This is a genomic window from Bifidobacterium sp. LH_424 (genome assembly GCF_056356895.1).
Genome location: NZ_JBKEVC010000001.1, coordinates 574,675 through 685,674, shown reverse-complemented (window position 1 = coordinate 685,674; position 111,000 = coordinate 574,675). Strand labels below are relative to the sequence as shown.

The following is a 111,000-nucleotide window of genomic DNA, read 5'->3' as shown; positions in this document are numbered from 1 at the left end:
GGGTGACGGCGAGGACGAGTCCTTGGCGGCTGATCGACAGGACGAACGCTCCCAACGCCTTGCCGGTCGACTGGAACGTGCAGGTGGTGACCATGACGATCGCCACGCATACGAGGCTCAGCAGCTGGATGCGCAGCATGCCCGCGCCGAGCGTGACGATCCGTTCGTCGGCGATGAAGAAGCGCATGAGCTGCCGGTCGAAGACGCTCAGCACGACGGTCATGACGAGGGCGAACAAGCAGAGGAACAGGTAGGCGAACCGCATGATGCCGTGCAGGCGGCGCATGTTGCGCGCCCCGTAGTTGTATCCGATGAGCGGCTGCGCGCCGAACGCGAATCCGACGAACACGAGCACGGCGATCATGACGACATTCAGGGCGATGCCCATGGCGGCGACCGTATCGGTGCCGTAGGGGAGGAGGAATAGGTTGACCATGACCAGTCCGACGCTCTGCGTGAGGTTCATGATGGCGGAGGGGATGCCGATGACGAGGATGTTGCGGATCTCGAGCGCGGTGATGTCGAGGCGGCGTTTCGCCGTGGCGGCGGCCGCGGTCGCGGTGCCGAACATGAGCCGCGGGTCGATGGACAGGTTGCGGCTGCGTTTGAGCAGGAACCAGACGAAGTACGCGTCGGTGCAGATGTTCGCGATGACGGTCGCGCCGGCGGAGCCCGCCGCTCCCCAGCCGAGCCCCTGGATGAACAGGGGGTTGAGGATCATGTTGATGACGGTGCCGACGACCGAGCCGATCATGGAGGGGACGGCGTGGCCTTCGGTGCGCAGCAGGTTCGTGGGCGTCATCGAGACGATGATGAACGGCGAGCCGATGATGATGAGCGTGTAGAACGCGGAGGCGTGCGTCCACGTGTCGTCGGTCGCGCCGAGCAGGGTGAGCATCTGCGTGCGGAAGACGAGTCCCAGCACGACGATGACCAGTCCGGTGACGATCGCGCCGTAGAAGCAGAACACGCTCAGACGGCGTCCGTCGTCATACCGTTTCCTGCCGAACAGGCGGGAGACGACGGAGGCGCCGCCGAGGCCGAAGATGTCGCCGAGCGCGATCATCACGGTGAACATGGGCGCGGTCAGGGAGACGCCGGCCACCATGCTCGTGTCTCCGGTGTGCGCCACGAAGTACGTGTCCATCATTTGATAGACGAGCGTGACGAGCATGCTCAGCACGACGGGCATCGTCAACGCGAAATACGCCTTCGGGATCGGCGCCTTCTCGAACAGTTCGCTATCCACGGATTCCTGCCTTCTCCTCTTTCCCTCGTTTTATGCCATTGCGCCCCGCGTTGTCGGGTCGGCGCGTCACCGGGAGTCTCGCAGGGTGATCCCCGCGGCGGCCATCTCCTTGCGCGCTGCGGCTCCCAGCTCCTCGCTGACCGGCACGGTCAGATCCTCGAACACGGTGACCGGGTAGCCGAGTCCCGCCGCGTCGAGCGCCGTCTCCTTGACGCAATGCGATTCGGCGATGCCGACCACGTCCACCGCTTCGACGCCGGCCGCTTTGAGCGCGTTGGCGAGCGTCAGCCCCTGCTTCTGTGCTGTCTGGACCTCGTCGCGCGACTGGATGCGATCCGTATCGTCCTCGATGCCCTCGAAACCCGAGTAGGCGGCAGCGTACTGGCCCTTCTTGAAATGATGCGCGATGCCGAGTGCGGCGATCGCCGGATGCAGGTCGGCGTTCGGCGTGCCCGCCTTGCCGTGCACCGGCCACGTGTCCACGAAATCCGGATGCTCCGACCAATGATCGCTCGGTTCGATATGCCAGTCCTGCGTGGTCGCGATATACGCGTAGTCGCCGCGATGCGCCTCCACATACGCGGCGATGCGCTTCGCGACCGCGTCGCCTCCCTCGACGCCGAGCTCGCCGCCCTCGCAGAACGTCGGCTGCACATCCACCACAATCAACGCCCTATCCGCCATGATTGACTCCTTCACTGTCGGTCTCCCCGCCTTGGACGGTGGAGCTGTCCGCATCCACTCTAATGGGCGAACCGGCCACACAGGCGCGCAGTCCATGCATGTGTCCGATTCCGGCGGATGCCGGACGTGTACGAGCATGCCCATAGGATGGTGGCCCATGTGCGAACCCGCGTGTGAGAGGACGGATGAGAGGACGCGCTGCCGCGCCGTCCTCGGCCTGCCGCTGCTGTTCTGGGGCCTGTGGCTGGCCCTGCTGATCCTATGGATGGGCAGGTTCGTCATCTCGTTCATGTCCATGTACCTCGTCAAGGACCTGCACATGGACGCGGGACTCGCCGGCACCATCGTCTCCATGTACGGGTTCGGCGGAATCTTCGGCTGCCTGTTCGGCGGCTCCCTGTCCGACCGGTTCGGCCGCCCGGCCATGATCATCTCCGGAGAGCTCGGCTCGGCGGCGATGCTCGTGCTCCTCTCGTTCATCGACGATCCGACGCTTATGGGCGCGATGCTGCTCGTCTACGGTGCGATCTCCTCCATCCCCACGCCGGCCATCGCCGCGTACATCGCCGACGTGGTGCCGATGCGCGACCAGAAACGCGCATACACGCTGCAGACGTGGGCGGTGAACTTCGGCTTCGCCACAGGACCGATCATCGCGAACCAGCTCGTCAAGATCTCGTACACGCTCATGTTCTACGCGGAGGCCGTCATCCTCGTGGTCGCCACCGGCCTGCTCGCGTTCTTCTTCCACGAGGCGCGCGTGCACACGTCGAAAACCCCGGAAGCCGGCACCGCCGGGAGCCGCCCCACAGCCGCCGACGGGAAGCGCGGCACGAACGTCTCGATGCTCGGCAACTACCGTCGCGCGCTCGCCGACTGGCCGTTCATGTCGATGGTCGTGCTCATGTTCGCCTACACGATCGCGTACTTCCAGATGACCAGCGGCCTGCCGATCGCGATGACCGGCCTCGGCATGGGCACGGACCAGTACTCCGTGCTGCTGACCATCAACGGCGCCATGCTGTGCCTGCTGCAGATTCCCGCCATCGCCGTGTTCAACCGGATGAGCAACACGCGCGTCCTCGTGCTCGGCATGCTGATGACGGCGGTCGGATACATGTTCCAGATCGGCGCGACCACATGGCACGCCTTCGCGCTCGCCACCGTCCTGTGGACGTTCGGCGAACTGGGCACGTTCCCGATCGCCGCGACCACCGTCGCGAACCTCGCGCCGGCCGAGGCGCGCGGCACCTACCAGGGTCTGTACAACCTGGTCTGGGCGTTGTCGAACGGGGCGGCGCCGCTGGTCGGCGGATGGGTCATCAGCGGGTTCGGAAGCCGTGTGCTCTGGATCTGCTGCACGGTGATGTTCCTGCTCGTCGCCGCCGGACTCCACGCCACGAAGGGCGCCCGTGAACGCGCCATCACCCGCAACCTGCGCGCCGCCGACCTCGGACGGTGAGCATCAGGCGCCGCGTTCCGAATCCTTCTGCGTCTGCGTCGCCACAATCCGGTCCGTGGCGGCCAGCCGGTCGCGAATCTCGGCGAGCAGCGCGACGGCGCGCTCCTCGGGGGAGACCTCGGGCTCCTTCGCCTTCTCGTCCTCCTCCTGCTTGAGCTTCGCCTTGACGAGCATCGCGTCGGTCATGTCACGGAACTTGTTGATCGGCACGAGGATGAAGAAGTACACGGCCACGGCGATGACGAGGAAGTTAAGCAGCGCGCCCAGGATCGCGCCGAGTGAGACGGTCGCTCCGTTGAACGTGAATGCGAGCAGGCCGCTCATGTCCGGTTTGCCGAACACCATCGCGATGAGCGGATTGATGAGACTGTCCACGATCGCGTTCACCACGGAGGTGACCGCGCTGCCCATGACCACGCCCACCGCCATGTCGATCATGTTGCCGCGTGAGATGAACTTCTTGAACCCGTCGATCATGTCCTTCTCCTTCGTGTCGTTCATAGGATCATCCACGCGATTATCCCGATTTCGGCGGACTTCGGGCAATCGTCCCCGACAATGCTCAACATGGTGATCATCGCAAACGACAGAACAATATCAACAACGTGTTGATTAGTGAAATGTCCGGATCGACGCTCCCCACGCACGTATAGTGGACGATGAAACGAACACGATGACGGGGCATCCGCCGAGGGAAGGAAGACATCATGGCTGATACGGCTGACGACAAGCAAGGCGGCGACGCGACGAATCAGCAGGCACCGGCGGCGACGCAGGCGAGATTGCCGGAACCATATGAGAAGACCACACGCCACGTCATCGACATCGACGGACGCACGCTCCATTACGCGGCGACCGTCGGCACGCTGCACATCGACACGCCCAAGGTGAAGCCGGCGGCAAGCGTCTTCTTCACCGCGTTCGCACTGCTCGGCGACGACGGGGAACCCGACGCCACCCGTCCGGTCACCTACATCTTCAACGGCGGCCCCGGATCTTCCACCACGTTCCTGCTCATGGGGTCGATCGCGCCGAAACGCATCGACGTGCCGGATGCGGCACCGGTACCCGCCGCGCCGTACCGTCTCGAAGACAACCCGTACACGCTGCTGCCGGCCTCCGACCTGGTGTTCATCGACGCTCCCGGCGCCGGATTCTCCGAAATCATCGACAAGGCGAAGCCGGAACTGTGGTCGGTGGACGGCGACGTCGCCGGGTTCAGCGCGTTCATCCGCGCCTATTCGAGCAAATGCCATCGTTGGAACTCGCCGAAGTACGTGCTCGGCGAATCGTACGGCACCACGCGCGGCGCGGCCCTCGCATACCGGCTCCAGCAGGACGGGGTCGCGTTGAACGGGATCACGCTGATCTCCAACATCCTCGACTACGCGTACACACTCGACACGTCCGACCAGTTCTACATCGGCTATTTCCCGACCTACGCATCCGTCGCCGAATATCATGGCCGCGCCGCGACGGAGACGGAATCCGCCGATCATCTGCAGGAGTCGCGCGCGTTCGCGAACGGCCCGTTGCGCCTCGCCCTCGCCGCCGGATCCTCGCTGGACGACTCGGTCAAACGCCGCGTCGCCGAGCGGTACGCCGAACTGACCGGTCTGGACGCGAAATACGTCTACGATTCCGACCTGCGCGTCGTGGACATGCGGTTCCGCAAAGAGCTGCTGCGCAACGAGGGGAAAATCGTCGGCCGTTACGACGGACGCGTGGCCGGCTACGACCTCGATCGAATGAACGACGAGGAGACGTTCGTCGTGGACGACGCGTTCCTCGACCCCGCGTATTCGAGCCTCGCCAACGCGTACCTGCGCGACGAACTCGGCTGGGACCGCACACCCGAACGCGTCGGATTCGCCGACTTCGACTGGAACGCCACCGAACCGGGCAAGGGCTGGACCTGGTGGCACAGGCAGCCGGACATGACCAAATCCTCATGGGGGCAGAACATCCCGTTCCCGAACGTCGTACCCGACCTGGCCGCCGCGATCGCCCACCAGCCCACGCTGAAGGTACTCATCGGCAACGGCGTCTACGACCTGTGCACGCCGTTCGGCCAGACCGAATACGACATCGACCATCTCGGCCTGCCGAAACCGCTGCGCGGCAACGTCGCGTTCACGTACTATCCGGCCGGTCACATGCTGTACTCGTCCAAGCCGAGCCTCGCGAAGTTCGCCGACGATCTGAAACGCTTCTACGCGACCGATGTCGCCGGACTGCAGGCCATCGACGAACGTCCCGCCTTGCCCGCGCCGGACATCCGACTGTAGGGGGCACGGCGTTCATCACCATCGGCGTCGGACCAGCGTCAGCAGACCTTCCACATCCAGTTATGTGAGACATAGGGAAGAGGGAGATGGCACCGTAATCACGGTTCCATCTCCTTTACTTATTCTTTCAGCTGGTGAGGCCTTGTGCGGGTTGTATTCGGATGGCGTTGCGCGCGGGGATGGCCGCGGCGAGGAACGCCGCGATGAGAATGACAGGGAGGAGCACGCCGATCTGCGTCCACGGCAGTCGTGTGGTGAATTGGCCGGTCATGCCGCCGATCTGTGCTTTGACACCGGCGATGCCGAGCGGCAGTCCGACGAGCAGTCCGACAATGGTGCCGATGATGGTCAGGGTCAGCGCTTCGATGGCGATTTCCGTGCGGATGACGCCGCGTCTGGTGCCGAGCGCGCGCAGCATGCTGATCTCGTTGGTTCGTTCGATGACGGACAGCGCGAGCTGGTTGGCGAGCCCGGTCAGGCTGATGATGACGGTGATGGCGAGCATCGCGTAGGAGAGCATGAGCAGCATGTTGAGCACGTTGAGGATGTCGTTGCTTTCGGCGATGCCGCCGCCGACCGTGGCGTTCGGATCGGCCACGGCCAGCCGGTTGACCTGGCCGGCGAGCTTGGCGCGGTCGATGCCGGGTCTGGCTTTGAACCAGATCATGCTTGTCTTCAATGCCGGTTCGATGGTGGCGGCGTGCGGCAGTGCGGCGAGTTGGCCGTCGGTGATGATGATCGCGAGTCTCGGCGATTCGGTGAGCTGCGAGGCGTGTGCCCTGACCGTGACGGGAACACCGGCGACGGTGAGCGTGAGTGTGTCTCCCTCCTTGATGCCGATGGTGCTCATGTAGCGCGGGTGGACGAGCGCGACCGGCACGCCGTTCTCCTCTCTGGCGCGCCACTGGTCGTCCTTGGTGAAGACTGCGGCGGCCTTGTCGGGGATGACGTCGAGTACTTGGGGTGTGGTCTTCGCTCCGTCCGGCGTGTGGTCGATGGCGATGGTGCGTATCGGGTAGGAGCCTCGCGCGTCGGTGATTTCATTGGCATGCTGCAGGACCTTGTCGAAGAGCGCATTGCCGTCCGGCGTGTAGAGGGCGGCGCTGACCGGGTAGCGGTGGTCAAGGTCGGCGTTGATGGTGGCGGTTCCGGTGGCCGCGGCCGAGGAGAGCGCGGCGATTAGGCTGATGCCGAACGCGACCGCGGTGACGGTGCCGCCCGCGCGTCGCGCGTTCGCCGTCAGACTCGATGCGGCCAGTCTGCCCGCCAATCCGCAGACGGATAAGACCGCACCGATGACGGGCATGAGCATCGCGACGAGTCCGGGCAGGGCAAGCACGAGACCGAGCGCCAAAGCAAGACCACCGGCCAACGCGATGGGCATGTGGAACCCGGCCGCACCGACCCATAGCAGCGCGACGCCGGCGATCGCGCACACTGCACCGAACACGATGCACGGAACACTGCCGTTATACGTCTTGCCATCCGCCGTCACATCGTCGTTGCCGTCTCCGGACTGCGCGGCTCCGTCCAATGCCTGGATGGGTGGGATGCGCGTGGCGTGGCGTACGGTCGTCCACGCGGTCAATACCGTGGCCAGAATGGTCAGCAGTAGCGTTCCCGCCAGCAGGAGCGGGTTGGCGGCGAACCCGCCGAACGCCTGACCCATCACCGTCATGGCCGCGTAACCGCCGCCCACGCCGATCAGGGCGCCGATGAACGTGCCGGCTATGGCGGTGATCAGCGCTTCGGACAATACCAGCGACCGGATGTTCGCGCGTCTGGCTCCGATCAGACGCAGCATGGCGATGTCCCGCGTGCGTTGCGCAATCAACGTCCGGTAGGTGCTGGAAATCACCATCATCGCGGCACACAGGGCGATGACGGCGAACACCGCCATAATCACGGTCAATTGCGTGCTGCCGCCGGCCATCATCGCCGACGCCTGACGGATCATCTCCACGCCCGTGACCGCCGTGACACCATCCACCTTGGCCGCCGTCGCAAGACGTTGGGTGACCGAATCGATGTCGGAGGGGTCGTTGAGCTTGACGAACAGCTCACCCGGCGTCATGTCACCGAAGTACGACGGATCGGCGTAGATCGCGTAGTCGGTGCCGGTCATCGGCTTGAACCGCACATCATTGATGCCGCTGACCGTCACCGCATGCTTCGTGCCGTCGGACGATTTCAACGTGACCGTGCCGCCGACCCGCACACCGAGCTTGTCGGCCGTATCCTGCGAGACGACGATCTGGTCGGCGGACCGCGGCCAGTCGCCGGACTCCAGTCCAAACCAGCGCAGGGACGGGTCGCGGGAGACGGAATACACGTTCGCCGTGCCACGCGCATCCGCGCCGTACGCGGTGACCGTGGCCGCATAATACGGGGCCGTCGCCTTCACCTTGCCGTTGACACGCGCCTCGGCAAGCACGTCCTCGGCCCACGAGGTCTTCAATGATTTCACTTCGGCGTCGCCGGGATCGATGATGACGTCCACGGGCTTCAACGGCGCTGCCGTGACCGTGGCCATGCTTGCGGTGGACGTGCCCTGGAACACGACCGTGCCCGCCAGCATCCCCGCCGACAACGCCACCGCCAACAGGACGGCGAGCAGCCGGGACGGGGAATGCCTGATTTGTGCCCACACCACCCGGATCATCGCGCACCGTCCTTTCGGGGGACGACATCCGACCACCCTCCGTCGCCTGTGGCGACACCTCCCGCCGGCGGGAGGAAAGAACCAGCGTCCTGTTCGAGCACGCGCACCACGTCGGCGGCCGTCGGATGTGCGATGTCCGCCGCGATTAGTCCGTCACGTACCACGAGCGCCCGGTCGGCGTAGGCGGCGGCGTTCGGATCATGTGTGACCATCACGATCGTCTGCCCGCGCCGCGACGCCATATCCCGCAAAATCACCAGCAACTGGCGCGACGACTTCACATCCAGAGCGCCGGTCGGCTCGTCCGCGAACACCACCGCGGGATTCCCGGCCAGCGCGCGGGCGACCGCCACGCGCTGCCGTTGCCCGCCGCTCATCTCCTGAGGCTTGTGATCAAGCCGATTCTCGATGCCCAGCTCGCGCGCGATCCCGCGTATGGCCTGACGGTCGGGCTGTCTGCCGCGCAGCGTGAACGGCAGCTCGATGTTCTGCTCCGCCGTCAGATACGGCAGCAGGTTGAAATCCTGGAAGATGAACCCGATCCGGTCGCGCCGCAGATCGGACAACGCGTCATCCGACAACGTCGAAATATCCACGCCATCGACAATCACCCGCCCCGAAGTCGGCGTATCCAAACCCGCCAGCAGATGCAATAACGTGGTCTTGCCCGACCCCGACGGGCCCACGATCGCCGTGAACCTGCCCTTCTCGAACCGGGCCGTGATGTCCGCCACCGCGACCGTCTCGGCCACGCCGGAACCGTACGTCTTGCGCACGTCAATCGCCTCGACCGCCGCCGGATGCACGGTCATGCCGCCGTCTGTTCCTGCTATGCCTGTCATGCCAGCTCCTTCCTATGTTCCACGGATGATTCGATCGCCGATGCGCCGAACCTTCCGCTCACACAACCAACTTATGGGGATGGAATCGTGCGGGGTATCATCCGGAAGAACCAATCCGCATCCGACCGGTATCGAAGTATGAATGGACCGGTACCTAGGTATGAGTTCTCTGGAACGAGGAGAGTGGGAATCATCATTGCGAATCATGTCATCGGCCAACTGATACGGGTAACGTCGTTGGTATGAAGGTTCGTGCAGAGGATACGGTCGCCTTGTTCGGCGTGCTGTTGTGCATGCTGTTCGGTGCGGCGGGCATGGGCGATTGGGCATGGGCGAGCGTGGCCGTCGCCTCCATCGTGTTCGTGCGACGGCGGTTCACCGTATTCGCCGTATCGGCGACCGTCGTCCCCGCCGCATATACGACCATCTACGGCTCGTTCACGTTGATCGGCCAGCTCATGGCGGTGGTATCCGTGTTTCTGTGCGGGACAGGTCGGGTGAGGCGTTGCCGGCTGGTCGGCTTGACGTCGTGTCTGTTGCCCGTCGTCGCGCTCGGCCTGCATCTGGCGATCGTTCGTTCCTCGGATTGGACGATGCCCGTGGCAGGACTATTCGCGGGCAGTCTGATGCTGTCCGCATGGCAGGCGGGCCGGCTCAACCGTGCCAAGGATATGCGGCTTGAGGCGGAGAAAGAACGCCGGATCATGGCCGAACGCGACAGCGACATGCGTGCGCGGCTGGCCGTATTGGAGGAACGCATGCGCATCAGCCACGAGATGCACGACATCCTCGCCCACACGCTCACCGGCATCACCGTCCAAGCCGAAAGCGGCAGAACAACCACCGCCGATTCCGCAGCGCGCACAGTGTTCGCGGACATCTCCCAAGCCTCGCGCGAAGCCGTCGCCGATTTGCGGGCCCTACTATCCGACATTACGAGAGAAGACCGTTTGCCGGAACCCACGCTCGACCAGTTCGACGCTCTCATCGCCGGATATCGGAAGCAAGGACTGATCATTGACCTGCATCAGGAGGGCGTGAAGACGTCGTGTCTGCCGACGGGACTGTCCCACGCCGTATACCGTGTGGCCGAGGAATGTCTGACCAACGCGCTGCGCTACGCACAACCTCGCTGCGTCGATCTGTCCCTGACCATCACCGGCGATGCGATTCGACTGCACTGCGAAAACCCGTATGCGTCTCTTTCTTGCGCATCGACGTCACCGAATACCACCAAATGGCGACGGCGCGGACACGGTCTTGACGGCATCCGGTGGAGGTGCGAGCAATATGACGGTCACGCCAGCATCAGCATGACGGGTGGGCTCTGTTCAATCGATGCTGTCTGGCCGCTGTCCCATCAGAGAGAACCGGTGGCGGCGGCATTGAACGAGACGGGCGACGGACACCGTCAAGAAGGACGGCGGCAATGACGGAAAACGCACACCGGATGCAGCCCATTCGCGTGATGCTGGTCGACAACCAGTCGCTGATACTCAGCGGGTTCACGCGCATCATCGACGCACAGCCCGACATGACCGTCATCGCCACGGCCGCGGACGGCGAAACCGCGATACGCACGGCCCGCCAATCCAAACCGGACGTGATCCTCATGGACGTGCGCATGCCCGGACTTGACGGCATCCAAGCTGCACGCATCATCATTCACGATCTGCCGGAAACGCGCGTCATCGGCCTGACTTCATACGACACCGACGCCTACGCCATCGGCATGCTCGATGCCGGAGCCAGCGGATTCCTCCTCAAAAACAGCAGTTCGGAACAGTTCATAGACGCCATACGTGCCGCCGCCTCGGGCAACACCGTCATGGACACCGCCACCATGAACCGTCTCAGCCAACGGCTCGCCACCGGTTCCGTCCAGACGCAGTCGGCGATGACGACATTCGCAGACAACGGTGAGACGCCAGTCGGAAGGAACGACGACGATCTTCCCGATTTCACCAGCCGGGAACATGACATCCTCGCCCGCATCGTCCAAGGCGACTCCAACGAGCAGATCGCCGCGAGCCTGGGCATCAGCGTATCCACCGTCAAAACCCACATCGGCAGCATCCTCAGGAAAACCGGCCAAACCAACCGCGTCCGCCTCATCGTCTGGGCTGCGCGGCACCTTCGTGGAATGTGAAAAAAGAGAACCCCCAGTGCATCACGGCTGAGTCGAAGACCGTCCGGAGAGGCCCATTGGGGGAATTCGTGATGCATGATAGTAAGCCATAGTCCGATAGTCAATGCGGCGGAGGTTCAGGGTTGGGTTCGCTTGTTCACTGTATTGGTTGCTTTTTCTCTGCTCTTCCTCGTACTGATAGTGGAATCTCATCGTTGTTTTCGCATGTCGACTGCGGTGTCTGATATGTCCGATATTGCCGAAATGTCTGATCTGGAGTAGGCTGAGTGTAAGGCTTCAGGAAAGGACTCGCCATGACCACATTCGAGGCAATCCCCATTTCCCAGATCGGCAAAGGATCCGCATACATCACTACGGGCGACGGCAAGGCATACCCGTTGGATGCGGAGGAGCTGCGTCGCGCGTTCGCGGCCATCGTGCACGGCGATTCTGCCGAGATGATCACCACCGGTGAGGCCGCTCAGATTCTCGGCGTATCGGCGAAGACCGTCGCTCGCATACTTGACGCTGGAGAGATTCCGTTCGTGCGCTACGGCGCGAAAGGCAACCGTATGGTTTCCCGAGCGCAGGTCGTCGCCTACCACGACAAGTCGGGATCCCACGGCCATGAGGCATTGGAGACCATGCGCGAGGCCGCTAGCCAAGGTGGATTGGACGACATCGACTACTCGGCCTATCTGGCTCGTTACAGCTGAAACGAGAGGGATTTGAGTTGGTGGTCGCTTTTCTCGATGCGAACATCTTCCCGCACACCTGGCTGACGGATGTGCTGCTCACGTTTGCCGACCATCACTTGTTCGACCCCGAATACTCCGACGACGTGCTTGAAGAAGCCCGCCGGGCGTTCGTCGACGACCTCGGCAAAGATTCTGCTTGGGTCGACCGCTATCTGTCCGCCATCCGCAATGTCAAGCCGTATTATCTTGTCTCTCCCATTCCGGAACTGACCGGTGAGGTCGTGTTGCCGGACGCTGATGATCGGCATGTGGCGGCCGCCGCCTATAACGGCGATGCGGACGTGATTGTCACCTTCAATCTGAAGGACTTCCCCGCGAACCAACTCGCCAAGATCGGATTATCCGCCCGCCACCCCGACGAGTTTCTGATCGGCGTCGCCGAGGCGTATCCCGAACGCGCGGTCAAGGCCATGACCGAACTGGTCGCATCGAAAAAGCATCCGCCGCGCACCATGCAGGAAGAACTGGAACGGCTCGAACATTCCGGCATGCCGGGATTCGCCCGTATCATGCGCAGGTTGATGAGTGGGCAACCCGCTTAATTCAGGATTCGACTTCTATGTCACATGCCAACGCTTCGTTCCGCCATGAATGGGATTGTATTGTTGTGCATCTACCGTGTTGTCCGTGGACTTGAAGACAAATCCGATGAACAGTGTTTCGACCAAGACTTTCCATGCTCTCTGGCTCGATGCGCTCGTGACGGGCGTTATGCTGTTGTGTGATTTGCCGTTCGTGTTGCCGTGGTTTTCTTTTGGTGTTCCGTTGAAGGGTGTTGTCGGGTTGGTGTGCGCGGTTGGGATGTGCGCACCGTGGTTGGCGAGACGGCGTTTCCCGCTGGGGTCGTTTTTGGTCTCGTTGGGATTCGCTATCGTTCAAGTGCTGTTTGTTTCGCTTCCGGTTCCCGGTTCGGATGTGCCCTTCAATATGTTCGATGGTGTGGTGACGCCGTTGCCGTCATCGGTGATGGTGGTGTTCGGCGTGTATAACGTGGCGAGTCGTAGTCGCTGGCTGCAGGCGTTGATCGCCGCGTTGCTGGCGCTTGGCTTCGTGGGGGTCGTGGCGGCGTGGCAGGTGCGTGCCGGCTGGGTGTCACGCGATGCGGTGATGCTGGCGGTGATCCTGGTCGGCTGGGTGTGGGGTTGGGGTCTGCTGGTCGGTTCCTTGCGCGAACGCAATCGGCGGTTGGAACGTGAGCGGGATATGCGTGTGCGGCTGGCTGTCGTCGGAGAGCGTACGCGCATTGCACGTGAGATTCATGATGCGGTCTCGCATTCGTTGGTGTCGATGACGGTGATGGCGGAAGCCGCAGGTTGTCTGGTCGATTCGGACCCTGCGAAGGCCGGGAAGGTGATGAGCATGGTGAGCGGTACGGGGCGGGCGGCCACGGCCGACATTCGCCGGGTGCTGACCGTGCTGCGCGACGACGATACGAGTGCCGACGATTCGACTCAGCCGAGTCTTGTGAATCTGGATGCTCTCGTCGCCCGGACCCGCGCGGGTGGCGTCGATGTGGAATTGACGGTGCGCGGCGAACGTCGCACTCTGCCTACCGGATTGGATGCCGCGGCGTATCGCATCGTGCAGGAGTCGTTGACGAACGCGGTCAAGCATGGCGGCCCGTCGTTGACCCGCATCGAGGTGACGTCGGATTACGGCGGGGATGCCCTGACCATCCATGTGGATGACGACGGCGCCGGGCCGAAGTCGCATCATGACGGCGGTTTCACCGATGGCGGTCGAGGTCTGATCGGCATGCGGGAACGGGTTGATGCCTATGACGGCACGCTGCGGTTCGGACCGGGCCCTCGGGGCGGGTTCGAGGTGGTCGCCGTGCTGCCGTTCGACGATGCGCATGACGGGGAGATGAAGTGATGGCGATTCGCGTATTGATTGTTGATGACCAGCCGATGTTCCGCATGGGATTGCAGCTGCTGTTGGAGACCGTCGATGGCATTGACGTGGCCGGTGAGTCCGAGGACGGCGGTGCGGCGTTGGCGTTTCTGGGATCCATGCCGGTGGATGTGGTGTTGATGGACGTGCGCATGCCCGTGATGGACGGTGTGGAGGCGACCCGGCGAATCCGCGCGGAATTCAAGGACGACGCGCCTCGTGTGCTGATGCTGACCACGTTCGCGTTGGACGAGTATGTGATCGACGCGCTGGAGGCCGGGGCATCGGGATTCCTGCTCAAGGACGCACCATTGGACGAGCTCGTCTCGGCGATACGGCACGTCGAGGCCGGTGACGCGGTCGTTCCCCACGCATGACCGCGCGTCTGCTGGGGCATTTCCTTTCGAACGGGAGCACGAAGGACAATGCCGGCAACAGGGACGTCACGGGTGCGGTGGCGGCGTTCGACCTGACCGACCGGGAGGCGGAGGTGTTTCGTCTGATCGGCTTGGGATTGTCGAACGGGCAGATCGCCGACCGTCTGCGTATCGCCGAGAACACGGTGCGCGTGCATGTGCGGCATGTGCTGGACAAGACCGGCTCATGCAACCGTGTCCAGGCCGCGGTGTTGGCCTACCGCATCGGCCTTGTCTCCGCCGACGACCGGTGATGGCGACTCGACTAGTCCGAAACGACTAGCGGCACCGGACGCGAATAGTCCATCCGGCCAATGGCGGGGGCGGCGGATCCCGGGAATCATGGATGCCATGAGCAACCAACGACAATCCCGGCAAGGGTATCCATCCGACGCGATGGTGTCCACCCATCATCTGACGAAGCGCTACGGCGATCGCACGGTCGTCGACGATCTGAACCTGCTCGTGCCGCGCGGCAGTGTGTACGGGTTCCTCGGCCCGAACGGTTCGGGCAAATCCACCACGATGAAGATGCTCCTGTCCTTGGTCCAACCCACCGGAGGCGACATCATCATCGACAGGCGGCCCATGAACCGCAGGACCCGGGGCGAGCAGTTGACGCATATCGGCTCGCTGATTGAATCGCCTCCCGGATACGGGCACCTGACCGGCGAGGAGAACATGCGCATCGTCCAACGCCTGCTCTCGCTGAGCGACCGTCAGATCGACGCGGCCGTGCACGCGGTGCGCATGGAAAGCCAGATGGACAAGCTCGTACGCAACTACTCGCTGGGCATGAAGCAACGCCTCGGCATCGCCATGGCACTCGCACGCTCGCCGCAACTGCTGATACTGGACGAGCCGACCAACGGGCTGGATCCGGCAGGCATCGAGGAGATCCGTGAACTGCTCGCCCGCCTGCGCGATCAGGGCGTCACGGTGATCGTATCAAGCCACCTGCTCGGCGAGATCGACAGGACCTGCGACACACTCGGCATCCTGTCACGAGGGCGTCTCCTGTTCCAAGGCACGCGCTCCCAACTGTTCTCCAAGGCCACACCCGACCTGCTCGTCGAAACCGACGACCCGGCGAAGGCGAAGGCCCTGCTGGAATCACGCGGCTACACCGGACTCGCCCTCGAAGACCGGGCACTGGCCGTACCGGGCGTCGGCTCTCACGACACGACTGCCGATATCATCGCATGGTTCGTGAGCCAGGGCCTACGCATCTTCATGGTGCGCCGCCGCGAACAAAGCCTGGAGGACATCTTCATGCGTTTGACGGGAGCGGGAAGCCTATGAGACACGCAACCCCGGGTGCGGCCACGCCCGATGCCGACACCGCGGCCCCGCAGTCCAGGAACGAAGGCATGCTGCGCCGGGCCATCATGATGGGCTCCGCCGCCAGCCGCATCGGCACCTCGTTCCCGGTCGATCCCGTCACGCCCGCCACCATGTGCATCAGCATCGGCACATCCATCGGCCTGACCCTCATCATCATCGCCATCGCCTCCCTCATACTGGAGAAACGAGACATCTATGTCTAACGGCATGGGCCTTCGCCTTTACCTCAGGATTTACGGTGACGAAAAAACTACAACCCTCCGGCCTTGTACCAGCTGACGGCAATCTGAGTGCGATCCCTGAGCCCGAGGGTCGTAAGGATGCGGCTGACTGCGCGTTTGACCGAATTGGATTCGATGACGAGTCTTCCGGCGATCTCCTCATTGCTGAGTCCTTCGGCAATGAGTGAGCAAATCTCACGTTGACGCGGGGTGAGCATGTCGAATGACGCGCGCAATTCCTGTTGCCGTCGGTCTCCCGTGGGATGGGGGAGGCCTCGTTCCAGCACCTGTCTGGTGATACGTGGGGTGAGGATCGCATCGCCGCTGGCGATGGAGCGAATCGCTTCCACCAGTGCGCGTTTGGTGACGTCCTTCAGTAGGAATCCGCTGGCTCCTGCGTCGAGTCCGCCGAAAGCATAGTCGTCTTCGTCGTAGGTGGTGAGGATGAGGATTCTGATGGTGGGCCAGTGCTTGGTGATGTGTCGGGTTGCTTCGATGCCGTCCATGCCGGGCATGCGCACGTCCATGAGAATCACGTCGGGCAATGGCCGGTGATCGGCATCCAACTGGTTGAGCGTGTCGATGGCGGCTTGCCCGTTCTCCGCCGACTTGATGACGGTGATGCCGGTCACGTCGTCGAGCATGAGCTGGAAGCCGAGTCGTGCCAGTCTCTGGTCGTCCACGAGCATCACACGGATCATGGTCAGATCTGCCTTTCAGTCTGCCGTTCCCCGGTCGGGGGAATGACCGCTTTGACCTGCCAGTCGGTGCCATCTATTGGCCCATAGGCGAATACACCGCCGGTGTCTTGCACACGCCGTGACAGTCTGGCCAGTCCGGTGCCGTTATCGGACGTGGCGGTTGGCGTCGCGCCGTCGGCTCCGTCGTTGCTGACGGTGACGGTGACCCCATTCCGAGGCTGGTGGTTCCATGAGACGTTGAGATGCGTGACGTGCCTGCCATGTCGGATGGCGTTGGTGATGGCCTCTCGGGTCACGTCGAAACAGAGATTCGCCTGCGATCCGTCGTCGGCGCGGATGCCGGTTTCGGTGAATACGGTAATGATGCCGAGCGTGCGGGCGTGTGCGAGGATCGGGCGGATGTCGTCCCACGAACGCATGCTCCGGGAGCCCGGTTCGGAGGAATCCTCGTTTTCGGCGGTCGTGTCGGTTTCGGTCAGTGCGCGCACGGCCTTGCGTGTGTCCTCCAGGCTTTCCCGTGCGATCTCGTTGATGCCTTTCAGAGCCTCCTCCACGCGCGGGTCGCCGGTCTTGCCGGTCAATCCTTCGGATAAAGCGATGATCGCGGTCAACCCGTGCCCCACGCTGTCGTGCAGCTGGCCGGCGATGCGCGAACGATGCACCGCGGCGTCACGCTGCTTGATGGCGGTCTGCGCGCGCCGATGTTCCAAGCCGGCGGCGGCCGTGGCGTTCCTGGCTTGGGCCATGCCGCGGCGCGCCAGGGCGATCGCGCCGGCGAGGGCGAGCAGGAGGATGCGGCCGGGCCATTCGCCGAGGAACCGGCTGGCGGGCCATGACATGAACGTCGCCAAGGTCACGGCCAACGTCGTCGCGAGGGACCCGATGTACATGCGGCGTTCCCCGGCCGTGCGCATGAACGCGTAGAATGCCACGACCAGCTGGACCAGCAGGATCGAGTCCGCATGCCAGAAGGACAGCGTCAAGGTCAGGATGAGCTGCGACGCCAACGTGGCGGACGGGGCACGGTAGCGGAACACCAATGTCAGACATGACAGGCACAGGGCTAGCAACAGCATCACGAATCCGCCGGTCTGCTTGGCGAGCGTGTACATCGGGTCCAACGGGGCGCCGATCATGCGCTCCCACGTGAGCATCGCGCCCTCGACCGCGAGCACACATAATGGCATGGCTATGGCAGTGACCCTGCCGACATTCACCGTTTGCCGTTCCATATGATCCACTGTGCCACCTCGTCGGGTCATCGGCATGTTCACTGGGCGAGACAGTCCGCGCCGGGCATCAGGCAGCCGAGCATCGTGACCGAACCGGTGAACAACACAGTGAATACGATGATGATGGCCAGCCATACGAACGGCGAGAACAGCGCCCCGATCCATGCGACGACACGGCCGCCATGCTCCCATCCGTGCCCGTCGCGGCCGATGATCCACGCAATCAGCACGCCGGGCAGAGACAGGAACAGGCCGAGCAGCAGGAAGCCGATAACCGAATCGTTGTGTTGGTGTGATTGCATGTCAACGGCTCCTGATCGCGTCTGCCACGCTACGACGCAGCGCGGGGCGAATCTGCATGTACTGGATGAGGAACAACGCCAGCCAGCAGGCCGCTCCCGCGCCGATCACACCGACCCACGGGATCTCGGCCACCGGAACGCCGACGAGCGTGATGGAGCGTGTGGCGAGCACGAGCGAGCTGACGACCACCGGGATGAGCGCGAGGACGACCGCGCCGGCGGCCAGTTGCAGGCTCTGCCACAGGATCATGCGCGTCACCCGGCGCGGCGACATGCCGATGCTGCGCAGCAGCGCCTGGTCGGCAACCATGCCACGGTTCGACAACGTGATGACGGCCAGGCTCGTGGTCAGGGACACGATGCACAGCATCGCGATCATCAGCAGCGAGTCCGTGTAGTTCAGGCTCGTCGGATGGCCGCCCAGGGCCAGTATCCGCCCGTAGGACCGCGCGCAGGTCAGCAGGGTCGCGGACAATCCCAGGGCCAGTGCGAGCGGGGCGATGGTGTTCATGCTGGACACGGTCTTCGCCTTGGCGGCGCGGGCCGCGAGCACGCCGGTCGCCGACCCGCACAGGCGGCATATGACGCGTCCCGCGTCCAGCAGGATCGGGACCAGCACGCCGGCGAGGACGTACATGCCGAACGACGCGATGATCCCGGCCCATAATGCGCCGTTGAACGTCTGGCCGGCCTCCTGGCCGAACGCTTGGGCGCGCGGCATGCCCATGCCGGAGAACGCCAATACCAATGCCACCGCCATGACGGTCAATCCGAGCGCCCAACGCGCCCAATACCGCCATCCACGCCGCCCGACCGGTACGTCCTTGCCGCGGATCGCCTCGATGGGACGGACCTTCGCCGCGCGTATCGAGGGCACGAACGCGCCCAGCATGCACGTGGCCACGCCCAACAGCAGCGAGCCGAGCCATGCCGTCGCGGACGGTGTGAACGCGGGAGGGACGAACGAGCCGAGCCCGCCGGCGAAGCTCTCTGCGGCCATCGCGTCGAACTCGGGGACCGCGAGCAGGCTGGCCGGCATCGCGATCAGCGAGCCGATCAGCGAGCCAGTGAGGCTCGCCACGCCCACGAGCATCCACATGCCCGCGCGCACCTGGCTCGGGCTGGCGCCCATGAGACGCCATTGCGCGAACGTGCCGCGGATGCGGTCAACCGTGGCCGAACCGACCACCGTCAGCGAGAAGAACGCAAGCAACGCCACCACGACATAGATCGTGACCGACACCATGGTGAACTCGGCCGGATCCAAACCCGCCAGCCGGGCGGCCGACGCGAATGACGGCGACGAGGTCCACACGAACTGGTTCATGCACACGCCCACCAGCGTGGTCACCACCGCGACCACCATGATCGTGGGCACCCAACCCGCGAGATTGTCACGGAACACGCGAAGCACATACCTATCCACGGCGAGCCTCCTGACCGTGCTGCGGCATGGCAGGCTCGAACGTGCGGCGCATGCCCTCGACGATCTGCCCGGCGGTCAGCCTGCCTGCCACGTGGGTGATCCCGCCGTCGCGCAGGAAGACCACGCGATCGGCTAGGGCGGCGGCGTCCGTGTCATGTGTGACCATGACCACGCTGGAACCCGAACCCGCCAGCTCGCGCAGCACCTGCAGCACGAGCCCGCTGTTCGCGGTGTCGAGCGCGCCGGTGGGCTCGTCGGCGAACACCACCGACGGACGCAAGAGCAGGGCCCGGCACAGGGCCACGCGCTGCTGCTCTCCACCGGACAGGGCGCTCACCACGGTCCTCGCCCTCCGGCGCAGGCCGAACCGGGACAGCAGCTGCGTGACATGCACGTAGTCGGCCTTGCGATGGGCGAGCGAGAGCGGCAGCATCACGTTCTCCTCGACCGTCAGATACGGCACGAGGTTGTACTGCTGGAACACGAAACCGATATGCCCGCGGATGAACCGCGAACGACGTTCCTCGTCCAACGCGTAGATGTCGGTGCCGCCGATGACGACCCGGCCCGAGTCGGGCCTGTCCAAACCTGACAACACGTACAACAGAGAGGTCTTGCCCGCTCCCGAAGGCCCGACGATCGCCGTCAACCCGGCACCGGGAATATCCAACGAGACATCGTTGAGAATCACACTCGGACTGGAACCATCAGCGGAAACCACACGCTTGACCAGCCCACGCGCCTGAACCGGCATCGACTTGACCGGTCGAAGACCGTCATCTCGTTGCCAATGGCTTGTTGCAATGGGAGTATTCGGATTTTGGATTGCCACGACAGCCTCTTTCCATAAAGGTTGATCACGTCGTTTCCGACGTATGACTCATACCTTCATGGAAAAGAACACGGAAGTCGAGAGACAAACAAAATCTGTCATCTTAGGGTGACAAACCCCACCGATGACACTCCCGAAAAAAGAGAACCCCCAGTGCATCACGGCTCAGTCGAAGACCGTCCGGAGAGGCCCTTTGGGGGATTTCATGGAATATGATAATGATTCAGGGTTAAGTAAAGAAACGTGGGTCTTAAATCCGGGGTGAGGCTTACTGTGGGTTCGCGTGTCGTGGTGCGATTAACGGTTCGGGTGTTGATCCGGCCGGGTGCTTGACTTTTCGGGTTGACTTGTTCCATCTGCAGAGACGAATCGGCGAGAGCGAGGAAGTGCCCGGTGTGCGGCGGACCGATGGGCAGAAGGTACTCACGAAGGCCGGGCACGTCGATGGAGGTACGACGCGTGTCGGCTGAGCTTTGCTATGAATCGGGAGGATGCGCTCGTCTGGAGGAGTCTCGCTCGTTCATCGCGTGAGTCACGGGCGAGGAATCCATGGACGAGACGGTTTCGACGTCAGGAGGGGTTTGGGTACCATTCTCAGGGACCCCGGCCAAACCAACCGTGTACGCCTCATCGTCTGGGCCGCACGGCATTTTCGGGGAGTGTGAGTCTTCCCTTATGGGCATACGTAAAATGCTTATTCAAGCCAAAGTCTTTCGATAGGCATGCAATGCGTCAATGACTGGCGGAAAATCAAACATGACCGTGTCATACAACACATCCCAGTCAACTTCGCCGTATTCATGAACGATGACATTGCGTAGACCGCGTAGCTCTTTCCATGGAACGTTCTTTACCGCATCAAGCACGGACTCCGAAAGCCGGGCGGCGCATTCCTGCGCCTGTTCGATTTCCTTTGCCGCCGAATTGCGGTCTCTACGGCTCAAGGCTAATTCTTCGGCCTGATTGAATCGGGACACATCCTCATGCGCATATTCAAGATGCTCGATCAATTCGTCCGGCAGGAGCGCATCACGTTCTCGATTATGCTCACATGATCCTTGTCAAATCGTTTTTGATGGCGTCATAGAATCGTTTCCCCGACGCAGTGTGCTGCGCGTTGAACAGTAATGTGCGCATGGACAGCAGTGATACCGGAGCGCCGAGAGCGGATTCCAAATCATCCTTGAGCGACAGAATCGTTCCCGCCGTGGCCCGTTGCCCTTCGTTCAGCCGATAGACGAGATCGACATCGGAAAGAGCGCTGTTGTCCCCGCGAGCAACGGAACCATAGACATACATCTCTCCCACCCCATGGTTCGGGGCGGTTTTCCGTGCGGCGTCTCGCACTTGGCCCAGGGAAAGAACACTCATATCCCTTATGATACATAGTTCCTAATCGTATTGGGAGCCTCGCGTATCACCGCCTTGAGCAGCAGCCATGCGCTTATCGCGGCGACGGTGACGCCGACCGGAATCACATAACCGGCGAATCTCGCCCCCTGCAGTGCCCATGTGGTCGGTATGACGGCGTACAGCATCGGCGCGTCCTCGAATATGCCGGAGCTCACCGTAAGCCCGGCGACGATGAAGAAGGCGACGACGTTCCAGGCGACGAGGGGACTGGCCCAGAGTCGCAGGGCGAAGCATGCAAGGGAAAGAACGACGGCGGCGAACGCAAGCATCACAACGGTATGCGGTGAGAGAGGCCGCTCATTGACGGCAAATCCGATGGCGAATCCATACAGCAAAGTCAGGCAGACGTTGACCACGACGCCGAGCGACAGCGACTCCAAGGTAAAGCGAAGCAGAAGCCGATCGTGGATGCTGAAGGAACGATACGAAGAGGGCACCCTCGCATGGGAGAAGACGAGACCGGCCGTGGCTATGGGAAGCGCCATCACCATCGCCGACTGCACCACCGCGCCCGTGTTCCCGTAACGGAAGAAAAGCAGCGGGAGAAAAAGCACGGCCATGAAGGCGAGCGTCGACCAGCGAATCAGCGACACGCGCTCGATACGGATCAGGGATTTCATTTCTTATCCGCTCCTTTGCAACGGAACCAGCTCAACAGGACATAGGCGACCATGAGCGCCACAATCGGGACGACGACCATCACGGGGCCGATAGGCGATCGGCTCGCCGTTTCCGCCGGCGACATCACGGTGCCGTTCAGGTTCAACCCGACGGTTCGCAGGGCGTTCGCGACGTAGGGCGTCGCATAATCGGGAAGGTCTCCCGGCAGAAGAACCCAGACATAGCAAAGGACGCCCGAGACGATTCCGGCGATTTTGGGATCGGTGATGATCTCGATGATCGAGTAGATCAGGGAAGTCGCAAGGCTCTGCAGCACGACGAAGCACAGGACGGTGGCCAGATGCGGGTGCATTCCGGTACCCGTCAGGATCATGATGGCGTCGAAGCACAAGACGCTCAGCAGGTTCACGGCGGTCAGGATCAGAGCCCGGAACATGGCCCTGAGCGAGCACGGCGTCCACGCGCAATACACGTGGCGGGGCAGGCCCCCATGGTGCGCTTTCGCGACCCTGTCATCGCATGCGAAGAGCAACGTGAGACAAATCAGCGGCTGGGTGCCGGTGAAATAGATGCAATATCCTCCGGTTATCGGGGTTCCGTTCGCCGCGCCTGAGATCCACGCGCCCAGCAGAAGGGACGCTACCACACCGAACGCCGCGGCGAGGAAATACCATGCATTCCAGTAATAGGCGACCAACGCGCGAATGGGAGAAATGGCGCTCACGACTCATGCCTCCCGTAATACAGATTCGCGAGGTTCACCCCGGTCAGATTCGCGACCTGCACGGCCCGGCCATGTCGGATCATGATGCATTCGTCCGGGACTCCCTGGATCTCATGGAGCAGATGCGTTGAGATGACGACGCAGTTCCCCTTATCCCGATAGGCGCGAAGCGTTTCGGACAAGGAGGCGATGCCATCGGGGTCCAAGCCGTTCTGCGGCTCGTCAAGGAACAGGAATCTCGGATGCGGTACGAGGGAGAGGCACAGCTCCAGACGCTCCTTCATGCCCGTCGAATAGTCTTTCGCCTTCCGCCCATGCGCCGCGCGGTCGATGCCGACAGCGTCCAACGCCGTCTCCGGATTCACGTCCAGACCCCAGAACGCGGAGGCCACCTCGACGTTTCGTCTGCCGCTCAGATAGGGGAAGAAACTGGGGTGGTCTATCGCCGCGGACATCTCGTTGATATTCGTCCCAGTGTACGTGACGTTCCCGCTCACGGGCTTGATTCGTCCGAGCAGCGTCTTCATCAGCGTGGTCTTGCCCGCGCCGTTCGCCCCGAGCAGGCAGATGATCCTGCCCGTACGTAATTGCAGGTTGATGTCGCTGACGATCGGGGAGTTCCTGTATCCGATTGAGAGATTCGTCGCCGATATAGCTGGCATGATCCACCTTCCATGAGAAGCGTCCCCGGAGGTCAAGGCCAAGGCTGTCTTGTCTCCACGGGCCGCGCGTCACACGACGCTGCCGACTGTTTGCATCCATGGTCTTCCCGGCCACGCGGGATTTCCATCGGTCACAAGGATGAATACGCATCTCATCCTTGAGGATGAGGTTCCGTGTCCGTTGGAGATAGGCGGGAACGCGATGCGGTTCGGTGAGGTGGGAGACACATGGATTGACGATTCGGCGAGGCGCGTCAATCCGCGGTAGGCTGGAAATCATCCGCTCGGCATCCAAGGAAGGAGCGCAATGATCGAGATACAGGGGCTCACCAAATCATTCGGAGGGGCACGCGGCGGAGGGGCTCGCGGTATGCAGGCAGGGCGCGGCGGAACGGTACCCGGCTCGGCTGCCCGGCGTGGTGCGGCAGGCGGCGCGCGCAAAGCCATCGACCACGTCACCTTCACCGCCGAAGACGGCAAAGTCACCGGATTCCTTGGGCCGAATGGAGCCGGAAAATCCACCACAATGCGCGCCGCTCTCGGCCTGATTCGCCCCGACGAAGGCAGTGCGCTCATCGACGGACGGCCCATCGAACGCATCGAGGCGCCGATGAGAGTCGTCGGAGCCGTACTCGACGCCAAATCGGCCCATCCCGGACGATCCGCCTACGCGCACCTGCGTGCGCTCGCTCTCACCAACGGCATCGGTCGCAAACGCGTCGATGAGATCATCGACATGACTGGACTCGCCGCGGTGAGGCAACGTCCCGCCGGGCAGTTCTCGCTTGGCATGAGTCAGCGTCTGTCCATCGCGGCGGCGCTCCTCGGCGACCCTCACAATCTCGTCCTCGATGAACCCGTCAACGGTCTCGATCCCGAAGGCGTCAAATGGGTGCGCGAACTGTGCCGGTACTACGCTTCACAGGGGCGGGCCGTGCTGCTCAGCTCCCATCTCATGAGCGAAGTGGCCCTCACGGCCGACGATCTCGTCATCATCGGACAGGGGCGCATCCTCGAAACCACCACCGTGAACGCGTTCGTCGCCGAACATTCGCGGCATTCGATTCGCGTCGTCACCCCGGATCCGGCCAAGCTGTACGCCATCTTCGCGCATGCGGCCGGTGTGAGCGTGATGCCTGCGGCGCGTGCCGCAGGCGACCCGGAGGAAGGGCAGGCGTTCCGCATCGTCGGCGCCGACCTCAAAGCCACGGCCGACGTGTTCGCACGCGCCGGACTCGTCATCTACCAGTTCCTCGAGGAGCGCGCCTCGCTCGAGGAGGCGTACATGGCGTTGACGCATACCGCGGTCGAATACGCGTCGACGGTACCGGACGGGAGAAACGTCGCCATAGAGAATCGTCCGCAAGGGAATATGCCGAACCGTCCGCAGGAGGTGACGCGATGAGCAGGGGAGCGCACGCGTCGAAAGGACGCGGACGGCCGGGGACACGGTCGGACAGGCGAACCGTCGGACAGGCGGGACGGGACGGTGCGCGCCTCGCTCGCGCATCCACGCGGACCGGCGGCGTGCGAGTCGGTGGTGCACGCCTCAACGCATGGGGCGTGTTCCGCAGCGAAATCGTCAAAGCGTTGAGCATTCGGTCCACCATCGTGCTGCTCGTCCTCAACCTCGTGCTGCTGCCGGCCGGCGCCGCGCTGTCCGCATGGTCGATGACGCTCATCGCCGGCATGGATCCCGGCACCGGCAAGGCGCTCGCGCATCCGGTGGAATTGCCCGCGAGCCTCATGTGGTCGTCGGTGGGCGGCTTCACCGTCACCTGCATGATCGTCACCGGCATCCTCGGCGTCATGACCGTCACCAGCGAGTACACGACCCGCACCGTGCAGATGTCGTTCGTCGCCGATCCGCATCGTGTGCTGTTCATGAACGCGAAGGCCGCCGTGACCGCGGCGTTGTCGTTCCTGTCCGCGCTGGCGGGGTTGCTGCTGTCGTGGGGTGTCGCGTACGCACTGTTCGCCACATCGGCCGGTGGCGTGGGAACGTTGGATGATTCCGAGCGTCTGCTGCCGTGGGTCACCGTGCTTGGCGGCGCGTGCGTGCTGGCGGTCACGGCCGTCATGGCGTTGGGCTTGGGCGGGTTGTGCCGTTCCACGGTGGGTGGCGTGTTCGCGCTCATCGGCATCGTCATGATCGCGCCTTCGGTATTGTCTCTGGTTTCGCTCGCCGGCGACCGGTTCGCGTGGATCAAGTCCGTCGCGGCGTGCCTGCCCAGTCAGGCGGCGACGACGTTCCTGACCGGTGGCGTCGATGTTACGGGCGCGACGGTCGCGCTGATGGGTGCCACTGGTGGTGGGGCCGTGGGCGCCGGCTCGGGTTCTGGCGGTTCATCCGCGGCTGACACGGTTGCCTCGGTCGCGACCTCGGGCGGCTTCGACCCGACCTGGTGGCAGTCCGGTCTGATGCTGCTCGCCTGGGCGGTGGTCCTCTATGCGATCGGTGTCCTTGTGGTGCGTCGCGCCGATGTGAAATAGGGGTGCGAATCGCGATTCGCGGCCGTCTCGTCCTGTGGATGCATTCGGCCGTGCGCGGGCGCAAGATCGATGCGATCCGCGCCGCCGGCAACCGTCTGCCGGTCGCATTCTCCATGCGCACGGACTGCGGGATCGTCGCGGGACGCATGGCGTGCGGCTGGGGTGAATCGTTCAAATCGATCGTGGGCGAAGGCGTCGCCTCCATCGTCGACGATCTCGACTCGCGCCGACACGGGCTGCGGTCGCTGATGGCGCATCAGGCGCACATGCCGCATGTGGAGTTCACCGACGCGCAGGTGAGAAGCGTCACGGTATGGAGAATCGAATCGGAGCATTTCACCGCCAAAGTGAGATCCAAACCCGTCGCGGCGCAGAGCGGACACGGTAGGCATGGCGTTGTCGCTCCCGACTACGCCGCGGGTGACAACGCCATCGGTGATGCTACGGTCTGAACCATGCCGATGATCGAACACAGTGATGCCGAATCCATCGCGTGGCTGCCGGAGGCGGAATTCGGCTTTCCCGGCCCGGAGCGCGACCGTCTCGTCGCGCTCATTCTCTCCGGGGCGAAGACCGCCACGGCCGCGCTGCTGATGGACTATGCGGAGGACGACGAACCGTTGCCGCACGTTGGCGACCGTTCCGCGCTGGTGGATTCCGCCGATCGTCCCGTGGCCGTATTGGAGACCACGGAGGTCGAGACCGTCCCGCTGGGAAGCGTCACCGACCGGCAGGCCATCGACGAAGGCGAGGGCGACGTCACCGTCGCGCAATGGCGTCGCACGCACGAATCCTTCTGGAATTCGGAGGAATACCGCGGCTGGTTCGCCGACCCGGATTTCGTCGTGGACGACGGCACCATGGTCGTGCTGGAGCATTTCACGGTGACGGAGCGACTGCGGTGATCGTCGCCGATTCATGCGCGATGCGGCGTGCATATGCCGGCGTGACTCGCGCGTGTGCGGTAGGGTGAACGCGTCCGACGGACCCGTATCGGATTCATGCCGGACGCATACATATGATGGGTGATGAGAGGTGCATCATGGACAGAATCGAGACCGAACGGCTGACGCTGCGACCGTGGAGGGTCGACGACGCGGCCGAGGCCGCCTCGCTGTTCCGGTACGCCTCGGACCCGGAGGTCGGGCTGCGTTGCGGATGGCCGCCGCACACCAGCGTCGAAGACAGCATGAACGACATCAGGAATATCCTCGCCGTCGAGAACAACTGGGCCATCACCATCAAGGACGACAGCGAAGCCGCGGACAACGAAACCGAAGCCGATGCGCCGGTGGGCAGCATCGTGCTCAAACCTGTCAGCCACTACACCGCCGACGTCGTCACAGGCAATCCGGAACTCGAAGCCCGCTATGGCCGGTACCTGGGCGATGAGGCGCTGGAGCTCGGCTACTGGATCGGACGCCCGTTCTGGGGCAGGGGATACATGCCCGAGGCGTTGCGCGCGGTGCTCGAATACGCGTTCGGCACGTTGCGCGTGGACGCCGTATGGGGAGGCCATTACACGCAGAACCCGCAGTCCGGCCGCGTGATGTCCAAGTGCGGACTGCACGTCGTCGGCGAATCGAAGCAGGACTACTATCCGCTCATCGACCGCCGGTACGACGGCGTCTACCGCATCATCACTGCCGACGAATGGAAAAGTGTGCGAAATAGCGCGCGAAATGCTCGATGAGCAGACGAAACCGATGCAATGTCTGTCACATCCGTATGACATTCGAATGTGTTACAATGTTAGTACATTGGCACGTTGTGATTGGGGGTGTGTGATGACGGATACCGCGACGATCAGTTTCAGAACCGATCCGCAGGTCAAGCGGCAGGCGAAGGCCCTTTATGAATCGATGGGGTTGGATCTGTCCACTGCATTGAACATGTTCCTTCGGCAATCCATCACCGATAACGGAATGCCATTCCGCGCGACAAGGGAGAATCCGGTCAACGCTGAGGCTCGTCGTCAAGCCGATGCGCGTGAAGGGGCGGCGTTCGACTCCGTGGATGCGTTGATGAAGGATCTGATGGATGCTTAGAACTGTTTTCCGCACCACGCAGTTCAAGAAGGATTTCAAGGCGGTCATCAAGAAGCACTACGACGTTGATAAGATGCGCGCCGCCGTCAAGGTTCTGATGGTAGAGGATCGCGATTTGCTCGCGACCAAGTACCGTGATCATGCGCTGGTGAACAATTGGAAAGGCTACCGGGAGATTCATATCGAAGGCGACTGGCTCCTCATCTACCGTATCGACCGTGATGAACTCCAACTGGTGCTTACCCGCACCGGCTCGCATGACCAGCTGTACTAGTGGGAATCTGCCGCGCGCCGTTTCGGCGTGACGGAACGGCACGCGGACGTTGTAGTGTGGTGGACCATGTACGACGGGAAACGGTTCGATCTGGCGATGGTGGACAATGATCCGCTGACGCTCGGGATGATGACGCTGCTGATCCGACGTGATCTTCCCGAAGCCAAGGTGATCTGGACGTGCCGTCGCGGCCGGGATGCCGTCGCCCGTTGCCTGTCCGCCGGTTCCCGGCCGGACGTGCTGCTGGTGGACATGTCGTTGGAGGGGATGGACGGTGTCGAGGTATGCCGGCGAATCCGTGAGAAGACGATCGACGTCGCGCTGATCGGCATCACGTCGTTCTCGCTGGAGCATTACGCCGCCGACGCGTTGGCCGCGGGCGCGCAATGCGTGATGGACAAGGCGCGGGTGAAGGAGATCTGCGATGCGGCGGTCGCGTTGGCCAACGGCCGTATGCCGCAGACCCGGTACGTGTCTGATCAGGCGGCCGCCCGGTCTCATGCGCCGCTCGTCGCGCGCGATGGGACCGTCGTCGATGGCGGTTCCGTCGTGGGTTCGGGTGCGGCCGTGTCCGTTGCCGTGGCGTCGTTGACGGAGCGTGAACGTGAGGTCATGCGTTTGTGCGCACAGGGCAAGAGTTCACGCGAGATCGGCGAGCTGCTGCATGTGGGGGAGTCGTCGGTGAAGACGTATGTGATGCGTGCGGCGAGGAAGCTGGGTGCGAGGAATCGGACGCAGGCGGTGGCCGAATGGCTGATGCTGCAGAATTAGTCCGCCGCGCGGGTGAGCGTGTCCGCGCCGCCGGCGTGGGGCCGGTCATGTGGTGCGTCGTGCTGTTGTCCGCCGGCTTGACGGTGTTGGAGATGGTCGAGTATCCCGCGCAGCTCGTGGCCACCACGGTGCTGACGGTCGTACACATCCTGTGCCTGCTGGTGCTGCCGTTGTATCCGTTGCCGATGAGCGTGGCGGTCGCCGTCACGTATGTGACGTGCGCCCTCCTGCCGGATACGGGCGGGGCGAGCCTGTTCTATGGCATGTGGGTCGCGTTGGCGGCGGTCGGCCGGTACGGCAAGTCACGATGGTGGTGGCTGATGCCGCCGTTGATCGCCGCGGCGCGTTGGATGGTCGCGGCACGTGCTGGAATCCCGTTCGGCGATTACGTGATATTGCTGGTGTCGTTCTTCGTCGTGTACGCGTTCGGCTGTGCGATGTCGTGGAGAGCCGTAGCCGTGCAGGCGGAACGGGACCGGTTGCGCTACGAGCGGGAGCGTGACCGTCTGGAGGCCATGCGACGCGACGCGCGGGCGGCGAGTCGGATCCACGACGCGGTGACGAACGATCTCGCGTACATGGCCATGCGATTGGACTACGAACGGTCACGTGCGACGGACGACGAGCATGCCGAGCTGTTCGACGAGCTGTACCGGCATACGATCGGCACGCTCGGCGAGGTGCGCACGGTCATCGACATGCTCGACGGGGATGACGGCGACGGGACCGGCGTCGGAGACGATGATGGTCGCGCCGGACAGTGCAACGACAGTGATGGTGCGGCGGTCACGTTCCCCGCACGTGTCCGCGACGTGCTGGACCGGAACGACCGGCTTCTGGCGCGACTCGGCTTCACCGGCGATTCGACGATGATCGACGACCTGCCGGAAGGCGAGCCGACGGATGCTGGAGGCGCCGCCCACGAGCGGGAGGTCGCTCTCATCGGTCTGCTGCGCGAGTCGTACACCAACATCGCCGTGCACGGCGACCCAGCCGGCGCATATCGGGTGGTCGTCCGCCGCAATGACGACGGTCTGTCCGCCGATCAGGTCAACGACATCGCCAGGCATCCGCCGCTGCCGGACAAGCCGCGCTCAGGAAAAGGACTGGCCCTGCATCGCGCGCGGTTCAATGCTCTCGGAGGTTCGATCGTCACTTCGGCCGAAGACGGCACGTGGATCCTGCACGCCGTCCTGCCGTCATGTCGTCCATAGTCGACGCGGCACATCTTCCGTGTCTTCGTCGGCCGTATCATGGCAACGCGTTGGGTGATAAGGATATCGGCATGATTCGCCGTGCTCCGACGGCTGATTGTGGCCGGCGTGGCGGGATGCCTGTCTTCGGGGGAGTCGAGAGTGGGGAAACGTCGGATATCGCGTTCTGAACGCGGTCGTGTGATGGCCGCGGCGGGCATGGTGATGATCGGTTCGTTGGGCATCCAGACGTCATCATCGCTGTCGGCCTCGTTGTTCGATGCCCTCGGGCCGATTCCGGTCAGTTCGATGCGCATGCTCGTCGCCGCGCTCGCCATGCTCGCGCTCATCCGGCCGAAGCTGGCCGGCCGGTCGAAAGGCGAATGGCTGGGCATCGCGGCCTACGGACTCGCGATGGCGGCGATGAACATCTGCCTGTACTCGGCCATCGACCGCATCCCGATGGGTGTGGCCGTCACCTTGGAATTCCTCGGCCCCTGCGTGGTCTCCCTCGCCGGCTCCCATCATTGGCGCGAAGGCCTGTGCGCGGTGGTTGCGCTGGTGGGCGTGGGCTTGATCTCGTTCACACCGGGCGGCTACTTCAACCCTTCCGGCTACCTGTTCGCATTGGGGTCGGCCGTCTGCTTCGGCCTATATACGCTGTTCGCCGACAAGGTCGGCAAGACGGGCACCGGATTGGACGGGCTCGCCCTGTCGGTCACGGTCGCCGCGCTCGCCACCCTGCCGATATCCGTCAGCCACGCCACGCATGCGACGCCCTCCCAATGGGGCGTCATCGTCGCGTCGGCAGTGCTGGGCGTGGCGATCCCCTACACGATGGACACGCTGTCCGGGCGCATCACATCGGCGCGCGTGGTCGGCACCTTGTTCTCCATCGACCCGGCCATGAGCGTCGTCATCGCCGCGCTGATCCTACGCCAGACCATCACGCCCACGGCCACGCTCGGCGTCATCGTCGTCTCCCTCGCCGGAGCCCTGCTCGTATGGGCGTCCGGCGGTTCAACGGAATAATGATCATCGCGCCGGTGACGTGAGTGCGGCAGAGCGTGTCACTCTCGAACAAGCGTAGGAAAGGATTGGGAACATGCTTCTGGGATTGATTGTTATTTTCCTGTTGACGGCCCGGTGGTGCTTCTCCGCGTACCGGTCCGCGAAAGACGGCCGATTGGAGCGGAACTATCAGGTCGGCATCAAGACCCGCTGGACGATCGCCTCGGATGAGACATGGGAATACGTGCACCGCAAGTACGCGTTCGTGTTCTTCGGCAGTGGCGTTCTGGTCGCTCTGATGCCGGTAGATGTGATGGTCGGCATGATTGCGACCCGAGACATCAATAACATGGACATGATTTGGTGGTGGGTACTCCTCGCCCTTGCCGTCATGCTCATCGCATGGCTCGTCATATGCGGAGTCATCGCGAATCTCGATGCCAAAAACCATTACCTGGATGGTGTATCGGCATCAGGGAAGGACCATGAGCGTTGACTTATGCACGAAGGCCGCGCTTCGGTGGTGCCATTCAAAATCGTGTTCAATAACGATGGCAGGCCTGTGCGGCGGTCGGCGAGCCATGAGCCGCCTGCCGTATCGCTTCGGCGATGTCGGCCTTAAGACGTTCCTTGGCGAGCAAACCTTGCGCACCGGCCTCGATCGCCTCGGCCCGGTAGGCGTCCACCGAATACGAGGTGACGCAGATGACGCCCACCTCGCCGGTCCGGCGCCGGATACGCCGGCACACGTCCGCGCCGGTGACGCCGCCCAACGCCATATCCAGCACAAGCACATCCGGTCTGGTACGTGTGTTGTGACAGTGCTCGATTGCCACGGCGGGCGACCCGGTGGCCCACATGATGCGGAAATCCCTTGACATGGCCGAGATCATCGCGCACATCGCGTCCAATGCGAACGGATCGTTGTCCAATACGCCGATGCGAATCGCGCCCGTCGCGCCTGTCGTACCCGGCTCGTTCCCAAGTCCCATGACGTCCACTGTACCGCCGCCAGCCTGTGGTCTTCCGTTGCGAAACGGCGGCATCGATGATGTCATGCGGTCGCTTGACGTGACGTTGCGGAGCCGATGCACAGTGGTGTGTAATGGTGATGACTGGATCACTATGGACAACGGCTCGAAGAAGAGAGGCGATCGCCATGAAGAAGCCCACAGATAACAGGTCAGCGCGGGGACGCAATGCCGGACGGCTGGTCGTCGTACTGCTGTTCGCATCCATAGCGCTGCAGGCTCTCGCATTCGCGGTATCGGAAGATGTCTTCCGCATACTCTGCCGGGCCGTCGGGGTGTCGCTGTTGGTCATAGCTCTATATCTGGCCGTGAAGAACGCCGGGATACCGGGGAGAGCGACCATGAACCGGCAAGCGAGCCCGGACGGAATGCAACCGATGACTGGGGACTCCGCGAAATCCTCAACCAATCTGTTCGCGGACTGGCTACGAGGATGGGGGCCCATCTTCCTCGGAGTGGGCGTAGGCGCATTTCTGGGTGTTGTCGCGTATGTTCAAAACTGGATCGGCCAGTGACCCTGAATGGTTTTCGACGGCTTCCCGAATCGGCGTAATCAGGAGGAAAGCTCTCGTCATTCGGTGGTGATGTGTGCGATGACTGCTGATGACGTCTGACCGGCATCGTGCGTTCCAGCGATGTGTGTACTTCTTGACTATTCCCTACTCATACACACGTGGAGGGAATGACCTTTGACTCCGGTATCACGGTGAAGTCAACCATAGTCGACATGTCATGCAATCGCTTGACGCGTTGTTGTGCGGCCACAGCAGGAGCCCTTTGATGGAGACATATTCCGAGAGATGGAGTGCTGCGAGTCGTGAAAGGACGTCATGATTGAGATTCACGGTCTGTCGAAAAGCTACGGAAGCAAACATGTATTGGACGATGTGTCGTTCCGAACCGAGCAAGGCAAGGTCACGGCGTTGATCGGGCCGAACGGCGCCGGCAAATCGACCCTGCTGCACATCCTGCTTGGATTGGAACCGGCCAGTAACGGCACGGCCACGTTCGACGGCAGACGGTACCACGAACTTGGCCCCAATCCGCTCACTGTCGTCGGCTCGTTCATCGACGGATTGGCACCGTATCCGTCGCGTACGGGTCTCAATCATCTGCGCTGGATCGCACTGGCCGCCGACATCCCGTTCTTCCGTTGCGATGAATGCCTGCGTCTTGTGGGCCTATATGAGGCGCGCAACCGCACGTATAAGACCTACTCGCTCGGCATGAAGCAACGGTTGGGCATCGCAACCGCGATACTGGCCGATGCCCCGTATCTCATTCTGGACGAGCCGTTGAACGGGCTCGACCCGGAAGGCATCAAATGGGTGCGTGACTTCATCAAGGACTATGTATCGGATCACAGGACCGTCCTGGTCTCCAGCCATTACATGGCCGAACTGGAACTGGTGGCTGACCACGTCGTGGGACTGTCGAGCGGGAGGAAAGTGCTTGACGATGGCATCGATACGCTCCTCGATGGTTACGGCAGTCTGGAGCAGGCGTACTTCAGTGTGGTGAAGGAGTGAGCAGGATGGGAACGAATGTTTCACCCCGGTATGTGTCCTGCTCGCTGGTGCGCTACTGCGCGAGCCGGCAGTTCTATTGGTCGGTGTTCGCCGTACTGGCGCTCACCGCGTTGTTCGCGGTACTGGGCGTGCAGACGATCTCCTCGACGGTGTCCATCGCTGCGGACGGCGCCATACGCTCGACGGATTCCCTGGATTCGAATCCGATGCATATCGTATCCGACGCCGTGCTTGCCTCGCCCTACCAGACCTCGATCATTCTCATTCCGATCATCGTGGCGTTGAACGTCGCGGCAGGATTCCGCTCGGGCGACGAACGGCAACTGCGACTGCTGGTCAACCGGCCTTGGTCGTTCGCAATCGGAGACGTACTCGCGACCGTGATCTACTGCGCTGGCGTCTCACTGCTGTCATCCGCACTGAACGTGGTGATACTTGTCGCGACGTTGCATCCCGCCCTGCGGCCCATGTTCCTCACCAAGACCGTGATCACGACACCGTTGCGTGTCACGGTGTTCGCCGTGGTCATGGGTCTGGTCGGCTACATCGCGGCCGTAGCCACGAAACGTGACGTGCCGGCATTGGTCGTGATCTTCCTGTTGCTCATGGTCTCGCTGTCCGGCGTACTGAAGGTGATTCATGCGGACGTGCTGCTGCCGATGATCGGCGGCAAAAGCTTCGCGTTCGGGAGAGTCGCCGATGCCGGGGACATCTCCGTGGCGGCGTCCGCGATTGTCATGGGATGCTGGCTTGTTGCGATGTTGTGCATCGCGGCAATCGCGCGCATCCGACTTCTATGCGAATCGAAGGCATAAGGGATGTTTCGTATGATCACAGCCCTGCTGTACAAGGATGCGACCGCACGCATCCTACAGGTAGCGTGCGTGTTAGCCGTATGCTGGGTGGTTCTCGTGTACACGGTCGCGGCACTGCCGATCAGTTTGGATACCTCCGGGGCCAACCCATTGGACGCCGCGAGCAGTGTGGTGCTCGCCTCGCAGGCGACGGTGATTGTCGCCGCGGTACTGGCGAATATCGAGCTCGGTTCGGAAGAATCCACGATGGCGGCGATAATCGTCGGCTCCCGGTATCGGATGGCGGTCGCCCTCGTGTCGTCAAAAACCATCATCCTCCTCGCCGCCACCCTGCTGTTGACCTTGGTGGACGCCGTCAGTGATGCACGTGTCTACGGAAGCGGCGGCGGCATCAATCTCGTCTTTCGATACACGGCGTTGGCGGCGATGAACGGACTCGCTGTGTTATCACTGACCTTGACCGCCGGAAATGTGTTGCTCGGATTAGCCGTTTATTCCCTGACACCGATACTGCTCAAACCATTCATCATCTCCGCTGCTCCTATGACACAGGATCTTTTCTACTCGACTACAATCCGCTTGATGTCGGATGGGAATGTCCAGTTGACGTCAGCTGTACCGGTACTGCTCGGTTGGCTGCTTGCTTTTCTTGGCATGGAATATGCGGCTTTGGTGTGGAGATGCGTGAGCCGCATTGACCAGGCATAACGGCTTCCAAACGTGTACAACGAGGAAGCGAGTGAGCCTTCATGGTGTTCTGACATCATGGCGTCAACCATGGTCGACGGCCGTCATGCGATTGCTTGACACGATGTCGTGCCAGTGGGAGAGTGGAAGCGATAATCGGACAGGACATCGGATTCGTTGCACTCTCGATCGCAGAAGATGGGGGTGGACGGTCCAGAAACTCCGGATACGAGGTGACGCAATGGGATCGGTATTCACCATCATCGACATGCTGCCCGCATATGGGTTGTTGTGCTATCTGCTGGTCGCTATATGCATCGTCATCGCGTTCCGGGCCATGATCAGGATAGAGGGCGAGCGTCGTCGATTGCGCGTGGCGGTGGTCGCAATGCTCGCTGGTTCGGCGTTCGTCGCGCTGCTCGCCTATGCGACGTATGCCATCGCGGCGCCGTACGCGCAGCCTGACATGGTCGACTTCTACCGCACCTACCAGCCCGTCGTCCCGCTCTTCCTTACCGGACTGTTCTGCGTGCAGACCGTGTCCGGCGTCGCCGCGGCGACCGGCTGGCGACGTGGACGGTGAGACCGGCGGCGTTCCTGATACCGGTCTCATATCGAATGATCCCATGCGATTCTCCGATGGGCGAACCGCATCCACGGCGGTAGACTCTATGCAGTCGGCATTGTGGCATCAGCAAAGGGGGAGCTCGATATGTCTTTGACCACCGCACAGCGTGAGGCGACCATCCGCGAATTCCGCGAGAACATGAATCTGCTCGGCTTGACCGTCGACGAGATCGGCGTCGACTTCGGGGTCGGCGGCCAGACCATCCGACGCATCATCGACCTCGAGTCAGGTGTGCTGGAATACCCGTGGATCGTACGCCGCTACCTGCTTGACAAGGCCGAGGCCGCCGGCATCCGCCCGGTGCCGTTCACCGCGCTGCGCGGCGACCCGCACGACTACTGGTTCCTCGACGACCGGATCATCGACGCGAACCGGCTCGACTGACACGAACAAACCGACGAGACGAGGAAACCGATGACGATCCGCATAGCGCCGATCGAACCGCGATGGTTCGAGGAGAAGGCGCAGGTGCAGTCCCGCACATGGCGGGAACTCAACCAAGGGCATATCCCGCAGGACATCGTGGACGCCATCACCCCGCAGTTCGCGCTGAAACTCACCCAAGCCCACGCCGAGGACCCCGGACAGGCCACGCTGGTGGCGCTCGCGGACGATCATGTGATCGGGTTCGCGGAACTGCTGCGCACGCCCCGGCCTCCGATCGACCGTCCGGACGCGGCGGAACTGGCTTCGCTGTACGTGCTGGAGTGCTGGCATCGACATGGTGTCGGACGCATGCTGGTCGAAGCCGGCAAACGGGCCGTCGGCAACGACCGTCTCGCGCTATGGGTGTTCAGATTCAACGACAATGCGCGCGGCTTCTACCGGCACATCGGTTTCCACGAGACCGGGCTGACCCAGACCGAGGATCTGGGCCCCGAACTCGAGATGGCCAACTACCGGTAGAAGCGGTGGATTCTCCGGCTACAACCCGACCTGCTCCCATTGCGGGGGCAACGGGATGCGCCGCGTCGGAGTGAGGCAGGCGAGCAGCAGTCCGGCGGCGGCGCACAGGACGACGAGCAGCATGACTGCGCGGAACCCGAATCCCGGCGTCTGCAGCAGCCATCCGACCAACGCGGGCGCCAACGCGCCCGGCACTCCGACTGTCGTCTCGAACACGGTGGACACTCTGCCCTGCATGTCATCCGGCGTGCGCCCGAAGATGAAGCCGAGCTCGCCCGCGTTCAACGCCGGGAACAGCACCGACGCCATGGCCATGCACGTGACGGCCGCCGCATACGAGTCGGTGAATACGAGCGGCAGCATCGCGGCGGTGAACACGGCGAACGTGAGGATGATGAGCCGGCCGGTCGGCACATGCTCGACCAGCCATCCGGCGGCGAGCGATCCGATCAGCGCGGCGACGCCGGTGGCGGTGCCGACGAGCCCGATGAGCGCCGCGTCCGTGCCGCGTTCCGCCAGCATGATCTGCACGCCGATGATGCTTCCGTAGCAGGCGACGTTCATGACCGCGCCCTGCGCGATCGCCGCGAGCACGGTCCTGCGGGTCAGTGTCCACCGCCATCCTTCGACGAACTGGGAGAGGAACGACGGCTCGCCGACGTCCGGAGAGGAAGGGGCGTCGGCCCTGTCGGTTCCGTCGCCGCTTCGTTCCGGCAACGCCAGCGAGGCGAACACGGAGGCCAGGTACAGCAGTGCGGAGGCAAGGAACGGCATCCATCCGGCGATTCGATACAGGAGCCCGCCGATCGCGCCTCCGGACAGTTCGACGCATGACTCGCGCGCCTCGCGGATGGCCTGCGCCTTCGCGAACCGGTCCATCGGCACCAGGGATTTGAGCATCGCGTCGTTCGACGGTCCGAGCAGTCCGTTCACCACCGCGAACAGGACGACCGCCACGGCGAACGTCGTCGCGCGCATAGTCCCGGTGGCGAGCATGACCGTCACCGCGGCGGACAGGGCGGTGCCGGTCAGGCCGAGCATGATCATCAGCCGTCGCCGGTCGTGACGGTCGGCGAGCGCCCCGCCGACGGACATGAGCGTCAGCCCGATCGCCGATTCGATGGTGACGAGCAGGCCGGCGACGAACGGCGAGCCGGACAGGGCGAGTCCGAGCAAGGGTATGACGAACGTGCGCAGGCTGACGGCGACCACGTCGGCGGTGTCGGCGGCGAACCAGCGGCGGTATGCGGGGAGCCGCCAGAGCGGGCGGGTGCGTTGCGACGGTCCGTTCGCGGGAGCGGTCGCGGTGGTCGTGATGGTCGCGCTGGGAGGGAGATCGGGGGATTGCGTGTGGATCGGGTTCGGGTGGTCGTCGGCGTTCATGATGGGTCTCGTTTCATGATGCGCCATGACCGGCGCGCGGGCCTTCACCCGTCACCGTCGACGATCGTCCCTCGGCATCCGCTTGCGGTGGAGAATCATGCCGGTCGACGATCGACGGACTGCGTGGGGGGATGCTGCGCACCGTTCATGGACGGCGTTCGGAAAGTTCGCATAAAGGCGCGTCACGGCCGTATGGTCGCCGGCCGTGACACCATGATGTGGAAGGCAGGTGGGGGCCCGGCTCTCAGCTGTATGCGAAGGATTCCAGAACGACGTACATGCGAGGCTCCTTTGGCTCGACTAATGTTCCGATTTTCCATCCATGATAGTCGACGGACGTGCCGCGCCCCGCCGAGGCGGGGCGGACGGATGGGTTACAGGTCCTGGATCTGCGCGCCGAACGGCCAGAGGGCGAGCTTGGCCATCTTGAACGATTGGATGCCGAACGGGATGCCGATGATGGTCACGCAGTTGGCGAGTCCGGCGACGACGTAGCCGATCGCCATCCAGAGTCCGGCGAGCACTACCCAGATGATGTTCGCGAGCGTGGAGCCGAATCCGCCGCCGTAGCGCACGGTCTTGCCGAACGGGGTGAGCGTGAGCCCGGCCATCTTGAACGCCTGGAGCCCCAGCGGGATGCCGACGATCGTGATGCACAACGCCAGACCGATCACCGCCCATCCGAACGCGATGGCGAGCCCGCCGAGCACCAGCCACAGGATATTGCCGATCAGCCTCATGTTCTCTTCACTCCTTCACGTATGGATTCCATGTGCCGCAATCATCCCATTGTCCCATCGCGCGGCGGCGCCTGCCATCGGGGGATTCCCTGATTCCTCCCTGAATGGCCTTCCGTCCGGCGCTCAGAACAGCCGGATCGGTTCGACGTGTTCGACCGGCGTGATGAGACGCCGGCCGTCGCCATCCACCGGCAACGGAGCGACCTCATGGAACCGCAGCCGGCGCGACAGCTCCGTGCCACGCTCCCGCAACGTGCCGGTCAGACGCGCGCCGTCGATCGTGCGGTCCAGCCATGCCGCGGTCATGTCGTCCGGCACGAGCAGCGGCATACGGTCGTGCACGCTCGCCGGTCCGTCCACGGCCGGGCAGGTGACGATCGTGGCGGTCAGCCGCCATGGCGAGGCGTCGGAGGCGCGCCACCACGAGTACAGTCCGGCCATCGCCAACGGCTCGTCGCCGTCCGCATGGAAGTAGAACGGGCGTTTGCCCTTCCACTCGTAGTAGCCGCTCGCGGGGATGACGCAGCGCATGGAACGCGTCGATTCGGCGAACGTGGGTTTGGCGTGGATGGATTCGACGCGCGCGTTGTATGTGGGGTAGGGGAGCGTTTTGCTCCGGCTCCACCGGGGTACGAGCGTCCAGTACGCGCCGGTCAGGTGCCGGCGTGCGTCGCGTCCCTGCGCGACGACGCCGATAGTCCGTGTGGGCGCGATGTTGTACGAGGGTCGCGGCAGCCGGTCGCGTCTGATGCCGTCCTCCCCGACGTCGAGCCACCGGGCGACCGCGTCCCAATCCAGGTCAAGCGCGAACCTTCTGCACATGCGGTTCAGTCTACGCGCGTCCGTCCGCTCGCGGGTACCATGGTGATGTCCGATGGGAGATGCGTGGGACGCGAGGAGGAAGCCATGTCCGTTGACGCGAGGAAGAACGACGGCACGATGCCGCGTCGGGAGTCCGCTGTCGCATCGTCGGACGCGCCCACCCTGTTCGACGTGGAGGACGAGAAGGATCGGACGAGCCGTCGCGGCGTCTCGGTGAAGGCGACCGTGGCACGCGCCCGCTGGCAGCGGCGCAAGAAGATCGCCACGCGCGCGACGATCCGCGAGACCGCGTTGCGCCTGTTCGACGAGTACGGCTACGACAAGGTCACCACGCAGCGCATCGCCGACGAGGCGGGCATGTCCGCGATCACCCTGTTCCGGTATTTCCCGTCCAAGGAGGATCTCGTCCTGGGGTTCCCGACGGATGGCGAGATGTTCGCCGACCTGCGTCGGGAGCTCAAGGAGCGGAAGGGCGGCTCCCCGATCGGGTTCGTCCGGCGTATGGTACCGCAGGTGCTCGGCGGACTCGAACCTTCACAGTTGGAGGAACTGGCGCGCCGGCTTCGCATCGTGCGTTCCGACGAGGGACTGCGCGTCGCGTTGTACGCGCGCATACCGCAGTGGGCGGACGCCGTCGCGGCGGTATGGGGAAGCGACGACGCCGCTGCCGACGGCGGTGCGCGCGTCGGTTTCCCCGTGCGCCTGTCCGTCTCCCTCATCATCGACTGCATCATCGAATCCCTGCTGGAATGGTCGCGGCGATGCGACGATGGCACCGGCGACGCGGATGTCGTCGACGTGCTCGTCGACGTCGTCTCCGAGGCGATGGAGACACTGTCGCACTGACCCGCCTTCGCGGTTCGCTGCCATTCGGACCGAATGGCTGTCGGCAAGCGCGCGTTTCCGTGCCGAATATTCAAATGATAGTGACTACATTATGAATTAAAACGGCGGAATACAGCCGTTTTTCCGGCTAGTTCGAAGTGTTTGCCGAAGACTGTTTTCTTTCATATGAAAGACGCATACATATGGAAGAAAACAGCCTTGCCATTCATAAGAAATAAGCTTTCATATGAATACTCGGAGTGGGGAAGATCCATGCCGACTCAAACGCATGGACGTTCGGTAGGACGCTTCGTTGCGTCCCACCGATGTGCCGGCCCCGCTTCTTCGATGCCCGGAATGAGAAAGGCGGGTCGTCTTCCGGCCGCATTCGTCATGCGATGTTCGGAAGGCGACCCGCCTTAGCGGTGCCTAGTAGTCATCTAGTCGTCCCGCCTCATCGTGAGGTCGGGATCTTGGCGACGTCACTTCGTGAACGGCTCGGACGCCTTGTCGAGCGCGGCGATCTCATCGGCCGCAAGGTCGAGGTCCACGGAGGCGAGGAGCGCGGGCAGCTGTTCGGGCGTGCGCGCCGAGGCGATCGGACCGGCGACCTGCGGACGGTGGCGCAGCCAGGCGAGCGCGACCGTGGCGATCGCCACGCCGTGCGCCTTGGCGACCTCGTCCAACGCGTCGACCAGCGCGAAGCCGTCGGCGGTGAGATAGTCGGCGACCATGCCTTGGCGTGCCTTGCCCTCCGCGTCGGCGGCGGAACGGTACTTGCCGGTGAGGAATCCGGCGGCCAGCGACAAGTATGGGAACACGGCGAGGTTCTCTTGTGCGGCGAGGGGCGCGAGCGTGCGCTCGTAGCCGCCGCGGGTGACGAGGTTGTAGTGCGGTTCCAATGCGACCGGCAGCGCGTAGCCGTGTTCGCGGGCGATGCGGAACCACTCCTCGATACGGTCCGCCGTGTAGTTGGACAGGCCGATCGCGCGGATCTTGCCCGCCTTGACGAGCTCGTCGAACGCGGCCGCCGTCTCCTCGAGCGGCGTCGCCTTGTCGTCGAAGTGCGCATAGTACAGGTCGATCGCGTCGACGCCGAGACGCAGCAGCGACTCGTCGGCCGCGGCGACCACGTTGTCGTGCGAGAGGCCCTTGTACTGCGGGTGCTCGCTCACCTTCGTGGCGACGACCACCTTGTCGCGGTTGCCGCGCACGGCGAGCCAACGGCCGAGGATGATCTCGGATTCGCCGCCCGCATTGCCCGGCGCCCACGCCGAATACACGTCGGCCGTGTCGATGAAGTCGCCTCCGGCCTCCACGTATTCGTCGAGCACCCTGCGGCTGGTCGCCTCGTCGCTCGTCCAGCCGAACGTGTTGCCGCCCAGCACGAGCGGAAACACCTCCAGGTCGCTGTTCCCCACTTTCACACGTTTGTCCGTCATGGCCCAGACCATCCTTTTTCGTGTCGTCGCCGCGGTCCCTTCGCCGCCGGCGTTCCCCATCATTATGCAGCCGGCATGACGTGGCCATGCGGCGGACGCTATAGACATAATCCATGGCCGGTTGCCCGTTCCCGGCACATGCCGTCAGATGAGGATGCCGTCGCAGTGGTCGATCTCATGCTGGATGATCTCGGCGGTGAATCCGTCGAACGTCGCGGCCGCCTCCCGCCAGCGCCGCGTCCGATACGTGACGGTGATGCGCTCGTAGCGGACCGTCGGCCTCACGCCCTTCAGGGACTGGCACCCCTCCTCGGTCTCGTATCGGCCGGACTTCTCGACGATGACCGGGTTGAGCATCGTCATGTTCCGGCCGGTCGTCTCGTCATGGAACACGATGATCCGCTTGGCGACGCCGATCATGTTCGCGGCCATGCCGACGCACGAGTCCGCGTGCGCGGCCAACGTGTCCATGAGGTCGGCCGCCACCGGCAGGTCGTTCTCCTTCGCCTCGTCGGACGGTTGCCGCAGGAACGCCTCGGAGGTCATGATCGCCCGTTCCATGATGTTTCCCTTCTTCTCGCCCGTGGTGAACGCTCCGATTGTATCGGCTTCCCGGGTACATGCCGCGTTGCGCGGCGGGAAGCGGGACGGCGTGACCGCGGCTATCATGTTCGGATAGCCCCGATGTCGTCCCGGAGATTCGAAAGGCGGGTCCCGCATGCCGGTTTCCTATGAGGAAGCGTTGTTCCACTCGTATTTCGCGTGGCTGCTGCCCGACGAGACGATCGTCCAGGGGGATACGGAGCAGTTGGACGGCCAGGAGCTCGACATGTACTTCCCCGACCGGAAGGCCGCGTTCGAAATCGGCTCCTGGGGCCTGCACAGCAGGACGCAGGACAAGGACACGCGCAAACGCCGCAAGGCGAAACGACGCGACATCCGACTGGTCACCCTGTTCACCGACCGCGACCGCGCCACCATGCCCAAAGCCGACGGTGAGCCGCTCATGGTCGCGCCCTGCCCGAACAGTCCCAGCATCATCTGGGCCGCGACCTCGATCCGATGGACGAGCGGCCGCAAGGGACGCATCACCCGCACCCGGTTCCTCCAGATCGCCGAACCGGTGTGCGAGGCGCTCGACTTCACCTACAAGCCGATTCCCGAAGACCAATGGCCCACGATGCGCGACGAGGCGGCCTGCGCCTGCGAGACGCTGAAACTCAAATCCGCCGCGGACGGCAAACCCGCCCCCGGCAAGCGGAACGCGAACCCGGCCGCCGAGCCGGCTACGGCCGCATCGTCGCAGGAGCTCGCCACGGCGGACGGGACCGTCAAGGAACTCCGCGCGCAGCCGGCCGCCGACCTGCCGACGATCGGACGGGTCTGCGAATCCCTGCACCGCGACTGGGTGCTCGTCTTCGCCACCATCGCCGGACTGCCCGACGAGGCGAGAACCGACTACGCGCGTCGGCTCGTCACCGACGTGTTCCCCACGGCGATCGGATACGCGAAATGGCCGCAACCCGTGCAAAGCCGGTTCCAGGCGCTCGGCCAGCGCGCACTGGACGCCATCGCCACGCAGCCGGGCGACACCGACGCGGAACGCACGCTCGCCGTCGTCGGCGCCCTCCAACAGGCGTACCGCCAATGCCGGGAGCACGCGAGGACCGCGTCCCTTGCGATGGGCTCCGCGGCCGCCGCGTACCGGCTCGGCTGAACCGGGGGTGGGCGGCGCATGCCATGCCGTCCGCGCCGTGATTCCCGCGCTACAGTGGAGACATGCTCGACCATCTGACGCTCAAGGTACGCGACATCGACCGCAGCATCGCCTTCTACACGCAGGCGCTCGCCCCGCTCGGCTACATCGTCAAAGCCCACCACGAACCCACGCTCGGATTCGGCGTCGACGACGGCACCCCGCATTCCGACTTCTACCTGTCGCCCGCCGACGAACCGGACACGGCGCGGCAGCCGTGCCCGGTCACCCACATCGCGTTCCTCGCCCCCGACAAGGCCGCCGTGTGCGCGTTCCACGCGCGGGCGCTCGCCGCCGGAGGCCGCGACAACGGCGCCCCCGGCCCGCGCCCCTACCATCCCGGATACTATTCCGCGTTCGTCCTCGACCCGGACGGCAACAACATCGAAGCCGTCACCGACTGGTCCGGCTGGTACAGCGAAGATCGATGACACCCGGGGACAAGCGGGACGAAACCCGCCCGACAGCAAGACGGCCACACGCAACACCACACGAAAGGCGACATCATGACGGGACTGCTCATCGGATCGCACCTGTCCACCGCGGGCGGATGGGACAAGCTCATCGAACGCTCACACGCGGAACATGGCACCACGTTCGCGTTCTTCCCACGCTCCCCATACGGCAGACGGTCGAAAGCCCTCGAGCCGGACAAGGCCGCCGCGTTCGGCGCGCGACTGGCCGCGGAACACTACGGGCCGCTCGTCGTCCACGCGCCCTACGTGTACAACCTCGCCGGCAAGGATCCGGCCAAACGGGCGTTCGCCATCGACGCGCTCGCCGAGGACATGCGCCTGCTCGCACCCATCCACGAAGCAGGCCAGGAGACCTACCTCAACATCCACCCCGGCTCCCACGTGGGACAGGGCGCGGAAACCGGATGCCGGCTGATCGCCGAAGCCCTGAACCGCGTACGCGAACAGGCGGACGGCACGGGCATCACGATCCTGTTGGAGACCATGGCCGGCAAAGGCACCGAATGCGGGCGCAGCTTCGAGGAACTCGCCTCCATCATCGACCGGCTCGACGACCCCACGCGCATAGGCGTCACATTCGACACCTGCCACGTGTTCGACGCCGGCTACGACCTCGTCGACGACTACGACGGCGTAATCCGCCGACTGGACGACGTCATCGGCCTCGACAAGGTCAAAGCCATCCACGCGAACGACTCCATATACGGCCTCGCCTCCCGCAAGGACCGGCACGCCAACATCGGCGACGGCAAGCTCGGCCTGCCGTTCTTCACGCGTCTCGTCAACGACCCGCGCATGAACACGCTGCCGATGATCCTCGAAACCAAGGAGAACACACCCGACACGCACCGCGAGGAGATCGCCCTGCTGCGCGGACTGCGGGAGAACTGACCGGCGGGGGAGCGGCGGCCGACGGCACGGCGCGACAACAGCGACGCACGCCGCCGGCCGGCCACGATATCATTCGACCGCCGCCACATCCCGCAGACCGTCGGTGAACTCCCGGGCCCAACGCTCCGCCTCGCCAAGCTCGCGGAACGAACGATGATGCACCATCGCCCCGCCCACGATCAACGCGCCCGGCGTGGTCTCCCTACGCGACGGAAGCATGCCCTCCGGCACCGTGACGGCCACATCATAATCAAGATGCGGCGTCAGCCGGGTGATCCGGACGCGCACGCCCTCCGGAACATCCGTCGCACGCGAATCATGATCGAACGTCGAATCGACAGCGATGAATCTCATATGAACACTCTCCTGGACAAACAAACAGTCGCCGGAACCCCCAGCAGACGGAACAATGACGGCGACAACCAATGCTTCGAACGGCTTCCATAGCCGTGGGAACTACTATCCAACACCCGAATGCTACACGCAAGCCCCACACGAAGTCAACCGGCGGCCATGCCACCCCGTCCACCCCGTCCGGCATGGCGGGACAATGGAACCATGAACACAACCACCACACGCACCGCACTCATCATCACATCCAACCCCGAACACCACAGCCTCACCAACGCCGCCGGCAAAGCCTTCGCCGAAGGATTCCGCGCACACGGCGGCGAAACCCACACCATCGACCTGTACGACACCGGATTCAACCCCGTCTACACCAGCGCCGACCGCGCCCACCACCTCGGCAAAGCCGACACGCCCAAAGACGTCGCAGCCATCCAGACCAGTCTCGCCCAAGCCGACGTGATCGCACTCGTCTTCCCCATCTACTGGTACACCATGCCCGCCATGGTCAAAGGCCTCTTCGACCGCGTCATCTGCCGCGGATTCGCCTACAACGCCGACGGCACGCCCGGCGCGCTCGCCGGCAAGACCGTGCGCGTCATCATGCTCACCGGCGGCCCGGAATCCTGGTACGAGTCCGACGGAATCGGCGAGGCGTTGGACAACCAGATCCGCCGCCAGACGTTCATGAAGTACTGCGGCGTGAAGGACGTCGAGATCGTCTACGTCGACAACCTCTCGATGGGCGACGACGACCCCGCCAAGCGCGAAGCCGCGGCCAAGCAACTCGACGGGATCAGGGAGCTCGGCGCCTCGCTCGCCTGAGACGCTTCCGTCGGGTATGAGCGGCGTCCCGGCATCTACGCCGATGGAGGGGAGACGCCGGGACAGCCTATGCCACGGGGATTCCGTCGATTCCGGCGAGGAAACGGTCGGCTCCCTCCCGTTCCTCCCTCCACAGGCGCAGCGTCACGCCCATCGCCTCGCATGCGGCGTCGGCGATGGACAGGCCGAGTCCCACGCCGGAGACGGCGCTGATGCGGGAGTTCACGCCGCGATGGAACGGCTGGACGAGTTCGGTCAGATCGTCGGACAGTCGCTCCCCGGTGGTGTTGCCGATCGTCAGGAGGAGCCGGTCCCCCTCGCGGTCGAGCGTCACGTCGATCGAGCCTTCGGAGTCCGTGTTGTGCATGACGGCGTTGCGGATGAGATTGTCGACGGCGAGCCGCATCAGCGTCGGGTTCGTCTTCGCCGTGATGCCGTCATGCCCGTCCATGTCGATAGTGACGGCGATGCCGCGTGCGGCGATCTCCGCGTCCATGTCCGCCAGGGCGTCCCTCACGCAGGCGGCGACGTCCGTCGACCCGTCCGCGGCGCTGCCGGCATCCGCGGCGCCGTTGCCTTCGAGCTTGCCGTATGCGCCGCTTTGGATGCGTGAGAGCGTCAGCAGCGCGTCGACCAGTTCGGCGCCGCGCCGGTTGGCGGCGAGCGCACGGCGTACGGAAGGTTCCACGTCGGCGGGGAAACGCCCTTGCGCGAGGGGCGCGTCGAGGTTCGTCTCGACGGCGGCGATGGGCGTGCGCAGCTCGTGCGACGCGTTCGACACGAACCGGCGTTCCGCTTCGGAGGCGGCCTGGATGCGGTCGAGCATCCCGTTGATGGAATCGCCGAGCCGGGCGACCTCGTCGTCGCGTGCGCTCCGTTTCGCCGCATCCCCGCGTCCCACGTCGATGCGCGTGCCGAGGTCGGAGGGGTCGAGCGCGGCGGTCTGGTCGCTGATGGATTGCAGACGTTTCGCCATGCGCGAGGTGACGATCCAGATGACGAGGATGCTGATTGCGCCGAATGCGACGAAGATGATGGCGGCGCTGATGCGCAGCCCGTTGGCGATGGTGTTCTGGTTCCATACGGAGACGCCGTAGGGCGTGCGGATGGTGAACGACCCGTCGCCACCCCAGTCGACGCGGTACGGTTCGCCGTTGATCCGTCCGCTGGCGCTTCCCTCGCCCTTCCCGTCGCTCGAGGAGCCGAGGAAGTCGGGGACGTTCCCGCCCGCGGAACGGTGCGATCGGCTCCATGCGTCGGGATCGGGGTCCGTGGACCAGCCTTGGGCCGACAGATAGTCGTCGTTGTCCGACGACGATCCGTTCGAGCCGTCCCCATTCCCGTTCCGGCCGTTTTCATAGGTGATGGTCATCGCGTAGGAGAACATGCCGTTGACGACGAACATCTGTACGATGGTGGCCGATCCGAGGGCGATGAGGAACACGAGGCCGATGGCGAGCGTGAGCTTCGCACGGAACGTCCTGGGACGGATACGGTCGAGCACCCCTCTGAAGCATGTGGCGACGCGACGCCGGACGCCGGGTCTTCCGCCGGAGCCGGCGACGGGGGTCGTCCTATCGGTTTCGTCGGTCATGCGAGCCGGTATCCTTCGCCGCGGGTGGAGACGATCAGGTCACGGCCGCCGAGTTTGCGCCGCAGCGAGTATACGGTGGTCTTGACCGCGTCGGAGGGTTCTCCCGTGCCGTCGCCGTCCCAGACGTTCCGGTAGAGTTCGTCCACGCCCACGTAGCCGCCGTCGGCGCGCATGAGCTCCAGGAGCACGCCGTACTCCTTGGGCGTGAGCCTGACGAGCGTGCGCCCGTGGTCGCGGAACACGAGCCGTCGCGTCGAATCAAGGGTCAGATCGCCGCGCGTCAGGACCGCCTGTACGGCGAGCCCTTTGCCGGTCCGACGCTGCAGGGCGCGGATGCGGGCGAGCAGCTCCGGGTAGGCGAACGGTTTGGTCAGATAGTCGTCGGCCCCCAAATCGAGCCCGCTGACCCGATCGCCGATCTCGGCGGCGGCCGTGAGCATGATCACGGCGACGGGGATGCGGTTCGCGGCGATCGTCGTCATGACCGCGTCGCCGGACAGGACCGGCAGATCCCGGTCAAGCAGCACGATGCCGACATCCGTATCGGCGAGCGCCGACAGCGCCTCCACTCCGGTCGAAGCCACATCGGTCGCATACCCTTCGTATCTCAGCGCATCATCCAACGCGGCCGCCAGCTCACGGTCGTCCTCGACGATCAGTATCCGCATCCCCGTCTCCTTCCCGTCCCAGGACGGACGTCGTACCCGTCATTATCCTCCCCGAACCAAGGTAAGACGAAAGTGAGAGCGCCGACCACCCGGACGTCACCGCGGACGGTGTTCGATGGATGGTGAAGGAGGGCCGCATCATGATACGCATAACCGCAGCTTCCACCGGCAAGCCGGGAACGGCCGTACGGCTCGCCGCGGTCATGGCGGCGACGCTGATGACGCTGCCGCTCATGTCCTGCACGGCACCATACGCGCATCCCACCACGGACGACGCCGACACGACGGATGTTTCGGCGCAAGCCGGCTCCGACGATACGACCGACACGTATCCGATCCCCACCATCACGCGCCGGTTCGTCGCATGCCTCGTCTCGAAAGGATTCGACGCGCGCGTCGTGGGGGAGCACAACGACCAGGTCGCCCTGCTGGAGATCGACGCGGCCGGCAACCCCAAACAGCCCAAGCTCATCGACGACGGTGACGGCGTCGTCACACGGGATTGGACCACCGATCCGAACCTGTACCCGAACATCACGTCGACAGGCACCATCAGCAACACCGTCACCGGCGACGATTTCCCATACATCATCGCCGACGGCGCCGCCGACCTGGCCGGCTCACCGTACGCGTCCAGACAGGGTGACTACGCGGCGTGCGAACACGCCAACCCCGACTTCACCCAAGGCGTGGCCTCCACAGGCATCGACGACTCCCACGCCAGCAGGAAGGACAAGGACGCGGCACTCGCATTCGCCCGGAAAGCCCGGGCCAAAGGCTTCACCTGGGTCGCCGACCCGACCGGCGACGAACCCCTGCGCATCATCATCCCCGACACCGTGCCCGAAACCGACGTGCGCCGCTTCTTCAAGGAATGCCCCGCCGACGGAGCACCCGTCATCTTCAGCTGGACCGGCGACTACCCATACGACACCAATGCGGTCCAACAAGGACGATGACCCCGTCCGGTCCGCCGGAACCATCAAACCCGACGGGACGATGAACACGGTAATCCGAAAGTGAGCCGACTCCACACGGACACTCCACGCGTCGCACGCTTGGATGGAGACACGGCAACCACACAGGGGAATGGGACACGCCATCCCCAAGATGACCAAGGAGGACGCCATGACCAGCATCCAACCAATCCTCGCAGCCAGCCGACACATCTTCGCACTGACCGCGGCAGCCGGATTCTGCCTCGCCGCGCTCGCCGGCTGCGCCACACCATCTGCCGCCGGCACGAATGGCGACGACGCGGATTCGGCCGGCACAACCGCACTCGAAACCGATGCCACCGCCAAACGATTCGTCGCCTGCCTCACCGGCAAAGGCTTCGACGCCCAAGTCGCCGTCGGCCCCGTCACCCCCGGCGCCGACGGCAAGGCCAAACGCCCCACCACCAAAAACATGGCCGAACTGCGCATGATCGACCAATCCGGCAACCCCATCCAAGCCAACGCCGACGGCACCAACGTCGACACCAACGACACAAGCCAGCAGCTCTACACCAACGCCATGTACACCAGTCTCGAAGACAACGCCGTCTGGGTGGCGTTCAAGGACTCCACCGCGCTCGCCGGCACACCATACGAGCCGAAACGCTCCGACTACTCCGACTGCGAGAAAAATAACCCCGATTTCAGCCAACCCGCGCAGGACCTCGCCACACCCCAGACCATCTCCGAAGACGACAAACGCGCCGCACTTCACTACGCCCGAAAAGCCCGGGCCAAAGGCTTCACCTGGGTCGCCGACCCGACCGGCGACGAACCCACCACGATTCTCATCCCCAAAACCGTCGGAGAGAACGAACTCAGACGCTTTCTCAAGGAATGCCCCGTAGGCGACGCCCACATCGCCTACGGCTTCGACGGCACACCCGAGGAATTCGGCTACGACTACACGAAGACGATGAGCGAAATCGACGGCTCCGCAACCTCATCCGTCACGGCTCAATAGACGTACAAACCCCGACCCCGGCCGAAAGAACCGGGAACACCCAACGAAAGAGGCCCGACATGACACGAACCGCAACGAGGAGGACCAGAAGGATCCGCCGCGCCATCACGGGCATCGCGGCGCTCGCCGTCGCCGTGGGGCTGGTCGTGGCGTGCGTGGTGGTCAAACCGTGGACGTTCGTCGGGCATACGACCGGCATCGGACGCGCGGCGTCGGCCGCGAAGGTCGATGTGACCACGCTGCGCACCCAGCCGGTCGTCAAGGGCGTCCTCGACGCCGAGACCCGACTGGGAGGGACCCTGCAGTACGACGCGTCATCCGACTTCCAGCCGGCCACCGGCGTCATCACCCGACTGCCCATGCCCGGCGCCGAAATCGCCACCGGGCAGCAGGTGTACGAGATGAACGGCACACCCGTGCCGCTCTTCCACGGCGAGCGGCCCTTCTGGCGTACGCTCCAGGTGGATGCGCCGGACGGCCCGGACGTGACCCAGCTCGAACAGAACCTCGCGGAACTCGGATTCTTCGCCGGAACCATCGACGGGCATTTCGACTGGCTGACCCGTGAGGCGGTCCGCCAATGGCAGCGTTCGCTCGGCCTGGCCGGCGACGCCGCCAACGGCGTGTTCGAGCCGTCCTCCGTGGTGCTGGCGCCATCGGCGCCGATCCGCGTCAAGACCGTGACCGCGAGACTCGGGGACAGGGACGCCAGCCCCGGCAGCTACACGGGTACGGCCTTGCACGTGGAGGCCACGCTGACCTCCACGCAGGCCGCCACCTTCAAGGCCGGCGACAAGGTGCAGGTCATCATGCCGGACAACACGACCATCGACACCACGCTTACGGCGGTCGACCAGGGCGGCCAGTCCACGGGCAAGGACGGGCAGGTCACCCCGCCCTCCGCGCGCGTCGACTTCCCCGACCAGACCCAGGTGGCGCGCTTCGGCACGACATCGGTGCAACTCGTCATCCCGAATACGGCGGATTCCGATCAGGCGGGCTCCGGCGAATCGCTGATCGTGCCGGTGACCGCGATCATCGCGTCCGCGGGCAACACGTACGCGGTCGAAGTGGTGCGCGGAGACACGGTCACACGCGTCCCCGTCGAAATCGGGCTGGTCGCGAACGCGCGGGTCCAGCTGACGAAGGCCGACGGGCTCGAAGCCGGCGACAAGGTGGTGGTGTCATGACGGGCAGCGGAATGGTACGGCCATCGACCATGCCGGCGCCGCTCCTCACCTTGGAGCGGGCGACGAAAAGCCATCCCGGACGGGACGGCGAACCATTGGAGATCCTGCACGAGACATCCCTCTCCATCGGCCGCGGGGAGCGCATCGCGATCGTGGGACCGTCCGGTTCGGGCAAATCGACGCTCCTGTCGCTGCTCGGCACGCTCGACATGCCCACCAGCGGCACGTTGCGCTACGACGGCGACGATGTGGCCGCGATGGGGGAACGGAGACGCAGCATGCTGCGGGCCGCGCGAATCGGCTTCGTATTCCAACAGTTCCACCTCATCCCGACGGTCTCCGCGCTGGAGAACGTGACGACGGGACTCCAATACACATCCACGCCCCGCGCAACGCGTAAGGCACTCGCGATCGAGGCCCTGGAACGCGTCGGACTGAAGGAACGCCTCCACCATCGCCCATCACAGCTCTCCGGCGGCGAACAGCAGCGCGTGGCCATCGCCCGCGCCCTCGCCAAACGGCCGGACATCATCTTCGCCGATGAACCCACCGGCGCACTCGACACCGCCACAGGACACGCGGTCATCGACCTGCTGCTCGAAGCGGCGGACGACGGGGCGAGCCTCGTGGTCGTCACGCACGATCCCGACATCGCGGCCCGTTTCCCGCGCCGCCTCCACATCCAGGACGGCAACGTGCGGGACGACACCCTGCGAGACGCCGCCGCGACGGAACCGATGGAAGGGGAACGACCATGAACGACGACACACAACCGACGCGGCCGATCGGCACGCGCATCATGGACCTCCTGCACACGGCATGGATCGGCGCGACCGGACGGACGTCACGTACGACGCTCGCCTCACTGGGCATCGCGCTCGGCGTCGCCGCATACGTGGCGCTGTCCGGCATCGCCGCATCGAACCAGGCGGCGCTGCTCGCACGACTCGACGCGCTCGGGGCGAACCTGCAGGTGGTCACGCCGGGACAGGACGCCGCACGACAGCCGATCCCATTGCCTCAGTACGCGCCGAAGACCATCGCCCGCCAACCACAGGTCGAACGGGTCGGCGTCTTCGACACCCCACCGGAGAACACGCGGATCTTCAAGAACGAATTCGTCCCCAAATCCAACGGCAACGCGCTGGCGTTGTCCGTCATGAGACCAGGCGCGCTCGACGCCCTCGGCGCCTCCCTCGCACAAGGCCACGGCATCGACGCGGACAACGTGAACCTGCCCGTCACGATCCTCGGCTCCGAAGCCGCCTACCGCCTCGGCGTGACCACGACCGGAGACCGCATCCTCATCGACGACGCATGGTACGGCGTCATCGGCATCCTCGACCCGATGCCGCAAGCGCAACACTTCGACTCATCCGTGATCATCGGATCGAAATACGCGAAAACCCACTACCCGGACCAAACGCAAACCATCGGCCGAATCAGCGCCATCTACGTACGCACGAAACCCGGCGACGCGGAGACGCTGCGCCGCATGATCGCCCACGCGGCGAACTTCACCGGAACTGGGGTAACCGTCAACGCGGCCGCCGACCTATCCGAAGCCCGCAACGCCACCGACGACTCACTGACCGCACTGGGACTCATGATCGGCGCGATCGCACTCGCCATGGGAGGCATGAGCATCGCCAACATGATGATCGTCACCGTGATGGAACGCCGCGGCGAAATCGGACTGCGCCGCGCACTCGGCGCGACCCCCGGCGCCATCCGCATGCAATTCCTCGCCGAAGCGGCACTGCTCTCCACACTCGGCGGATTCGCCGGCGTCCTGCTCGGCGCAGGAACGGCGATAGGCGTCGCACTATCCACACGACAACCAATCGCACTGGACTGGACATCCCTGCCGACGGCATGGTGCGCCGCCATCCTCGTCGGCGCGCTCGCCGGCATCCATCCGGCCTCCCGCGCGGCGCGTTTCACCCCTACGGCGGCGTTGCGCGGCGACTGACGGCGACGGCATCACGGAGCCGCGGCGGCGCGGCGGTACGCCGGTGCGGGGGAGCCGGAATGCGTCCCCCATGCCCGGAATGTAGGACGCGCACGTCGGTTGCGGACATGGTTGGCCTATGGTGGCGCATGGTCAGACTTCAGACATTCAAGGGAGGACCATGTCGGTACTGGACGAATTGGTGGCGGGCGCGCTGGAGGACCAGCAGGCCCGTGAGCGCACCGTGTCGTTGGAGGACGTGAGGAAGGCCGCGCTGGCGGCCCCGGCCCCGATCGACGCGAAACGATGGCTCAAGCGCGCCGACGGCATCCCCGTGATCGCCGAGATTAAGCGCGCCTCCCCGTCCAAGGGCCACCTGAGCGACATCCCCGACCCGGCCGCGCTGGCACGCGAATACGAGCGGGGCGGCGCGAGCGCCATCTCCGTGCTCACCGAGGGCCGTCGCTTCCTCGGATCCCTCGACGATCTCGACAAGGTGCGCGCCGCCGTGCACATCCCGGTGCTGCGCAAGGACTTCATCGTCACCGACTACCAGATCCTCGAGGCGCGCGCGCACGGCGCCGACCTGGTGCTGCTCATCGTCGCCGCGTTGGACGACGCGAAGCTGAGGCACCTGCTCGACCTGGCGCACGAGCTGGGCATGACCGTGCTCGTCGAGACGCACACGCGCGAGGAGATCGAGCGCGCCATCGCCGCCGGCGCGAAGGTCATCGGCATCAACGCGCGCAACCTGAAGAACCTCAGGGTCGACGTCAACAAGTACGCCGAACTGGCCGACGACCTGCCCCACGACGTGATCCGAGTCGCCGAATCCGGCGTGTTCGGCGCGGTCGAGGTCGAGGACTATGGCCGGGCCGGCGCCGACGCGGTGCTGGTCGGCGAGGGCGTCGCCACGGCGGACGACCATGAACTTGCGGTTGAACGACTAGTGAAGGCAGGAGCAAGAGTGAAAGCATCAGAAACCACCCCGTTGAGCGAACACCACGGCCCGTACTGGGGCCAGTTCGGCGGCCGATACGTGCCCGAGGCGCTCATCACCGCGCTCGACGAGCTGGAGCGCGTCTACGACGAGGCCAAGAAGGACCCCGAATTCCACAAGGAGTTCATGACGCTGCAGCAGCGCTATGTGGGCCGTCCCTCGCCGCTGACCGAAGCGCCGCGCTTCGCGGAGCTCATCCGCGAGAAGACCGGACTCGACGCCCGCGTCTTCCTCAAGCGCGAGGACCTCAACCACACCGGCGCGCACAAGATCAACAACGCGCTCGGCCAGGCGCTGCTCGTCAAGCGCATGGGCAAGACCCGCGTGATCGCGGAGACCGGCGCCGGCCAGCACGGCGTCGCCACCGCCACCGTGTGCGCGATGCTCGGTCTCAAGTGCCGCATCTACATGGGTCAGATCGACGCCCGCCGCCAGGCCCTCAACGTGGCGCGCATGCGCATGCTCGGCGCCGAGGTCGTCGAGGTCACGCTCGGCGACAAGATCCTCAAGGACGCCATCAACGAGGCGTTGCGCGACTGGGTCACCAACGTCAAGGACACGCACTACCTGCTCGGCACGGTCGCGGGCCCGCATCCGTTCCCCGAGATGGTGCGCGACTTCCAGAAGATCATCGGCGAGGAGGCCAAGCAGCAGCTCAAGGACTGGTACGGCATCGACCATCCGGACGCGGTGTGCGCGTGCGTGGGTGGCGGCTCCAATGCCATCGGCGTGATGAACGCGTTCCTCGACGACGAACGCGTCAACCTGTACGGCTACGAGGCCGGCGGCAACGGCCCCGAATCCGGCAGGCACGCCATCCGCTTCGCCCCTGGCACCGGCCAGCTCGGCATGTTCCAGGGTGCCAAGAGCTACCTGCTGGAGACCGACGAGGGCCAGACGCTCGACACGTACTCCATCTCCGCCGGCCTCGACTATGCGTCCGTCGGCCCCGAGCACGCATGGCTCAAGGACATCGGCCGCGTCAACTACTCGTGGGCCACCGACGAGGAGGCGATGAACGCGTTCCGCGACCTGAGCCAGACCGAAGGCATCATTCCCGCCATCGAAAGCTCGCACGCGGTCGCCGGCTCCTTCAAGGCCGCCGCCGACCTCAAGGCGAAGGGCTACGACAAGGCCGTGATGATCATCAACATCTCCGGCCGAGGCGACAAGGACATGGCCACCGCCGGCAAGTGGTTCGGCTACCTGACCGACGACCAGGCCGCCGCGCTCGAAGTGACCGGCGCGCACGGGAACACGGTCGCCTGAACGGCGACGGATGCACAGCATCAGGAGGAGATTTTCGATATGACAAACGCAGCAACCACGCCCTCCGGCCAGCCGCTGGGCATCAGCCACCGGCCCAGCCCCACCGAGGCCATGTTCGCGAAGTTCAAGGCCGAGGACAAGCCGGCCTTCATCGGCTACCTGCCGTACGGCTTCCCGGACCCCGAGGTCTCGCTCGACGCCTTCCGCACGATGGTCGAGCACGGCGTCGACGCGGTCGAGATCGGCCTGCCGTACTCCGACCCGGTCATGGACGGCCCGGTCATCCAGGCCGCGTCCTCCATCGCCCTGAACAACGGCGAGACCATCCGACGCGTCTTCGAGGCCGTGGAGACCGTGGCCAACGCCGGCGGCGTGCCGCTCATCATGAGCTACTGGAACCTCATCTACCACTACGGCATCGAGAAGTTCGCCCGCGACTTCGAGAACGCGGGCGGCGCCGGCCTCATCACCCCGGACCTCATCCCGGACGAGGCGGGGGAGTGGATTGAGGCGTCCGACCGTCACGGGCTCGACCGTATCTTCCTCGTGTCGCCCGACTCCGCCGACGAGCGTCTCGAAGTCGTCGCGAGGAACGCGCGTGGCTTCGTCTACGCGGCCGCCCGCATGGGCGTCACCGGCGAACGCGCGAGCATCGACGCGTCCCCCGAGACGCTCGTCGCGCGCACCCGCAAGGCGGGCGCGAAGAACGTGTGCGTCGGCATCGGCGTGTCCACCGCCGAACAGGGCGCGAAGGTCGGCTCCTACGCGGACGGCGTGATCGTCGGCTCGGCACTTGTGCACACGCTGCTCGCCGACGACAACCGTTCGCCGCGCGACACCGCCGAAGGCCTGAAGCTGCTCGCCGCTAAGAGCGAGGAGCTCGCCGCGGGCATCCACGGGGCGCGCGCCTGACGTCCGCCGTTCCGCACGGGCGCGTCGGATCCACGGCGCGCCCGTCGTAGGATGAGAGCGATGAAACCCATGAATCTCGCATACATTCCCTCACCGACGTTCTCGAAGTTCCAGATCGGACCGGTGACCATCCGCATGTACGCGGTATGCATCCTCATCGGCGTGTGCTTCGCCGTGTGGATCCTCACCCGCCGTTGGAAGCGCGTGGGCGGCACCTTCGACCAAGTGCTCGACACCACGCTCGTCGCCGTGCCCTCGGGGCTCGTCGGCGCGCGCCTGTACCACTGCATCACCACGCCGTCCGCGTACTTCCCGCCCACCGGCAGCCTCGTCAATATCCTCAAGGTGTGGGAGGGCGGCATGGCCATCTTCGGCGGCATCGGCGTGGGCGCGCTGGCCGCGTTCCTCTGGTGCCGCCACAAGCGCTACCCGTTCGCCCTGCTCGCCGACTGCCTCGCCCCGGGACTCCTCGTGGCGCAGGCCATCGGACGCCTCGGCAACTGGTTCAACCAGGAGCTGTTCGGCTGGCCCACCACCCTGCCGTGGGGACTGAAGCTCAACGATTCGGCGGACGCGATCGGCAGCACCGAAGTGTGCTACCAGGGGACCGCATGCCCTTCCGGCACGCTGTTCCACCCCACGTTCCTGTACGAGATGATCTGGAACCTCATCGGGGCCGCGCTCATCGTATGGATCGGACGCAGGTTCGCCGACCGGCTCAAGGCCGGCCAGCAGTTTGCCATGTACATGATCTGGTACGGCCTCGGCCGCACATGGATCGAGAACGTGCGCATCAACTACTCCACCGTGATCCTGGGCCTCAGGACCAACGTGTGGACCGCCATCCTCGTCTTCCTCGCCGGATGCGTCCTGTTCGCCGCGCTGCACCGCGTCGGACGGGAGACGTCGACGCTCGCCGCCCGTCTCACCGCGGTCACCGCGGACGAGCTCGAACGGCAGCGCCAGGCCGAGGAGCGTTCCGAAGACGAACACGCGAGGAACGACGACTGAACATCCGCCCCGTCCGGCGGCGCAACGCTCCCGGACGCCGGCCATAGTCCCATTTGATGGATAAGGTATGGAACCATGAAGAAGATTGAAATCGCCCCCAGCATCCTGTCCGCCGACTTCTGCAACCTTGAGCGCGACCTCAAGGCGATCGCCAACGCGGACCTCGTCCACGTCGATGTGATGGACCATCACTTCGTCCCGAACCTGACGCTCGGAGAGCCGATCGTCAAGCGCATCTGCGAGGTCACCGACCTGCCGGTCGACGTGCACCTCATGATCGAGGACCCGGACCGCTGGGCCCCCGAATACGCGCGTCTCGGCGCCTCCTCCGTGTCCTTCCACATGGGCGCCACCCACGCCCCGGTCCGTCTCGCCCGCCAGCTGCGCGACATGGGCTGCAAGGCCTGCTTCGCCGTGCGCCCCGCCGAGCCGGTCGAGCCGATCTTCGACATCCTCGACGAGTTCGACATGATCCTCATCATGACCGTCGAGCCCGGCTTCGGCGGCCAGAAGTTCCTCGACAACCAGATGGCCAAGGTCCGTCGCCTGCGTGACGAGATCACCCGCCGCGGCCTCGACACCAAGATCCAGGTGGACGGCGGCGTCAGCCCGAAGACCGCGCACATCGTGGCCGAGGCCGGAGCCGACGTGCTCGTGGCCGGCTCCGCCGTGTACGGCGCCGACGACCGCGCGGCCGCCATCGACTCCATCCGCGAGAAGGCCGCCGCCGCGTACCGCGACTGAGCGTCGACACGCACGGTTTCCCCGCGGGATTCCATATTCCGAAACCAAGAAGAAAGCATCACAGACACATGAAGACGTTCGAATCGCTGTTCGCCGAACTGAGCGAGAAGGCCAAGACCCGTCCGGAAGGCTCCCTGACCGTCGATGAGCTCGACAAGGGCACCCACTTCATCGGCAAGAAGATCGTCGAGGAGGCCTCCGAGACCTGGATCGCCGCCGAATACGAGGGCGCGGACCGCACCGCCGAGGAGATGAGCCAGCTGCTTTATCACGTGCAGGTCATGATGATTAAGCACGGTCTGAGCCTCGAGGACGTCTACAAGCACCTGTGACTGTTTCCGCGGCGCGGGCGATATAGCCCGCGCCGCATCCATGACTAAGGGGAAAACCATGCTGAGAATCGCCGTGCCCAACAAGGGCATGCTGTCCGAACCCGCCTGGAACATGCTGGCGGAGGCGGGCTACCGTCTGCGCACCAACTCGCGTCAGCTTGTCGTCGAGGATCCGGACAACGACATCGAACTGTTCTACCTGCGCCCGCTTGACATCGCCGTGTACGTGGGCCGCGGCACCATCGACTGCGGCATCACCGGCCAGGACCTGCTCAAGAACTCCGGCACCGCCGCGCTCGAGCACATGCCGCTCGGCTTCGGAGCCTCCACGTTCCGCTTCGCCGCGCCGAACGGATCCTCCTTCTCCAAGCTGGAGGACATCGACGGCAAGCGCGTCGCCACCTCCTTCGACAAGCTCGTGCACGACTACCTCGTCGACCACGGCATCAACGCGGAGACCATCCATCTGGACGGCGCCGTCGAATCGTCCGTGCAGCTGGGCGTCGCCGACCTCATCGCCGACGTCGTGTCCACCGGCACCACGCTGAGGAACGCCGGCCTGCGCATCTTCGCCGACCCGATCATGCACTCCGAGGCGTGCCTCATCCGCTCGCCGCGACTGGACGAGAAGGACGAGCGCCTGACCATCCTGAGCCGTCGTCTCGAAGGCGTGATCACCGCGCAGCGCTACGTGCTCATGGACTACGACATCCCCGTGTCCAAGGTCGCCGCCGCCATCGACGTGACCCCCGGCTTCGAAAGCCCCACCATCTCGCCACTGCACGATAAGCAGTGGAACGCGGTGCGCGTCATGGTGCCCAAGGCGAAGGTCAACCAGCTCATGGACAAGCTGTACGACGTGGGCGCGCGCGGCATCATCGTGACCGCGCTGACCGCGTCGCGCATCTGACCCACGCGGGCGACGACGCCATAATCCCCATACGACCAGAGGCAAACGAAACACCGACAGCATGACCGAACGCAACACCAAGTCGACCTACAGCCCGGAACCGCGCGACATCTATCTCACGATTCCGAACCTGCTCAGCCTGTTCAGGATCATCTCGATTCCGTTCATCGCATGGCTGATGTCGAACCACGAAATGGTGAACGCCCTGATCGTGCTGGCGGTCTCCTCACTCTCCGACGGATTGGACGGCATCCTCGCCCGCAGACTCAATCAGGTGAGCAAGATCGGCCAGATTCTCGACCCTCTGGCCGACCGCTTGCTCATTCTCTGCTCGATCATCGCGCTCGGCGTCGCCGGCATCATCCCATGGTGGATGCTCATCGTCATCGGCATACGCGATTTGTTCATGGCCATCCAGGTGCTGTGGCTCGCGCAATACGGCTATGGCCCGCTGCCCGTGCACTTCGTTGGCAAGACCGGCACCGCATTGCTCATGATGGCGATTGTCTCGCTCACCATCGCCGACCTCGGCACCGGGTCGCTGTTCCGTCTGCTGCATCTGGCGGCGCTGGCCACCGGCATCTGGGGCGTCGCCATGTACTGGCTCGCCGGGTACATCTACTTCCGCCAGGGAGTCACCGTGCTGCGCCAGGAGCTGCCGCAACGGCATGAGCAGCGAGAGCGCGAACGGCGTGAGAAGGCCCGCGCATGAGCGTGGACGAGCCGGTGCCGGCATCATATCCAGCGGGGAGAGGAACGGACGGAGCGCCGACAAGGCGTCGTCGTTCGGCGTTCTCCCACGCGTACGGGGGACTCCTATCCCATCATGCCGCCCAGGCAACGGCTCCGCTGAGCGAGCGGGAACGCCGCCGACGCATCCGCCAGGACGATTCGTTGAGACTCATCGACGATCTGACCAACCGTCCGCTCGACCCGATCTATCTCGATTCGAACCTCGCCACCCACCGCGAATCGCCGATGATGATGTGGGTGACGCGCGTGGTCTGCTTCATCGTCTGCATCGGCGTCGGATTCCTCGGCAGCCTGTTCGTGCAGCAGCTCCATTCCGATCCGCGCAAGGCGGTGAGGGCGTCGCTCGCCGCCGAACTCGAATCCTCGCAGAAGAACGTCGGCAAGCTCACCGGCGAGGTGAACACGCTGCGCGGCCAGATCGAACGGCAATCGAAACGTCTCGACGTCGCCGGCTCCACGCAGACCGTGCTGGACGACGAGATGGCCAGCGGCCAGGTGAGGGTGACCGGCGAGGGCGTCACGCTCACTGTATCCAACCCGATCGCCGCCTCCAATGGCTCTACGAACGGCGCCACGCCGCGTGAATCCTCCGGCGGTCATCTGCGCGTCGTCACCGACGCCGACCTGCAGCAGCTCGTCTCCCTGCTCTGGCAGTCCGGTGCCGAGGCGATCGCGGTGAACGGGCATCGGCTCGGCATCCAGACCTCGATCCGCACCGCCGGCGGCACGATCCTCATCGGATTGGACGCGGTCGACAGCCCGTACCGCATCGAGGCCATCGGGGACAGGACCGCGCTGTCCCAGGTCGCCGATCCCGACAGGCTTGGGACCCTGTATGACGCCTACAAGGACGCCGGCATCACCCTGCAGATGAAACAGTCGAAGTCGATTACACTGGAAGCGGCCGTAGTCGGAGACATCAGCTACGCGAGGAAGGCGAAGTAATGGCAGCAGTGCTCGGACTGATCATCGGCGTGGTGATCGGCGTGTTCGTCCAACCGGACATTCCCGTATGGATACAGCCGTATCTGCCGATCATGGTGGTGGCGGCGCTCGACGCGCTGCTCGGCGCCGCGCGCGCCTATTTCGAGCGCCGCTTCTCCGATCGCGTGTTCATCATTTCGTTCTTCGCGAACGTCATCACCGCCACGCTGCTCGTCCTGCTCGGCAACCAGCTCGGCGTCGGCTCGCAGCTGCAGACCGCCGTCATCGTCGTGCTCGGCATCCGCATCTTCTCCAACGTGTCCGCCATCCGACGGTTCATTTTCCGAGGCTGACATGGCGAGACGAAGCAGGAAACCCGCACGGAACGGCGGGAACATCATCGGCGAGATGAAGGCGCGCGACGCCGCCGAGAAACGCAACGATTCGTTGGAGACCGGATCGTTCCCCCAGGTCGGCAAACGTCGGGACGGCAAACGTGAGCTCGGCGGGGCCGGACTGAAGACTAAGCTCGCCTCGACGCTGCTCGTCGTGCTCATGTGCGCCCTCCTCGGCTTCGGCTACATGACGCAAATCAACAACACGCAGTCCACCTACGAGACGATGAGCGAGGACGAGCTCGTACGCCTCATCAACGAGACCAGCACGCAGGCCACGAACCTCGAACAGCGCAAGAACGAACTCACCAGCCAGCTCACCAGCCTCAAGGCCGCCGCCGACCAACGCGACCAGGCCGAGAAGATCGCCAAGCAGAACGAAGAGACCAGCGGCATCATCTCCGGTAGGCTGCCCGCGCAGGGGCAGGGCGTGATCATCCGCATCACCAAGGGCACGAAGCAGAGCATCGACGCGGCCACGCTGTTCACCCTCATCGAGGAGCTGCGCAACGCCGGCGCCGAAGTCATCTCCATCGGAGACGTGCGCGTCGTCACCTCCACCTCGATCGTCAAAGGCGACGACGGCAAGCTGCAGTGCGACGGCGTCACGCTCGACACGCCGTATGTGGTGCGTGCCATCGGCAATCCGGGGGACCTGCAGAACGCGGTGAACATCGCGGGCGGCATCGGCTCCAGACTCAAGGTCATGTACGGTTCACGCGTCACCGTCGAACAATCCGACGACGTCGTCATCAACGCCGTGCGCGGCGAAAAGCAATATAAGTACGCAAGGACGGTAGAATAGGAAACCATGACAGAACCAATTCCCAGCGCAGGCGAGACGACCATCATCGGTCTGCCCGCAATCACCATTCCCGTAACCGCGACCGGCGACCGTCCGCTCACCACGGAGGATCTCGACACCATCGCCCGACTGTCGGAGGGCACGGCGCTGCTGATCTCCACGCGAGGCGCGGTGTCCGGCTCCCGTTACCTGCTCGATGAGGACGAGGTGACGGTGGGGCGCGACCCGCGTGCCGACATCCTGCTCGACGACTCCACGGTCTCGCGTTCACACGCCGTGTTCCGTCGCACCGGGGGAGTGTTCACCGTCGTGGACGCCGGTTCCCTGAACGGCACGTACGTGAACCGCCAGCGTGTCGACCAGGCCACGTTGAAGAACGGCGACGAGATTATGATCGGCAAGTTCCGTCTCGTCTTCTTCACGAAGTCGGCCGTCATCTCCTGACGATGGTCCACAGGGCGTAGCCGGGCACGGAAACAAGCGAGGGGAGTGACGATGGACGAGGATGATCGTCGGCTTCATCTGCACGTGCGACTCGAGGATCGTACCGATCTCAATGAGGACGCCGTGCAGGGGGAACTGTTCGCCACTCCCGACGACGAGGACATCATGCGCGGCTACCGTGGCTCCATCGCATCCAAGATCGCCGGCATCACCTACCGTCAGCTCGATTATTGGGCGCGCAAGCAGATTCTGGAACCGTCGATTACGCCATCGCACGGTTCTGGATCACGCCGTCTCTACTCGTTCAAGGACGTCGTCATCCTCGCCGTGTCCAAGCGTCTGCTCGACGCCGGCGTGAACCTGCAGAACGTGACCACGGCGATCAGCTTCCTCACGCAGCGTTCCGTCGGCCAGCTCGAGCACATCACCATCATGTGCGACGGTCAGCACGTGCACGAATGCACCACCAGCGAGCAGATGCTCGACCTGCTGCAAAGCGGCAAGGCGGTGTTCGCGGTATCGGTCGGATCGCTGTGGCACCAGATCAGAGTGGCGTTGGAAGGGGAGGACTACGTCGATCTGACGAAATCCCCGGCGAAACGCTCCACCGGCCGGCCCATCGACGATCTGACCGCCGCTCGCATGCGCAGGAAGCTTCAGGAGCGACGGCTCCAGCGAGAGCAGGAATCCGCGCGACGCTGAAGCCGTCGTATACGTAGTGGAGAATCAATCTGGCATGACTACGTTATGTCAGATTCGTTGTATTTCGGAGCCTATACCCGGTATTACGTTTCAAGGGGGCCTCATGGTGGACATCCTTCCAGCGGCGCTGTGGTGCGTCGATGTGGTGCTTTCGTTCAACATCATCGTGATTTGTCTGCGTCGCGGCGGGCTGCTGCAACGGTATGCGGGCGGCGTGGACCGTGTGAGTTGGCCGGTGACGATTGCGCACGTGGCATCGGCGCTGTTGGGGTTGACGCCGTATCTGGCGTTCACCTGGTTCGCTGATGGCGGGTTCGATCCGGACGTGCGTGATTTCTACGTCAAGTACGGTTGGCCGTCCGCAGCCGTGGTGATTCTGCTGATTCTCGTGCAGCTCGTATGCCTGTACCTGCAGGCGAGACGCGCGATGATGAGCGAGATGGATGCGCGGCTGCACCGCGCGAAGCGGAAGTGATCGGGGAGCGTCCGACGGGGGCGACAATTGGGGATTGCGGCATGAATGTCGGATGATGAGGCATGCCGGGTTACACGCGTACATTGTTAATCTGACATAACGTACATTATCGGATAATTGAGAATAGATATATTGCGGTGCCTTCGCAGGCACACGCCCGCCCGTATATACCCACGGATACGCCACGCATGCCGCCTGTCGCACCCGTGGTCCCCGTTTCGCCTTTGTCGTTTCCCTATTCGTATCGTACCGATTGTGATTTACGGCGCTATATGAAACGACGCGCGTGAATATTCAGTCGACTGTATATTCGGTTGAATATTCACGCGCGCCGTCCAAATAATGAACTTACTTCGCGAAGTACTCGTTCACTGCGTCTCGCAATTCGGACACGTGGTCGATGATGCGGTAGCATCCATGTTCGGCCAGCTCGCCGGGTTCGGCGTAGCCCCAGCCGCAGCCCAGGCAATCGAGCCCGCACGCCTTGGCGCCGTCCGCATCGGTCCAACGATCGCCGACCATCAGCGCACGGTCGCCCGCGGCGGCATCGAAACCGATGTTCTCGAAGCAGTACCGGATGACCTGGTCCTTGTTGATGCGCGAGCTGTCCTTGCTGGCGCCGTAGATGCCGGACACCAGCGGCGTGACGCCGAAGCGTTCGCAGATCGGCTTGGCCTGGTACTCGGGCTTGCAGGTGGCGACAGCGAGATAGTACCCGTCCTCGTCGCGCAGCTTGATGAGCTGCTCGGCGATGCCGTCGAACAGCTTGTTGACGTAGCATCCGGAGACTTTCTCCCCCGGGTTGTTCGAATCGTCGAACACCTGCTTGTTGCCGTAGTAGTCGCGGTAGGTCTCCACGGCGAAGTCGAGCCTGTCGTCGGGCACGTGGTTGAGCGTGAGCGACGTGCTGATGGCCGGACCGACGAAGCGATGCAGCGTCTCGTCGTCGGGCACCGCCATGCCCAGCGCCTTGAACGTCTCCGTGACGGCGGCGAGGATGCCGGGTGCGGAATCGGTAAGCGTGCCGTCCAGATCGAGCAGGACCACGTTCTTCGGATGTTCGGCCATTGGTGTCACTCCCCTTGTTGCTGTATCGGGTTTCTACGCATTATGCCCGGTCGAGTTGACCGGGCATGAAGTTCAGGTGTCGTTCACCTGCATCACTCGTAGTCGGGAATCCAACCTTCGCGATGCATCTTGAGACGCTTTTCCAGAAGCTCCTTGAGCTCCTCCTCGCTGCGGCGTTCGAGCAACATGTCCCAGTGGGTGCGGGTGGGCTTGGCGATTTCGTTGGCGGAGGCGTCCTCGCCTTCACGGTGGGCGGTGGAACCGCAGCGGCACTCCCACTCGTCGGGAATCTCCGCGCCTTCCGCGAACGGCAGGATCGTGCGATGCCCGTTCGGGCAGACGTAGGCGACTTCCTCACGTGCGGCGAAATCGACGTTGCTGTCGGATTCCAGCGATTTCGCACCGATGCTCATACCACGCAGACTGCGTTCGGCCATAGTACGGGTTCCTCCTTGTTTTTCGACATATCCACATTACGCAACAGTTCGGACGTGGCGGTTATTCCATGCCCATCGCGACACCGCGTACATCGCGGGCCGGGCGCATGGCACCGGTCGTACCCGTCAGTCGACGCCCGAGTACGCGACGACGCCGCGGTTGACCATATCCGCCGCGAGACGCGCCCGATGCGCGAGATCGGCGTGCCCCGTACCGATGTACGGTTCGGCGGACGCGATCTGGTGCAGGATGTCCACCAGACGTTTCGCGTTGCGCACGAAATCGCCGCCGGTGAGTTCGGTGCCGTGCAGCACGTCGGCGAGGTCACGGCCGTCCGCCCACTCATACATGACGTCCAGGATTCCGGCGTCGACATCGGGCAGCGGGTCAAGTCCATGATCCTCGCACGACATGTCGATCTGGTCGCGCAACGCCTTGAGCTCGCCCGCCGCGACGGCGATCGGACCATGGATGGAACCGGGATAGTACCGTGGTTCTCCCCCGCCGCCGCGTCTGGCCTCGTAGACCAGCGAGGAGAGGACCGCGGCGAGTCCCGCGGGTGGCAGCAGGTCCAGCGCGCCGGTGAGGATCGCCTGGGCGAGCACCACGTCGAGTTCGCTGTACAGGTGACGCAGCAGCTGGCCGCTTTCGGTAAGTCTCAAATCGCGACCATGCGTCGAACCGGCATCGACCTCCTCGAGATAGCCGAGCCCGGTGAGGATGTCGCAGATGCGGTCGAACTGGCGTGCGACCGAACCGGTGCGTGAGTCGTACCGTTCCCTGACGCGTTTCAGCTCGCGCATCTCGCGCATCCAACGATGCCCCCATTTGAGATGCTGCTGCAGATCGGGGCACTCCCGGCACGGGTGATGCTGATCGGCCCTGCGCAGTTCGCCGATGCGGCGGTCGAGATCACGGAACGCCTCGGACCGCTCCTCATCGGAGCGGAACACGGTCCGCTTCAGCCGGTTGCGTTCGGTCTTCTCCAAATCGCTCAGTCGCATGCGCAGATCCATGAATCCGCGGAAGTCCCCATGGTCGCAGGCGAACGCCTTCTCATACCCTTCGATGGCGTGTTCGAGCGTGTCCATCTGCGATTCCAGCTGCCACGCGGAGGCGTTCGCCTCCCACTGCGCGAACGAATGGTCAAGCGTCACGCGCGAGGTCTCGTAGTCGCTGGAGTTCAGAAGATTCACCGCCATGTTGAACGTGGCCTTGAAGCTGGAGTGCAGCGGATAGACGCGCTTGCTGGACAGCGCGGCCGCCGTGGCCGGCACGAACCCGTGATGGTCGACGACGATGGCATGGCCGATGGTGTCGATGCCGCGTCGTCCCGCACGGCCGGTCAACTGGGTGAACTCCCCCGGCGTCAGCGCGACGTGGCCGGTGCCGTTGAACTTCTCCAGCTTCTCCACGACGACGCAGCGGGCCGGCATGTTGATGCCCAGAGCCAGCGTCTCCGTGGCGAACACCATCTTGACGAGCCCCTCCTCGAAGAGCCGTTCGACGATTTGGCGGAACAGGGCGATCATGCCCGCATGATGCGAGGCGAAGCCCTCTTCGAGCGCGAACCGGAACCGGGAGAAGCCCAGCGCCTTGAGATCGGCCTGGGAGAGCTGCCCCTCCACCATTTCGTCCACGATGTGGCGGATGCGGTGCATTTCCTCTTCGGTGGTGAGCTCCAGACCGGCGTTGATGCACTGTTCGACCGCCTGATCGCAGCCGTTGCGGGAGAAGATGAAGTAGATGCCCGGCAGCATGTCGAGATAGTTGAGCTCGTCCACGACCGCCCAACGTCGCGGCACGTGGCGTTCCGGCTTGCGCGCGGGCGCGCCGTTCCGGCCGCGTCCACCGCGTGGATCCCCCCGGCGACCGTGCCTGCGCGGGCGTTCCTCGCCTTGGAGTCGCGCCGCGATGCGGTCGAACTGGTCGAGTCTGTTGGCGAGTTCCGGGTTGAGTTTGGGGGTCTGGTCGCCGTCGCCTCCGCGACGGTACAGGTCGATGATCTCGGGTTCGGTGCGGTCGTCCTTCTGCACGATCACATGCTGTTCCAGCGGCACGGGCCTTTTCTCGGATACGACGAGTTCGGTCTCGCCACGCACCGAGGAGATCCACTGGCTGAAATCCTCCACGTTGGACACCGTCGCGGACAACGCCACGATGCGTACCCGCTCCGGCAGATGGATGATGACCTCCTCCCACACGGGACCGCGGAACCGGTCGGCGAGGTAATGGACCTCGTCGAGGATGACGTAGCGGAGCGCGTCGAGCGTCGTCGAATGCTCGTACAGCATATTGCGCAGGACCTCGGTGGTCATCACCACGATGTCCGCCTCCGAGTTGATGGAGGTGTCGCCGGTGAGCAGGCCGACGCGATCCGCGCCGTAGACGTCGACGAGGTCATGGTATTTCTGGTTGCTCAGCGCCTTGATCGGCGTGGTGTAGAACGCCTTGACGTTATGCTCCTGAGCGAGGAAGACGGCGAAGTCCGCGACGACGGTCTTGCCGGCTCCGGTGGGTGCGGCCACGAGCACGTTGCGGCCGGCTTCGAGGGCTTCGTTCGCCTGCTTCTGGAAATCGTCCAGTTCGAACGGCAACGTGCCGGCGAACCGTGCGGCGATCCCCGCCTGCCGCTGTTGCCGCTTACGGAACGCCGCGTATCGGGCGGCGGGCGATGATGCCCGTCCGGCGTCGTCGTTGCGGCTGACGTGGTTCGTATGGTGCTTCGAGGCCATGATCGTGTCTACAGAGCGTCCTTCCATCGCTTCCATGCCTGCACATGACGGTCACGCGTCGCCTGACGGCGCGCGATGACTTCGGCGTGGGCGTTCTCATACCGTTCGGCCGCGACCTGCAACGGCTGGGTGAAGATGGGCTTATCGTCTTCGGAGGAGATTTCGGCCGGCTCTCCCATGGTGGCCAGCCGATCAGTCACCTGCTCCCCCGTGCGCGAGATGGTACGCAGGGCGGCCATGCCATGACGGAATGCATAGACGCCGCCGATGACGATCATCGCGAGCATGAACAACACCAGCAACAGCCAAACCCACCAAGGCATGGTGACTCCTTCCTCCGTCGCGCCGTCATAGCGGCATAGCGTCCGCTTCAGACCGTGTCGCCGTCATGCGTGACGACGCTCAGCTCCCTTTGCGCACGCGCGATGATCATCGAGCGAAGCGTCTCCGGGGCCACGGCCACGATATGGCGTGCATGCGCGATGCAGAACGCCACGAACCATGAATCCGAGGATACGATGAGGTCGACCTTCTCGCCGTCGCCGTAGGGCTCCACGGTGGCGCCGGGAAGGTTCTGCACGAATCCGGAGTCCTTGGCATCGGTGATGAACGTGGCGGCGGTGCCGTTGTCGAAACTCCACTTGCGAAGCTCGCTCAACGGCATCTCCGGAATGTCGAGCGCCGTGGTCGGTTCGACCAGCTTGGCCTGTTCGATGCGGGCGATGCGCAGCACCTGCCATGTGCGGGGCTTCCCGTTCGCCCTGTTGACGGCCGGGTTCCTGAGCACCAGGTTGAGCTTGTCCTCCGGGGCAGCCTTGGACACGTCCGTCCAGACGGCCACGTAGTACACGCCTTCATCCACGTAGATCTTGACCGGTGCGACCAACCGGCGGCGCGTGTTGCCGGCGCCGTCCGTGTAGGTCATGTCCAGCAGCGAGTTCGCGTTGATGGCGCGCTTGACGGTGCCGAAGTTATGGGGTTCGAGCTCGTATCCGGTCAGGCTCAGCCATGGCGTCTGCCCCGGCTTGACGTGCTGATGCAGACGATGGTAGAGGTTCTCGGCCTGGGCGCGCTGCTCGTCCGGGAGCAGCGGCGAATGCGCGAGATAGCTGACCGATGCGGTCAGCATGCTCAGATACTGCGGCGAAATGCCCGCAAGACGTTCCAGACCAAGCGAGTTCGTGGCGGAGACGATGCCTTCGGCGTCCAGCAGGGACCAATCGATGTCGAAGAACTGGCTGCCCGCCATTTCGCCGTCGTCGGAGACCGTGGTGAGCGTGTTGATATCCTTGTGGATCACGTTCACGGACTTCTTGAGCTCCTCGGGCGTCTTCGCCTTGCCGATGAACCGGATGGCCAGCTCCTCGAGCGAGAACTCCTCGCCGAGATGGGCGGAGAGGAACAGCATGAGCCTCAGACGGCGGTCCACCTCGCTGCCGGTCTGGAACGAGGCCTTCTTGCCGTGGGACTTGCCGCTCTCCTTCTCATCGGGATCGGCCGCGTCCGAACCTTCCCGGGATTCTGCCGCGATGGAGCCGTCGCGCATCACATCCTCGACGGAACGCATGTCCTCCGCGGCCTTGAGACGGCGGTGGAACGCGTCCGCGGCCTCCTGCGGGCTCACGATGGAGGCTCCCGGATGCTCCAGCACATACATCGCCAAATCATCGGAATCGGTGTACGCGACGTTGATGTGCTCGCCGTCCACGTCGATGGTGGCGGCGAAGCGACGGGAGTCGATGACCTTCACCAGCGCGTCCGGGATGGTCTGCGTGCCGAGGCCCGGGGCGATCGAATCGAGTCCGAGGCCGGGAATCGGGGTCTGCGGCACGCGTGGAGCCGTGCGCGAGGCGTGGGCGTTGCCGGACTGCTGCTCGTGGTCGCTCGACATGGACATGGAGCGGGCGAGATAGTTGGCCGCCGCGAGCACCGACATGTCCTCCGGCTCGAACCTCAGACGAATCCGAGGTTCGTCGCCGAGCTGGAGACGATACGAGGCGAAGTCCTGCCCCTCCGATTTGGAGGAGTATTCGGGCTGACGGGACTCGATGGCGATGCCCATGGCGGCCAGCTTCGCACGGTCGCGTTGGAACTGCTTCGCGAATGCCGCCTTCGCCGCCTGATCGGCCAACTCGCCGTACGAGTCGGCATACGCCTTCACGCGCTGTGCGATCTGACGTGAGGTGAGCCATTGCGGGAACGCGGATGACAACACGGCCAACACATCAAGCTCATGCTTGCCCCACTTGTCGGAAAAACGCCGCCTCCCGGTGCTACCCTCTGCCATTAGTCCTCACGTATCGTTAAGGTTAAATCTCAACTGCGCCTCGTGAGCGCAACCTCCATCTATATTACGGTGTTTTTTCCGGAGTCGTCGGCTTTTCGCCAAAATTGGCTCCGTTTTTTGTGTTTTTAGATCCAGTCGTCGGGTTCGATGCCCTGCGGACCCACGTATTCGCCGTTCGGTACGTAGCGGGCTTCGCCCTTGTCCTCGAGCTTCGCGTCGGCGAACATGATGATGTCCCTGCCGAACGTCCAGTCGCCCTCGATGGTCACCGAATTGGCGGCGGCGAGGGACGGCACGTTGTACGGGAAGCGCTCGTCGAAGTCGTGGATGTTCTTGTAGTAGCGCGGGTCGAGCGTGACGTTCGGGAAGATGTAGTTGCCGTCTTCCATCTCATACGTATCCGTCAGGTGGAATCGGTCGGATCGCATGATGAACAGGTCGTCGGTGGTCTTGACCGGCAGGAAGCGCATGCGGTCGACCTGCACGCAGATGGCGCCGTCGAACAGGCCGATGGCGGCACCCATGGCGGTCTCCAGCTGCAGGACGGGCGTCGTCGACGAATCCGTCGGGTCGACGGTCTTGTGGTTGAGGATCACCGGAAGCGGCAGTACGCCGTCATGCTCGGCCAGCATCGCCTTCAGCGCGCTGACGCGCACCCAGATCGAATTGGTGTTGAAGTACGGGTGCTTGTCGATGTTCTGTGCGTCCTTCTTGTCCTCGGGGCGCACCTGGCTCATCTCGCGCAGCATGAGACGGCCGGTCTTGCGGTCGCGGACGATGTGGCCGCCCTTGCGGTCGGCCTCGGTGCGGCGGGCCACCTCGACCATGAACGGCGCGCCCGAATCCTCGAAGTACTGCGCCAGCGTGCGGGACGGGCGGGCGCCGAGATTGTCGGAGTTCGAGATGAACAGGTATTCGAAGCCGTGCTCCTCCAGCTTGTCGAGCAGGCCGGACTCCCAGATGGTGGAGTACAGGTCGCCGTGTCCCGGCGGGCACCATTCGAGGTCGGGGTTCTGCGGGAACGAGACCGGCTCGCCGGTGGCCAGGTCGATCTTCGGCTCCACATGCTGCACGATCTCCATCGGGATGTCCTCCTGATGGAACTTGCGGTTGTGGTGCAGCACCTTCATCGTGTCCGCCGAAGTGCGGAAGGAGTTCATCAGGGTGAGCGGCAGCTCGACGTCCAGACGGTTGCGTGCGGTGAGCACCTGACCGAGGATGATGTCGATGAAGCGCATCTGCTTGGCCTTGTGGCGGCGCACGGGCAGCAGCGACTTCGCGCAGTCGAGGCCCATCGACGTGCCGAGGCCGCCGTTGAGCTTGAGGAACGCGGTCTTGGCGAAGGCCCCGACGGCCTTGTCGTGATCGATCGTGTCGTAGATGTCGTGGAAGCTCGGGACGCCGGTGAGAGGCTCGACGTCGGACTCCTGGATCCAGGTGGCTCCCTCGTCGTTGCGCCACACATCGTACAGATGCCTGAACTGGCTGATGGCCATTTCGCTCATGCCGTGATCGCGCATCTTCGCGGCGGACTTATCGAAAACGTCTGACAACTATCTCTCCTTTACGACTATTCGATAGACGACCAGTGTACCGGATATTGGAAGAACGCCATCGTCATGCCGGAAAACATGGCGTGTAGAAATGGTGAACGATAGGATGAAATCGGCGGAAACAAGCGCTTTCACACGCCGCTTCCGCCTGATGCTCGCGAATCACGCCCTCGGGACGACGTCATATCGCCGCGGCGGCGAGGACCCCGGCGGCGGAGCTCGCCGACAGTCCCACGACGATGATCACGATGATGAAGATGATGTACAGGACGATGAGCGCGGCCGACAGGATGACCGACACGAGCGCGCCCTTGCCCGCTTTCGCCGCGTCCAACGGGCGCGTGTCCTTCCAGACCAGCCAAAGGATGAGACCGGCGACGGGGACGAAGAATCCCAGGACCGCCCATCCGAACGAACCGCTGTCCGCGGGGTCCGTGTAGACGGGCCGCGGGTAGCCGTAGGGTGCCCCATACGGCGGCGCAGGCTGCTGGGCGTACGGGTACGCCATCTGCGGCTGGGGTTGTTGTGCCGCATATCCGTATCCGGGTTGCCCGGATACGGGTTGCTGAGGGTGCTCCCCCATCGTCGTGTAGGATTGCCATTCGGCGTCGGGAGGGACGTACGACTGTTGCGTGTACGCGTCGTATGCGCTCCGTTCCACGGCGGAGGACTCGGACTGCGGAATCTCTGTTTCAGGCTGCTGCGCCTGAGGTGCTGTCTGGTTCGGCTCTGACATGACAGACTCCCTTCGTTTGTCCAAGGATATTCCCTGTACTGGGGATGATGCAAGCGCTCGAAGATGATGGCGGCGTGATGCGGGACGACACGCCAGCGATATGAGGCGTGTCGGGGTGGGCGCTCCCATTGCGTTCCAAGAGAGAGAATGGATGGCATGTCATGGAATGCAAAAAGTCCGGAACCGCTGAGATTCCGGACCATCTGGTCGGACCAGCGGGATTTGAACCCGCGACCCCTTGACCCCCAGTCAAGTGCGCTACCAAACTGCGCTATGGTCCGATGTCGCATTTGCAACAGTCGAATAATTTACCAGATGGTTCTGGAAACGCAAATCGGCGTGTCTTATTCGTGCCGAACCAACCGGAACAGTCGGATTCGTCAGAACAGGATGGCAGCACCCATAAGCAGTAAAGCGATCGCGGGGAATGCGAATTGCTTGATCGCAGCACCTCGCTTGTCAGGACTGCCGATGGACAATACCAGAGCTGCGAGGACCATGGACGAGGTCCCGGCGGTTATCAGAGTCACTCCTGCGATGTGGTATCCGGACAGCGACAATGCCGATCCCACTATGGCCATGATGCCGAGGAACAGATTGTAGAAGCCCTGATTGTACGCCATCTCCTTCGTGGCCTCGGCCTCTTGGGTGGATCGAATGGAGAAAATCTCCATCGTCCTCGGTTTCGTCCAACGGAACGATTCCAGAATGAAGATGACGACATGGAGCAATCCTGCAAGAATCGCGAAGATGCAGGCGGCGACGAGCATGCGCGGGGTCCTTTCGATGTAACGGCGAATGAGCGGAGTGGCCCTGAATCGCCGCTGAAGGAGGCACATTCAGGGTCCGGAACACACTTTACCGTCGCAATGCCCCCGCATGGGGCTCAGTGAAGCCGTAGCCGCACGAGCAGACAGACGCTTTGCTGCTTATGCGGTATTCACGAAACGATGGGGCATCAACAGGCGGGGCGTTGGGAGGAGTTGGATACACCCCCAACACATCAGGAATTCAATGGAAAGTCGCGAGAGACACCCTTCGGTACGCTACGGTGCTTGTTGACAGCCCGTACGTAGACGCGTTCTCTGCTATTGACGGCATATGCCGCGTCTTGCCAGCTAGCTTGCTGGCAAGACGCGGCCCGCATGCAATCCATGGAGTATGGGGGTAGACGAGTCGTTACCGGTGTCTAAAGGGCGAAATTCCGTACGAGTTCAGGAACTGTTAGCTGGTGCATTGTTCATGCAACGAGATGGGGATGGCAGGAGCATCGAATGGCAAAGCAAGCCGAAGAAGAGGCTTCTGCTGTTTTCGTGGGTTAGGTTCTTGGTTGTGGTAGTCGTATGTTGAGTCCGCCGCATCGGAGCATGATCAGGGCGATGAGGTTGGTGACGTGGTGGAAGCCGTAGCCATGCGGATGGCGACCTTGATCCTGTTGCTGAACGCCTCGAGCCTGGCGCTGGAATAGCCCAGCCGGATGGTTCTGAGGATGTCGGACCGGTGTCGCCGGATCTTCCTGGAGAGTTCGACGATTTCGGGAATACGGCTGTAGGACGCCCAGAACACCCAGTGGTTCAGCTTCTCCCGGGCCTGTCCGATCGGGTGTCCGAGCAGGGTCCTCAGCAGTTCCTTGAGCTGCCAGGCGCGGTAGAGCTGGCCTTTCGGGTCCGTGTTCCCGATGCCGTCGAGCGTCTCGTTCTGTTTGCCGGTCAGGCCGTCGAGGTTCTTCAGGACCGCGTATTTGACGCCGCGCATGCGTCTGGCCGCCTCCTCGTCGCCGTTGCGCCTCGCATGGTTCCACAAGCGTTTGCGGCCCCTATCGAGCGCGCCGGTCATCCAGCCGACGATGTGGAATCCGTCGAGCACGCGCTCCGCCTGCGGACATCACTCGTCGACGAATGAGTCGATCCAGCGGGTGCCGTCCCCGGTGACGACCCGGATGGAGGCGCGCTGTTCGGGTGTGAGTGCCCTGAAGAACCGGCCGAACACGTCCTTGCCGTACCCGTCGTGCGCCCAGATGACGCGGTGGCGTTCGTGGTCGACGACGGTGATGTACGTGTGGCCTTTGCAGTAGCTGGTCTCGTCCACGCCGATCGCGCGCAGGCCGTCGAACGGGCACGGCATCGACGTCCTCAACCGCTCGGCGACCCTGCGGGCGATGTTGCCCGCGGTTTTCCACGCCACGTGCAGGAAACCGCTGACCGTCTTCTGGTTGGCGGCGCTCATCAGCCACGCGCACTCCGACTCGAAATCGCGCGTGAACCGGCTGCCGGGCTCCGCCCATGGTACTTGGGCGACCACGATCCCGCATTCCGGGCAGTCCACGCGGAGCATGTCGGCGACCAGCTCCACCTGCCAGCAGCCGAAATCCTGATGACGCCAACGGCGGGCACCGCCGCCCCGGTCATAACCGCAGCGGCGTTTGCCGCAGCGAGAGCATCGGAGCATGCCCTCATGCGGGCGCACATGGACCTCGAGCACGGGCTCGGGGCGCATGGGGCGAGTCGACAATCCGCGCGTCCTCGACGACCGTGTTTTTGACGTTCAGTAGTCGGGTGAATAAGCTCTTGTCTAGGCGTTTTCCGTGGTTCATTTCTTTGGTCGGGAGCAGAATGCGCGGGAACGCCCCTCACACTTACACACTCAACGGCTCAACGACGAACCACTACCCACAAAAACAGCAATAGCGCCCCAAATTACCATTGAGATGCTTCAATGGCGCTCATATTGAGTATTCTAGAGTATTTTGCCTTGATGATATTTTCGCAGGCTTCTTTAAGCTCTTGATGTAAAGCCTGTGTGGATAAAATATTTGATACTGCTTTTTTCATATCAAAAAGAACAGGCCATGCATTTTCTTCATCTTTGACAGAATGGTCCGCCATATTATAAATAGATCCGTAAGTATATTTGATTAAATCCTTGAAAAATCTTTCTGCTGCATTATTGCTATCTCTCTCCTTAAAGGAGCCGACGTCACAGTCAATATAACTGCATAATGTATTGAAACAAAAACTAATTTCTTTTTCTCTGTAACTAAGTTCTTTTTCACTGTCGCTGTTTATTTCTATTTGAAACCTCCCAAAATCGGTATACATCTCAATCAGTAAATATAGTACACCAAATACATTCGATGGAGTATATGAATTCTTTTCCTCATCTACATTGGAAATCTGTGCAACAAAATCTTGCCTCAAATCATCATTGAGAAACATTACATCCATGAACTTGAAGAAAGAATAATTTTCATTCCATGATCGAATCATTAAGCCATCTCCAGAAAAGAAGGAGTTGGCGATAAAAGACCAGACAGAGGGGGAAACGGGATCGGTCTGAGAGTTTGGTCCTTGATAGTTCTTAATATCTCTTAGCGTCCGTTTGCGAAGCGTTCGACCAAGTGACGGGCACAATGACCATGCGACCGTCCGGGCCCAGACATGCTGGATAACCAACAATCCATCTGGCTCGTCTATTCTTGTATCGACGGTTACACTGTCCAGATTATCATCTTGCAGCGCAGATATCGCATCTTCAATATATATGGAATTTGTCTTATTTAAAACATTGACAAGGAATATAGGTAAACTTCCATGCATCCAGTAATCTTTGTGTTTGCCTACAGGAATATCTTGAGGCTTATCTCTTTCCGAAGATGACTTAAGTTGGAATCCGGCCAAAAGGCTTGTGGCTACAGGAGTATATCTAGTGCTTGTGGGAGTGAGTTCTGATGGCGGCAATGATGCTATGCCAATCACATCGACGCCATTGTCGTTTTCCAGTGGCCAATCAAATGGTGTAAAATTATGCCCCAGTAGGTATCTCTTAAAGAGAAGAACCCCTTGTTGTTCGGATATTATGTTACGTCTTGCTGAATTATATTGAATTGACATATTACTCCTTTTTTTAATTACACCATGGTAGTGTTTCATATTTATTTCGTTGCTGCTGCGTATGTTGAAACGTCCTGAATAGGCCAACTAGCTGCTGCGCGTGAACATCAACGGCGCGGCATTGTCCTGCACGCTCGCGAACGAGCTTCGCAAGCTGCGCGTGTCCAACACCGGCGGGCGTCTCTTCCCGGAGATCCCGCTGAGCTTCAACGGCTCTTCACATTTTGGTATATAGGAGTGGGTTTGTCGGGCTTGTCCGAATCCGGGCTTCTCTTTCCCGCTTGGCAGGGGTACATCCTCACCGCTCCGGACATCCACCTGCGTTACGAGGGGTACTTGATTAAGGCTTATCCGAGGAGCAGGCGCCGCAACGGCCGTAATGTACCTCGATGCAGCACCCCTAGGCACCCCTCATACGCCAGTTGCCTCCGGAGAACGACGGGAAGGTACCCCTGCCAAACGAGAATTCGACGGAATGACGACCGGTCACTCCCGACTTGCCGCTGCCCACTCCGGATTGGCGGGCACGCTGGACGGCATCCGCGCGTGCACGAGCACCACCGTGGAAGGCCAGTACGTGAACGCGAACGATTCTAACCGGCCTTACACGGCATGATGTGGAACACCGTGTTTCGCTTCCCGCGATTTTGCGGGCGGGGCTCTCGACGGTTGCTAAATCATCATCAGCGATGACAAAGCATACCCGTACCACGTGGTTGACCATCCAGTTCCACCGACGGCGGCACGGAGTTGACTGCATGGGACATGAGCGTCGAAGCTACATATACAGAAGACTGATGGAAAGGCTCCCTGCGCTCCAGAGCCAATAACGGGTTCGAGAGGTAAGGAAGCCTTGCTCATCCAATATACTGAAAAGCTAAACTATGCCGAAGGGCAAAGTCAGGTTCCATAGCTCCGGCGCGCTGGATGTACTTAACAGTGTGGGCGTGCACAATGACATTGAACGGTGCGCCGAAACCGTGCCGAAACAGCCCACCCTAGAACCGCTGGGCCACGTGCGCGATCAGCGGCAGCATCGCGACAGCCAGAACGAGCGTCATCGCCAGGACCATTCCCGCCGGATAGACGCTGTACGCCCAGCCGTACACGATCTGTCCGAGGGGTTGCGCGCACATGCTCGCGGAGAGCGCAAGCGACATCACCTTGCCGGTCATGTCCTCGGGGCAGTCCATCTGGATCGCCGGCACGGCGATGAGGTTCGCGAGGGTGATGGCGACCATGGTTCCGCAGGTGCTCGCCGTGAGTACCGCGAGGCGCACTCCCCCGCCTGCGGGAAGCGTCATGACGAGCGTCTGGGGCAGGATGGTGAGCGAGAACGCGGCGATTGACATCGGGAATCGCCGCATGGAAAGCGACTTCGCAATCCTCCCGCCGACGAGCGCGCCAAGCAGACCGGATGCGCCCACGAGACCGTATGCAAGACCATACGCCGTGGAGCCGAAGCCCAGCACGGTCCGCACCATGTAGGGGAAGCCGACCTCCGCATAGCCCGTCACCAGGAAGTTGAGCGCTGCGCAGATCAGCACCAGGTGCAGCACATGAGGGCGTTCGCGGGTGAGGAAACGTCCGGCCGCGCGCAGATCGTCCAAAGCCGAGGCGCGCCCACCGTCCGCGCGTGCGGGGGCACCGAGCCGGATGAAGCACTCCACGACGGCGGCCGTGCCGAACCCCGCGATCGTGATGCCCATCATGGGCATCACGCCCACCGCCGTGTAGAGCACGCCGCCAAGTACGGCCGGCACGAGCGTGCTCGTCTGGTTCACCACGTTCACCACGGCCATCGCGCGCCGCATCACGTCCTCGCCATGGGAGCGGAACATCTGCGGCAGCGCCGCCTGCACCGTAGGCGTCTCCATGGCATCGAGCACGGCGAGCACCACCTGCATCACGGCGATTGCCCCCAGATTGAATCCGATGACCGAAAAGACCGCCGCGCAGGCAATCACCGTCACGGCGGAGAGCGCGTCAAGCATCACCATGACGGTCCGGCGGTTCGTGCGGTCCGCCACCACGCCACCAAGGGGCGAGAGCAGGATCGTGGGCAGGATGCTCGCGGTGAGGATGGAGGCGAACGCCGCCGCCGAGCCGGTCTCGTCAAGCACCCACATGGACATGGCGAACCGCAGCATGAGGTTGGCGAAGAGCGATATGCCGAGGCCTGCGACGAGCAGGGTGAAGTCACGTACACGAAGGGGGGCCGCGGCCTGGCCTCTTTGCGTCCGAATCGGATATTTGGATGTGTTCGTCATCGTGGATTCCTTTCCTGTGGATTAGTCACGGTATCTATTCAAACCGACCGTCGGTCTGTTATGGTGACGACAATGCACCCAAGACAAAGGGCGCGGGAACGTTACGCCATCTGGGACACCGGGATGCGCGGGATGACGCCCCCGGATGCGCCGCCTATGCGGCCGCCGCCTCCCCTTCCGGCATCAGCGCCGTGAGACCCTTGACCGCCCGCGGGATAAGCGTCTCGTCGAACACCGGCACGCCGATGGCGTCGAGCATCGTGGCGAGGCAGCGTATGCGGCGTTCCATGTCGGCACGATCAGCGGGATAGAAGCAGGGCATGAGCCAGTAGTTGCCGAGGAGTGAGAGCAGCTGCGCCGCCTCCTCGGGATACGTCGTGGGAATGGAGCCGTCCTGTACGCCCATATCGATGAGCGTGCGGAAGGACTCCGGCAATCCCGTCGACCAGAAGCGCATGTTCGCCGTGAAGAACGCGGGGTCCTTGAGCAGCGCCAATTGGGAGCGGACAAGGTCCAGATGGTCGGGGGCGTCCACGGCGGAAACGATGAGCGTACGCAGCTTCTCAAGCGCGCTCATGTCCTTGCGGTTGATGAGTTCGTCAAGGAGGCGTGCGGTGGCGGCCCACTCGTCGGCGTTCAACTGGTCGAGAATCGCCTCCTTCGATTTGAAATGATGGTAGAGGCCGCCCTTGGAGAGGTCGCCCAGATCGTTCAGGATGTCCTGGATGGACGTCTTCTCATAGCCCTTTTCGGCGAAGAGCCTACGGGCGGAATCAAGGATCCGCCGTTCGGTCTCCTCGGGATGTGCATTGCGTGCCATGTGGTCCTCCTTCCGTTCGCTGTCTCCGACAGTATACAGACCGTCGGTCGGTCTGTCAAACTGATTCAAAGCGCCGCCGGGCGATATGATCGAATGTCATATGATTCGGTAGTGAAGTCCAACCACAACCGGTAACCAAGGAAGGACGGACCATGGCATCACTCAGCGGCAGTCGCATACTCATCATCGGCGGGACGTCGGGATTCGGTCTGGGAATCGCACGACGGGTCCTTGGCGAGGGTGCACAGGTCACGGTGATCGGCCGGTCACCCGAACACGTTGCGACCGCGGGGAGGGAACTCAGCCCGTTGGGAACGGTCGATGCGATCACATTGGACGCTACGGATGAACGACGGCTTGACGAGTTCGTCAAGCCGAACGCGCCGTTCAACCATGCGGTGTCGATGATGGGCGGCGCGATGGGAGGTGGATTCCTTGACAACACCGTGGACGACGTACGTGCCGCGGTGGACGGCAAGTATCTCGTCGCGCTGCGGATTGCACGGATTCTGCTGCCGAAGATCACGGACGGCGGATCGCTGACGTTGACCGCAGGCTCCGGCGGACGGCCGTACAACGCGTCAGGCGCCGTGCTCGGCAATCTGGCGGTGGAAACGTTGGTGCAGGGCCTGGCTGTGGAATCCGCGCCGCGTGTGCGCGTGAACGCGGTGGCGCCATGGTGGACTCCGACGGGTTTGTGGCGCGAGACGCCGCCTGATCGGCTGCAGGCGCAGGCGGAGCAGATGGCGGCGTCCAATCCGCTCAAACGTCTGGGAACAATCGATGAAGTGGCGGATGCCTATGTGTTCCTGATGCGCAACGGTTTCATGAACGCGGAAACCATCCACGTCGACGGCGGCGTCAGCGCCTTGTGACGCGACGTCCGGAGACGCTTCCTCACCAATCCGGGTTCACGATCTGCATGGCGACGCCGTCGTCCATGACGCGGAAACCGTGCCTCTCGTAGAACGACGCGTTCCTGCTCTCCTCGGGCATGACCTCGATGTAGAAGTAGTCGCGGTACTTGTCTTTGAGCATCTCGATCATATGGCCTGCGATGCCGTTGCCCTGATACTCCGGGTCGACCAGCACGTAGTGCACGTAGGCGAGCATCGATCCGTCGTCCAATGCGCGCACGAGTCCTACCAGCCTGTCGCCGTCCCATGCGGTGATGACCGTGGACGAACCCATCAGCACCTTGTACAGACGTTCCGGGTAGTCGGCGGACACCCACCCGACCGAGCGGAACAGACGACGCGCCTGCTCCTGGGTGAACGTCCTCTCTTCGGTGAACGTGATGGCCATGGCGTTCCTCCTTATCGACTTATCACCATGCGCCGGCATCGCCGGCCGGCGTGGAACCGCGGATATGCCGACACATGGTAGCCGTTCCGTTGCAAACTAGTTTGTTCTGGTTTGCAGGACGGTCTTGCGACCGTCCGCTCCAAGTCTCACGCGGCTTTCGCCGCAGCTTGGTTCGTACTTCACCGGGTCCTGCGTTGCGCGACGCGATGCGTCGTTCCGTCTTCCGGTCCCTCCATGCGCGTTTAGGGTCTCCGGGGCACTCCCGGCGACCTGGATGTTGATGGCCGCGTTCAGATCGCGGTCGATGGTCAGTCCGCAGGCGTGGCAGCAGTAGGTACGCTCGTTGAGGGAGAATTTGGTTTTCACGCTCCCGCAGTTCGAGCAGAGTTTCGAGCTTGGATACCAGCGGTCGATGACATGCAGCCCCGCACTCGTGCGGACGGTCTTGTATTCCAATTGACGACGCAGTTCAGCGAACGAGGCGTCCTCGACGGCCTTGGCGAGCCGATGGTTTCTGACCATGCCCGCCACGTTCAGATCCTCGATGCAGATGTCCGAGTACGTGGACGCGAGCATCGTGGTGAGCTTGTGCAGCAGGTCACGTCGTTGATTGGCGACGCGGGCATGCAGACGGGCGACGCGCTCTCGCGCCTTGCGATGACGGTTCGATCCGCGGGTTTTGCGGCTCAGCGCCTTCTGCGCACGCTTCAGCCGATATTCGTTGGTTCCGAGCGTATGCGGATTAGGGATGACCGTGCCGTCCGAGAGTGTCGTCAGAGTCTTGACGCCCAGATCGATGCCGACCGCCTCGCCTTTTGGCGGCTGGATGGGTCTCACGTCCGGCCGTTCCACGGTCAGGGACGCGTACCAGCGGCCCGCGCGACGGGAGACTGTCATGCGCAGCACCTTCGCGTCCCCGACACGTTCCGCGATGTTCTCCATGCAATGGACACGCCCGATGCGCGGCAGTCTCAACGCATGTCGGTCGTCGTCAATGAGGCCGAACGAGCCGGTCGTATACGCGAACCGCGGCGTCGCCTTGTCCTTGGCCTTGAACTTGGGGAATCCGACCTTGCGGCCCTTGCGTTGTCCTTTGCGGCTTTTCGACCAATTCGACAACGCGTCCGACAATGCTTCGAGACCGCTGTTGTACGCCTCCTTGCTGTTCTCACGCCACCACGGCACGCCGTTCCCATCCACGGCCAGCGTACCCTTGTTCGCATTCCACCAGCGGCGCAGCGCATACAGGGACCATTCGGGTTTTCCCTTGGCTTCAATGGCCTCCTTGACGTGCGCCAGCCCAGCATTGAACGCGAACCGGGCCGCGCCCGCATGGGACAGCAGCAACCGTTTCTGGGATGGCGTCGGATCCAACGCCACTTTGACCGCCTCAAGCATTCTCCGCCGCCTCCAATGCGGCCTTCGCCTTGCTGCGGGCGGCCCGGCGATCGTACAGGCGCGCGCAGAACGAGGTCAGCACCTCGGTCATGTCACGTACGAGGTCGTCGTCCAGTTCCGAATCGTCCACGACGACGAGTCGACGGCCCGACGCCTTCAACGCGGACTCCACGAGTCCCGCGTTCATGCGGGCCAGCCGGTCGCGATGCTCCACGACGATGACGCCTACTGACGGGGCGGCGAGAATCCGGTTGAGCTTGCGACGCCTGTCGTTCATGCCGGAACCCACCTCGGAGACCAATTCGGGATTCTCGCATCCCATATTCAAGGCGAACGCTTTCAGCCGATCCGCCTGACGCCGCAGATCCGCCTTCTGGTCGGCGGAGGATACGCGCGCGTAGCACACGGTGCGTGAACCCACGACGGTAGCGGCCGGAGTCTCGTATTTCGGGTCGTGGATGAGAATCACACCCGTCTTCGTACGCTCGAACGGCACGGGCATCCTGCCGGTGCGGCACCACAGCCACACCGTCTGCTCGTTCACCCCCTCACGGGCCGCCCATTCTCTGACGCGCATAAATCAATTATGCCATACCAAAACAAACAAAACAAGAGGAAACAAGCAGCAGATTACAACCCCGACGGCCGCCTGGCGGCTGTCTCAGAAATCAGGGACGCACGTATTCACTGGCCACCATGCAGACGGTGTCGTCGGTCAGTACGCCGTCGACCGCCCGCCGGTCGAACAGTCCATCCACCCATGTCCGGTACTCCTCGTACCCCGCTTCGTCCGGCAGCGGGCTGTGCGAGTGCGAGTCCATGTAGGCACGCCATGCGTCACGCGTGTAGCGGATCGGATTGGGGAACGAACGGACTTCGGGATTGTGGAAGAACATGGCCGTCGTGTCCTCGAAATGCCGGATGCTGCCCGTGATGACGTCACCGTGCCCGTCACGCCGGTCCGGTCGCATCGCCGAGTCAAACGACGTGACGTTGTACAGCGAAACCAGTAGGTATCGTCCGTCGCGTGCGATGCGATGGCATTCCGCGGCGAAGGCGTCCGGATCGAACCAGTGGAGCGCCTGTGCGACGGTAATCACATCCACGCTGTGCGGCGACAGTCCGGTGTGGTCGGCGGTGCCGGCGGTCACCGTCACGTCGGCGAGTCCGTGCGTGCGGTCGATGAGTTCGGCACGCATGTCGGCATCCGGTTCGACGGCGTATACGGGCATTCCCAGCTCCGTCAGCGCGACCGTGAGCTTGCCTGTGCCGGCGCCGATGTCCGCGATGACGTGAGCGCCACGGTTATCGGGGCTATCGGTGCCGTCGGCCGACGTCGTGGATTCCCGTCGGATCAGTCCGCCGATATGCCGGATGGCCGTTTCGGGATAGCCGGGTCTCCCCGCCGCATACGCCTGTGCCTTGCCATGAAATCTTGTCTTCCCCATGCCGCATAGCATAGGCGTCCGGACGCACGTCATCGGTGGAAGGGACGGATACCGAAATCGCCGTTTCCGGTGATGACGCATAGCCATCACCGGAAACGGCGATCATCGGGTCGATGCGAATCGTAATCCGCCTACTTGCGCTTCTTCTTCTCGCGGATGTTCACCGAGATCTGGATCGGCGAACCCTCGAAGCCGAACTCCTCGCGCAGCGAACGCTCGATGTAGCGACGGTAGCCATGCTCGAGGAAGCCGGTCGCGAAGATCACGAAACGCGGCGGACGCGTCGAAGCCTGCGTAGCGAACAGGATGCGCGGCTGCTTGCCGCCACGCAGCGGATGCGGGTGGGCAGACTGCAGCTGGCCGAGGAACGCGTTGAGCTTGCCGGTCGGCACGCGCTTGTCCCACGATTCCAGCGCCTCGCGCATCGCCTTGGCGAGACGGTTCGTGTGCCAGCCGGTCTTCGCCGACAGGTTCACGCGCTGCGCCCAGGTGACGCGGTCGAACTCGGTGACCCACAGGCGTTCGAGACGCTGCTTGTCGAACTCGTCCATCGCATCCCACTTGTTGAACACGAGCACGATGGCGCGGCCCGCGTCCACGGCGGAGCTCATAACCTTGAGGTCCTGGTCGGAGATCGGCACGGACGCGTCGAACAGCACGAGCGCCAGCTCGGAGCGTTCGATCGCCGCCTGCGTACGCAGCGACGAATAGTATTCCGCGCCCTTGAGCTTGTGCTGACGACGCTTGATGCCGGCCGTGTCGATGAACAACCAGTCCTCGCCGTCGATGTCGATGACCTCGTCGACCGGGTCGCGCGTGGTGCCGGCCAGATCGTTGACGACCGTGCGCTCCTCGCGGGCCAGTTGGTTGAGCAGTGACGACTTGCCCACGTTCGGACGCCCCACGAGCGCCACGCGGCGAAGGCCGGACGGCGTGAGATAGCCGGACGTCTTCTCCGCCTTGCGCAGCGAGTCGAGCGCCGCGTCGAGCAGGTCGCCCACTCCCCTGCCGTGCATCGCGGAGATCGCATACGGCTCGCCGAGTCCTAGCTTCCAGAATTCGGCGGCGAGATACTCGCTTTCACGATCGTCGACCTTGTTCACGGCGAGTGTGACCGGCTTGCCGGAGGCGCGCAGCATCTTCACGATGCGCTCGTCCGTGTCGGTCATGCCGACCTGGCCGTCGACGACGAGCACGACCGCATCGGCGAGGTTCACGGCGACCTCGGCCTGCGAGGCGATGGCGGAGTCGATGCCCTCGACGTCCACCTCCCAGCCGCCCGTGTCGACGAGCTTGAAATCGGTGCCGGACCATTCCGCGTCATAGCTCACGCGGTCGCGCGTCACGCCGGGAGTGTCCTCCACGACGGCGACGCGACGGCCGAGGATGCGGTTGACGAGCGACGACTTGCCCACGTTCGGACGCCCCACGACGGCCAGCACGCCCACCTGCTTCGGACCGGGCTTCCCGGACGTCTCGCCGGCGCCGCGGCCCTCGATCAGCGCCTCGTCGCCCTCGTCCAGCTCGTAGCCTTCGAGGTTCGCGGCGTAGCGCGCGTACTCCTGCTCCTCGATGGCCTCGTCGACGAGCCCGATCAGCGTGTCGAGCGTGTGCGCGAAATCCATGTCGGAATTGTCGACGGTGACGACGCCGTCCGCGGCGGTCGTGAAGTTCGTGACACGCGAGTCCATGCGGTCGCGCGCGGCCACGTCCTCCGCACCCACGCCGCCGGCCGCCTGGCCGGTGCGGCGCGCCTGGCGCACCTCCTCGCGGGCGGTGAGCAGCACGCGCACCTCCGCGTCCGGGGCGACCACGGTCGTGATGTCGCGGCCCTCCGCGACGATGCCGAGCCCGCCGGAGAACGACTCCTTGTCCGCCTCGCGCGCGATGTACGCGCGCTGGGCGGCGATGAGCACGTTGCGCACCGGGATGATGTTCGACACCTTGGACACGTGCGTGGAGACCTCGGAGGAGCGGATCGCCTCGGAGATGTCCTCACCGTCGGCGGTCACGGCCGGCGCGTCCGGATCGACGGAGATGTCGAAATGATCGCCGGTGAAGAACTCGCCCACCGCCTCGGTGACGACGCGCTCATCGACCTGTTCCGCGTCGAGGTCGATGCCCTGCTTGAGGCACCACCACGCGCAGGCGCGGTACATGGCGCCCGTGTCGAGGTAGGCGAAACCGTAGTACTTGGCCAGCGCCTTCGACGTCGACGACTTGCCGACGCCGGCGGGCCCGTCGATGGCGACGCGAATCACAGGCCCACCGCCTTCGACAGGGAACGGACCTCGGTCTGGCTGAGCACGCGGTAGGAACCGGACTTGAGCTCGCCCAGCTTGATCGGGCCGATCTGCGTGCGCACGAGACGCTTGACCGGGAAGCCGATCGAACCGAAGATGCGTCGCACGATGCGGTTCTTGCCGGAGTGCAGCACGACCTTGACGATTGTGGCGTCGCGCTTCTGGTCGATGATCGCGCAGTGGTCGAGCTTGATCCAGCCGTCGTCCAGCTGTACGCCGGTCTTGACGAGACGGCGGCACACGGTGCCGGACAGCTTGCCCTCGACCGTGGCGATGTAGGTCTTCTCGACCTCGTACTTGGGGTGCATGACGTGCTGGCTCAGCTCGCCGTCGTTCGTCATGAGGATGAGACCCTCGGAATCGTAGTCGAGACGTCCCATGTGGAAGATGCGTTCGTACTTGTCGCCGACGATGTCGGCCAGCGTGTAGCGGCCCTTCGGATCGTCCATGGCGGAGAGCACGCGGCGCGGCTTGTTGAGCGCGAGCGTGACGTGGTTCGGGTTGATGCGCACGCGCGATCCGTCGACGCGGACCTGCTGGCGCGACATGTCGACGCGGGTGCCGAGCTCGGTGACGAGTTCGCCGTCCACTTCGACGCGTCCTTCGGTGATCATTTCCTCGCACTTGCGGCGGGAACCGAATCCGGCCTGGGCGAGGATCTTCTGCAGTCGGATTCCTTCGTTGTTGCTTTCGTGCGCTTTCATGGCGCGGGAATATGCGTTTGGCATCGTTCTCCCAACGTGGCCTAGGGGTATTTCCAACCTGAATATGATACCGTACCCCCCGGATACGGCCCGATGTGCTACTGCTAGACTGTCAGTGCTCCGACGGGCCGCGCCCCCGGAACAACTCCGAACAAGAATCGAAGGAAACACACATGACATCTGAAGAGAACATCACGAAGGAACAGCCGTGGCCGCTTCGCGTGGGGGCCGAGCTGGTCGGCACCTTCATGATCTGCTTCGCCATCTACGTGTTCAGCACGTTCGGCTCCATCGTCTTCCAGCTGAACCTCGCCTACATCGCGCTCGGCACGGGTCTTGTCTACGCGGCCGCCGTGCTCGCGCTCGGCGGAGTCTCCGGCGGCCAGTTCAATCCGGCGGTGACGGTCGCGGCCATGGTCACCGGCCGCACGAAGCTCGTGGACGGCATCCTTTACATCGTCTTCCAGGTGATCGGCGCCACGCTCGCGGGCATGCTCGTCAAGTTCCTGCTGCCCACCTCCGAGAACGTCACGCTGGCCCAGTGGCTGACCACCAGCGTCAACGGCTTCGACAAGGGTTCCGTCGCCTACAGCACGCTCACCCAGTATGGTCTCAACTTCTCCATCACCCAGGCGATCGCCGTCGAGCTCGTCGCCGGCCTGCTCATCGTGGGCGCCGCCATGGCGACCTACGGCACGAAGCGCTACGCGCTGGCCACCGGCGTGTCCTACGCGGTGGGCGCCGCCGTCGCCTTCCCGGTCACCGGCGCCGCGCTGAACCCGGCGCGCGCCACCGGCATCGCGCTGTTCGCCCAGAACCAGAAGCTTCAGGTCGAGCCGCTTAGCCAGCTGTGGGTGTTCTGGATCTGCCCGGTGCTTGCCGCTGCGCTCGTCGCGCTCGTGATGGTGCTCCAGCAGATGATCGTCGCCCCGAAGGCGAAGGGCGACGACCCCGCCCAGCTCACCGAATACAACGAGGCCGCCGACTCCGCGCAGGAAGCGCAGGAGACGACGGCCGATGAGGACGGCGAGGCGGACGACGCCGCGGCGTCACAGGGTGATGCCGTACACGCTGAAGTAGGTGGCGAGCAGTCCGACGCCAAGGCAGATGCCGATGAAGGAGTCGAACGCGACTGACCGCACCTTCCAAGGGCTTCGTTCGCGCATGATGAGACGGATGAGCCCGGTCACGATGGCCGTCACGGAGATCAACACCGTGGCGGCCATCGTGTATCCGAGGACCGCGAGCACGCCGGAAGCGATTACCAGCGCGGCGACGATCCACTCGAACCACGGCTTGCCCTCATGGGCTTCGGAGACGAAGGGATGGTTTTTCATGCCTGTACCTTAGTGCGTTTGTCTGGTTTGCGTGCGTTTGCGGTTTGCGATATCCATGCCGACGGGGCCGGCCGTGCTTCCCTCCGAAGAGGAGCACGGCCGGCCCCGTTCGCCGATCAGTGGAAGAAGTGGCGGGTGCCGGTCAGGTACATGGTCACGCCGGCCTTCTTCGCGGCCTCGATGACCTCCTCGTCGCGGATGGAGCCGCCGGGCTGCACGATGGCCTTCACACCGGCGTTCATCAGCGTCTCGGCACCGTCCGCAAACGGGAAGAACGCGTCGGACGCGGCCACGGAACCGGTGGCGCGGTCGGCGCCGTCCGCCAGCGTGTTGGCACGTTCGACGGCCAGATGGCAGGAGTCGACGCGGTTGACCTGGCCCATGCCGATGCCGACGGTCGCCTGGTCGTGGGCGAGCAGGATCGCGTTGGACTTGACGCAGCGGATGGCGCGCCAGGCGAACACGAGATCCTTGAGCGTGTCGGCGTCGGCCGGCTCGCCGGAGACGAGCTTCCACGCGTCCGGATCGTCGCCGGTAGCGTTGATGAGGTCCATGTCCTGCACGAGCAGGCCGCCGTCGATCTGGCGGAACTGCGTGTGGCCCTTCGGCGGTTCGGCCACCTTGAGGATGCGCAGGTTCTTCTTCTTGGTCTTCAGCAGTTCGAGCGCCGCGTCCTCGTAGGCGGGGGCGACGATCACCTCGGTGAAGATCGGACGCACGCTCTCCGCCATCTCCAGGGTGACGGTCGTGTTGCAGGCGATGACGCCGCCGTACGCGCTCACCGGGTCGCAGGCGTGGGCCTTGCGGTGCGCCTCGGCCGCGGTGGCGCCGATGGCGAGGCCGCACGGATTGTTGTGCTTGACGACGGCCACGGCGATGGACGGGGCGAGATCCCACACGGCGCGCCATGCGGCGTCCGCATCCACGTAGTTGTTGTAGCTCATCGGCTTGCCGCCGAGCTGTTCGGCGTGGGCGAAGCCGGTCTGGTCGAGCGGGTCGAGGTAGAGCGCGGCCTGCTGGTGCGAGTTCTCGCCGTAGCGCAGCGTGTGCGAGCGGTCCCAGGTGCGGGTGAACGCGGCCGGGAACTTCGCGTCGTCGACCGGCTGGCCCTCATCGTCATGGTCGATCTCGTCGATGGTGGCGGGCTTCGGCCAGTGCTTCGCGGTCCACTCGTTGATCGTCGCGTCGTAGGCGGCGGTGTGCGCGAACGCCTTGCCGGCCAGCCAGCGACGCTCCTCGAGGCTGAAGCCCTCGCCGTTCTCCACGCGGGCGGCGACGAGCGCGTAATCGGCCGGATCGGTGACGATGGCGACGGTGGCGCTGTTCTTCGCCGCACCGCGCACCATGGACGGGCCGCCGATGTCGATCTTCTCGATGGTGGCCGCCTCATCGGCGCCGGAGCGCACGGTGTCGGCGAACGGGTACAGGTTGACGACGACCAGGTCGAACGGCTTGATGCCGAACTTCTCCAGCTGGGCGGCGTGGTCCGGGTTGGTCATGTCGGCGAGGATGCCGGCGTGGATGTGCGGATCGAGGGTCTTGACGCGGCCGTCGAGGCACTCGGGGAATCCGGTGACCTCGCTCACTTCGGTGACGGGCACGCCGAGTTCGGCGAGACGCTTCGCGGTCGAGCCGGTGGACACCACTTCGGTGCCGGCCTTGACGAAGGCCTCGGCGAGCACCTCGATGCCTTCCTTGTGGAAGACGGAGACCAGCGCCCGCTTAATCGGACGATTCGTTGTTGTCATCGGATTCCTCCTTGGTTGGTTGGTCAAGCTTGTCTGATTGTACGGTGCGCGGTGCGCGCCGCACGGCGGTGGCGCGTTCGAACGTGTCCGAGCGCACGGCACGTTCGGAACGGACGGAACGGGGTTTCACGCTTCCGCGTTCATGCTCCTTCGTGGCGTCGTCCACGTCGGCGGGATTCCCGGCGTCCGTGGTGTCGGCGGAATCCTCGCCGTTGTCCGCGGACGCCGGGACATGGTCCGCCGGTTCGGCCGCGACGGCCGCGGCATTCGCGATCCGTGCCGCATGGCGTTCGACAATCCAGTGTATCCCGTAGATGGCGGACAACACCACCGCCACGGCAAGCCACGCCGCTGCGAATCCGAATGTGATCGAACGCGCGACGAGCAGGGTGGACGGCAGGATGTCGACGCCCACGTGGGACAGCCGATGCGCGCCGAGCGCGCCGTCGGACAAGGCGAAGCAGGCGCACCATGCGCCGACCGTCACGGCTCCCGCAACAATCAGGACGGCCAGATGGCCGGCCATGGTGACGACGATCCGCTTCATGGCATCGGAGCCGTCGGCGGGTTTCACCGGACGGACCCGCATCGGCCCCGGCACGAGCATGGCGAGGAGCGCGATGACGCCTGCGGACGCCGGAATCAGGCATTGCAGGGCGATGCGGATGCGGTCGTCCGCAATCGGCTCGGGCATGAGACCGAACACCGGCAGCGGCGGCAGACCCGCCGACTGGCCCACCCACATGGTGAACGATCCGAGTTCGCCGATATGGAACCCGGCCCCGGCGAACCAGGACAACGCCCACACGACGAGATTGGGCAGCCATGCGAGGGATGCGATGGTGGTGAGGACGCGCGAGCCGTTCTCCATGCCGTCGTATTCGAACAGGGCGGTCATGGCGCTCCACCCGCGCACGATCCATACGACCGTGACGATGAAGGCGGCCACGAGCAGCACGACGGCCAGCATGCCGGTGACGACCCGGCCGAGCGCCGCCATACGGCGCACCTGCGGCGAAAGCCGTTCGTTCAGTCGTCTCCGGACGGTCGATGCGGCGGACGAGACGGGAACGGTGGCGAACGCGTAGCCGATCGTCCACACGCAGGCCGTCTTCATGGCTATCACCGCGGGCGCGTCATGCAGCTCCATGTTCGTGCCACCGGAGAACACCAGGTTGAGCGCGATCCATACGGCCAGACCGCCCAACCATCCCAGCGCCCCCGCGTCGGCCCGTGACGCGCACTGCGCGATCAGCGCGATGAGCATCACGGTGAGCAGCAGGGGCATGACCCCCACGACGATGGGGCCGGACGTGAAGCCGGTTCCCTGGCTGAGCAGCACTATGGTCTCGGTCAGGGGCAATGCCGAGGAGGGCAGGCTCTCGCCGCCCTCCTCCATGGATATGACCAGCAGCATCAGCGCGATGAAGCAGCCGAGCGATATGGCGTACAGGGCCATCGCGCCCAGCGCGGCGAGAACGCCCTTGAGCAGCGCGGAGATGCGGGCCGATGTTACGGGATTGTTCACCGCTCGAGACCCGCAAGCACCTCACGCATGATGTCGGCGGCCTGGCCGGGCGTGCGCCCGACGCGGATGCCGACCGCCTCCAGTGCTTCCTTCTTGTCCTTCGCGGTGCCCTTGCCTCCGGAGACGATGGCGCCGGCGTGGCCCATCTGCTTGCCCTCGGGGGCGGTGAAGCCGGCGATGTAGGCGACGACCGGCTTGGTCATGTGCTCGGAGGCCCACTGGGCGGCGTCCTGTTCGGCGCTGCCGCCGATCTCGCCGATCATCATCACGGCTTTCGTGTTCGGATCCGCTTCGAACGCCTGCAGCGCCTCGAGCAGCGTGGTGCCGACGATCGGGTCGCCACCGGCGCCGAGGCACGCGGTGAAGCCGATGTCGCTCAGCTCGCCCATCAGCTGGTAGGTGAGCGTGCCGGACTTGGAGACGAGACCCAGCGGGCCGCGTCCGACGATGCCGTCGGGGATGATGCCGAGGTTCACGCCGTGCGTCTCCTCGGAGGAGGCGAGCGTCATGAGGCCCGGGCAGTTCGGGCCGACGATGCGCACGCCGTGGCGCAGCGCGAGTTCGACGAAGTAGGCGGAATCCGCGACGGGGATGCCTTCGGTGATCACGACGATGAGCTTGATGCCCGCCTCGATCGCCTCGACGACCGCGGCCTTGGCGAAGCGCGGCGGGACGAACACGACCGACGCCTTGGCACCGGTGGCCTCACACGCCTCGGCGCAGGAGCCGTAGACGTGGATGGTGGCGTCCTCGCCGTCGCGCGCGGCCGGGAAGGTGACGTCGAGACCGGCCTTGCGGGCGTTGACGCCGCCGACGATGTTGGTGCCGGCCTTGAGCATGCGCGCGGTGTGCGTCATGCCCTGGTGGCCGGTCATGCCCTGCACGATGACGGGGGCGTCGTCTTCGATGAAGAGCGTCATATCAGTTGGCCTCCTTGGCTGCGATGGCGTCGGCCGCGATGCGGGCGGCCTGATGCGCCGCCTCCTCCATCGTCTCGGCGACGTGCACGTTCGGGTTGTTGGATTCGGCGAGGATGGCAAGGCCCTCGGCCGCCGCGTTGCCGTCGAAGCGGACGACGATCGGCTTGGTGCCGCCGAGCGTGTCGATCGCCTCGAGGATGCCCTTGGCGACCTGCTCGCAGGAGGTGATGCCGCCGTAGACGTTGATGAACACGGATTCGACCTGCGGGTCGGAGACGACGATCTCGAGGCTGGCGGCCATGACCTCGGCCGAGGCGCCGCCGCCGATGTCGAGGAAGTTGGCGGGCTTGATGCCGGTGCCCTGCTCCTCGCCGGCGCCGGAGACGGCGTCGAGGGAGCTCATGACGAGGCCCGCGCCGTTGCCAATCACACCGACCTGGCCGTTGAGATGCACGTAGTGCAGGCCATGGTCCTTGGCGCGACGCTCGAACTCGTCGTTGGCGAGCGGGTCGGCGAAACGCTTCCAGCCGTCGTGGCGGAAGGCGGCGTTGTCGTCGAGGGAGATCTTCGCGTCGAGCGCGCACAGGCTCTTCGAGGATTCGTCGTCCGGATCGCCGATCTTGGCGAGCGGGTTGATCTCGACGAGCGTCGCGTCGTTCTCCTTGAAGCACTTCCACATCTTGAGCAGGATCTGCGCGGCCTGGTCGACGTCCGCATGGTAGAAGCCGATGCTTTCGGCCATCTTCGTGGCCGCCTCGAGATCGAAGTCGTCGAGGGCCTCGATGTGCAGGCGCTTCACCGCCTCCGGATGCTCCTTGGCGATCTCCTCGACCTCGGTGCCGCCGTTGGCGGTGGCGAGCACGTCGTAGTCGCGGGAGGTGCGGTCCACGGAGATGGACACGTAGTACTCGTGGAGGATGTTCTTGCCCTCGGCCACGAGCACGCCGTTCACCTTGTGCTTGTGGATGGTCATCGGCAGGATGTCCTCGGCGTCGAGAATCGCCTCGTCGCGGGTCTTGGCGAGCTTGACGCCGCCGGCCTGGCCACGATGGCCGATCTTGACCTGCGCCTTGACGACGCAGGGGTAGCCGAGCTGTTCGGCGGCTTCGGCTACTTCATGGGAGTTCTGCGCGTAGATGGCCTTCGGGGTGGGGATGCCCTGCTCCTCGAGCAGCTGTCGCGCCTGGTATTCGTAAAGATCCATGGCTCTTCCGTGTGCTTGTGACTGTTGACTATTGACATGGCCGCCACCATGCCCATGATGGGCTGGTGACGGCCGAAAACCGTTGCGCCGGAATCAGGCCGGCATGGAGATGAGCGTCGACGTGGGGACGTCGCCGAGCTTGTCGAGCCCGTCAAGGCCTTCGAGGCCCATGACGAAGCCGAATCCGGCGATTGTGCCGCCCGCCTTCTCGATGAGGTCGGCACCGGCCTTCGCCGTGCCGCCGGTCGCGATCAGGTCGTCGACGATGAGCACGCGCTCCCCCGGCTTGACGGCGGTCGTCTCGATCTCGACGCTGGCCGTGCCGTATTCGAGGTCATAGGATTCGCCGATGGTCTCCGGCGGGAGCTTGCCCGCCTTGCGGATGGCGATGAAGCCCTTGCCGAGATGATGGGCGAGAGAGGGACCGAACAGGAATCCGCGGGATTCGAGACCGGCGATCGCATCGAACGAATCGGCCGGGACCGGCAGCGCGGCTTCGAGCGCGCGCAGCAGGATGTCGAGGCCGCGCGGGTCGGCGAGCACCGGCATGAAATCGCGGAAGATGATGCCTTCCTTCGGGAACCCGGGGACGGAACGGATCAGGGACACGAGGTATGCGGCGTCCTCGGCTCCCACCTTCTCCAGATCGCGGATCGTGATGTCGCTACCGGTCATGGTCACTCGGCCTTCTTCGCGTCGGCGTTGTTCTGCTCGACGGACGTGTCGACGTCCACCTGGGCCTCGCCGTCGGCGGCGTCCTCGTCCTTGGGAAGCGGGTTGCCGTTCTCATCCACCTCGTCGTCGGAGATGAAGGCGGGGCGCTCGTACTCCTTGGCGATGCCGCTGTAGGAGAAGCGCAGCAGAGAGCCCTCGGAGTCGATGACGATCTCCTCGTACTGCTCGTTCACGGAGACGACCTTGCCGATGATCTGGCCGATGGTGATGACCTCGGTGCCGGGCTTGAGGTTGGCGCGGAAGTCCTTGACCTGCTGCTGGCGTTCCTTGTTCTTCTTGGACTGGAACCACATCATGCCGCCCATGACCACGACGAGCACGACGATGAAAAGCATATTGGGATCCATTGAGGGGAATTCCTTCCGATCGGAAACGACTAGTCCAACTTCTGAAGTTTAGAAAAGCTTGTTGACAACGTCCTCTTTCGGCCGTATGCCGAGATGGTCCCACGCCTTGAGCGTGGCCACACGGCCCTTCGGCGTACGCACCAGGAACCCCTCGCGCACGAGATACGGCTCGCATACGGTCTCCACGGTCTCCGACTCCTCGCCCACCATGGCGGCCAGGGTGTTGAGTCCCACCGGCCCGCCGTTGAAGTTGCGCACGATGGCGTTGAGCACGGCGATGTCGAGACGGTCCAACCCCTCGGCGTCGATCTGGTAGAGGGCCAGCGCCTCCTTGACGTCGTCCGGCCCCGCCGACGGCAGGTCGTGGACGATCACCCAGTCGCGCACGCGGCGCAGCAGACGGTTCGCGATACGCGGCGTGCCGCGGGAACGCAGGGCGAGCTGATGGGCCGCCCCCTCCTCCAACGCGAGGCCGAGCACCGAGGCCGAGCGCTCGACGAGCTTCTCCAGCTCATCGACGGGATAGAAGTCGAGATGCGCGGTGAAGCCGAAACGCGCGCGCAACGGCGAGGGCAGCATGCCTTCGCGCGTGGTCGCGCCGATCATCGTGAAACGGGGCAGGGTGAGCGGAATCGAGGATGCGCCGGGGCCCTTGCCGACCATCACGTCGACGCGGAAATCCTCCATCGCGATGTACAGCAGTTCCTCGGCGGCGCGCGGCAGACGATGCACCTCGTCGACGAACAGCACCTCCCCCGCGTCGAGGGAGCTCAGGATGGAGGCGAGATCGCCGGCATGCTGGATGGCGGGACCCGATGTGATGCGGATCGGCACGCCGAGCTCGTTGGCGACGATCATCGCCAGAGTGGTCTTGCCGAGGCCTGGAGGGCCGGCGAGCAGGATATGGTCCGGCGGCACCTCGCGCTTGCGCGCGGCGTCGAGGAACAGCTGGAGCTGCGCCTTGAGCCTCGGCTGGCCGATGAAACCGTCGAGGACGTGCGGTCGCAGCTCCTCGTCGCTGACCGGCTCGTTGCCGACCGGCTGGGAGGAGACCATGCGCAGCGACTCCTCGTTCGCCCCGATGTTCTCGTTGCCTTCGGCCACCGAGCCGCTGATGTAGGGTTCGTTCATCCGTTCACCTCCGGTCCTTCGTCAGGCGTCTTCCTGTCAGATGCCGCGGTCCAGGGAGTTCAGCGCGAGCTTGAGCACGCGCGGCACGTCCCCGACGGCGAGAGGCGTGGCGATGCCGTTGGCCTCACACGCCTCCCGCACGGCGTGTTCGGCGTCCTGCTGGCGCCAGCCGAGCGAGATGAGTCCCTCGACGACCTGCAGCGCGCCCTTGTCCTCGGGCTTGGCGGTGGTGACGGCCGCCCCGGATTCGATGTCTTCGAGATTGATCGACCCTTTGAGTTCGAGGATGATCTTCTGCGCGCCCTTCTTGCCGAGCCCCGGAGCCTTGGCGAGGGCGGCGGCGTCGTTGTCGGCCACGGCCTTGGCGAGCTGGCTCGGATTCAACGTGGAGAGCAGCGACAGGGCGACCTTCGGGCCGATGCCGGAGACCTTGAGCAGCTGCAGGAACGTGCGTTTCGCCGCGGGGTCGAGGAACCCGTACAGGGTGATGGCGTCCTGCGAGACGTTGAGATACGTGTAGACGCGCGTCTCCGTGCCGCCATGGACACGCGACAGGTCGGCGGCGGGCATGCGCACCTCGTAGCCGACTCCCCCGACCTCGATGAGCGCGGACGAGGCATCGACCGTCTCCACCACACCTTTCAGCGAACCGATCACGGCGACTCCTTTCGAACAGCTGTTCGACAGTGTACACCATCATGCGGCGTTTCGCGAAGCCGCATGACGGCGTGGTCGCGTCACATGCCGCGGTCGGCGTTGAACCGGCGTTTCGTCGCCTTCTTGGAGGCCTCCGCCCATTGGCGTTGCGCCGGGGTGAGATGCTCCTCGCGTTCGCCGCCCTGCAGCGCGCCGGCCGGGCGCAGGGCGTGGCAGATCGCCAGCGCCAGCGCGTCGGCGGCGTCGGCCGGCGTCGGCATCGTGTTGAGGTTGAGGATGCGCGTCACCATGCGCTCGATCTGGATCTTCTGCGCGTGGCCGTTGCCGGTGATGGCGAGCTTCGCCTCGGTCGGCGTATGCAGGGCCACGGGGATGTTGCGCTGGGCGGCGGCGAGCATGGCGAGCCCCGCCGCCTGTGCGGTGCCGAGCACCGTGTTGCGGTTCGACTGGGCGAACACGCGCTCGATGGACACGGTGTCGGGCGCGTACGTCTCGATCTTCTCGACCAGGCCGTTGTAGATGGCGAGCAGGCGCAGGTCCTGCGACACGTCCGGCGAGGAGCGCACGACGTCCACGTGGATAAACGAAAGCCGGCGGTGGGCGCCGGCTTCGATCACGCCGACCCCGCAGCGCGTGAGCCCGGGGTCGACGCCAAGGATGATCACGTGCGGACTACTCCTCGTCGAGCTGAGCCATGACCTCGTCAGAGGCGGTCCAGTTGGAGTAGATGTTCTGCACGTCGTCGAGGTCATCGAGCTTGTCGATGAGGTTGGAGACCTTGCGGGCGTCCTCGAGGGAGAGCTCGACCTCGTTCTTCGGGGCCATGACCAAGTCGGCGGAATCGTACTCGAAACCAGCGTCGACCAGGGCCTGGCGCACGGTGTGCACGTCGGACGGGTCGGTGATGACGGTGAAGACCTCGCCGTCGTCCTGGACGTCCTCGGCACCGGCCTCGGCGGCGGCCTCGAACAGCTTGTCGAAGTCCACGCCCTCGGACGGGACCACAATCTGGCCCTTGCGCTCGAAGTTGAAGGACACGGAGCCGGAGGTGGCCAGGGAGCCGTTGCCCTTGGTCAGGGTGGAACGGACCTCGGCGGCCGCGCGGTTGCGGTTGTCGGTCAGGCACTCGATGATGAGGCCAACGCCGGCGGGGGCGTAGCCCTCGTAGACGATGTCCTCGTAGTTGGCGCCGCCGGCCTCTTCACCGGAGCCGCGCTTGACGGCGCGCTTGATGTTGTCGGCGGGCATGGAGGCCTTCTTGGCCTTGTAGATGGCGTCGTACAGGGACGGGTTGCCATCCGGGTCGCCGCCGCCCATGCGGGCCGCGATCTCGATGTTCTTGATGAGCTTGGCGAAGAGCTTGCCGCGCTTGGCGTCGATGGCGGCCTTCTTGTGCTTGGTGGTCGCCCACTTGGAATGACCTGACATAATGCTCCTAGCAGGTTATGAGACGGATATCTGACAAACGAAACGATTGTATGGCGTTAAGCCGACAACGCGGGCCGGCCGGGACGTGGCGTCCGCATCCCGGCCGGCCCGCTGAGGATCAGCGGCGAATCACTCGGCGTCGACGGGCTCGTCGGCCACGGCGGCCTTGAAGTCGTCGGCGGAGTTGACCTGGACGCGCTTGGCGATCACCTTGAGGATCTGGGCGCGCGCCTCGTCCACCGGGACGCCGTTGAGCTGGCTGCCGTCGCGGAAACGGAAGCTCACCGCGTTGTTGTTCATGTCCTCCTCGCCGACGATGAGGATGAACGGCACCTTGGACTTGGAGGCGTTGCGGATCTTCTTGCCGAAACGATCGTCGGAGTAGTCGATCTCGCATCGGACCATCTCGTCTTCGAGGCTCTTGACGAAGCCGGCGAGATGCGGGGCGAACTCGTCGGCGACGGGCACACCGAGCACCTGCACCGGGGCGAGCCACGCCGGGAACGCGCCCGCGTAGTGCTCGAGCAGCACGGCGAAGAAGCGCTCGATGGAGCCGAACAGCGCGCGGTGGATCATCACCGGACGCTGGTGCGTGCCGTCCTTCGCGATGTACTCGAGCTTGAAGCGCTCCGGCAGGTTGAAGTCGAGCTGGATGGTCGACACCTGCCAGGTGCGGCCGATCGCGTCACGCGCCTGCACGGAGATCTTCGGGCCGTAGAACGCGGCGCCGCCCGGATCGGCCACGAGGTCGAGGTGGGACGCTTCGGCGACCTCGCGCAGCGTGTTGGTCGCCTCCTCCCAGATCTCGTCGGAGCCGACGTACTTGTCCGGATCCTTGGTGGACAGCTCCAGGTAGAAGTCGGACAGGCCGAAGTCCTTGAGCAGGTTGAGCACGAAGGTGAGCAGGCTGGTCAGCTCGTCCTTCATCTGCTCGCGGGTGCAGTAGATGTGGGAGTCGTCCTGGGTGAGGCCGCGCACGCGGGTCAGGCCGTGGACCTCGCCGGACTTCTCGTAGCGGTACACGGTGCCGAACTCGAAGAGGCGCAGCGGCAGCTCGCGGTAGGAACGCTGGCGCGACTTGAAGATCAGGTTGTGCATCGGGCAGTTCATCGGCTTGAGGTAGTAGTCGGCGCCCGGCTTGGTGATGTTGCCGTCCGCGTCGCGCTCCTCGTCGAGGTGCATCGGCGGGTACATGCCGTCCTTGTACCAGTGCAGGTGGCCGGAGGTCTCGTACAGGCCGCCCTTGGTGATGTGCGGGGTCTGCACGAAGCTGTAGTGGTGCTTGCGGTGCATCTCGCGGGAGTAGTCCTCCATCGCGTTGATGACAGCGGCGCCCTTCGGGTGGAACACGGCGAGGCCCGGTCCGATCTCCTCCGGGAAGGAGAACAGGTCCATTTCGGCGCCGAGCTTGCGGTGGTCGCGCTTGGCGGCCTCCTCGAGACGCGTCTGGTAGGCCTTGAGGTCCTCCTTGGTGGCCCACGCGGTACCGTAGATGCGCTGCATGGTCGGGTTCTTCTCGCTGCCGCGCCAGTAGGCGGCGGCGGAACGCTCGATCTTGAACGCCTTGATGAAGCGGGTGTTCGGCAGGTGCGGTCCGCGGCACAGGTCCTTCCACACGACGTTGCCGTCACGGTCGACGTTGTCGTAGAAGCTGAGCTCCTTGCCGGAGATCTCGGTGGCGGTGGACGGGTCGAGGTGCGCTTCCTTGTCCTGGATCAGCTCGATCTTGAACGGCTGGTCGGCCTCCTCGGCGAGGGCCTCCTCCTCGCTCACGACGCGGCGGCGGAAGGACTGGGACGACTTGATGATGCGCTGCATGTGCTTTTCGATCTGCTTGAGATCGTCCGGCGTGAACGGCTGATCGACCTGGAAGTCGTAGTAGAAGCCGTCCTTGATGATCGGGCCGACGCCGAGCTTGGCGTTCGGGAACAGTTCCTGCACCGCCTGCGCCATGACGTGCGTGGCGGAGTGACGCATGATGCCGAGGCCGTCCTCGGAGTCGAGCGCGACGGACTCGACGGCGTCGCCGTCGTTGAGCGGCGTGTACAGGTCACGCAGTTCGCCGTTGAGACGCACGGCGATGATGTTCTTGTCGTCCGCGAAGAGTTCGACGCCGGTGGTGGTTGCTTCCACCTCCTTCGCTTCGCCGTTGACTGTGATGGAGATGGAGCTTTGCGCCATGATGGTGTCCTTTGCTATCTGGGTCCGCGTTACCAATGTGCAGGCCTGGACGTGTAATCAACAGTTGCACACTGTAGGGCGGCTCGGCGACATGCGCAAGCCGCGTTCACCAGACGAACGCATAGGTGAACCGAAGCCGTATGGAAGGTGTATGCGGGCCGACGTCGTCAGGCGCGCTGCACGAGCCACTGGGCCGCGGTCTTCTTCGAGGGGAACACGCCCTGGGCTCCGTTGGCGCCGTCCGCCAGCCACATGCGTTTCAGGCCGACGGTCTGCTTGCGCACGGTTCCGGCTCCGCTTCCGTTGTGGAGCACGGCGAACACGCCTCGTTCGATTCTCAGTATCCTCACGTCCATGATGACGGCCTCCTCGCCGTGATCGTTCCCGTTCGTCTTCGATGGTACCGTCATCCCGGCCGCCGCCGTGGCTGACGCGCCGAATCCGTTGCGCCAAGGTCGCGGCTACGTTGTCACCCCGGTTTCGACATGCAGAAAGCCTCAGGCATGAACCTGAGGCTTTCCGTCAAAGCTCCTGCGACTGGGCTTGAACCAGTGACCGTCCGATTAACAGTCGGATGCTCTGCCAACTGAGCTACGCAGGAATATTCAATTATCACGTCCCTGTCGAGCCGAGGCCCTTCCGGGGTGAAGCTCCTGCGACTGGGCTTGAACCAGTGACCGTCCGATTAACAGTCGGATGCTCTGCCAACTGAGCTACGCAGGAATATTCAATTATCAACCACTCCCAGTCACAACCGGGCGCGTTCGCAACGAGTGATGAATATACGCGCCGGTCTCCGATAACGCAACTCGGCGTGTCGCGCTACGCGGCATCGAAGACCGGCGCCGAAATCCCTACATCACCACCTTGGTCAGCGGCATGGCCGAGTCGATGGCGAAATCGGGCGCGCTGGGCGCGACCCCGGCCTCGACGAGGTTCACGCCCAGCATCGCGACCATCGCGCCGTTGTCGGTGCACAGCTTCAGTTCCGGGATACGCACTTCGACGCCGTTGGAGCGTCCGAATTCGAGCAGTTTCGCTCTGAGCTGCGAGTTGGCGGAGAATCCGCCGCCCACGATCAGCGTGTCGGAATCGTACTGGCGGCAGCCGCGCATCGCTTTCTTCGCAAGCACGGTGGCCACCGAGTCGGCGAGCGAGGCGCATACGTCGTCGACGGGGATCTCGCGCCCCGCGGCCTGCTCCCCCTCCACCCAGCGGGCGACGGCGGTCTTCACGCCGGAGAAGCTAAAGTCGTACGGGTGCTTCGCGCCGGCCTTACCCTGCGTGAGTCCCTGCGGCACGCGGATCGCATGCGGGTCGCCGTGTTGCGCGTGCCGGTCGATGTGCGGGCCGCCCGGGTAGGGGAAGCCGAGCAGGCGCGCCACCTTGTCGAAGCACTCCCCCGCCGCGTCGTCCAACGTGGTGCCGACCACGTCGATGTGCCGTGCCACGTCCTCGACGTGCAGCAGCGACGTGTGCCCGCCGGAGACGATGAGGGCGAGCGTGTCCTTGGGGAACGGTCCGAACTGGAGCTGGGTGACGGCGATGTGTCCGATCACGTGGTTGATGCCGTACAGCGGTTTGCCGCTCGCCCAAGCGAGTGCCTTCGCGCCGGAGACGCCGACGGCGAGGCATCCGGCGAGTCCGGGGCCCGCGGACACGGCGATTGCGTCCACATCGGCGAGTTCGAGGCCGGCATCGGCCAGCGCCTTGGACACGCACGGCACGAACGCTTCGGCGTGCGCGCGCGAGGCGATCTCGGGGATGACGCCGCCGTAGCGCGCGTGCTCCTCCATCGAGGAGGCGACCACGTTGGAGCGCAGCGTGCGCCCCTGGACGATGGCGGCCGCCGTCTCGTCGCAAGTGGATTCGATGCCCAGTACGATCGGTTCGCTCATCGCGTCTTCTCCGTTTCTCCGTTCATGTCCGTTCCGCCCGCCGCCGTATTCGTCGCGTCCGCCCCGCTCACCTCGCGGCTCCTCGCTCCCGCGAACCCGACGACGCGCGGGCTCAGTTCCAGCGCCATCACGTATGCGTCGATGCCTTCCGGCTGGTAGTAGCGTCTGCGCAGTCCGATGCGTTCGAATCCGAACCGCCGGTACAGCGCGATGGCGGGCTCGTTGTTCACGGCGACTTCGAGCAGCATGCGTCGCGCGCCCTGTTCGCGCGCGTGGCCGATCAGCCAGGTGAGCATGCGCGCGGCGAGTCCGCGGCGCTGGTAGCGTCGGCCGACGCCGACGTCCATGATCTCCGCGTCCTCGCCGTCGTACCAGTATCCGGCGAATCCGCGCACGATGCCCGGCACGCAGCCGTCGGGGCCCGGCACATGGCCTTCCCCCCTGTCTCCGCATTCGCCATCGCCCTGTTCGCGTTCGCAGTCGAACACGTAGACGCGTGCGGGGGCGTCGAGCTCCTGCCGTACCGCGTTCTCGCTCCACGCGTGGTTGCCGAACAGCTCGACCTCCAGCGCGCGTACGGCGGCGACGGCGGTCTCACGGTCGAGGTCGTCCAGTGCGACGAGCATCAGTCCTTCCTCCCCGCTCCCTCATGGCCGAGCACGTGCTTGAGCGGCGCCGGCACCTCGGCGTCCGGCCGGCGCAGATACAGCGGTTCGACGGGTGCCTGCGGGTCGCGCGCATGCGCGAGCGTCGCGTCGGTCGCGAAGATCTCGACGCCCTGCCGTCCCTGGTCGAACACGGATTCGTCGGTCACGTCGCCGAGATGGTCGATGCCGCGCAGCGCGTCGGCGTATTTCGCCGCGCCATGGCCGACGACGTCGACGACGATCTCGCCGTCCGTCGTCGCCGCGACCTCGCGTACGGCGGCGTTTACGCGGTCGGCGATCGATGCCGGATAGTCGATGTCCATGGCGATGAGCACGCGGACCGCGGTTCCGGTGTTCCCGTTGTCACCGGTCTCGCCGGTTCCATCGCCGTCGAGCTGGCTCGCATACAGCGCGAAGTAGAGTTGCTTGCGGCGCGCGTCGTTCACGGCGAGCGTGAGCACGTGGCGCGTCTTCGGATCGCCGAGCGTGCCGGCCTTGCCGCGCCGGATGAGGTTCCACTGCGCCTGCGGTGCGAGTACATCATGGCCGATGAGTTCCGCGCCGGTGGCGAACGCCAGCGCCTTGGCGGCGACGATGCCGGCGCGCAGTCCGGTGAACGGCGCGGGACCGGTGCCGACGATCACCGTCTCGATGTCGCGCGGCGCGTATCCGGCTTCGCCGACCCCGCGCGCGATGTTCACCTGCAGTCGTTCGACGTGGGTGCGCGAGTCGGTCTCGACGATTGGTTCATGCCCTGTGACGCCTACGGTGGAACCGTATGACGTGTCGATCACCAATGTGCAGCCCATGCATCCTCCCGACGTGTGCTCGTGATTCCTCCGATATGATTCTTCGGACCTGTAGTCAGACCTGTAGAGAGTGTACACCGCCGCATGCGGGCCGCCCGCTCAGAGCGTGAATCCGCTCCAGCGTGCACCGACCGGCACCAGCGTGACGGTGCGCGTGCCGTCGCTCGTGAGTTCGCCGTCGGCGTCCACGGCACCGGACGCGACGCCGGGACCGGTCTGCGACAGCGGGCGCGCGATGTGGATTTCAAGCCGTTCCGGCGCGAGCGCGGCGGCCATCTGCTCGCCCCACTCCATGAGCACGACCGTATCGTCGCTGGTGTCTTCGAGCTCCTCGTCGAGTCCCAGCGATTCGAGTTCGTCGAGCAGACGGTTCACGGCCGCCTGTCCGGGCGCGTAGTCGGCGCCGCCGAGACGGTACGCGTCCACGTGCACGAGATGCGCGGGACTCCCGTCGGCGAACCGTCCGTCGAGTTCACGGGCGATGGTGAACGTCGGCGAGACAATCGGCTCACCGATGCCGAGCCCTTCGCCGAATCCCTGCGCGAGCGTCGTCTTGCCGGCGCCAAGCGGACCGGACAGGAGCAGCACGTCGCCGCCACGTACGCGCGCCGCGATACGGCGTCCCAATGCACGCATGTCGTCGCCCGTAGGCGCCTCGATGACGATCGTCCCGTCGCCCCGCATCCCGTTTCGCTCCCCGCTCATGCCCGTCCTTTCGTCGCGATCGTCTCGATGCTGCGCTCCAGCGCATACATGGGGTCTCCCCCGTTGGTCTTGCACTCCTCGTCGGCCCAGGCGAGCGTGCGGATGCACGCGGCCATGCCGGTGGACGTCCAGCCGCCGAGTTTCACGTATTTGCGCGCCCACGGGGACATGCCGAGTTCGGCGGCGCTGATCCTGCCCGTGTTGAACGCGGACACCTTCGCCACGGCCCTGAGCTTCGACGCCAACGCGCCGATGAGCGCGACCGGTTCGACGCCCTGTTCCACGGCGGAGCGCATCTTGACAATCGCGTCGGCCGTGTTGCCCGCCATGGCGGCGTCGGCCACGTTGAATCCGGTGACCTGCGCGTTGGCGGTCAGATACTGGTTGACCCGGTCCAGTCCGATCGGATCGTCGTCGAAATCGAAGCACAGTTGCCCGCACATGGCGGTGAGTTCGCCGATGCTGCCGCCGAGCACGTCGACGAGCTGCTGGGCGGCGATCGGCTCGACTCGTCTGCCCTGTTTCTCGAAGCATTGCAGCACGTAGTTGAGTTTCGCGTCCGGCTTCTTCAGGTCGGGTACCTCGACCTTGCGCGCGCCGGCGCGGACGAGCCGATCGAGCAGACGCTTGCCCTTGTTGCCGCCCTCGTGCCGGCAGATGACGATGCTGGAGTTGTCCGGGTCGGCGGCCGCCTGCTTGCAGTAGTCGACAATGCTGTCGCCGAGTTTCTCGTCCGCGGATTGCAGGTCGTCGACGCGCACGACGGCCACGTCGGCGAGCAGGGAGGGGCTGACGGCCTCGTCGAAGGCGTAGCGGTCCGCCGTGGCCGCGTCGAGTTCGACGAGTTCCGCGTCCGGTCGGCGTTTCAGCGCCGCGTCGCATTGTTCGCGCACGGTTTCGCCGTTGAGATACGGGTCTCCCCCGTACACCACGATGACCGGTGCCTTGCCTGCCTGTCTTGCCATGCCCCCCATCACCCCACATCCGCTGGACAACTGGCATAATGGAACGGACCCGCCCATCATCTGTGGTTTGGAGGAAACATGGGTTCTGCATCGTTCACGATCCGCGATCTCGTCAACGCCGACGGTTCCGCTTCGATCAGCGATTACGGCGCGCACGTGCTGCGTTGGGCGCCTCAAGGACAGTCGGACGTGGTCTGGCGTCCGCGTGCAATCCATCTGCATGAGGGGAAGGCGATCCGCGGCGGCGTGCCGGTCATCTTCCCATGGTTCAATTCCGGATTCGATCCGGCCAACGATGCCACGAAGACGCCCAAGCACGGGTTCGCGCGGTCGAGCTTCTGGCATCCGGTGGACGGTTCGATCACGGATTGTCACGCCGAGTATGCGCTCGACTCCGACGAAATCGACGACGCGACGCTCGCGCAGTTCGTCGGCAACGACGCCCCGCGCTTCCACGCGTCCTACACGGTGGACGCCGGCGAGTCGATCACGATGGCGTTGACGGTGACGAACGACGGCGACGCCGCGTTCTCCTACGAGGCGGCGCTGCACACGTATCTGGCGGTGGACGACGTGACGCGCGCCCGCGTCGTCGGCTTGGACGGCGCGGATTATCTGGACACGACGCTGCCCGGCTTCCCGGTGCGCACGCAGTCGGGCGACGTGGCGTTCGACGGCACGATGGTCGACCGCATCTATCTGACGGATGCGCCGCTCGAACTGCATGACGACGCGGCCGGCCGCACGATCCTGATCTCCTCGCGAGGAGCGACGGCGACGGTCGTGTGGAATCCGGGCGAGGAGGCCGGCAACGCGATCGGCGACCTGGAGGCCGGCGAATGGCGCGGATTCGCCTGCGTGGAGGCCGCCGCGAACCGCGACCGCATGATCACGCTCCACCCCGGCGAATCCCACACCCTCTCCCAGACCCTCGCCGTAAAGTAGCTCCGCCCTCGGCTCCCCTAGTCAGCCGAAGCCTATCCGTCCCCGGCTCCCCTGGCTAAGCGAAGCCGACTTTTCGTCTTCAGCTCCCCTTGTCAGGGGAGCTGTCGGCGAAGCCGACTGAGGGGTAGTCCCACGACGTTATCTTTGGCTCCCCTTGCTAGGGGAGCTGTCGGCAATGCCGACTGAGGGGTAGTCCCGCTGAAACACGACAATTCACACAACAAGGGGGAAAGACAATATGCCAACCGAAACCGAACCGCTGCCATCCCGTCTCGAGACCGGTCAACCGGCTCCGGACTTCACACTCCCCGCGGTGAATCCGGACGGCGACGAGACCACCGTCACCCTGTCCGAACTCACCTCACAAGGGGACAAGGTGCTGCTCTACTTCTATCCGGCGGCGATGACGCCCGGATGCACCACCGAGGCCTGCGACTTCCGCGACAACATGGCGCGACTCGGTTCGCTCGGCTACACGGTACTCGGCGTCTCGAAGGATCCGCTCGCCAAACTGCAGCGGTTCCGCGAACGCGACCACCTGTCGTTCCCGCTGCTGAGCGACCCGGACCTGACGGTGCACAAACTGTACGCCGCCTACGGGGAGAAGAAGCTGTACGGCAAGACGCACGTGGGTGTGATCCGCTCCACGTTCGCCATCGACGCGGACGGCACGATCACGCTCGCCCGCTACAACGTGCGCGCCAAAGGCCATGTGGACTCGCTGCTGAAGCGGCTCGGCTGACCGAAGCCGACCCGTCTTCCGCCATCGTCGGACACGGTGGCGGCATCCTGCCACGATGAGGCGTTCCCCGAGGAAGAATCTTCGTGGAACGCCTCATCGCATCCGGAGGGACGCCCGGGAAAGCGATATCACCGATCCCAGGAATCGCTCCTGGTCTGACGCCTGCGGATAAGCACCGCGCCGGTGCCGACGATGGCGAGAATCGCGGTGAGCGTGAGCATCGTCGACTGGTCGGACCCTGTCGAAGCAAGTCCGTCGGTGGGTGTGCCGTCGAGTTTCGCTTCCACTTCGTTCTTCGCCTTCACCGCCGCCTTTTGGCTCTTCTTCGCCTGCGTGACCTTGGACTGGGCGGCATCCTGCTTCTTGGCGGCTTCCTCCGAAGCCTTCTTGGCATCCGCTTCGGCCTGCTTCGCCGCCGCTAGCTCCTTGTCGGACGCGGCCTTGTCGGCTTTCTTCGCCTCGTAGTCGGCCTTCGCCGCATCAAGCGCCTTGTTCGCCTCGTCGAGCTTCGCGTTCGCCTTGTCCAAGGCCTTGTTCGCCTCGTCCAAGGCCTTGTTGGCCGCGTCGAGACGGGCCTGCGCGTCCGTGTAGCGGTCGATGTCCCCGTTCGCCTTGTCAAGATCCTCCTGGGCGTCCTGTTTGGCGGTCTTCGCGGCCTCGACCTTGGCGTTCGCGTCCTTGACGGCCTGCTTCGCCGCCGCAAGCTCCTTGTCGGACGCGGCCTTATCCGCATCCGCCTTCGAAGCGGCGGTCTTCGCCGCGGTCAGAACGGCCTTCGCATCCTTCAATTCGGATTCGGCAGCGGCCTTGTCGGCGGTCGCCCCATCGATGCGCGACTGCGCGTCCGCGGCACGCTGGGTGGCGTCCTGGAGCTTCGCGTCCGCATCGGTCACATCCTGCTTGGCGGCGTCCACCGCGGCCTGTGCGTCCGCCGCCTTGTCGGCGGCGGCCTGTGCGGCTGAAGCCGTCTCATCGACGGTCTTCTTCGCGGCCTCGGTGGCGGTTCTCGCGGCCGTAAGCGCATCCGCGGCCTTCGACTGCTCCTCCTTCGCCTTCTTCAACGCGTCCGCCTTGTCGCCTTGCGCGGCGAGGGCGTCCTCGTACGCCTCCTTCGCTTCGGCGAGGGCCTTCTCGCTATCCGATACGGTTCCGTTCGCCTTGTCGAGCGCCGCCTGCGCGGTCTTGGCCTGTTCGACGAGCTTCGCGTACGAGTCCGCCGCCTTCGCCGCCGCGTCCGACGCGGACTTGGCCGCCGCCAAAGCCTCCTGGTAGGCCTGCGGCGCGTTCTTCAATCCGTCCATGTAGGAGGTCAGCTGCTTCTCGTATTCGTCGACCGTCAGATCGCCGGCATCCCAGCCGTAGTTCTGGCCTGACACGTTTTTCCCGGCCGAGTAGCCTCCGCCGATCGTGGTCGCCTGCGGATTGATGATGTTCAGGTAATGGCCGACCGAGACGTACAGGGCATAGTCCTTCTGCATCAGCGCATACGGGTCGTTCTTGTACTGCTCGAGGCTGGGGTCCTTGGCGACCGCGGCATCCCACACCTTTTTCTCCTGATAGTACCAGCCTTGTTCCGGCTGTTCGCCGTACCCCCATGCGAGGTTCTGGCCGCTGTCGTAGAAATCATGGCCCATGTTGCCGAACGCATTGCCGTCGGTGACGGACTGCGCCATCGCCTGCTCCCATGCGCTCCACTTCAGCTCCGGGAGTCCCAGGCTCTTGCGGATTTCGTTGATCTTCTTCATCGATGACACGGCCTTCGCCATATTGTCGAGGCTGAATGCGCTGTCCGGATCATTCGGACGGATGGTGCCGGCCGCCACGCCTTTCTTGTACGCCTCCGACCAGCTGTCGACCTGGGAGTCGCCCGTGCCTCCATCCCTGAGACCGACCGCCTTCTGGTATCCGTACGTCTCGTAGAAGCCGAACGCGCCCTTGTCCCACTGGGCCTGCGCGTTGTCCGCCGCCGTCTTCTTCTCGTCCGCCGTCTTCTGTGCCGCGTCCGCCTGTGCCTGAAGGTCCGCCGCATCCGCCTGGCCCTTCGCCGCCGCCGCGTCCGCCGCGCTCTTCGCCGCGTCCGCCTGCGCCTGCGCCGCCTGCGCGTCCTTCAACGCCTGTTCGGCCTTGGCGAGTTTGGCGGCGGCCTCGTTGAGTCCCGTGTCGCCCTGCTCGAGCTTCGTGACCTTTTCGTCCGCCGCCTGCTTGGACGCGGCCGCATCCGCCTCTTCGGCCTGCTTCGTCTTCAGGTCCGCCTGCGCCTTCGCCGCCGCCGCGTCCGCCGCATTCTTCGCCGCGTCCGCCGCGTCCTTGCCGGAGGTGGCCTGGTCGAGCTGCGACTGAGCGGTCTGCTTCGCCTGGGTCGCATCCGCCACGTCCTCGTCCGCTTGGGCCTTGTCCGTTTCGGCTTGGGCCTTGTCCGCGTCGGCCTTGTCCGCCTTGGCCTGCGCATTATCCGCCGATTGCTGCGCCTGATCCAGCTTCGCATGCGCATCCTGCGCCTGCTTGTCGTTCGCATCGGCTTTCGCCTGGGCATCCGACTCGGTCTGGGTGGCCTTCGACTGTTCGTCGGTGGCGGCATCCAGCTGCTTCGACGCCTCATCCAACGAGGTCTGCGCATCCTTCGCCGCCTGCTGCGCCTGTTCGAGCTTCGCGGGAGCGTCCTGTGCGTCCTTCGCCGCCTGTGACTGGTTTTCCGCCGCGACCTGCTGGCTCTGCTGGGCCTTGTGCTGCTGGTCCTGCGCCGCCTGCTGGCTCTGCTGGGCCGCGTCCAATGCCTGCTGCGCCTGGTCCAGCGCGGCCGCCGCCGCATCGGCCTTCGCCTGTGCCTCCGGGACGCCTGACGGAGCCGCCGAGGCAATCTGCGCCTGGGCCGCCTGCACTTGCGCTTGGGCCTGCTCGACCTGTTGGGCCGCGCTCTGATCGGTCGGCGTGGCCGTCTCGCCGGCCATCGCCGTCTGCGGAGCCAACAACGTGCCCGCCGTCACCACAACCGCGAGAGCCGCCTTCGAACCGTTCTTCATCTCGAGTCCTTCCACTCATCAGGGATGTGCCTGTCCGAGACCGGGCGAATACGTCCCTGTACACTCGCCCGACCGTCGGGCCTAATCAGGGGAGAATATCCTCGGAGGGGCCCGACATCCTTCACAACCGGACAAACCCCGCGAACCTGTCGTGAACGCCGTCGTTCGAGGCGTGCCGCACCGGCGACTTCGCCGAGTCTTCAAGCCATGAATCATCTCGATGTGTCTATGATGCGCCACTACGGGCAAAGTTTGAGCCCATGACCATTATGTGGGAAAGCCGGCTCCGTTCTCGTGCCGCGA

The 111,000-nt window shown here is 64.1% G+C and carries 114 protein-coding genes, 3 tRNA genes and 4 pseudogenes (1 of these 121 only partly in view); 56 read left to right on the top strand and 65 right to left on the bottom strand.

Translation table 11 applies throughout. The features are described 5' to 3' along the window. A protein-coding gene (locus AC1AYP_RS02935) for an MATE family efflux transporter (protein WP_476546687.1) crosses the window boundary here: on the bottom strand, nt 1–1,249 show its 5' portion. Its footprint begins 146 nt before the window's first position; only the first 1,249 of its 1,395 coding nucleotides appear in the window; the start codon lies at nt 1,247–1,249; the stop codon falls past the left edge of the window. A gap of 66 nt (nt 1,250–1,315) precedes the next feature. Then, nucleotides 1,316–1,933 carry an isochorismatase family protein gene (locus AC1AYP_RS02930; RefSeq protein ID WP_476546686.1) on the bottom strand — a complete coding sequence of 206 codons (618 nt, stop codon included), beginning with the start codon at nt 1,931–1,933 and terminating at the stop codon, nt 1,316–1,318. A gap of 157 nt (nt 1,934–2,090) precedes the next feature. Between AC1AYP_RS02930 and AC1AYP_RS02925 the strand changes: the two genes are divergently transcribed. Continuing rightward, nucleotides 2,091–3,395 carry an MDR family MFS transporter gene (locus AC1AYP_RS02925; protein WP_476546685.1) on the top strand — a complete coding sequence of 435 codons (1,305 nt, stop codon included), beginning with the start codon at nt 2,091–2,093 and terminating at the stop codon, nt 3,393–3,395. 3 nt (nt 3,396–3,398) lie between these two features. On the opposite strand, the gene mscL is transcribed toward AC1AYP_RS02925, so the two are convergent. Further along, nucleotides 3,399–3,872, bottom strand: coding sequence for a large conductance mechanosensitive channel protein MscL (mscL, locus tag AC1AYP_RS02920; protein WP_476546737.1), 474 nt, complete (start codon nt 3,870–3,872; stop codon nt 3,399–3,401). A 230-nt stretch (nt 3,873–4,102) separates the two neighbouring features. Here mscL and AC1AYP_RS02915 point away from each other — a divergent pair, with 230 nt between their 5' ends. Further along, nucleotides 4,103–5,683 carry a S10 family peptidase gene (locus tag AC1AYP_RS02915; protein ID WP_476501636.1) on the top strand — a complete coding sequence of 527 codons (1,581 nt, stop codon included), beginning with the start codon at nt 4,103–4,105 and terminating at the stop codon, nt 5,681–5,683. Nucleotides 5,684–5,810: 127 nt separating this feature from the next. On the opposite strand, the gene AC1AYP_RS02910 is transcribed toward AC1AYP_RS02915, so the two are convergent. Further along, nucleotides 5,811–8,345, bottom strand: coding sequence for an FtsX-like permease family protein (locus AC1AYP_RS02910; protein ID WP_476546684.1), 2,535 nt, complete (start codon nt 8,343–8,345; stop codon nt 5,811–5,813). After that, complete coding sequence (locus AC1AYP_RS02905) at nt 8,342–9,157, bottom strand: ABC transporter ATP-binding protein (RefSeq protein WP_476546683.1); 816 nt, start codon at nt 9,155–9,157, stop codon at nt 8,342–8,344. Before AC1AYP_RS02905 ends, AC1AYP_RS02910 begins: the two co-directional genes overlap by 4 nt. 272 nt (nt 9,158–9,429) lie before the next feature. Here AC1AYP_RS02905 and AC1AYP_RS02900 point away from each other — a divergent pair, with 272 nt between their 5' ends. The 9 genes from AC1AYP_RS02900 to AC1AYP_RS02860 all read left to right on the top strand — a co-directional run bounded on the left by AC1AYP_RS02900 (nt 9,430) and on the right by AC1AYP_RS02860 (nt 15,929). Then, nucleotides 9,430–10,620 carry a sensor histidine kinase gene (locus tag AC1AYP_RS02900; protein WP_476501639.1) on the top strand — a complete coding sequence of 397 codons (1,191 nt, stop codon included), beginning with the start codon at nt 9,430–9,432 and terminating at the stop codon, nt 10,618–10,620. Beyond that, on the top strand, nt 10,617–11,336 hold the full coding sequence (locus AC1AYP_RS02895; RefSeq protein ID WP_476545070.1) for a response regulator: 720 nt from the start codon (nt 10,617–10,619) through the stop codon (nt 11,334–11,336). Before AC1AYP_RS02900 ends, AC1AYP_RS02895 begins: the two co-directional genes overlap by 4 nt. A gap of 293 nt (nt 11,337–11,629) precedes the next feature. Next, a complete protein-coding gene (locus AC1AYP_RS02890; protein ID WP_476501640.1) occupies nt 11,630–12,031 on the top strand; it encodes a helix-turn-helix domain-containing protein in 402 nt (133 codons plus the stop codon). A 20-nt stretch (nt 12,032–12,051) separates the two neighbouring features. Continuing rightward, a complete protein-coding gene (locus AC1AYP_RS02885) occupies nt 12,052–12,615 on the top strand; it encodes a VapC50 family PIN domain-containing toxin (protein WP_476501641.1) in 564 nt (187 codons plus the stop codon). Nucleotides 12,616–12,721: 106 nt separating this feature from the next. Continuing rightward, the gene (locus AC1AYP_RS02880; protein WP_476546682.1) at nt 12,722–13,948 is read left to right on the top strand and encodes a sensor histidine kinase; all 1,227 of its coding nucleotides are present in this window, start codon (nt 12,722–12,724) and stop codon (nt 13,946–13,948) included. Continuing rightward, complete coding sequence (locus tag AC1AYP_RS02875; protein ID WP_476502015.1) at nt 13,948–14,343, top strand: response regulator; 396 nt, start codon at nt 13,948–13,950, stop codon at nt 14,341–14,343. The genes AC1AYP_RS02880 and AC1AYP_RS02875 overlap by 1 nt, the downstream gene beginning before the upstream one ends. After that, on the top strand, nt 14,340–14,636 hold the full coding sequence (locus AC1AYP_RS02870; RefSeq protein WP_476501643.1) for a helix-turn-helix domain-containing protein: 297 nt from the start codon (nt 14,340–14,342) through the stop codon (nt 14,634–14,636). Before AC1AYP_RS02875 ends, AC1AYP_RS02870 begins: the two co-directional genes overlap by 4 nt. A 97-nt stretch (nt 14,637–14,733) precedes the next feature. Further along, on the top strand, nt 14,734–15,684 hold the full coding sequence (locus AC1AYP_RS02865) for an ABC transporter ATP-binding protein (RefSeq protein ID WP_051922874.1): 951 nt from the start codon (nt 14,734–14,736) through the stop codon (nt 15,682–15,684). Then, nucleotides 15,681–15,929 (top strand): hypothetical protein, encoded by a 249-nt coding sequence (locus AC1AYP_RS02860; RefSeq protein ID WP_476501644.1) that lies wholly within the window; start codon nt 15,681–15,683, stop codon nt 15,927–15,929. Before AC1AYP_RS02865 ends, AC1AYP_RS02860 begins: the two co-directional genes overlap by 4 nt. A 47-nt stretch (nt 15,930–15,976) precedes the next feature. Here the strand turns inward: AC1AYP_RS02860 and AC1AYP_RS02855 are convergent, their stop codons facing one another. From AC1AYP_RS02855 to AC1AYP_RS02810, 10 genes are all read right to left on the bottom strand, one after another. Continuing rightward, nucleotides 15,977–16,648: a response regulator transcription factor gene (locus tag AC1AYP_RS02855; RefSeq protein ID WP_476501645.1), complete on the bottom strand. Its 672-nt coding sequence runs from the start codon at nt 16,646–16,648 to the stop codon at nt 15,977–15,979. Between the two features lie 2 nt (nt 16,649–16,650). Continuing rightward, on the bottom strand, nt 16,651–17,880 hold the full coding sequence (locus AC1AYP_RS02850) for a sensor histidine kinase (RefSeq protein WP_476501646.1): 1,230 nt from the start codon (nt 17,878–17,880) through the stop codon (nt 16,651–16,653). Between the two features lie 38 nt (nt 17,881–17,918). Beyond that, nucleotides 17,919–18,182, bottom strand: a complete 264-nt coding sequence (locus AC1AYP_RS02845; RefSeq protein ID WP_476501647.1) for a hypothetical protein — start codon at nt 18,180–18,182, stop codon at nt 17,919–17,921. A 1-nt stretch (nt 18,183) separates the two neighbouring features. Then, nucleotides 18,184–19,587, bottom strand: a complete 1,404-nt coding sequence (locus tag AC1AYP_RS02840; protein WP_476501648.1) for an FtsX-like permease family protein — start codon at nt 19,585–19,587, stop codon at nt 18,184–18,186. Between the two features lie 13 nt (nt 19,588–19,600). Beyond that, entirely contained in the window at nt 19,601–20,299 is a 699-nt protein-coding gene (locus tag AC1AYP_RS02835) for an ABC transporter ATP-binding protein (RefSeq protein WP_238567634.1), read from the bottom strand. 839 nt (nt 20,300–21,138) lie between these two features. Then, entirely contained in the window at nt 21,139–21,450 is a 312-nt protein-coding gene (locus tag AC1AYP_RS02830) for a HepT-like ribonuclease domain-containing protein (RefSeq protein ID WP_476501649.1), read from the bottom strand. A 37-nt stretch (nt 21,451–21,487) separates the two neighbouring features. Beyond that, a complete protein-coding gene (locus AC1AYP_RS02825; protein WP_476501650.1) occupies nt 21,488–21,811 on the bottom strand; it encodes a nucleotidyltransferase family protein in 324 nt (107 codons plus the stop codon). Nucleotides 21,812–21,816: 5 nt separating this feature from the next. Further along, on the bottom strand, nt 21,817–22,473 hold the full coding sequence (locus AC1AYP_RS02820; RefSeq protein ID WP_476501651.1) for a cytochrome C oxidase subunit IV: 657 nt from the start codon (nt 22,471–22,473) through the stop codon (nt 21,817–21,819). Beyond that, on the bottom strand, nt 22,470–23,198 hold the full coding sequence (locus AC1AYP_RS02815; protein WP_476501652.1) for a hypothetical protein: 729 nt from the start codon (nt 23,196–23,198) through the stop codon (nt 22,470–22,472). Before AC1AYP_RS02815 ends, AC1AYP_RS02820 begins: the two co-directional genes overlap by 4 nt. Then, on the bottom strand, nt 23,195–23,860 hold the full coding sequence (locus tag AC1AYP_RS02810; protein ID WP_476501653.1) for an ABC transporter ATP-binding protein: 666 nt from the start codon (nt 23,858–23,860) through the stop codon (nt 23,195–23,197). The genes AC1AYP_RS02815 and AC1AYP_RS02810 overlap by 4 nt, the downstream gene beginning before the upstream one ends. A 370-nt stretch (nt 23,861–24,230) precedes the next feature. On the opposite strand from AC1AYP_RS02810, the gene AC1AYP_RS02805 reads away from it, so the two are divergent. The 11 genes and pseudogenes from AC1AYP_RS02805 (at nt 24,231) to AC1AYP_RS02755 (ending at nt 32,146) form a co-directional block, all read left to right on the top strand. Next, a complete protein-coding gene (locus AC1AYP_RS02805) occupies nt 24,231–25,265 on the top strand; it encodes an ATP-binding cassette domain-containing protein (protein WP_476501654.1) in 1,035 nt (344 codons plus the stop codon). Between the two features lie 158 nt (nt 25,266–25,423). Further along, a complete protein-coding gene (locus AC1AYP_RS02800) occupies nt 25,424–26,353 on the top strand; it encodes a hypothetical protein (RefSeq protein WP_476532207.1) in 930 nt (309 codons plus the stop codon). A 20-nt stretch (nt 26,354–26,373) separates the two neighbouring features. Beyond that, nucleotides 26,374–26,805 (top strand): annotated as a pseudogene (locus AC1AYP_RS02795) (pyridoxamine 5'-phosphate oxidase family protein); the annotation flags it as partial. A 3-nt stretch (nt 26,806–26,808) separates the two neighbouring features. Beyond that, a complete protein-coding gene (locus AC1AYP_RS02790; RefSeq protein ID WP_476546681.1) occupies nt 26,809–27,258 on the top strand; it encodes an ASCH domain-containing protein in 450 nt (149 codons plus the stop codon). Between the two features lie 137 nt (nt 27,259–27,395). Further along, nucleotides 27,396–28,046, top strand: a complete 651-nt coding sequence (locus AC1AYP_RS02785) for a GNAT family N-acetyltransferase (RefSeq protein WP_476501657.1) — start codon at nt 27,396–27,398, stop codon at nt 28,044–28,046. 94 nt (nt 28,047–28,140) lie between these two features. Beyond that, nucleotides 28,141–28,401, top strand: a complete 261-nt coding sequence (locus AC1AYP_RS02780) for a type II toxin-antitoxin system RelB/DinJ family antitoxin (RefSeq protein ID WP_476501658.1) — start codon at nt 28,141–28,143, stop codon at nt 28,399–28,401. Next, nucleotides 28,394–28,675, top strand: a complete 282-nt coding sequence (locus AC1AYP_RS02775; RefSeq protein ID WP_476546680.1) for a type II toxin-antitoxin system YafQ family toxin — start codon at nt 28,394–28,396, stop codon at nt 28,673–28,675. The genes AC1AYP_RS02780 and AC1AYP_RS02775 overlap by 8 nt, the downstream gene beginning before the upstream one ends. Nucleotides 28,676–28,741: 66 nt before the next feature. Next, a complete protein-coding gene (locus tag AC1AYP_RS02770; protein WP_476546679.1) occupies nt 28,742–29,446 on the top strand; it encodes a LuxR C-terminal-related transcriptional regulator in 705 nt (234 codons plus the stop codon). Next, nucleotides 29,425–30,660: a sensor histidine kinase gene (locus AC1AYP_RS02765; protein WP_476546678.1), complete on the top strand. Its 1,236-nt coding sequence runs from the start codon at nt 29,425–29,427 to the stop codon at nt 30,658–30,660. Before AC1AYP_RS02770 ends, AC1AYP_RS02765 begins: the two co-directional genes overlap by 22 nt. Nucleotides 30,661–30,843: 183 nt before the next feature. Next, nucleotides 30,844–31,671, top strand: a complete 828-nt coding sequence (locus tag AC1AYP_RS02760) for an EamA family transporter (RefSeq protein ID WP_476546736.1) — start codon at nt 30,844–30,846, stop codon at nt 31,669–31,671. A 73-nt stretch (nt 31,672–31,744) separates the two neighbouring features. Then, nucleotides 31,745–32,146, top strand: a complete 402-nt coding sequence (locus AC1AYP_RS02755) for an SdpI family protein (RefSeq protein WP_476546677.1) — start codon at nt 31,745–31,747, stop codon at nt 32,144–32,146. Between the two features lie 46 nt (nt 32,147–32,192). Here AC1AYP_RS02755 and AC1AYP_RS02750 read toward each other — a convergent pair whose 3' ends face one another. After that, nucleotides 32,193–32,642 (bottom strand): response regulator transcription factor, encoded by a 450-nt coding sequence (locus AC1AYP_RS02750; protein WP_476546676.1) that lies wholly within the window; start codon nt 32,640–32,642, stop codon nt 32,193–32,195. Nucleotides 32,643–32,809: 167 nt separating this feature from the next. On the opposite strand from AC1AYP_RS02750, the gene AC1AYP_RS02745 reads away from it, so the two are divergent. The 7 genes from AC1AYP_RS02745 to AC1AYP_RS02715 all read left to right on the top strand — a co-directional run bounded on the left by AC1AYP_RS02745 (nt 32,810) and on the right by AC1AYP_RS02715 (nt 37,246). Then, nucleotides 32,810–33,196 (top strand): hypothetical protein, encoded by a 387-nt coding sequence (locus AC1AYP_RS02745; RefSeq protein WP_476546675.1) that lies wholly within the window; start codon nt 32,810–32,812, stop codon nt 33,194–33,196. 315 nt (nt 33,197–33,511) lie between these two features. Next, nucleotides 33,512–34,210 carry an ABC transporter ATP-binding protein gene (locus tag AC1AYP_RS02740; protein ID WP_476546674.1) on the top strand — a complete coding sequence of 233 codons (699 nt, stop codon included), beginning with the start codon at nt 33,512–33,514 and terminating at the stop codon, nt 34,208–34,210. 32 nt (nt 34,211–34,242) lie between these two features. After that, entirely contained in the window at nt 34,243–35,025 is a 783-nt protein-coding gene (locus tag AC1AYP_RS02735) for a hypothetical protein (protein WP_476546673.1), read from the top strand. Nucleotides 35,026–35,037: 12 nt separating this feature from the next. Next, nucleotides 35,038–35,733: a hypothetical protein gene (locus AC1AYP_RS02730; RefSeq protein ID WP_476546672.1), complete on the top strand. Its 696-nt coding sequence runs from the start codon at nt 35,038–35,040 to the stop codon at nt 35,731–35,733. Nucleotides 35,734–35,953: 220 nt separating this feature from the next. After that, nucleotides 35,954–36,295, top strand: a complete 342-nt coding sequence (locus AC1AYP_RS02725; protein WP_476544628.1) for a hypothetical protein — start codon at nt 35,954–35,956, stop codon at nt 36,293–36,295. Nucleotides 36,296–36,424: 129 nt separating this feature from the next. Then, complete coding sequence (locus AC1AYP_RS02720) at nt 36,425–36,724, top strand: DUF2316 family protein (protein ID WP_476544627.1); 300 nt, start codon at nt 36,425–36,427, stop codon at nt 36,722–36,724. Nucleotides 36,725–36,754: 30 nt separating this feature from the next. Further along, nucleotides 36,755–37,246, top strand: coding sequence for an N-acetyltransferase family protein (locus AC1AYP_RS02715; protein ID WP_476546671.1), 492 nt, complete (start codon nt 36,755–36,757; stop codon nt 37,244–37,246). 18 nt (nt 37,247–37,264) lie between these two features. On the opposite strand, the gene AC1AYP_RS02710 is transcribed toward AC1AYP_RS02715, so the two are convergent. From AC1AYP_RS02710 to AC1AYP_RS02700, 3 genes are all read right to left on the bottom strand, one after another. After that, complete coding sequence (locus AC1AYP_RS02710) at nt 37,265–38,629, bottom strand: MFS transporter (RefSeq protein WP_476546670.1); 1,365 nt, start codon at nt 38,627–38,629, stop codon at nt 37,265–37,267. 374 nt (nt 38,630–39,003) lie between these two features. Then, the gene (locus AC1AYP_RS02705; protein ID WP_476544624.1) at nt 39,004–39,369 is read right to left on the bottom strand and encodes a YccF domain-containing protein; all 366 of its coding nucleotides are present in this window, start codon (nt 39,367–39,369) and stop codon (nt 39,004–39,006) included. Nucleotides 39,370–39,492: 123 nt separating this feature from the next. Next, the gene (locus tag AC1AYP_RS02700; RefSeq protein ID WP_476544623.1) at nt 39,493–40,191 is read right to left on the bottom strand and encodes an SOS response-associated peptidase; all 699 of its coding nucleotides are present in this window, start codon (nt 40,189–40,191) and stop codon (nt 39,493–39,495) included. An 84-nt stretch (nt 40,192–40,275) separates the two neighbouring features. On the opposite strand from AC1AYP_RS02700, the gene AC1AYP_RS02695 reads away from it, so the two are divergent. Continuing rightward, a complete protein-coding gene (locus tag AC1AYP_RS02695; RefSeq protein ID WP_476546669.1) occupies nt 40,276–41,037 on the top strand; it encodes a TetR/AcrR family transcriptional regulator in 762 nt (253 codons plus the stop codon). Nucleotides 41,038–41,498: 461 nt separating this feature from the next. On the opposite strand, the gene AC1AYP_RS02690 is transcribed toward AC1AYP_RS02695, so the two are convergent. Both AC1AYP_RS02690 and AC1AYP_RS02685 read right to left on the bottom strand, forming a co-directional pair. Continuing rightward, a complete protein-coding gene (locus tag AC1AYP_RS02690; protein ID WP_476546668.1) occupies nt 41,499–42,458 on the bottom strand; it encodes an aldo/keto reductase in 960 nt (319 codons plus the stop codon). 144 nt (nt 42,459–42,602) lie between these two features. Beyond that, on the bottom strand, nt 42,603–43,019 hold the full coding sequence (locus AC1AYP_RS02685) for a peptide deformylase (RefSeq protein ID WP_476546667.1): 417 nt from the start codon (nt 43,017–43,019) through the stop codon (nt 42,603–42,605). A 157-nt stretch (nt 43,020–43,176) separates the two neighbouring features. On the opposite strand from AC1AYP_RS02685, the gene AC1AYP_RS02680 reads away from it, so the two are divergent. From AC1AYP_RS02680 to AC1AYP_RS02670, 3 genes are all read left to right on the top strand, one after another. Next, nucleotides 43,177–44,175 (top strand): hypothetical protein, encoded by a 999-nt coding sequence (locus AC1AYP_RS02680; RefSeq protein WP_476544619.1) that lies wholly within the window; start codon nt 43,177–43,179, stop codon nt 44,173–44,175. Nucleotides 44,176–44,237: 62 nt separating this feature from the next. Continuing rightward, the gene (locus tag AC1AYP_RS02675; protein WP_476544618.1) at nt 44,238–44,645 is read left to right on the top strand and encodes a VOC family protein; all 408 of its coding nucleotides are present in this window, start codon (nt 44,238–44,240) and stop codon (nt 44,643–44,645) included. Between the two features lie 75 nt (nt 44,646–44,720). Then, entirely contained in the window at nt 44,721–45,581 is an 861-nt protein-coding gene (locus AC1AYP_RS02670) for a deoxyribonuclease IV (protein WP_476544617.1), read from the top strand. Nucleotides 45,582–45,650: 69 nt separating this feature from the next. Here the strand turns inward: AC1AYP_RS02670 and AC1AYP_RS02665 are convergent, their stop codons facing one another. Next, the gene (locus AC1AYP_RS02665; RefSeq protein ID WP_476532168.1) at nt 45,651–46,007 is read right to left on the bottom strand and encodes a hypothetical protein; all 357 of its coding nucleotides are present in this window, start codon (nt 46,005–46,007) and stop codon (nt 45,651–45,653) included. 132 nt (nt 46,008–46,139) lie between these two features. On the opposite strand from AC1AYP_RS02665, the gene AC1AYP_RS02660 reads away from it, so the two are divergent. After that, entirely contained in the window at nt 46,140–46,754 is a 615-nt protein-coding gene (locus AC1AYP_RS02660) for an NAD(P)H-dependent oxidoreductase (protein WP_476546666.1), read from the top strand. A gap of 67 nt (nt 46,755–46,821) precedes the next feature. On the opposite strand, the gene AC1AYP_RS02655 is transcribed toward AC1AYP_RS02660, so the two are convergent. Together AC1AYP_RS02655 and AC1AYP_RS02650 are read right to left on the bottom strand one after the other, a co-directional pair. After that, nucleotides 46,822–48,348, bottom strand: a complete 1,527-nt coding sequence (locus AC1AYP_RS02655) for a sensor histidine kinase (RefSeq protein WP_476546665.1) — start codon at nt 48,346–48,348, stop codon at nt 46,822–46,824. Next, nucleotides 48,345–49,016, bottom strand: a complete 672-nt coding sequence (locus AC1AYP_RS02650) for a response regulator transcription factor (RefSeq protein ID WP_476544613.1) — start codon at nt 49,014–49,016, stop codon at nt 48,345–48,347. The genes AC1AYP_RS02655 and AC1AYP_RS02650 overlap by 4 nt, the downstream gene beginning before the upstream one ends. A gap of 140 nt (nt 49,017–49,156) precedes the next feature. Between AC1AYP_RS02650 and AC1AYP_RS02645 the strand changes: the two genes are divergently transcribed. From AC1AYP_RS02645 to AC1AYP_RS02560, 18 genes are all read left to right on the top strand, one after another. After that, nucleotides 49,157–49,975, top strand: coding sequence for a hypothetical protein (locus tag AC1AYP_RS02645; protein WP_476544612.1), 819 nt, complete (start codon nt 49,157–49,159; stop codon nt 49,973–49,975). A gap of 169 nt (nt 49,976–50,144) precedes the next feature. Beyond that, nucleotides 50,145–50,978, top strand: coding sequence for a hypothetical protein (locus AC1AYP_RS02640; RefSeq protein WP_476544611.1), 834 nt, complete (start codon nt 50,145–50,147; stop codon nt 50,976–50,978). A gap of 59 nt (nt 50,979–51,037) precedes the next feature. Then, complete coding sequence (locus tag AC1AYP_RS02635) at nt 51,038–52,168, top strand: peptidoglycan-binding protein (RefSeq protein WP_476544610.1); 1,131 nt, start codon at nt 51,038–51,040, stop codon at nt 52,166–52,168. After that, complete coding sequence (locus AC1AYP_RS02630; RefSeq protein WP_476546664.1) at nt 52,165–52,926, top strand: ABC transporter ATP-binding protein; 762 nt, start codon at nt 52,165–52,167, stop codon at nt 52,924–52,926. Before AC1AYP_RS02635 ends, AC1AYP_RS02630 begins: the two co-directional genes overlap by 4 nt. Further along, nucleotides 52,923–54,140 carry an ABC transporter permease gene (locus AC1AYP_RS02625; protein WP_476546663.1) on the top strand — a complete coding sequence of 406 codons (1,218 nt, stop codon included), beginning with the start codon at nt 52,923–52,925 and terminating at the stop codon, nt 54,138–54,140. Before AC1AYP_RS02630 ends, AC1AYP_RS02625 begins: the two co-directional genes overlap by 4 nt. A gap of 160 nt (nt 54,141–54,300) precedes the next feature. Then, the gene (locus AC1AYP_RS02620; RefSeq protein WP_476501687.1) at nt 54,301–56,388 is read left to right on the top strand and encodes a bifunctional indole-3-glycerol phosphate synthase/tryptophan synthase subunit beta; all 2,088 of its coding nucleotides are present in this window, start codon (nt 54,301–54,303) and stop codon (nt 56,386–56,388) included. Nucleotides 56,389–56,427: 39 nt separating this feature from the next. Beyond that, entirely contained in the window at nt 56,428–57,300 is an 873-nt protein-coding gene (trpA, locus tag AC1AYP_RS02615) for a tryptophan synthase subunit alpha (protein WP_476501688.1), read from the top strand. 69 nt (nt 57,301–57,369) lie between these two features. Beyond that, complete coding sequence (gene lgt / locus AC1AYP_RS02610) at nt 57,370–58,311, top strand: prolipoprotein diacylglyceryl transferase (RefSeq protein ID WP_034528231.1); 942 nt, start codon at nt 57,370–57,372, stop codon at nt 58,309–58,311. A gap of 75 nt (nt 58,312–58,386) precedes the next feature. Next, nucleotides 58,387–59,055: a ribulose-phosphate 3-epimerase gene (gene rpe / locus AC1AYP_RS02605; RefSeq protein ID WP_034528233.1), complete on the top strand. Its 669-nt coding sequence runs from the start codon at nt 58,387–58,389 to the stop codon at nt 59,053–59,055. 68 nt (nt 59,056–59,123) lie between these two features. Continuing rightward, the gene (locus AC1AYP_RS02600; RefSeq protein ID WP_034528235.1) at nt 59,124–59,387 is read left to right on the top strand and encodes a phosphoribosyl-ATP diphosphatase; all 264 of its coding nucleotides are present in this window, start codon (nt 59,124–59,126) and stop codon (nt 59,385–59,387) included. Between the two features lie 58 nt (nt 59,388–59,445). Next, entirely contained in the window at nt 59,446–60,297 is an 852-nt protein-coding gene (hisG, locus tag AC1AYP_RS02595; protein ID WP_476501691.1) for an ATP phosphoribosyltransferase, read from the top strand. A 61-nt stretch (nt 60,298–60,358) separates the two neighbouring features. Further along, a complete protein-coding gene (locus AC1AYP_RS02590; RefSeq protein WP_476501692.1) occupies nt 60,359–61,009 on the top strand; it encodes a CDP-alcohol phosphatidyltransferase family protein in 651 nt (216 codons plus the stop codon). After that, the gene (locus tag AC1AYP_RS02585; RefSeq protein WP_476546662.1) at nt 61,006–61,995 is read left to right on the top strand and encodes a DUF881 domain-containing protein; all 990 of its coding nucleotides are present in this window, start codon (nt 61,006–61,008) and stop codon (nt 61,993–61,995) included. Before AC1AYP_RS02590 ends, AC1AYP_RS02585 begins: the two co-directional genes overlap by 4 nt. Then, entirely contained in the window at nt 61,995–62,327 is a 333-nt protein-coding gene (locus AC1AYP_RS02580; RefSeq protein ID WP_101623019.1) for a small basic family protein, read from the top strand. The genes AC1AYP_RS02585 and AC1AYP_RS02580 overlap by 1 nt, the downstream gene beginning before the upstream one ends. 1 nt (nt 62,328) lies before the next feature. After that, a complete protein-coding gene (locus AC1AYP_RS02575) occupies nt 62,329–63,174 on the top strand; it encodes a DUF881 domain-containing protein (RefSeq protein ID WP_476501694.1) in 846 nt (281 codons plus the stop codon). A 6-nt stretch (nt 63,175–63,180) separates the two neighbouring features. Further along, complete coding sequence (locus tag AC1AYP_RS02570) at nt 63,181–63,618, top strand: FHA domain-containing protein (RefSeq protein ID WP_476501695.1); 438 nt, start codon at nt 63,181–63,183, stop codon at nt 63,616–63,618. A 51-nt stretch (nt 63,619–63,669) separates the two neighbouring features. Continuing rightward, entirely contained in the window at nt 63,670–64,320 is a 651-nt protein-coding gene (locus AC1AYP_RS02565) for a MerR family transcriptional regulator (protein ID WP_476546661.1), read from the top strand. A 103-nt stretch (nt 64,321–64,423) separates the two neighbouring features. Beyond that, complete coding sequence (locus AC1AYP_RS02560; protein ID WP_476546660.1) at nt 64,424–64,795, top strand: hypothetical protein; 372 nt, start codon at nt 64,424–64,426, stop codon at nt 64,793–64,795. A 348-nt stretch (nt 64,796–65,143) separates the two neighbouring features. Here the strand turns inward: AC1AYP_RS02560 and AC1AYP_RS02555 are convergent, their stop codons facing one another. From AC1AYP_RS02555 to AC1AYP_RS02490, 14 genes and pseudogenes are all read right to left on the bottom strand, one after another. Beyond that, entirely contained in the window at nt 65,144–65,863 is a 720-nt protein-coding gene (locus tag AC1AYP_RS02555; RefSeq protein ID WP_476546659.1) for an HAD hydrolase-like protein, read from the bottom strand. A gap of 92 nt (nt 65,864–65,955) precedes the next feature. After that, nucleotides 65,956–66,300 (bottom strand): RNA polymerase-binding protein RbpA, encoded by a 345-nt coding sequence (locus tag AC1AYP_RS02550; protein ID WP_034528258.1) that lies wholly within the window; start codon nt 66,298–66,300, stop codon nt 65,956–65,958. Between the two features lie 126 nt (nt 66,301–66,426). After that, nucleotides 66,427–69,036 carry a DEAD/DEAH box helicase gene (locus tag AC1AYP_RS02545; protein WP_476544608.1) on the bottom strand — a complete coding sequence of 870 codons (2,610 nt, stop codon included), beginning with the start codon at nt 69,034–69,036 and terminating at the stop codon, nt 66,427–66,429. An 8-nt stretch (nt 69,037–69,044) separates the two neighbouring features. Beyond that, nucleotides 69,045–69,359 carry a hypothetical protein gene (locus tag AC1AYP_RS02540; RefSeq protein ID WP_476544607.1) on the bottom strand — a complete coding sequence of 105 codons (315 nt, stop codon included), beginning with the start codon at nt 69,357–69,359 and terminating at the stop codon, nt 69,045–69,047. A 47-nt stretch (nt 69,360–69,406) separates the two neighbouring features. After that, nucleotides 69,407–70,522, bottom strand: a pseudogene (locus AC1AYP_RS02535) (helix-turn-helix transcriptional regulator); the annotation flags it as partial. 86 nt (nt 70,523–70,608) lie between these two features. Next, nucleotides 70,609–71,323, bottom strand: a pseudogene (locus AC1AYP_RS02530) (helix-turn-helix transcriptional regulator); the annotation flags it as partial. A gap of 125 nt (nt 71,324–71,448) precedes the next feature. After that, nucleotides 71,449–72,843, bottom strand: a complete 1,395-nt coding sequence (locus tag AC1AYP_RS02525) for a UTP--glucose-1-phosphate uridylyltransferase (protein ID WP_476544635.1) — start codon at nt 72,841–72,843, stop codon at nt 71,449–71,451. 214 nt (nt 72,844–73,057) lie between these two features. Next, the gene (locus AC1AYP_RS02520) at nt 73,058–73,612 is read right to left on the bottom strand and encodes a PLD nuclease N-terminal domain-containing protein (RefSeq protein WP_476544606.1); all 555 of its coding nucleotides are present in this window, start codon (nt 73,610–73,612) and stop codon (nt 73,058–73,060) included. Nucleotides 73,613–73,816: 204 nt separating this feature from the next. Continuing rightward, nucleotides 73,817–73,893: transfer RNA gene (locus tag AC1AYP_RS02515), tRNA-Pro, on the bottom strand. Between the two features lie 99 nt (nt 73,894–73,992). Continuing rightward, nucleotides 73,993–74,382, bottom strand: coding sequence for a DUF1304 domain-containing protein (locus tag AC1AYP_RS02510; protein ID WP_476544605.1), 390 nt, complete (start codon nt 74,380–74,382; stop codon nt 73,993–73,995). A 601-nt stretch (nt 74,383–74,983) separates the two neighbouring features. Continuing rightward, nucleotides 74,984–75,946, bottom strand: a pseudogene (locus AC1AYP_RS02505) (ISL3 family transposase). Between the two features lie 362 nt (nt 75,947–76,308). Next, a complete protein-coding gene (locus tag AC1AYP_RS02500; RefSeq protein ID WP_476544604.1) occupies nt 76,309–77,502 on the bottom strand; it encodes a DUF4365 domain-containing protein in 1,194 nt (397 codons plus the stop codon). A 998-nt stretch (nt 77,503–78,500) separates the two neighbouring features. Further along, nucleotides 78,501–79,772: an MFS transporter gene (locus AC1AYP_RS02495; RefSeq protein ID WP_476544603.1), complete on the bottom strand. Its 1,272-nt coding sequence runs from the start codon at nt 79,770–79,772 to the stop codon at nt 78,501–78,503. A 154-nt stretch (nt 79,773–79,926) separates the two neighbouring features. Next, complete coding sequence (locus AC1AYP_RS02490) at nt 79,927–80,592, bottom strand: TetR/AcrR family transcriptional regulator (RefSeq protein ID WP_476544602.1); 666 nt, start codon at nt 80,590–80,592, stop codon at nt 79,927–79,929. 152 nt (nt 80,593–80,744) lie between these two features. On the opposite strand from AC1AYP_RS02490, the gene AC1AYP_RS02485 reads away from it, so the two are divergent. After that, nucleotides 80,745–81,467 (top strand): SDR family oxidoreductase, encoded by a 723-nt coding sequence (locus AC1AYP_RS02485; protein ID WP_476544601.1) that lies wholly within the window; start codon nt 80,745–80,747, stop codon nt 81,465–81,467. Nucleotides 81,468–81,489: 22 nt separating this feature from the next. Here AC1AYP_RS02485 and AC1AYP_RS02480 read toward each other — a convergent pair whose 3' ends face one another. The 6 genes from AC1AYP_RS02480 to AC1AYP_RS02455 all read right to left on the bottom strand — a co-directional run bounded on the left by AC1AYP_RS02480 (nt 81,490) and on the right by AC1AYP_RS02455 (nt 87,774). Continuing rightward, entirely contained in the window at nt 81,490–81,897 is a 408-nt protein-coding gene (locus AC1AYP_RS02480; RefSeq protein WP_476546658.1) for a GNAT family N-acetyltransferase, read from the bottom strand. A gap of 96 nt (nt 81,898–81,993) precedes the next feature. Beyond that, nucleotides 81,994–83,295 (bottom strand): IS607 family element RNA-guided endonuclease TnpB, encoded by a 1,302-nt coding sequence (gene tnpB / locus AC1AYP_RS02475; RefSeq protein WP_476544599.1) that lies wholly within the window; start codon nt 83,293–83,295, stop codon nt 81,994–81,996. Further along, nucleotides 83,288–83,872: an IS607 family transposase gene (locus AC1AYP_RS02470; protein ID WP_476546657.1), complete on the bottom strand. Its 585-nt coding sequence runs from the start codon at nt 83,870–83,872 to the stop codon at nt 83,288–83,290. The genes tnpB and AC1AYP_RS02470 overlap by 8 nt, the downstream gene beginning before the upstream one ends. Nucleotides 83,873–83,963: 91 nt before the next feature. Next, nucleotides 83,964–84,743, bottom strand: coding sequence for a class I SAM-dependent methyltransferase (locus tag AC1AYP_RS02465; RefSeq protein WP_476546656.1), 780 nt, complete (start codon nt 84,741–84,743; stop codon nt 83,964–83,966). 131 nt (nt 84,744–84,874) lie between these two features. Beyond that, nucleotides 84,875–87,004 (bottom strand): bifunctional cytidylate kinase/GTPase Der, encoded by a 2,130-nt coding sequence (gene der / locus AC1AYP_RS02460; protein WP_476532128.1) that lies wholly within the window; start codon nt 87,002–87,004, stop codon nt 84,875–84,877. Beyond that, nucleotides 87,001–87,774 carry a pseudouridine synthase gene (locus AC1AYP_RS02455; protein ID WP_101623001.1) on the bottom strand — a complete coding sequence of 258 codons (774 nt, stop codon included), beginning with the start codon at nt 87,772–87,774 and terminating at the stop codon, nt 87,001–87,003. Before AC1AYP_RS02455 ends, der begins: the two co-directional genes overlap by 4 nt. A gap of 149 nt (nt 87,775–87,923) precedes the next feature. Here AC1AYP_RS02455 and AC1AYP_RS02450 point away from each other — a divergent pair, with 149 nt between their 5' ends. After that, the gene (locus AC1AYP_RS02450) at nt 87,924–88,886 is read left to right on the top strand and encodes an MIP/aquaporin family protein (RefSeq protein WP_476546655.1); all 963 of its coding nucleotides are present in this window, start codon (nt 87,924–87,926) and stop codon (nt 88,884–88,886) included. Here the strand turns inward: AC1AYP_RS02450 and AC1AYP_RS02445 are convergent. From AC1AYP_RS02445 to holA, 20 genes are all read right to left on the bottom strand, one after another. After that, complete coding sequence (locus AC1AYP_RS02445; RefSeq protein ID WP_476501717.1) at nt 88,800–89,087, bottom strand: DUF3017 domain-containing protein; 288 nt, start codon at nt 89,085–89,087, stop codon at nt 88,800–88,802. The genes AC1AYP_RS02450 and AC1AYP_RS02445 overlap by 87 nt on opposite strands. A 116-nt stretch (nt 89,088–89,203) precedes the next feature. Beyond that, nucleotides 89,204–90,835, bottom strand: a complete 1,632-nt coding sequence (gene purH, locus AC1AYP_RS02440; RefSeq protein WP_476546654.1) for a bifunctional phosphoribosylaminoimidazolecarboxamide formyltransferase/IMP cyclohydrolase — start codon at nt 90,833–90,835, stop codon at nt 89,204–89,206. Then, entirely contained in the window at nt 90,810–92,363 is a 1,554-nt protein-coding gene (locus AC1AYP_RS02435; RefSeq protein ID WP_476546653.1) for a cell division protein PerM, read from the bottom strand. Before AC1AYP_RS02435 ends, purH begins: the two co-directional genes overlap by 26 nt. Next, nucleotides 92,360–93,283: a succinate--CoA ligase subunit alpha gene (gene sucD, locus AC1AYP_RS02430; protein ID WP_476544593.1), complete on the bottom strand. Its 924-nt coding sequence runs from the start codon at nt 93,281–93,283 to the stop codon at nt 92,360–92,362. Before sucD ends, AC1AYP_RS02435 begins: the two co-directional genes overlap by 4 nt. A gap of 1 nt (nt 93,284) precedes the next feature. Further along, nucleotides 93,285–94,487 carry an ADP-forming succinate--CoA ligase subunit beta gene (gene sucC, locus AC1AYP_RS02425; RefSeq protein ID WP_476544592.1) on the bottom strand — a complete coding sequence of 401 codons (1,203 nt, stop codon included), beginning with the start codon at nt 94,485–94,487 and terminating at the stop codon, nt 93,285–93,287. Between the two features lie 93 nt (nt 94,488–94,580). Further along, on the bottom strand, nt 94,581–95,162 hold the full coding sequence (locus AC1AYP_RS02420; RefSeq protein ID WP_476501722.1) for an adenine phosphoribosyltransferase: 582 nt from the start codon (nt 95,160–95,162) through the stop codon (nt 94,581–94,583). Nucleotides 95,163–95,164: 2 nt separating this feature from the next. After that, nucleotides 95,165–95,569: a preprotein translocase subunit YajC gene (locus AC1AYP_RS02415; protein ID WP_476546652.1), complete on the bottom strand. Its 405-nt coding sequence runs from the start codon at nt 95,567–95,569 to the stop codon at nt 95,165–95,167. A gap of 48 nt (nt 95,570–95,617) precedes the next feature. Beyond that, nucleotides 95,618–96,700 carry a Holliday junction branch migration DNA helicase RuvB gene (gene ruvB / locus AC1AYP_RS02410; RefSeq protein ID WP_476532116.1) on the bottom strand — a complete coding sequence of 361 codons (1,083 nt, stop codon included), beginning with the start codon at nt 96,698–96,700 and terminating at the stop codon, nt 95,618–95,620. A gap of 36 nt (nt 96,701–96,736) precedes the next feature. Beyond that, complete coding sequence (gene ruvA / locus AC1AYP_RS02405) at nt 96,737–97,357, bottom strand: Holliday junction branch migration protein RuvA (RefSeq protein WP_476546651.1); 621 nt, start codon at nt 97,355–97,357, stop codon at nt 96,737–96,739. A gap of 80 nt (nt 97,358–97,437) precedes the next feature. After that, complete coding sequence (gene ruvC, locus AC1AYP_RS02400; protein WP_034528302.1) at nt 97,438–98,022, bottom strand: crossover junction endodeoxyribonuclease RuvC; 585 nt, start codon at nt 98,020–98,022, stop codon at nt 97,438–97,440. Nucleotides 98,023–98,029: 7 nt separating this feature from the next. Then, entirely contained in the window at nt 98,030–98,785 is a 756-nt protein-coding gene (locus tag AC1AYP_RS02395) for a YebC/PmpR family DNA-binding transcriptional regulator (RefSeq protein ID WP_476501726.1), read from the bottom strand. A gap of 129 nt (nt 98,786–98,914) precedes the next feature. Next, on the bottom strand, nt 98,915–100,966 hold the full coding sequence (gene thrS, locus AC1AYP_RS02390; RefSeq protein WP_476546650.1) for a threonine--tRNA ligase: 2,052 nt from the start codon (nt 100,964–100,966) through the stop codon (nt 98,915–98,917). 167 nt (nt 100,967–101,133) lie between these two features. After that, nucleotides 101,134–101,376: a hypothetical protein gene (locus AC1AYP_RS02385; protein WP_476501728.1), complete on the bottom strand. Its 243-nt coding sequence runs from the start codon at nt 101,374–101,376 to the stop codon at nt 101,134–101,136. 118 nt (nt 101,377–101,494) lie between these two features. Continuing rightward, nucleotides 101,495–101,567 (bottom strand) — tRNA-Asn (locus AC1AYP_RS02380). A 49-nt stretch (nt 101,568–101,616) separates the two neighbouring features. Continuing rightward, nucleotides 101,617–101,689 (bottom strand) — tRNA-Asn (locus tag AC1AYP_RS02375). A gap of 131 nt (nt 101,690–101,820) precedes the next feature. Then, nucleotides 101,821–102,864 (bottom strand): tRNA (adenosine(37)-N6)-threonylcarbamoyltransferase complex transferase subunit TsaD, encoded by a 1,044-nt coding sequence (tsaD, locus tag AC1AYP_RS02370; RefSeq protein WP_476546649.1) that lies wholly within the window; start codon nt 102,862–102,864, stop codon nt 101,821–101,823. Continuing rightward, nucleotides 102,861–103,490, bottom strand: a complete 630-nt coding sequence (locus tag AC1AYP_RS02365) for a GNAT family N-acetyltransferase (RefSeq protein ID WP_476546648.1) — start codon at nt 103,488–103,490, stop codon at nt 102,861–102,863. Before AC1AYP_RS02365 ends, tsaD begins: the two co-directional genes overlap by 4 nt. After that, entirely contained in the window at nt 103,490–104,320 is an 831-nt protein-coding gene (gene tsaB, locus AC1AYP_RS02360; protein WP_476546647.1) for a tRNA (adenosine(37)-N6)-threonylcarbamoyltransferase complex dimerization subunit type 1 TsaB, read from the bottom strand. The genes AC1AYP_RS02365 and tsaB overlap by 1 nt, the downstream gene beginning before the upstream one ends. A 99-nt stretch (nt 104,321–104,419) precedes the next feature. Next, nucleotides 104,420–105,004: a tRNA (adenosine(37)-N6)-threonylcarbamoyltransferase complex ATPase subunit type 1 TsaE gene (tsaE, locus tag AC1AYP_RS02355; RefSeq protein ID WP_476544634.1), complete on the bottom strand. Its 585-nt coding sequence runs from the start codon at nt 105,002–105,004 to the stop codon at nt 104,420–104,422. Nucleotides 105,005–105,021: 17 nt separating this feature from the next. Further along, the gene (gene holA, locus AC1AYP_RS02350; protein ID WP_476546646.1) at nt 105,022–105,990 is read right to left on the bottom strand and encodes a DNA polymerase III subunit delta; all 969 of its coding nucleotides are present in this window, start codon (nt 105,988–105,990) and stop codon (nt 105,022–105,024) included. A gap of 78 nt (nt 105,991–106,068) precedes the next feature. Between holA and AC1AYP_RS02345 the strand changes: the two genes are divergently transcribed. Both AC1AYP_RS02345 and bcp read left to right on the top strand, forming a co-directional pair. After that, entirely contained in the window at nt 106,069–106,935 is an 867-nt protein-coding gene (locus AC1AYP_RS02345) for a D-hexose-6-phosphate mutarotase (RefSeq protein ID WP_476546645.1), read from the top strand. A gap of 238 nt (nt 106,936–107,173) precedes the next feature. Next, nucleotides 107,174–107,677 carry a thioredoxin-dependent thiol peroxidase gene (bcp, locus tag AC1AYP_RS02340; protein WP_476546644.1) on the top strand — a complete coding sequence of 168 codons (504 nt, stop codon included), beginning with the start codon at nt 107,174–107,176 and terminating at the stop codon, nt 107,675–107,677. A gap of 128 nt (nt 107,678–107,805) precedes the next feature. On the opposite strand, the gene AC1AYP_RS02335 is transcribed toward bcp, so the two are convergent. Beyond that, the gene (locus AC1AYP_RS02335; protein ID WP_476532099.1) at nt 107,806–110,697 is read right to left on the bottom strand and encodes a CAP domain-containing protein; all 2,892 of its coding nucleotides are present in this window, start codon (nt 110,695–110,697) and stop codon (nt 107,806–107,808) included. Between the last annotated feature and the right edge of the window lie 303 nt (nt 110,698–111,000).

What these genes read in the sequence shown, in the direction of transcription:
- AC1AYP_RS02875 (WP_476502015.1), top strand. Translation starts at nt 13,948, where the DNA reads ATGGCGATTCGCGTATTGATTGTTGATGACCAGCCGATGTTCCGCATG.
- AC1AYP_RS02820 (WP_476501651.1), bottom strand. Translation starts at nt 22,473, where the DNA reads ATGAAATCCCTGATCCGTATCGAGCGCGTGTCGCTGATTCGCTGGTCG.
- AC1AYP_RS02450 (WP_476546655.1), top strand. Translation starts at nt 87,924, where the DNA reads ATGACATCTGAAGAGAACATCACGAAGGAACAGCCGTGGCCGCTTCGC.
- mscL (WP_476546737.1), bottom strand. Translation starts at nt 3,872, where the DNA reads ATGATCGACGGGTTCAAGAAGTTCATCTCACGCGGCAACATGATCGAC.
- AC1AYP_RS02680 (WP_476544619.1), top strand. Translation starts at nt 43,177, where the DNA reads ATGCCGGTTTCCTATGAGGAAGCGTTGTTCCACTCGTATTTCGCGTGG.
- AC1AYP_RS02925 (WP_476546685.1), top strand. Translation starts at nt 2,091, where the DNA reads ATGTGCGAACCCGCGTGTGAGAGGACGGATGAGAGGACGCGCTGCCGC.
- AC1AYP_RS02670 (WP_476544617.1), top strand. Translation starts at nt 44,721, where the DNA reads ATGACGGGACTGCTCATCGGATCGCACCTGTCCACCGCGGGCGGATGG.
- tnpB (WP_476544599.1), bottom strand. Translation starts at nt 83,295, where the DNA reads ATGCTTGAGGCGGTCAAAGTGGCGTTGGATCCGACGCCATCCCAGAAA.
- AC1AYP_RS02910 (WP_476546684.1), bottom strand. Translation starts at nt 8,345, where the DNA reads ATGATCCGGGTGGTGTGGGCACAAATCAGGCATTCCCCGTCCCGGCTG.
- AC1AYP_RS02720 (WP_476544627.1), top strand. Translation starts at nt 36,425, where the DNA reads ATGTCTTTGACCACCGCACAGCGTGAGGCGACCATCCGCGAATTCCGC.
- AC1AYP_RS02895 (WP_476545070.1), top strand. Translation starts at nt 10,617, where the DNA reads ATGACGGAAAACGCACACCGGATGCAGCCCATTCGCGTGATGCTGGTC.
- AC1AYP_RS02445 (WP_476501717.1), bottom strand. Translation starts at nt 89,087, where the DNA reads ATGAAAAACCATCCCTTCGTCTCCGAAGCCCATGAGGGCAAGCCGTGG.
- AC1AYP_RS02590 (WP_476501692.1), top strand. Translation starts at nt 60,359, where the DNA reads ATGACCGAACGCAACACCAAGTCGACCTACAGCCCGGAACCGCGCGAC.
- purH (WP_476546654.1), bottom strand. Translation starts at nt 90,835, where the DNA reads ATGACAACAACGAATCGTCCGATTAAGCGGGCGCTGGTCTCCGTCTTC.
- AC1AYP_RS02785 (WP_476501657.1), top strand. Translation starts at nt 27,396, where the DNA reads ATGGACAGAATCGAGACCGAACGGCTGACGCTGCGACCGTGGAGGGTC.
- holA (WP_476546646.1), bottom strand. Translation starts at nt 105,990, where the DNA reads ATGGCAAGACAGGCAGGCAAGGCACCGGTCATCGTGGTGTACGGGGGA.
- AC1AYP_RS02560 (WP_476546660.1), top strand. Translation starts at nt 64,424, where the DNA reads ATGGTGGACATCCTTCCAGCGGCGCTGTGGTGCGTCGATGTGGTGCTT.
- AC1AYP_RS02490 (WP_476544602.1), bottom strand. Translation starts at nt 80,592, where the DNA reads ATGGCACGCAATGCACATCCCGAGGAGACCGAACGGCGGATCCTTGAT.
- AC1AYP_RS02385 (WP_476501728.1), bottom strand. Translation starts at nt 101,376, where the DNA reads ATGACGGTACCATCGAAGACGAACGGGAACGATCACGGCGAGGAGGCC.
- tsaE (WP_476544634.1), bottom strand. Translation starts at nt 105,004, where the DNA reads ATGCGGGGCGACGGGACGATCGTCATCGAGGCGCCTACGGGCGACGAC.
- AC1AYP_RS02520 (WP_476544606.1), bottom strand. Translation starts at nt 73,612, where the DNA reads ATGTCAGAGCCGAACCAGACAGCACCTCAGGCGCAGCAGCCTGAAACA.
- AC1AYP_RS02525 (WP_476544635.1), bottom strand. Translation starts at nt 72,843, where the DNA reads ATGCGCGATCACGGCATGAGCGAAATGGCCATCAGCCAGTTCAGGCAT.
- trpA (WP_476501688.1), top strand. Translation starts at nt 56,428, where the DNA reads ATGACAAACGCAGCAACCACGCCCTCCGGCCAGCCGCTGGGCATCAGC.
- AC1AYP_RS02775 (WP_476546680.1), top strand. Translation starts at nt 28,394, where the DNA reads ATGCTTAGAACTGTTTTCCGCACCACGCAGTTCAAGAAGGATTTCAAG.
- ruvB (WP_476532116.1), bottom strand. Translation starts at nt 96,700, where the DNA reads ATGAACGAACCCTACATCAGCGGCTCGGTGGCCGAAGGCAACGAGAAC.
- tsaB (WP_476546647.1), bottom strand. Translation starts at nt 104,320, where the DNA reads ATGGGCTGCACATTGGTGATCGACACGTCATACGGTTCCACCGTAGGC.
- AC1AYP_RS02865 (WP_051922874.1), top strand. Translation starts at nt 14,734, where the DNA reads ATGAGCAACCAACGACAATCCCGGCAAGGGTATCCATCCGACGCGATG.
- AC1AYP_RS02620 (WP_476501687.1), top strand. Translation starts at nt 54,301, where the DNA reads ATGTCGGTACTGGACGAATTGGTGGCGGGCGCGCTGGAGGACCAGCAG.
- AC1AYP_RS02845 (WP_476501647.1), bottom strand. Translation starts at nt 18,182, where the DNA reads ATGCAATCACACCAACACAACGATTCGGTTATCGGCTTCCTGCTGCTC.
- AC1AYP_RS02770 (WP_476546679.1), top strand. Translation starts at nt 28,742, where the DNA reads ATGTACGACGGGAAACGGTTCGATCTGGCGATGGTGGACAATGATCCG.
- AC1AYP_RS02510 (WP_476544605.1), bottom strand. Translation starts at nt 74,382, where the DNA reads ATGCTCGTCGCCGCCTGCATCTTCGCGATTCTTGCAGGATTGCTCCAT.
- AC1AYP_RS02890 (WP_476501640.1), top strand. Translation starts at nt 11,630, where the DNA reads ATGACCACATTCGAGGCAATCCCCATTTCCCAGATCGGCAAAGGATCC.
- AC1AYP_RS02745 (WP_476546675.1), top strand. Translation starts at nt 32,810, where the DNA reads ATGAAGAAGCCCACAGATAACAGGTCAGCGCGGGGACGCAATGCCGGA.
- AC1AYP_RS02470 (WP_476546657.1), bottom strand. Translation starts at nt 83,872, where the DNA reads ATGCGCGTCAGAGAATGGGCGGCCCGTGAGGGGGTGAACGAGCAGACG.
- AC1AYP_RS02335 (WP_476532099.1), bottom strand. Translation starts at nt 110,697, where the DNA reads ATGAAGAACGGTTCGAAGGCGGCTCTCGCGGTTGTGGTGACGGCGGGC.
- AC1AYP_RS02650 (WP_476544613.1), bottom strand. Translation starts at nt 49,016, where the DNA reads ATGCGGATACTGATCGTCGAGGACGACCGTGAGCTGGCGGCCGCGTTG.
- AC1AYP_RS02825 (WP_476501650.1), bottom strand. Translation starts at nt 21,811, where the DNA reads ATGAGTGTTCTTTCCCTGGGCCAAGTGCGAGACGCCGCACGGAAAACC.
- AC1AYP_RS02740 (WP_476546674.1), top strand. Translation starts at nt 33,512, where the DNA reads ATGATTGAGATTCACGGTCTGTCGAAAAGCTACGGAAGCAAACATGTA.
- AC1AYP_RS02600 (WP_034528235.1), top strand. Translation starts at nt 59,124, where the DNA reads ATGAAGACGTTCGAATCGCTGTTCGCCGAACTGAGCGAGAAGGCCAAG.
- AC1AYP_RS02695 (WP_476546669.1), top strand. Translation starts at nt 40,276, where the DNA reads ATGTCCGTTGACGCGAGGAAGAACGACGGCACGATGCCGCGTCGGGAG.
- AC1AYP_RS02705 (WP_476544624.1), bottom strand. Translation starts at nt 39,369, where the DNA reads ATGAGGCTGATCGGCAATATCCTGTGGCTGGTGCTCGGCGGGCTCGCC.
- sucD (WP_476544593.1), bottom strand. Translation starts at nt 93,283, where the DNA reads ATGACGCTCTTCATCGAAGACGACGCCCCCGTCATCGTGCAGGGCATG.
- AC1AYP_RS02880 (WP_476546682.1), top strand. Translation starts at nt 12,722, where the DNA reads ATGAACAGTGTTTCGACCAAGACTTTCCATGCTCTCTGGCTCGATGCG.
- AC1AYP_RS02900 (WP_476501639.1), top strand. Translation starts at nt 9,430, where the DNA reads ATGAAGGTTCGTGCAGAGGATACGGTCGCCTTGTTCGGCGTGCTGTTG.
- AC1AYP_RS02710 (WP_476546670.1), bottom strand. Translation starts at nt 38,629, where the DNA reads ATGAACGCCGACGACCACCCGAACCCGATCCACACGCAATCCCCCGAT.
- AC1AYP_RS02675 (WP_476544618.1), top strand. Translation starts at nt 44,238, where the DNA reads ATGCTCGACCATCTGACGCTCAAGGTACGCGACATCGACCGCAGCATC.
- rpe (WP_034528233.1), top strand. Translation starts at nt 58,387, where the DNA reads ATGAAGAAGATTGAAATCGCCCCCAGCATCCTGTCCGCCGACTTCTGC.
- AC1AYP_RS02395 (WP_476501726.1), bottom strand. Translation starts at nt 98,785, where the DNA reads ATGTCAGGTCATTCCAAGTGGGCGACCACCAAGCACAAGAAGGCCGCC.
- AC1AYP_RS02855 (WP_476501645.1), bottom strand. Translation starts at nt 16,648, where the DNA reads ATGATCCGTGTGATGCTCGTGGACGACCAGAGACTGGCACGACTCGGC.
- lgt (WP_034528231.1), top strand. Translation starts at nt 57,370, where the DNA reads ATGAATCTCGCATACATTCCCTCACCGACGTTCTCGAAGTTCCAGATC.
- AC1AYP_RS02420 (WP_476501722.1), bottom strand. Translation starts at nt 95,162, where the DNA reads ATGACCGGTAGCGACATCACGATCCGCGATCTGGAGAAGGTGGGAGCC.
- AC1AYP_RS02565 (WP_476546661.1), top strand. Translation starts at nt 63,670, where the DNA reads ATGGACGAGGATGATCGTCGGCTTCATCTGCACGTGCGACTCGAGGAT.
- AC1AYP_RS02570 (WP_476501695.1), top strand. Translation starts at nt 63,181, where the DNA reads ATGACAGAACCAATTCCCAGCGCAGGCGAGACGACCATCATCGGTCTG.
- thrS (WP_476546650.1), bottom strand. Translation starts at nt 100,966, where the DNA reads ATGGCGCAAAGCTCCATCTCCATCACAGTCAACGGCGAAGCGAAGGAG.
- AC1AYP_RS02790 (WP_476546681.1), top strand. Translation starts at nt 26,809, where the DNA reads ATGCCGATGATCGAACACAGTGATGCCGAATCCATCGCGTGGCTGCCG.
- AC1AYP_RS02585 (WP_476546662.1), top strand. Translation starts at nt 61,006, where the DNA reads ATGAGCGTGGACGAGCCGGTGCCGGCATCATATCCAGCGGGGAGAGGA.
- AC1AYP_RS02760 (WP_476546736.1), top strand. Translation starts at nt 30,844, where the DNA reads ATGGCCGCGGCGGGCATGGTGATGATCGGTTCGTTGGGCATCCAGACG.
- tsaD (WP_476546649.1), bottom strand. Translation starts at nt 102,864, where the DNA reads ATGAGCGAACCGATCGTACTGGGCATCGAATCCACTTGCGACGAGACG.
- AC1AYP_RS02495 (WP_476544603.1), bottom strand. Translation starts at nt 79,772, where the DNA reads ATGACGAACACATCCAAATATCCGATTCGGACGCAAAGAGGCCAGGCC.
- AC1AYP_RS02630 (WP_476546664.1), top strand. Translation starts at nt 52,165, where the DNA reads ATGACGGGCAGCGGAATGGTACGGCCATCGACCATGCCGGCGCCGCTC.
- hisG (WP_476501691.1), top strand. Translation starts at nt 59,446, where the DNA reads ATGCTGAGAATCGCCGTGCCCAACAAGGGCATGCTGTCCGAACCCGCC.
- AC1AYP_RS02715 (WP_476546671.1), top strand. Translation starts at nt 36,755, where the DNA reads ATGACGATCCGCATAGCGCCGATCGAACCGCGATGGTTCGAGGAGAAG.
- AC1AYP_RS02905 (WP_476546683.1), bottom strand. Translation starts at nt 9,157, where the DNA reads ATGACCGTGCATCCGGCGGCGGTCGAGGCGATTGACGTGCGCAAGACG.
- AC1AYP_RS02500 (WP_476544604.1), bottom strand. Translation starts at nt 77,502, where the DNA reads ATGTCAATTCAATATAATTCAGCAAGACGTAACATAATATCCGAACAA.
- AC1AYP_RS02860 (WP_476501644.1), top strand. Translation starts at nt 15,681, where the DNA reads ATGAGACACGCAACCCCGGGTGCGGCCACGCCCGATGCCGACACCGCG.
- AC1AYP_RS02725 (WP_476544628.1), top strand. Translation starts at nt 35,954, where the DNA reads ATGGGATCGGTATTCACCATCATCGACATGCTGCCCGCATATGGGTTG.
- AC1AYP_RS02555 (WP_476546659.1), bottom strand. Translation starts at nt 65,863, where the DNA reads ATGGCCGAACATCCGAAGAACGTGGTCCTGCTCGATCTGGACGGCACG.
- AC1AYP_RS02465 (WP_476546656.1), bottom strand. Translation starts at nt 84,743, where the DNA reads ATGGGGAAGACAAGATTTCATGGCAAGGCACAGGCGTATGCGGCGGGG.
- AC1AYP_RS02345 (WP_476546645.1), top strand. Translation starts at nt 106,069, where the DNA reads ATGGGTTCTGCATCGTTCACGATCCGCGATCTCGTCAACGCCGACGGT.
- AC1AYP_RS02655 (WP_476546665.1), bottom strand. Translation starts at nt 48,348, where the DNA reads ATGACCGACGAAACCGATAGGACGACCCCCGTCGCCGGCTCCGGCGGA.
- AC1AYP_RS02540 (WP_476544607.1), bottom strand. Translation starts at nt 69,359, where the DNA reads ATGCCTTGGTGGGTTTGGCTGTTGCTGGTGTTGTTCATGCTCGCGATG.
- AC1AYP_RS02580 (WP_101623019.1), top strand. Translation starts at nt 61,995, where the DNA reads ATGGCAGCAGTGCTCGGACTGATCATCGGCGTGGTGATCGGCGTGTTC.
- AC1AYP_RS02545 (WP_476544608.1), bottom strand. Translation starts at nt 69,036, where the DNA reads ATGGCCTCGAAGCACCATACGAACCACGTCAGCCGCAACGACGACGCC.
- AC1AYP_RS02750 (WP_476546676.1), bottom strand. Translation starts at nt 32,642, where the DNA reads ATGGGACTTGGGAACGAGCCGGGTACGACAGGCGCGACGGGCGCGATT.
- AC1AYP_RS02685 (WP_476546667.1), bottom strand. Translation starts at nt 43,019, where the DNA reads ATGGAACGGGCGATCATGACCTCCGAGGCGTTCCTGCGGCAACCGTCC.
- AC1AYP_RS02415 (WP_476546652.1), bottom strand. Translation starts at nt 95,569, where the DNA reads ATGGATCCCAATATGCTTTTCATCGTCGTGCTCGTCGTGGTCATGGGC.
- AC1AYP_RS02850 (WP_476501646.1), bottom strand. Translation starts at nt 17,880, where the DNA reads ATGGAACGGCAAACGGTGAATGTCGGCAGGGTCACTGCCATAGCCATG.
- AC1AYP_RS02455 (WP_101623001.1), bottom strand. Translation starts at nt 87,774, where the DNA reads ATGCCAAACGCATATTCCCGCGCCATGAAAGCGCACGAAAGCAACAAC.
- AC1AYP_RS02365 (WP_476546648.1), bottom strand. Translation starts at nt 103,490, where the DNA reads ATGCTCGTCGCACTGGACGACCTCGACCGTGAGACCGCCGTCGCCGCC.
- AC1AYP_RS02635 (WP_476544610.1), top strand. Translation starts at nt 51,038, where the DNA reads ATGACACGAACCGCAACGAGGAGGACCAGAAGGATCCGCCGCGCCATC.
- AC1AYP_RS02550 (WP_034528258.1), bottom strand. Translation starts at nt 66,300, where the DNA reads ATGGCCGAACGCAGTCTGCGTGGTATGAGCATCGGTGCGAAATCGCTG.
- AC1AYP_RS02645 (WP_476544612.1), top strand. Translation starts at nt 49,157, where the DNA reads ATGATACGCATAACCGCAGCTTCCACCGGCAAGCCGGGAACGGCCGTA.
- AC1AYP_RS02575 (WP_476501694.1), top strand. Translation starts at nt 62,329, where the DNA reads ATGGCGAGACGAAGCAGGAAACCCGCACGGAACGGCGGGAACATCATC.
- sucC (WP_476544592.1), bottom strand. Translation starts at nt 94,487, where the DNA reads ATGGATCTTTACGAATACCAGGCGCGACAGCTGCTCGAGGAGCAGGGC.
- AC1AYP_RS02480 (WP_476546658.1), bottom strand. Translation starts at nt 81,897, where the DNA reads ATGGCCATCACGTTCACCGAAGAGAGGACGTTCACCCAGGAGCAGGCG.
- AC1AYP_RS02870 (WP_476501643.1), top strand. Translation starts at nt 14,340, where the DNA reads ATGACCGCGCGTCTGCTGGGGCATTTCCTTTCGAACGGGAGCACGAAG.
- AC1AYP_RS02765 (WP_476546678.1), top strand. Translation starts at nt 29,425, where the DNA reads ATGGCTGATGCTGCAGAATTAGTCCGCCGCGCGGGTGAGCGTGTCCGC.
- bcp (WP_476546644.1), top strand. Translation starts at nt 107,174, where the DNA reads ATGCCAACCGAAACCGAACCGCTGCCATCCCGTCTCGAGACCGGTCAA.
- AC1AYP_RS02730 (WP_476546672.1), top strand. Translation starts at nt 35,038, where the DNA reads ATGATCACAGCCCTGCTGTACAAGGATGCGACCGCACGCATCCTACAG.
- AC1AYP_RS02485 (WP_476544601.1), top strand. Translation starts at nt 80,745, where the DNA reads ATGGCATCACTCAGCGGCAGTCGCATACTCATCATCGGCGGGACGTCG.
- AC1AYP_RS02690 (WP_476546668.1), bottom strand. Translation starts at nt 42,458, where the DNA reads ATGACGGACAAACGTGTGAAAGTGGGGAACAGCGACCTGGAGGTGTTT.
- AC1AYP_RS02930 (WP_476546686.1), bottom strand. Translation starts at nt 1,933, where the DNA reads ATGGCGGATAGGGCGTTGATTGTGGTGGATGTGCAGCCGACGTTCTGC.
- AC1AYP_RS02780 (WP_476501658.1), top strand. Translation starts at nt 28,141, where the DNA reads ATGACGGATACCGCGACGATCAGTTTCAGAACCGATCCGCAGGTCAAG.
- AC1AYP_RS02640 (WP_476544611.1), top strand. Translation starts at nt 50,145, where the DNA reads ATGACCAGCATCCAACCAATCCTCGCAGCCAGCCGACACATCTTCGCA.
- AC1AYP_RS02805 (WP_476501654.1), top strand. Translation starts at nt 24,231, where the DNA reads ATGCAGGCAGGGCGCGGCGGAACGGTACCCGGCTCGGCTGCCCGGCGT.
- AC1AYP_RS02625 (WP_476546663.1), top strand. Translation starts at nt 52,923, where the DNA reads ATGAACGACGACACACAACCGACGCGGCCGATCGGCACGCGCATCATG.
- AC1AYP_RS02810 (WP_476501653.1), bottom strand. Translation starts at nt 23,860, where the DNA reads ATGCCAGCTATATCGGCGACGAATCTCTCAATCGGATACAGGAACTCC.
- AC1AYP_RS02660 (WP_476546666.1), top strand. Translation starts at nt 46,140, where the DNA reads ATGAACACAACCACCACACGCACCGCACTCATCATCACATCCAACCCC.
- AC1AYP_RS02755 (WP_476546677.1), top strand. Translation starts at nt 31,745, where the DNA reads ATGCTTCTGGGATTGATTGTTATTTTCCTGTTGACGGCCCGGTGGTGC.
- AC1AYP_RS02700 (WP_476544623.1), bottom strand. Translation starts at nt 40,191, where the DNA reads ATGTGCAGAAGGTTCGCGCTTGACCTGGATTGGGACGCGGTCGCCCGG.
- AC1AYP_RS02915 (WP_476501636.1), top strand. Translation starts at nt 4,103, where the DNA reads ATGGCTGATACGGCTGACGACAAGCAAGGCGGCGACGCGACGAATCAG.